At 68.3% G+C, this 109595-nt stretch carries 116 protein-coding genes and 2 tRNA genes (2 of these 118 only partly in view); 59 read left to right on the plus strand and 59 right to left on the minus strand.

Annotated features, from left to right (window positions below; translation table 11 throughout):
• The 3 genes from prmC to O5O43_RS15325 all read left to right on the plus strand — a co-directional run.
• Positions 1 to 307, plus strand: partial view of a peptide chain release factor N(5)-glutamine methyltransferase gene (gene prmC / locus O5O43_RS15315; RefSeq protein WP_271084765.1) — the end only. The gene continues 578 nt to the left of window position 1, outside the view; the window shows 307 of its 885 coding nt (coding positions 579-885); the start codon falls outside the window, past its left edge; its stop codon occupies positions 305 to 307.
• Between the two features lie 284 nt (positions 308 to 591).
• Positions 592 to 1641, plus strand: coding sequence for a DUF4167 domain-containing protein (locus O5O43_RS15320; RefSeq protein WP_271084766.1), 1050 nt, complete (start codon positions 592 to 594; stop codon positions 1639 to 1641).
• A 78-nt stretch (positions 1642 to 1719) separates the two neighbouring features.
• Entirely contained in the window at positions 1720 to 3057 is a 1338-nt protein-coding gene (locus O5O43_RS15325) for an ATP-binding protein (RefSeq protein ID WP_271084767.1), read from the plus strand.
• Here the strand turns inward: O5O43_RS15325 and O5O43_RS15330 are convergent.
• Both O5O43_RS15330 and O5O43_RS15335 read right to left on the minus strand, forming a co-directional pair.
• A complete protein-coding gene (locus O5O43_RS15330; RefSeq protein ID WP_271084768.1) occupies positions 3054 to 4448 on the minus strand; it encodes an RsmB/NOP family class I SAM-dependent RNA methyltransferase in 1395 nt (464 codons plus the stop codon). The genes O5O43_RS15325 and O5O43_RS15330 overlap by 4 nt on opposite strands.
• Entirely contained in the window at positions 4445 to 6415 is a 1971-nt protein-coding gene (locus O5O43_RS15335; RefSeq protein ID WP_271084769.1) for a potassium transporter Kup, read from the minus strand. The genes O5O43_RS15330 and O5O43_RS15335 overlap by 4 nt, the downstream gene beginning before the upstream one ends.
• A 190-nt stretch (positions 6416 to 6605) precedes the next feature.
• Here O5O43_RS15335 and O5O43_RS15340 point away from each other — a divergent pair, with 190 nt between their 5' ends.
• The 4 genes from O5O43_RS15340 to neuB are packed head-to-tail and all read left to right on the plus strand — an operon-like array spanning position 6606 to position 9626.
• Positions 6606 to 7100 (plus strand): Rrf2 family transcriptional regulator, encoded by a 495-nt coding sequence (locus O5O43_RS15340; protein WP_271084770.1) that lies wholly within the window; start codon positions 6606 to 6608, stop codon positions 7098 to 7100.
• A 1-nt stretch (position 7101) separates the two neighbouring features.
• Positions 7102 to 7899 carry an SDR family oxidoreductase gene (locus O5O43_RS15345; RefSeq protein ID WP_271084771.1) on the plus strand — a complete coding sequence of 266 codons (798 nt, stop codon included), beginning with the start codon at positions 7102 to 7104 and terminating at the stop codon, positions 7897 to 7899.
• Between the two features lie 45 nt (positions 7900 to 7944).
• Positions 7945 to 8613, plus strand: a complete 669-nt coding sequence (locus O5O43_RS15350) for an acetyltransferase (RefSeq protein ID WP_271084772.1) — start codon at positions 7945 to 7947, stop codon at positions 8611 to 8613.
• On the plus strand, positions 8610 to 9626 hold the full coding sequence (neuB, locus tag O5O43_RS15355) for an N-acetylneuraminate synthase (protein ID WP_271084773.1): 1017 nt from the start codon (positions 8610 to 8612) through the stop codon (positions 9624 to 9626). The genes O5O43_RS15350 and neuB overlap by 4 nt, the downstream gene beginning before the upstream one ends.
• Before the next feature lie 10 nt (positions 9627 to 9636).
• Here the strand turns inward: neuB and O5O43_RS15360 are convergent, their stop codons facing one another.
• The gene (locus O5O43_RS15360; RefSeq protein ID WP_271084774.1) at positions 9637 to 10335 is read right to left on the minus strand and encodes a MarC family protein; all 699 of its coding nucleotides are present in this window, start codon (positions 10333 to 10335) and stop codon (positions 9637 to 9639) included.
• Between the two features lie 201 nt (positions 10336 to 10536).
• Between O5O43_RS15360 and pyrF the strand changes: the two genes are divergently transcribed.
• A complete protein-coding gene (gene pyrF, locus O5O43_RS15365) occupies positions 10537 to 11256 on the plus strand; it encodes an orotidine-5'-phosphate decarboxylase (protein WP_271084775.1) in 720 nt (239 codons plus the stop codon).
• Between the two features lie 3 nt (positions 11257 to 11259).
• Here pyrF and O5O43_RS15370 read toward each other — a convergent pair whose 3' ends face one another.
• The 3 genes from O5O43_RS15370 to O5O43_RS15380 all read right to left on the minus strand — a co-directional run bounded on the left by O5O43_RS15370 (position 11260) and on the right by O5O43_RS15380 (position 13097).
• Positions 11260 to 12282, minus strand: coding sequence for a hypothetical protein (locus O5O43_RS15370; protein ID WP_271084776.1), 1023 nt, complete (start codon positions 12280 to 12282; stop codon positions 11260 to 11262).
• A gap of 128 nt (positions 12283 to 12410) precedes the next feature.
• On the minus strand, positions 12411 to 12836 hold the full coding sequence (locus O5O43_RS15375) for a hypothetical protein (protein WP_271084777.1): 426 nt from the start codon (positions 12834 to 12836) through the stop codon (positions 12411 to 12413).
• A 57-nt stretch (positions 12837 to 12893) separates the two neighbouring features.
• Positions 12894 to 13097 carry a succinate dehydrogenase assembly factor 4 gene (locus O5O43_RS15380; protein ID WP_271084778.1) on the minus strand — a complete coding sequence of 68 codons (204 nt, stop codon included), beginning with the start codon at positions 13095 to 13097 and terminating at the stop codon, positions 12894 to 12896.
• 133 nt (positions 13098 to 13230) lie between these two features.
• On the opposite strand from O5O43_RS15380, the gene O5O43_RS15385 reads away from it, so the two are divergent.
• The 4 genes from O5O43_RS15385 to O5O43_RS15400 all read left to right on the plus strand — a co-directional run bounded on the left by O5O43_RS15385 (position 13231) and on the right by O5O43_RS15400 (position 16016).
• Positions 13231 to 14466 carry an argininosuccinate synthase gene (locus tag O5O43_RS15385; RefSeq protein ID WP_271084779.1) on the plus strand — a complete coding sequence of 412 codons (1236 nt, stop codon included), beginning with the start codon at positions 13231 to 13233 and terminating at the stop codon, positions 14464 to 14466.
• 109 nt (positions 14467 to 14575) lie between these two features.
• On the plus strand, positions 14576 to 14878 hold the full coding sequence (locus O5O43_RS15390) for a hypothetical protein (protein ID WP_271084780.1): 303 nt from the start codon (positions 14576 to 14578) through the stop codon (positions 14876 to 14878).
• A 66-nt stretch (positions 14879 to 14944) separates the two neighbouring features.
• Positions 14945 to 15400, plus strand: a complete 456-nt coding sequence (locus O5O43_RS15395; RefSeq protein ID WP_271084781.1) for a hypothetical protein — start codon at positions 14945 to 14947, stop codon at positions 15398 to 15400.
• A gap of 79 nt (positions 15401 to 15479) precedes the next feature.
• Complete coding sequence (locus O5O43_RS15400; protein ID WP_271084782.1) at positions 15480 to 16016, plus strand: hypothetical protein; 537 nt, start codon at positions 15480 to 15482, stop codon at positions 16014 to 16016.
• 172 nt (positions 16017 to 16188) lie between these two features.
• On the opposite strand, the gene O5O43_RS15405 is transcribed toward O5O43_RS15400, so the two are convergent.
• Both O5O43_RS15405 and O5O43_RS15410 read right to left on the minus strand, forming a co-directional pair.
• The gene (locus O5O43_RS15405) at positions 16189 to 19020 is read right to left on the minus strand and encodes a pitrilysin family protein (RefSeq protein WP_271084783.1); all 2832 of its coding nucleotides are present in this window, start codon (positions 19018 to 19020) and stop codon (positions 16189 to 16191) included.
• Positions 19021 to 19112: 92 nt separating this feature from the next.
• Positions 19113 to 19997, minus strand: coding sequence for an isoaspartyl peptidase/L-asparaginase (locus O5O43_RS15410; RefSeq protein WP_271084784.1), 885 nt, complete (start codon positions 19995 to 19997; stop codon positions 19113 to 19115).
• 160 nt (positions 19998 to 20157) lie between these two features.
• Between O5O43_RS15410 and O5O43_RS15415 the strand changes: the two genes are divergently transcribed.
• Positions 20158 to 21159 carry an NADPH:quinone oxidoreductase family protein gene (locus O5O43_RS15415; protein WP_271084785.1) on the plus strand — a complete coding sequence of 334 codons (1002 nt, stop codon included), beginning with the start codon at positions 20158 to 20160 and terminating at the stop codon, positions 21157 to 21159.
• Positions 21156 to 21911 carry a 2OG-Fe(II) oxygenase family protein gene (locus O5O43_RS15420; RefSeq protein ID WP_271084786.1) on the plus strand — a complete coding sequence of 252 codons (756 nt, stop codon included), beginning with the start codon at positions 21156 to 21158 and terminating at the stop codon, positions 21909 to 21911. The genes O5O43_RS15415 and O5O43_RS15420 overlap by 4 nt, the downstream gene beginning before the upstream one ends.
• Here the strand turns inward: O5O43_RS15420 and O5O43_RS15425 are convergent.
• Positions 21905 to 22312, minus strand: coding sequence for a YkvA family protein (locus O5O43_RS15425; protein WP_271084787.1), 408 nt, complete (start codon positions 22310 to 22312; stop codon positions 21905 to 21907). The genes O5O43_RS15420 and O5O43_RS15425 overlap by 7 nt on opposite strands.
• Before the next feature lie 57 nt (positions 22313 to 22369).
• Between O5O43_RS15425 and O5O43_RS15430 the strand changes: the two genes are divergently transcribed.
• From O5O43_RS15430 to O5O43_RS15445, 4 genes are all read left to right on the plus strand, one after another.
• Positions 22370 to 23152 carry an SDR family NAD(P)-dependent oxidoreductase gene (locus O5O43_RS15430; RefSeq protein WP_271084788.1) on the plus strand — a complete coding sequence of 261 codons (783 nt, stop codon included), beginning with the start codon at positions 22370 to 22372 and terminating at the stop codon, positions 23150 to 23152.
• Positions 23153 to 23323: 171 nt separating this feature from the next.
• A tRNA-Gly gene (locus O5O43_RS15435) sits at positions 23324 to 23398 on the plus strand.
• A gap of 58 nt (positions 23399 to 23456) precedes the next feature.
• Complete coding sequence (locus O5O43_RS15440; RefSeq protein ID WP_271084789.1) at positions 23457 to 23846, plus strand: barstar family protein; 390 nt, start codon at positions 23457 to 23459, stop codon at positions 23844 to 23846.
• Positions 23847 to 23938: 92 nt separating this feature from the next.
• Positions 23939 to 24736 (plus strand): hypothetical protein, encoded by a 798-nt coding sequence (locus O5O43_RS15445; RefSeq protein WP_271084790.1) that lies wholly within the window; start codon positions 23939 to 23941, stop codon positions 24734 to 24736.
• Between the two features lie 300 nt (positions 24737 to 25036).
• Here the strand turns inward: O5O43_RS15445 and O5O43_RS15450 are convergent, their stop codons facing one another.
• Complete coding sequence (locus O5O43_RS15450; RefSeq protein WP_271084791.1) at positions 25037 to 25438, minus strand: hypothetical protein; 402 nt, start codon at positions 25436 to 25438, stop codon at positions 25037 to 25039.
• A gap of 34 nt (positions 25439 to 25472) precedes the next feature.
• Positions 25473 to 26576, minus strand: a complete 1104-nt coding sequence (locus tag O5O43_RS15455) for a phytase (protein WP_271084792.1) — start codon at positions 26574 to 26576, stop codon at positions 25473 to 25475.
• 246 nt (positions 26577 to 26822) lie between these two features.
• Here O5O43_RS15455 and O5O43_RS15460 point away from each other — a divergent pair, with 246 nt between their 5' ends.
• The 5 genes from O5O43_RS15460 (at position 26823) to O5O43_RS15480 (ending at position 34651) form a co-directional block, all read left to right on the plus strand.
• Positions 26823 to 29663, plus strand: coding sequence for a TonB-dependent receptor (locus tag O5O43_RS15460; protein WP_271084793.1), 2841 nt, complete (start codon positions 26823 to 26825; stop codon positions 29661 to 29663).
• Positions 29664 to 29867: 204 nt separating this feature from the next.
• Positions 29868 to 31748, plus strand: coding sequence for an ATP-binding protein (locus O5O43_RS15465; protein WP_271084794.1), 1881 nt, complete (start codon positions 29868 to 29870; stop codon positions 31746 to 31748).
• A 62-nt stretch (positions 31749 to 31810) separates the two neighbouring features.
• Entirely contained in the window at positions 31811 to 32317 is a 507-nt protein-coding gene (locus tag O5O43_RS15470) for a hypothetical protein (RefSeq protein ID WP_271084795.1), read from the plus strand.
• Positions 32318 to 32432: 115 nt separating this feature from the next.
• On the plus strand, positions 32433 to 33857 hold the full coding sequence (lpdA, locus tag O5O43_RS15475; protein ID WP_271084796.1) for a dihydrolipoyl dehydrogenase: 1425 nt from the start codon (positions 32433 to 32435) through the stop codon (positions 33855 to 33857).
• Between the two features lie 2 nt (positions 33858 to 33859).
• Positions 33860 to 34651 (plus strand): SDR family oxidoreductase, encoded by a 792-nt coding sequence (locus tag O5O43_RS15480; RefSeq protein WP_271084797.1) that lies wholly within the window; start codon positions 33860 to 33862, stop codon positions 34649 to 34651.
• On the opposite strand, the gene O5O43_RS15485 is transcribed toward O5O43_RS15480, so the two are convergent.
• Complete coding sequence (locus O5O43_RS15485; protein WP_271084798.1) at positions 34648 to 35652, minus strand: retroviral-like aspartic protease family protein; 1005 nt, start codon at positions 35650 to 35652, stop codon at positions 34648 to 34650. The two genes, O5O43_RS15480 and O5O43_RS15485, sit on opposite strands and share 4 nt — an antisense overlap.
• Positions 35653 to 35783: 131 nt before the next feature.
• Between O5O43_RS15485 and O5O43_RS15490 the strand changes: the two genes are divergently transcribed.
• A complete protein-coding gene (locus O5O43_RS15490) occupies positions 35784 to 36101 on the plus strand; it encodes a hypothetical protein (RefSeq protein WP_271084799.1) in 318 nt (105 codons plus the stop codon).
• Here O5O43_RS15490 and O5O43_RS15495 read toward each other — a convergent pair.
• The 3 genes from O5O43_RS15495 to fsa all read right to left on the minus strand — a co-directional run bounded on the left by O5O43_RS15495 (position 36098) and on the right by fsa (position 38421).
• Positions 36098 to 37027 (minus strand): tyrosine recombinase XerC, encoded by a 930-nt coding sequence (locus O5O43_RS15495; protein WP_271084800.1) that lies wholly within the window; start codon positions 37025 to 37027, stop codon positions 36098 to 36100. The genes O5O43_RS15490 and O5O43_RS15495 overlap by 4 nt on opposite strands.
• Positions 37009 to 37683, minus strand: coding sequence for a DUF484 family protein (locus O5O43_RS15500; RefSeq protein ID WP_271086448.1), 675 nt, complete (start codon positions 37681 to 37683; stop codon positions 37009 to 37011). The genes O5O43_RS15495 and O5O43_RS15500 overlap by 19 nt, the downstream gene beginning before the upstream one ends.
• A gap of 84 nt (positions 37684 to 37767) precedes the next feature.
• Positions 37768 to 38421: a fructose-6-phosphate aldolase gene (gene fsa, locus O5O43_RS15505; protein ID WP_271084801.1), complete on the minus strand. Its 654-nt coding sequence runs from the start codon at positions 38419 to 38421 to the stop codon at positions 37768 to 37770.
• A gap of 30 nt (positions 38422 to 38451) precedes the next feature.
• Between fsa and O5O43_RS15510 the strand changes: the two genes are divergently transcribed.
• A complete protein-coding gene (locus O5O43_RS15510; RefSeq protein ID WP_271084802.1) occupies positions 38452 to 40614 on the plus strand; it encodes a primosomal protein N' in 2163 nt (720 codons plus the stop codon).
• A 281-nt stretch (positions 40615 to 40895) separates the two neighbouring features.
• Here O5O43_RS15510 and O5O43_RS15515 read toward each other — a convergent pair whose 3' ends face one another.
• The 3 genes from O5O43_RS15515 to O5O43_RS15525 are packed head-to-tail and all read right to left on the minus strand — an operon-like array spanning position 40896 to position 43633.
• Positions 40896 to 41726, minus strand: coding sequence for a glutaminyl-peptide cyclotransferase (locus O5O43_RS15515; protein WP_271084803.1), 831 nt, complete (start codon positions 41724 to 41726; stop codon positions 40896 to 40898).
• Positions 41726 to 42568 (minus strand): TerC family protein, encoded by an 843-nt coding sequence (locus tag O5O43_RS15520; RefSeq protein WP_271084804.1) that lies wholly within the window; start codon positions 42566 to 42568, stop codon positions 41726 to 41728. Before O5O43_RS15520 ends, O5O43_RS15515 begins: the two co-directional genes overlap by 1 nt.
• A 60-nt stretch (positions 42569 to 42628) precedes the next feature.
• Positions 42629 to 43633 carry a cation diffusion facilitator family transporter gene (locus tag O5O43_RS15525; RefSeq protein WP_271084805.1) on the minus strand — a complete coding sequence of 335 codons (1005 nt, stop codon included), beginning with the start codon at positions 43631 to 43633 and terminating at the stop codon, positions 42629 to 42631.
• Between the two features lie 212 nt (positions 43634 to 43845).
• On the opposite strand from O5O43_RS15525, the gene O5O43_RS15530 reads away from it, so the two are divergent.
• From O5O43_RS15530 to O5O43_RS15565, 8 genes are all read left to right on the plus strand, one after another.
• Positions 43846 to 44400, plus strand: a complete 555-nt coding sequence (locus tag O5O43_RS15530) for a F0F1 ATP synthase subunit delta (protein ID WP_271084806.1) — start codon at positions 43846 to 43848, stop codon at positions 44398 to 44400.
• A 116-nt stretch (positions 44401 to 44516) separates the two neighbouring features.
• Positions 44517 to 46052 (plus strand): F0F1 ATP synthase subunit alpha, encoded by a 1536-nt coding sequence (gene atpA / locus O5O43_RS15535; RefSeq protein WP_271084807.1) that lies wholly within the window; start codon positions 44517 to 44519, stop codon positions 46050 to 46052.
• 33 nt (positions 46053 to 46085) lie between these two features.
• Complete coding sequence (locus O5O43_RS15540; protein WP_271084808.1) at positions 46086 to 46964, plus strand: F0F1 ATP synthase subunit gamma; 879 nt, start codon at positions 46086 to 46088, stop codon at positions 46962 to 46964.
• Positions 46965 to 47010: 46 nt separating this feature from the next.
• The gene (atpD, locus tag O5O43_RS15545) at positions 47011 to 48564 is read left to right on the plus strand and encodes a F0F1 ATP synthase subunit beta (RefSeq protein ID WP_271084809.1); all 1554 of its coding nucleotides are present in this window, start codon (positions 47011 to 47013) and stop codon (positions 48562 to 48564) included.
• A gap of 2 nt (positions 48565 to 48566) precedes the next feature.
• A complete protein-coding gene (locus O5O43_RS15550; RefSeq protein ID WP_271084810.1) occupies positions 48567 to 48836 on the plus strand; it encodes an ATP synthase F1 subunit epsilon in 270 nt (89 codons plus the stop codon).
• A gap of 15 nt (positions 48837 to 48851) precedes the next feature.
• Positions 48852 to 49172, plus strand: a complete 321-nt coding sequence (locus O5O43_RS15555; RefSeq protein WP_271084811.1) for a YnfA family protein — start codon at positions 48852 to 48854, stop codon at positions 49170 to 49172.
• A gap of 118 nt (positions 49173 to 49290) precedes the next feature.
• Positions 49291 to 49620 carry a multidrug efflux SMR transporter gene (locus tag O5O43_RS15560; RefSeq protein WP_271084812.1) on the plus strand — a complete coding sequence of 110 codons (330 nt, stop codon included), beginning with the start codon at positions 49291 to 49293 and terminating at the stop codon, positions 49618 to 49620.
• Positions 49621 to 49712: 92 nt separating this feature from the next.
• Positions 49713 to 50156, plus strand: coding sequence for a hypothetical protein (locus tag O5O43_RS15565; RefSeq protein ID WP_271084813.1), 444 nt, complete (start codon positions 49713 to 49715; stop codon positions 50154 to 50156).
• Here O5O43_RS15565 and O5O43_RS15570 read toward each other — a convergent pair.
• Positions 50140 to 50631 (minus strand): RNA pyrophosphohydrolase, encoded by a 492-nt coding sequence (locus O5O43_RS15570; RefSeq protein ID WP_271084814.1) that lies wholly within the window; start codon positions 50629 to 50631, stop codon positions 50140 to 50142. The two genes, O5O43_RS15565 and O5O43_RS15570, sit on opposite strands and share 17 nt — an antisense overlap.
• A gap of 96 nt (positions 50632 to 50727) precedes the next feature.
• Entirely contained in the window at positions 50728 to 51981 is a 1254-nt protein-coding gene (locus O5O43_RS15575; protein ID WP_271084815.1) for a divergent polysaccharide deacetylase family protein, read from the minus strand.
• Between the two features lie 148 nt (positions 51982 to 52129).
• Here O5O43_RS15575 and O5O43_RS15580 point away from each other — a divergent pair, with 148 nt between their 5' ends.
• A complete protein-coding gene (locus O5O43_RS15580; protein WP_271084816.1) occupies positions 52130 to 52849 on the plus strand; it encodes a hypothetical protein in 720 nt (239 codons plus the stop codon).
• Positions 52850 to 52907: 58 nt separating this feature from the next.
• Here O5O43_RS15580 and O5O43_RS15585 read toward each other — a convergent pair whose 3' ends face one another.
• The 8 genes from O5O43_RS15585 to ald all read right to left on the minus strand — a co-directional run bounded on the left by O5O43_RS15585 (position 52908) and on the right by ald (position 60283).
• Positions 52908 to 54272, minus strand: coding sequence for a S41 family peptidase (locus tag O5O43_RS15585; protein ID WP_271084817.1), 1365 nt, complete (start codon positions 54270 to 54272; stop codon positions 52908 to 52910).
• Between the two features lie 193 nt (positions 54273 to 54465).
• A complete protein-coding gene (locus O5O43_RS15590) occupies positions 54466 to 55515 on the minus strand; it encodes a peptidoglycan DD-metalloendopeptidase family protein (RefSeq protein ID WP_271084818.1) in 1050 nt (349 codons plus the stop codon).
• Positions 55515 to 55979 (minus strand): 23S rRNA (pseudouridine(1915)-N(3))-methyltransferase RlmH, encoded by a 465-nt coding sequence (gene rlmH / locus O5O43_RS15595; RefSeq protein WP_271084819.1) that lies wholly within the window; start codon positions 55977 to 55979, stop codon positions 55515 to 55517. Before rlmH ends, O5O43_RS15590 begins: the two co-directional genes overlap by 1 nt.
• A 159-nt stretch (positions 55980 to 56138) precedes the next feature.
• Positions 56139 to 56630: a ribosome silencing factor gene (gene rsfS / locus O5O43_RS15600; RefSeq protein WP_271084820.1), complete on the minus strand. Its 492-nt coding sequence runs from the start codon at positions 56628 to 56630 to the stop codon at positions 56139 to 56141.
• 145 nt (positions 56631 to 56775) lie between these two features.
• A complete protein-coding gene (locus tag O5O43_RS15605; protein WP_271084821.1) occupies positions 56776 to 57429 on the minus strand; it encodes a nicotinate-nucleotide adenylyltransferase in 654 nt (217 codons plus the stop codon).
• 79 nt (positions 57430 to 57508) lie between these two features.
• Positions 57509 to 57691 (minus strand): hypothetical protein, encoded by a 183-nt coding sequence (locus O5O43_RS15610; protein ID WP_271084822.1) that lies wholly within the window; start codon positions 57689 to 57691, stop codon positions 57509 to 57511.
• A 51-nt stretch (positions 57692 to 57742) separates the two neighbouring features.
• The gene (obgE, locus tag O5O43_RS15615; RefSeq protein WP_271084823.1) at positions 57743 to 58795 is read right to left on the minus strand and encodes a GTPase ObgE; all 1053 of its coding nucleotides are present in this window, start codon (positions 58793 to 58795) and stop codon (positions 57743 to 57745) included.
• A 369-nt stretch (positions 58796 to 59164) separates the two neighbouring features.
• Positions 59165 to 60283 carry an alanine dehydrogenase gene (ald, locus tag O5O43_RS15620; protein ID WP_271084824.1) on the minus strand — a complete coding sequence of 373 codons (1119 nt, stop codon included), beginning with the start codon at positions 60281 to 60283 and terminating at the stop codon, positions 59165 to 59167.
• 149 nt (positions 60284 to 60432) lie between these two features.
• Here ald and O5O43_RS15625 point away from each other — a divergent pair, with 149 nt between their 5' ends.
• Complete coding sequence (locus O5O43_RS15625) at positions 60433 to 60909, plus strand: Lrp/AsnC family transcriptional regulator (protein WP_271084825.1); 477 nt, start codon at positions 60433 to 60435, stop codon at positions 60907 to 60909.
• On the opposite strand, the gene O5O43_RS15630 is transcribed toward O5O43_RS15625, so the two are convergent.
• The 7 genes from O5O43_RS15630 to O5O43_RS15660 all read right to left on the minus strand — a co-directional run bounded on the left by O5O43_RS15630 (position 60884) and on the right by O5O43_RS15660 (position 67378).
• Entirely contained in the window at positions 60884 to 61096 is a 213-nt protein-coding gene (locus O5O43_RS15630; RefSeq protein ID WP_271084826.1) for a hypothetical protein, read from the minus strand. The genes O5O43_RS15625 and O5O43_RS15630 overlap by 26 nt on opposite strands.
• Complete coding sequence (locus tag O5O43_RS15635; protein WP_271084827.1) at positions 61093 to 62547, minus strand: NAD-dependent succinate-semialdehyde dehydrogenase; 1455 nt, start codon at positions 62545 to 62547, stop codon at positions 61093 to 61095. The genes O5O43_RS15630 and O5O43_RS15635 overlap by 4 nt, the downstream gene beginning before the upstream one ends.
• Positions 62548 to 62725: 178 nt before the next feature.
• On the minus strand, positions 62726 to 64390 hold the full coding sequence (locus O5O43_RS15640) for an MFS transporter (RefSeq protein WP_271084828.1): 1665 nt from the start codon (positions 64388 to 64390) through the stop codon (positions 62726 to 62728).
• 127 nt (positions 64391 to 64517) lie between these two features.
• On the minus strand, positions 64518 to 64655 hold the full coding sequence (locus O5O43_RS15645; protein WP_271084829.1) for an entericidin EcnA/B family protein: 138 nt from the start codon (positions 64653 to 64655) through the stop codon (positions 64518 to 64520).
• 52 nt (positions 64656 to 64707) lie between these two features.
• Entirely contained in the window at positions 64708 to 66477 is a 1770-nt protein-coding gene (locus tag O5O43_RS15650) for a sensor histidine kinase (protein WP_348637144.1), read from the minus strand.
• A gap of 80 nt (positions 66478 to 66557) precedes the next feature.
• Positions 66558 to 67178: a sigma-70 family RNA polymerase sigma factor gene (locus O5O43_RS15655; protein WP_271084830.1), complete on the minus strand. Its 621-nt coding sequence runs from the start codon at positions 67176 to 67178 to the stop codon at positions 66558 to 66560.
• Positions 67175 to 67378: a NepR family anti-sigma factor gene (locus O5O43_RS15660; RefSeq protein ID WP_271084831.1), complete on the minus strand. Its 204-nt coding sequence runs from the start codon at positions 67376 to 67378 to the stop codon at positions 67175 to 67177. Before O5O43_RS15660 ends, O5O43_RS15655 begins: the two co-directional genes overlap by 4 nt.
• Before the next feature lie 237 nt (positions 67379 to 67615).
• Here O5O43_RS15660 and O5O43_RS15665 point away from each other — a divergent pair, with 237 nt between their 5' ends.
• The gene (locus tag O5O43_RS15665) at positions 67616 to 68350 is read left to right on the plus strand and encodes a response regulator (RefSeq protein WP_271084832.1); all 735 of its coding nucleotides are present in this window, start codon (positions 67616 to 67618) and stop codon (positions 68348 to 68350) included.
• 76 nt (positions 68351 to 68426) lie between these two features.
• Here the strand turns inward: O5O43_RS15665 and O5O43_RS15670 are convergent, their stop codons facing one another.
• Positions 68427 to 68762, minus strand: a complete 336-nt coding sequence (locus tag O5O43_RS15670; RefSeq protein WP_271084833.1) for a hypothetical protein — start codon at positions 68760 to 68762, stop codon at positions 68427 to 68429.
• Between the two features lie 321 nt (positions 68763 to 69083).
• Here O5O43_RS15670 and O5O43_RS15675 point away from each other — a divergent pair, with 321 nt between their 5' ends.
• Together O5O43_RS15675 and O5O43_RS15680 are read left to right on the plus strand one after the other, a co-directional pair.
• Positions 69084 to 70115, plus strand: coding sequence for an NADP-dependent oxidoreductase (locus O5O43_RS15675; RefSeq protein ID WP_271084834.1), 1032 nt, complete (start codon positions 69084 to 69086; stop codon positions 70113 to 70115).
• 17 nt (positions 70116 to 70132) lie between these two features.
• A complete protein-coding gene (locus O5O43_RS15680; protein ID WP_271084835.1) occupies positions 70133 to 70540 on the plus strand; it encodes an acyl dehydratase in 408 nt (135 codons plus the stop codon).
• Positions 70541 to 70608: 68 nt separating this feature from the next.
• On the opposite strand, the gene O5O43_RS15685 is transcribed toward O5O43_RS15680, so the two are convergent.
• Both O5O43_RS15685 and O5O43_RS15690 read right to left on the minus strand, forming a co-directional pair.
• Positions 70609 to 71409: a SapC family protein gene (locus O5O43_RS15685; protein WP_271084836.1), complete on the minus strand. Its 801-nt coding sequence runs from the start codon at positions 71407 to 71409 to the stop codon at positions 70609 to 70611.
• A gap of 83 nt (positions 71410 to 71492) precedes the next feature.
• Positions 71493 to 73514, minus strand: a complete 2022-nt coding sequence (locus tag O5O43_RS15690) for a TonB-dependent receptor (RefSeq protein ID WP_271084837.1) — start codon at positions 73512 to 73514, stop codon at positions 71493 to 71495.
• Between the two features lie 104 nt (positions 73515 to 73618).
• Here O5O43_RS15690 and O5O43_RS15695 point away from each other — a divergent pair, with 104 nt between their 5' ends.
• Together O5O43_RS15695 and O5O43_RS15700 are read left to right on the plus strand one after the other, a co-directional pair.
• Positions 73619 to 74104, plus strand: coding sequence for a Fur family transcriptional regulator (locus tag O5O43_RS15695; RefSeq protein ID WP_271084838.1), 486 nt, complete (start codon positions 73619 to 73621; stop codon positions 74102 to 74104).
• Positions 74105 to 74151: 47 nt separating this feature from the next.
• The gene (locus O5O43_RS15700; protein ID WP_271084839.1) at positions 74152 to 75039 is read left to right on the plus strand and encodes an alpha/beta hydrolase; all 888 of its coding nucleotides are present in this window, start codon (positions 74152 to 74154) and stop codon (positions 75037 to 75039) included.
• Positions 75040 to 75043: 4 nt separating this feature from the next.
• Here O5O43_RS15700 and O5O43_RS15705 read toward each other — a convergent pair whose 3' ends face one another.
• On the minus strand, positions 75044 to 75385 hold the full coding sequence (locus O5O43_RS15705) for a hypothetical protein (RefSeq protein WP_271084840.1): 342 nt from the start codon (positions 75383 to 75385) through the stop codon (positions 75044 to 75046).
• A 112-nt stretch (positions 75386 to 75497) separates the two neighbouring features.
• Between O5O43_RS15705 and O5O43_RS15710 the strand changes: the two genes are divergently transcribed.
• The 8 genes from O5O43_RS15710 (at position 75498) to arfB (ending at position 81809) form a co-directional block, all read left to right on the plus strand.
• Entirely contained in the window at positions 75498 to 76262 is a 765-nt protein-coding gene (locus O5O43_RS15710) for an electron transfer flavoprotein subunit beta/FixA family protein (RefSeq protein WP_271084841.1), read from the plus strand.
• Positions 76263 to 77192 (plus strand): FAD-binding protein, encoded by a 930-nt coding sequence (locus O5O43_RS15715; RefSeq protein ID WP_271084842.1) that lies wholly within the window; start codon positions 76263 to 76265, stop codon positions 77190 to 77192.
• A gap of 98 nt (positions 77193 to 77290) precedes the next feature.
• Complete coding sequence (locus tag O5O43_RS15720; protein ID WP_271084843.1) at positions 77291 to 77587, plus strand: autorepressor SdpR family transcription factor; 297 nt, start codon at positions 77291 to 77293, stop codon at positions 77585 to 77587.
• Complete coding sequence (locus tag O5O43_RS15725; protein ID WP_271084844.1) at positions 77584 to 77958, plus strand: ammonium transporter; 375 nt, start codon at positions 77584 to 77586, stop codon at positions 77956 to 77958. Before O5O43_RS15720 ends, O5O43_RS15725 begins: the two co-directional genes overlap by 4 nt.
• Before the next feature lie 110 nt (positions 77959 to 78068).
• Entirely contained in the window at positions 78069 to 79553 is a 1485-nt protein-coding gene (locus O5O43_RS15730; RefSeq protein WP_271084845.1) for an amidohydrolase, read from the plus strand.
• Positions 79553 to 80905: an amidohydrolase family protein gene (locus O5O43_RS15735; RefSeq protein ID WP_271084846.1), complete on the plus strand. Its 1353-nt coding sequence runs from the start codon at positions 79553 to 79555 to the stop codon at positions 80903 to 80905. Before O5O43_RS15730 ends, O5O43_RS15735 begins: the two co-directional genes overlap by 1 nt.
• A gap of 44 nt (positions 80906 to 80949) precedes the next feature.
• Positions 80950 to 81411, plus strand: coding sequence for a YaiI/YqxD family protein (locus tag O5O43_RS15740; protein WP_271086450.1), 462 nt, complete (start codon positions 80950 to 80952; stop codon positions 81409 to 81411).
• Positions 81408 to 81809: an alternative ribosome rescue aminoacyl-tRNA hydrolase ArfB gene (gene arfB / locus O5O43_RS15745; protein ID WP_271084847.1), complete on the plus strand. Its 402-nt coding sequence runs from the start codon at positions 81408 to 81410 to the stop codon at positions 81807 to 81809. The genes O5O43_RS15740 and arfB overlap by 4 nt, the downstream gene beginning before the upstream one ends.
• Here arfB and O5O43_RS15750 read toward each other — a convergent pair.
• Genes O5O43_RS15750 through O5O43_RS15775 form a run of 6 tightly spaced genes read right to left on the minus strand, consistent with a single transcriptional unit; the run spans position 81806 to position 86954 of the window.
• Entirely contained in the window at positions 81806 to 82537 is a 732-nt protein-coding gene (locus O5O43_RS15750; RefSeq protein WP_271084848.1) for a hypothetical protein, read from the minus strand. The genes arfB and O5O43_RS15750 overlap by 4 nt on opposite strands.
• Positions 82538 to 82570: 33 nt before the next feature.
• Entirely contained in the window at positions 82571 to 83134 is a 564-nt protein-coding gene (locus O5O43_RS15755) for a hypothetical protein (RefSeq protein WP_271084849.1), read from the minus strand.
• 16 nt (positions 83135 to 83150) lie between these two features.
• Positions 83151 to 84692, minus strand: coding sequence for a 2-polyprenylphenol 6-hydroxylase (gene ubiB / locus O5O43_RS15760; RefSeq protein ID WP_271086451.1), 1542 nt, complete (start codon positions 84690 to 84692; stop codon positions 83151 to 83153).
• A gap of 44 nt (positions 84693 to 84736) precedes the next feature.
• Positions 84737 to 85522, minus strand: a complete 786-nt coding sequence (locus tag O5O43_RS15765; RefSeq protein WP_271084850.1) for a class I SAM-dependent methyltransferase — start codon at positions 85520 to 85522, stop codon at positions 84737 to 84739.
• A gap of 9 nt (positions 85523 to 85531) precedes the next feature.
• Positions 85532 to 86209, minus strand: coding sequence for a hypothetical protein (locus O5O43_RS15770; RefSeq protein ID WP_271084851.1), 678 nt, complete (start codon positions 86207 to 86209; stop codon positions 85532 to 85534).
• 37 nt (positions 86210 to 86246) lie between these two features.
• Entirely contained in the window at positions 86247 to 86954 is a 708-nt protein-coding gene (locus tag O5O43_RS15775) for a Crp/Fnr family transcriptional regulator (RefSeq protein WP_271084852.1), read from the minus strand.
• Positions 86955 to 87100: 146 nt separating this feature from the next.
• Between O5O43_RS15775 and O5O43_RS15780 the strand changes: the two genes are divergently transcribed.
• Together O5O43_RS15780 and O5O43_RS15785 are read left to right on the plus strand one after the other, a co-directional pair.
• On the plus strand, positions 87101 to 87403 hold the full coding sequence (locus O5O43_RS15780) for a 4a-hydroxytetrahydrobiopterin dehydratase (protein ID WP_271084853.1): 303 nt from the start codon (positions 87101 to 87103) through the stop codon (positions 87401 to 87403).
• A 2-nt stretch (positions 87404 to 87405) separates the two neighbouring features.
• A complete protein-coding gene (locus O5O43_RS15785) occupies positions 87406 to 88194 on the plus strand; it encodes an SDR family oxidoreductase (protein ID WP_271084854.1) in 789 nt (262 codons plus the stop codon).
• 48 nt (positions 88195 to 88242) lie between these two features.
• Here the strand turns inward: O5O43_RS15785 and O5O43_RS15790 are convergent, their stop codons facing one another.
• Positions 88243 to 89526: a hypothetical protein gene (locus tag O5O43_RS15790; RefSeq protein WP_271084855.1), complete on the minus strand. Its 1284-nt coding sequence runs from the start codon at positions 89524 to 89526 to the stop codon at positions 88243 to 88245.
• Between the two features lie 159 nt (positions 89527 to 89685).
• Between O5O43_RS15790 and O5O43_RS15795 the strand changes: the two genes are divergently transcribed.
• Positions 89686 to 89762: transfer RNA gene (locus O5O43_RS15795), tRNA-Arg, on the plus strand.
• Positions 89763 to 89775: 13 nt separating this feature from the next.
• On the opposite strand, the gene O5O43_RS15800 is transcribed toward O5O43_RS15795, so the two are convergent.
• Positions 89776 to 90039, minus strand: coding sequence for a hypothetical protein (locus O5O43_RS15800; RefSeq protein ID WP_271084856.1), 264 nt, complete (start codon positions 90037 to 90039; stop codon positions 89776 to 89778).
• A 154-nt stretch (positions 90040 to 90193) separates the two neighbouring features.
• Between O5O43_RS15800 and O5O43_RS15805 the strand changes: the two genes are divergently transcribed.
• Positions 90194 to 90673 carry a cell wall hydrolase gene (locus tag O5O43_RS15805; RefSeq protein WP_271084857.1) on the plus strand — a complete coding sequence of 160 codons (480 nt, stop codon included), beginning with the start codon at positions 90194 to 90196 and terminating at the stop codon, positions 90671 to 90673.
• Here the strand turns inward: O5O43_RS15805 and O5O43_RS15810 are convergent.
• The 3 genes from O5O43_RS15810 to O5O43_RS15820 form a co-directional block, all read right to left on the minus strand.
• Positions 90670 to 91701, minus strand: coding sequence for an oxidoreductase (locus O5O43_RS15810; RefSeq protein ID WP_271084858.1), 1032 nt, complete (start codon positions 91699 to 91701; stop codon positions 90670 to 90672). The two genes, O5O43_RS15805 and O5O43_RS15810, sit on opposite strands and share 4 nt — an antisense overlap.
• A 7-nt stretch (positions 91702 to 91708) precedes the next feature.
• Entirely contained in the window at positions 91709 to 92755 is a 1047-nt protein-coding gene (locus tag O5O43_RS15815) for a ribonucleotide-diphosphate reductase subunit beta (RefSeq protein WP_271084859.1), read from the minus strand.
• 397 nt (positions 92756 to 93152) lie between these two features.
• A complete protein-coding gene (locus O5O43_RS15820; protein WP_271084860.1) occupies positions 93153 to 94214 on the minus strand; it encodes an AraC family transcriptional regulator in 1062 nt (353 codons plus the stop codon).
• A 131-nt stretch (positions 94215 to 94345) separates the two neighbouring features.
• On the opposite strand from O5O43_RS15820, the gene O5O43_RS15825 reads away from it, so the two are divergent.
• Positions 94346 to 94882, plus strand: a complete 537-nt coding sequence (locus O5O43_RS15825) for a hypothetical protein (RefSeq protein ID WP_271084861.1) — start codon at positions 94346 to 94348, stop codon at positions 94880 to 94882.
• 3 nt (positions 94883 to 94885) lie between these two features.
• Here O5O43_RS15825 and map read toward each other — a convergent pair whose 3' ends face one another.
• Both map and O5O43_RS15835 read right to left on the minus strand, forming a co-directional pair.
• Entirely contained in the window at positions 94886 to 95656 is a 771-nt protein-coding gene (gene map, locus O5O43_RS15830) for a type I methionyl aminopeptidase (RefSeq protein WP_271084862.1), read from the minus strand.
• Entirely contained in the window at positions 95653 to 95856 is a 204-nt protein-coding gene (locus O5O43_RS15835; protein ID WP_271084863.1) for a ParD-like family protein, read from the minus strand. Before O5O43_RS15835 ends, map begins: the two co-directional genes overlap by 4 nt.
• Positions 95857 to 96088: 232 nt before the next feature.
• On the opposite strand from O5O43_RS15835, the gene O5O43_RS15840 reads away from it, so the two are divergent.
• The 3 genes from O5O43_RS15840 to O5O43_RS15850 all read left to right on the plus strand — a co-directional run bounded on the left by O5O43_RS15840 (position 96089) and on the right by O5O43_RS15850 (position 98409).
• Entirely contained in the window at positions 96089 to 96748 is a 660-nt protein-coding gene (locus O5O43_RS15840) for a glutathione S-transferase family protein (RefSeq protein WP_271084864.1), read from the plus strand.
• A 74-nt stretch (positions 96749 to 96822) separates the two neighbouring features.
• Positions 96823 to 97602: a hypothetical protein gene (locus tag O5O43_RS15845; RefSeq protein WP_271084865.1), complete on the plus strand. Its 780-nt coding sequence runs from the start codon at positions 96823 to 96825 to the stop codon at positions 97600 to 97602.
• Positions 97603 to 97638: 36 nt separating this feature from the next.
• The gene (locus O5O43_RS15850) at positions 97639 to 98409 is read left to right on the plus strand and encodes a metallophosphoesterase (RefSeq protein WP_271084866.1); all 771 of its coding nucleotides are present in this window, start codon (positions 97639 to 97641) and stop codon (positions 98407 to 98409) included.
• Here the strand turns inward: O5O43_RS15850 and O5O43_RS15855 are convergent.
• Positions 98406 to 100556, minus strand: coding sequence for a response regulator (locus O5O43_RS15855; RefSeq protein ID WP_271084867.1), 2151 nt, complete (start codon positions 100554 to 100556; stop codon positions 98406 to 98408). The two genes, O5O43_RS15850 and O5O43_RS15855, sit on opposite strands and share 4 nt — an antisense overlap.
• A gap of 366 nt (positions 100557 to 100922) precedes the next feature.
• Here O5O43_RS15855 and O5O43_RS15860 point away from each other — a divergent pair, with 366 nt between their 5' ends.
• On the plus strand, positions 100923 to 101378 hold the full coding sequence (locus tag O5O43_RS15860; protein WP_271084868.1) for a hypothetical protein: 456 nt from the start codon (positions 100923 to 100925) through the stop codon (positions 101376 to 101378).
• A 98-nt stretch (positions 101379 to 101476) separates the two neighbouring features.
• On the opposite strand, the gene O5O43_RS15865 is transcribed toward O5O43_RS15860, so the two are convergent.
• From O5O43_RS15865 to O5O43_RS15875, 3 genes are all read right to left on the minus strand, one after another.
• Positions 101477 to 101866 (minus strand): hypothetical protein, encoded by a 390-nt coding sequence (locus O5O43_RS15865; RefSeq protein WP_271084869.1) that lies wholly within the window; start codon positions 101864 to 101866, stop codon positions 101477 to 101479.
• A gap of 114 nt (positions 101867 to 101980) precedes the next feature.
• Positions 101981 to 102733, minus strand: coding sequence for a hypothetical protein (locus O5O43_RS15870; protein WP_271084870.1), 753 nt, complete (start codon positions 102731 to 102733; stop codon positions 101981 to 101983).
• A 96-nt stretch (positions 102734 to 102829) separates the two neighbouring features.
• Positions 102830 to 103594, minus strand: a complete 765-nt coding sequence (locus tag O5O43_RS15875) for a phosphatase PAP2 family protein (protein ID WP_271084871.1) — start codon at positions 103592 to 103594, stop codon at positions 102830 to 102832.
• A gap of 259 nt (positions 103595 to 103853) precedes the next feature.
• On the opposite strand from O5O43_RS15875, the gene O5O43_RS15880 reads away from it, so the two are divergent.
• Both O5O43_RS15880 and O5O43_RS15885 read left to right on the plus strand, forming a co-directional pair.
• Entirely contained in the window at positions 103854 to 105746 is a 1893-nt protein-coding gene (locus O5O43_RS15880; RefSeq protein WP_271084872.1) for a ribonucleoside-diphosphate reductase subunit alpha, read from the plus strand.
• A gap of 224 nt (positions 105747 to 105970) precedes the next feature.
• A complete protein-coding gene (locus O5O43_RS15885; RefSeq protein ID WP_271084873.1) occupies positions 105971 to 106834 on the plus strand; it encodes a lipid A-modifier LpxR family protein in 864 nt (287 codons plus the stop codon).
• Between the two features lie 74 nt (positions 106835 to 106908).
• On the opposite strand, the gene O5O43_RS15890 is transcribed toward O5O43_RS15885, so the two are convergent.
• The 3 genes from O5O43_RS15890 to O5O43_RS15900 form a co-directional block, all read right to left on the minus strand.
• The gene (locus tag O5O43_RS15890) at positions 106909 to 107874 is read right to left on the minus strand and encodes a magnesium transporter CorA family protein (protein WP_271084874.1); all 966 of its coding nucleotides are present in this window, start codon (positions 107872 to 107874) and stop codon (positions 106909 to 106911) included.
• A gap of 30 nt (positions 107875 to 107904) precedes the next feature.
• Complete coding sequence (locus O5O43_RS15895) at positions 107905 to 108429, minus strand: CHAP domain-containing protein (RefSeq protein WP_271084875.1); 525 nt, start codon at positions 108427 to 108429, stop codon at positions 107905 to 107907.
• A gap of 72 nt (positions 108430 to 108501) precedes the next feature.
• On the minus strand, positions 108502 to 109595 hold the 3' portion of the coding sequence (locus O5O43_RS15900; protein ID WP_271084876.1) for an acyltransferase. Its footprint extends 13 nt past the window's final position; 1094 of the gene's 1107 nt are visible here — the last part of the coding sequence; its start codon lies beyond the right edge, outside the window — the gene reads right to left on this strand; the stop codon is at positions 108502 to 108504.

Genomic DNA, 109595 nt, shown 5'->3' on the forward strand with positions numbered 1-109595 from the left:
CTATATTCCGTCCGACGACATCGCCGGCCTCGATCCAGAGGTGCGCGAGCATGATCCGCTGCTGGCGCTGGACGGTGGGCCGGATGGGCTGCAGGCCTATCGCGACCTGGCCCCCGAGATCGCTCGCATCCTCAAGCCTGGCGGAATATTCGCCGTCGAGATCGGCTGGAATCAGGGCGATGCCGTGAAGGCCCTGTTCGAGGCGGCCGGACTGACGGACGTCAAGGTGGTCAAGGATCTGGGCGACCGCCACCGGGTGGTCACCAACGGCCCGGACCCGCGCACGACGCCGATCCGCCAGTCGTGATCGAGGACCGGCCCAACAAACCCCTTGGAAAGGCGGCTGACGCACGCTAAGTCTTCCTCTGTCTCCCACCCAAACCGCACGCCTCGGACCGATCCACGGCCCAGTTCGCGCGCTCGGGGCATGTGACGGTCGGGCCAGTTGTCCGGCGGACCACGGGGCGGCGACAGATTTCCGATCACATCGACAGCGGGGATTGGCCCCGCGCGACACGGAACGACGAAACGAACGACTCCGGCGCCGATAGGCGATCCGGCCGTTCTCTCGAAAGCACACGGTAGCGTCCGATGAGAGATTTCAAGGGCATGAAGCGTCAGCGCGGTCGCAACCGGAAGCCCGGTGGCGGCAGCGGCAATGCGAATGCGGCCAACCCGAACCGGTCGTGGGATTCGCAAGGCCCCGAGAACATCAAGGTCCGCGGCAACGCCCAGACCGTCTACGAGCGATACCAGCAGCTGGCCCGCGACGCCGCCTCGTCGGGCGACCGGGTTCTGGCCGAGAACTATCTCCAGCACGCCGAACACTATTTCCGCGTCCTGCGCGCCCTGCAGCCGGCCCGTCCGGTCAGCGAGATCGCCGCGCGCGAACTGTCCAACCAGGGCTACGACATCGATTTCGAGGACGAGACCGGGGCCCAGGCCGCCGCCTTCCTCGCCGCCCAACAGGCCGCCGACCGCGCCGCCCAGCAGCAGAACGAGGCCCGCGACAATGAAGGCCAGCGTGAGTGGACGCCGCGTCCCCCGCGCGAGAACAACGACGGCCAGCGCGAGGGCAATCAGAACCGCGATCGTGACCGCGATTGGACCCCGCGCCCCCCTCGCGAGAACCGCGACAATCAGAACCAGGATGGGCAGCCGCGCGCCGACGGCGAGGGTCAGGAAGGCGGTCGTCGCGAGACCCGCCGCGAACGCTGGGAGCGTCGCCGCGACGAACGCAACCGCCGCTTCGAGGCCGAGGGCGGCACGCCCGACACGCGCACCTGGGAAGAGGCTGAGGGTCGCAAAGAGGGCCGCGCCGAGAGCGGCCGGGACGACAACATGAGAGTGGGGGGCGACTTCATCGCCTCCACCGCCCCGGTGAGCTACGCCCCGCCCGCCGAGGCGCCCGCCCCGGTCGAGGCCGCCGCGGAACCCGCCGAGCGTCCCGCCCGTCGCACCCGCGCGCCCCGCGCCGAGGGTCCGGTCGATACGGCCCAGGCCCTGCCCGGTTTCCTGACCCGGTCGGCGGCGCCCGCCGCTCCGGCCCCCGCACCGGCGCCGGAAGCGACGGAAGAAGCCGCCGCGCCCAAACGCCGCGCTTCTCGCAAGAAGGCCGAAGCGCCCGCCGACGGCGAGTAGACCACTGGCCGGACGGCGCGTCCGGTTTACCATTATACAACCCATGAGTGTGCAATCTCCGACAACGGAGGTTGCGCCATGGAATTCGTACTGCTCATCGTCGCCCTAGCCCTGGCGGGCTGTCTCGCAGGCGTGAGGCTGGGCCTGCAGGCTCGACAACAGTCCACACGTCTGGCCGAATTGAACGATTCTCTGGAAAGTCGCATCTCCGAGCGCACGCAGGAGTTGCGTCTGGCGCTCGAAGCCTCCGACGAACAGGCCAAGGCCGTCGCCGCCGCCAGCCAAGCCAAGTCCGACTTTCTGGCGGGCATGTCGCACGAGCTGCGCACGCCTCTGAACGCCGTCATCGGCTTCGCCGAGCTCATGCGGATGAATGAGCAGGCCGAGCCGCTGACGCGCCGTCAGTCCCAGGCCGTCGAACAGATCCTGGGCTCCGGCCAGCAACTGCTTAGCCTGATCGAGGAGGTCCTGGACCTCGCCCGCATCGAGGCCGGAAAGTTGTCGATGTCGGTCGAGCGTGTCGATCCCCAGCTGGTCGTGCGCCAGGTCTGCGACAACCTCCGTCCCACCGCCGAGGCCGCCGGGGTGACCCTGCGCGCGCCGGCCCCGACCGCCGGCCTGGGCGTCGTCGCCGACCGGACCCGGCTGCGCCAGGTGCTGAGCAACCTGTTGTCCAACGCCATCAAATACAATCGCGAGGGCGGCGACGTCCTTCTGGAGGTGCGCCAGACCGCCGAGGGCGTCGCTCTGTCGGTGCACGACACCGGCGTCGGCATTCCCGAGGACCGCATGGCCGAGCTGTTCCAACCTTTCAACCGTCTGGGTCGCGAGACCTCCGACGTCGCCGGAACCGGCATCGGTCTGGCCGTATCGCGTCGTCTGGCCGAGGCCATGAACGGCCGGCTGGAGTGCGCCAGCGTCGCGGGGGAGGGCTCGACCTTCACCCTGCACCTGCCTCTGGCCCGTCAGGTCTCGACCCCGATCACGGCCTCATCGATCCCGACCGGGACGCTGCCCGCCGCGACCATGCTCTATGTCGAGGACAACCCGTCCAACATCGCCCTGATGCGCCACGTCATCGCCGCGCTCGGCCCGATCCAGCTGCATGTGGCCGAGAACGGGCACGAGGGTCTGTCGCTGGCGCGGGATCTGAGGCCCGACGTGATCCTCTTGGACATCAACCTGCCGGGACTGTCGGGGTTCGAGCTGAAGGCGCGTCTGGACGCCGATCCCCTGACGCGCGGCATTCCGGTCCTGGCCCTCAGCGCCAGCGCCATGCCGCAGGACGTCAAGCGCGGCAGGGACGCTGGGTTCCGCGACTACCTCACCAAGCCGCTGGACATTCCGGCGCTGGCGGCGGCGCTGAATCGGGCTCTGGGGTCAGCCGAGGACCTGCGGTCGAAGGTGGCGGCCTAGCCGACCCGCTCCAGCCGTGCGGCGAAGAAGCCGTCCACACCGCCGGTCTCGGCCCACATCGAGGGCAGGATGCGCAGCCAGCCTTCGGGCGTCAGGGCTTCGTCGGGCGCGCCGACTGTGGCCGGATCGGCAGGTGCAGTCTTGAACGACGGATTGCGTCGCAGGAAGGCGATGACCTGGGTCTCGCCCTCTTCCCGTTCCAGCGAGCAGACGCAGTAGACCAGGCGGCCGCCTGGACCGACACGCCCGGCGGCCGCGTCGAGCAACCGGTGCTGGACGTCCGCCAGCTTGGCCACGTCGGCGGGTTTGGTGGCGCGAAGGACTTCCGGGTTGCGACGCAGGGTGCCGGTGGCCGTGCACGGCGCGTCCAGCAGGACGGCGTCGAAGGTGCGGCCGTCCTCCCAGTCCTCGCCTGGAGTGACGACGATCTCGGCCGAGAGGGCCGTGCGCTCAAGATTCTGGCGCAGGCGACGCAGGCGCGGCTCGGACCGGTCCAGCGCGACCACGGTCGCGCCGGTGGCGGCCAACTGCAGGGTCTTGCCGCCGGGCGCGGCGCACATGTCCAGCGCGGTCTCGCCGGCCTTGAGCGCCAGCAAACGGGCCGGCACGGCGGCGGCCGCGTCCTGCACCCACCAGCCGCCGGTCTCATAGCCGGACCAGGTCGCGACATCGCCGCGCAGGCCCGAACGGACCGTGCCGCCGGGCAGGACGGCTCCCTCGACGGCCTCGGCCAGGGCGGCGGCGTCCGTATCGGGCTTGAGGCTGAGGTCGGTCGGCGGTTCGTCGCGGGCGGCCAAGGCGATGGCGGCCAGCGTCGCCTCGCCATAGGTCTGTTTCCAACGCGCGGCGATCCAGTCGGGCAGGTTCGATTCCGCCGTCGTCAGTCCGGGCCCTTCGCGCTCGATCCCGCGCAGCACCGCGTTGACCAGCGCCTTGTAGGGCCGCGTCTTCGCATCGCGTTCCGCCAGCTTCACAGCGGTCGAGACGGCGGCGAAAGCGGGGGTCTCCAGCACCAGGGTCTGGGCCAGCGATACGCGCAGGATGGTCCGCACGGCTTCCGGCGGCGACTTCTGCAGGCGGCGGTTCAGGATGGCGTCGATCTCGCCCAGACGTCGCAGGGCCGCCATGGCCACGGCGCGGGCGAAGGCGCGATCCGGGCCGGGCAGGGACTTCAGCTCGGCCGAGGCCATGGCCTCGTCCAGACCGTTGCGACGCTCCAGGGCGGCGTTAAGCAGGACCCCGGCCGCGATGCGCGCCTCGACCCCGATATCGGCGGCCGCATCGGGCTCGCCTGTCCGCACGATCGGCTCGCGGCGCGGCCCGCGCGCCTTGTCGGCCATGCGACGGCCACGCGCGCCCGAGTTCTTGCCCTCGGGCGTCCCCCCGCTCAAACCGAGACCTGCGTGCCGAGTTCGACCACGCGCCCGGGCGGGATGTGGAAGAAGTCGGTCGGGTTGGCCGCATTGCGCATGAGGAAGATGTACAGCTTGTCCTGCCACAGGGGCATCCCCTGCGACGCGGACGGCACCACCGAGCGGCGGCCGAGGAAGAAGCTGGTCGACATGATGTCGAACTTCACCCCCTGCTTGCGGCACTGGCTGAGGGCGCGGGGCACCACAGGGCTTTCCATGAAGCCGTAGCTGAGGGTGATCTTCTTGAAGTCGTCATTGATCGGCTCGATCAGGACGCGCTCGCTCTCGTGCACGCGCGGCCGGTCGGTGGTGCGGACGGTCAGGATGACGTTCTTCTCATGCAGCACCTTGTTGTGCTTGAGATTGTGCATCAGGGCGACCGGAGCGACGTCCGGGTCGCTGGTCAGGAAGATGGCCGTGCCGGGCGAGCGGTGCGGCGGACGGGCGCGCAGCATCTCGATCAGGTCGGTCAGAGGCAGGCTGTCCTTCTTGGACTTGGCCGAGAGGATTTGCGACCCGCGCGTCCAGGTCCACATGACCAAAACCAGGACCGCGCCCAACACCAGCGGCAGCCAGGCCCCGTCGGGGATCTTCAACAGGTTGGAGGTCAGGAAGACGCTGTCGATGAAGCCGAACGGGACCAGGCAGGCCAGCGTCGCCCACAGCGGCCATTTCCACTTCTTGGTGATGACCGAATAGGCCATCAGGGTGTTGATCAGCATGACCCCTGTGACGGCCACGCCATAGGCGGCGGTCAGGTTGTGCGAGCTCTGGAACACGAACAGCAGGGTCAGGACCCCGACCATCAGGAAGGTGTTCACCGCCGGCACGAAGATCTGTCCGGCCTGCGTCTCGGAGGTGAAGCGGATGTCGATGCGGGGCAGGAGGCCCAGCTGGACGGCCTGCTGCGTCACCGAGAAGGCGCCGGTGATGACCGCCTGCGAGGCGATAACGGTCGCGATGGTCGCCAGGGCCAGCATGGGCCAGTAGGCGAACTCCGGCACCATGGACCAGAACGGGTTCTCGGCGGCGGCGGGATTGTCGAGGATCAGGGCGCCCTGACCCAGATAGTTCAGCGTCAGACAGGGCAGGACGAAGCAAAGCCAGCCGGCGCGGATCGGCGCCTTACCGAAATGGCCCATGTCGGCGTACAGGGCCTCGGCTCCTGTCACAGCCAGGAAGACGCTGCCCAGGATGATGAAGCCAAGGAAGCCGTCGTTCAGAAGAAGCATGACGCCGTAGTGGGGCGACAGGGCCCGCAGGACCGAGATGTCGTCGAAGATGTGATAGAGGCCGAGCGCGCCCAGCGACAGGAACCACAGGGCCGTCAGGGGGCCGAACCATTTGGCCAGCCCGGCCGTGCCGCGCGACTGGACCAGGAACAGGCCGATCAGGATCGCGGCCGCGATCGGCACGATGAAGGCGTCCAGACGCGTGCCGACGCCAGGCGCGTCCTTCACACCCTCGATCGCTGAAAGCACCGAGATGGCGGGCGTGATGATGCCGTCGCCATAGAACAGCGCCGCGCCGCAGACGCCGAGAATGAAGATCCACGCCGACCGGCGGCCGATCGCATGGGTCGCCAGCGCCATCAGGGCCAAGGTCCCGCCCTCGCCCTTGTTGTCCGCGCGCATGAGGAAGATGACGTATTTGAACGTCACCACGACCATCAGGGCCCAGAAGGCCAGCGAAACCACGCCGATGATGGCCAACTCGCCGCCGATACCCTGCTGGGCATGGGCGATCGCCTCTCGCAGGGCGTAGAGGGGGCTGGTGCCGATGTCGCCGAACACGACGCCGACGGCGCCGAGGGTCAGCGCCCAGAAGCCAGCCTTCCCGACGCCATGGGCGGCGTGGGAGCCGTGTCCCGAACCAGCGGGGGCGGCGGTGGTCTGAGCAGGCGAGGCGGGGGGAGCGCCGTCGCCGGGGGATGCGTCCCCAGCCATGAATATCCTCCGGGCGCCGCGGTCGGCGGGCCCATCAAAGCGGAGGGCGTTTAGGCTCATTCCGCGGCCGGTTCAATCGCATGGAAACGGTTTCAGTTGCACCGTGTTCGGCAAGCCGGTCCCTGCGGCGAGACGAGGATTTGTGAATCCCGTCGTGCGTGCCTACCTTGGGAGCTGGAACCGGACGAAGATGTCAGACAGTCAACGCTTTCCCGTCGCTGCTCACGCCCTGGCCTATCTGGCCCACAAGGATGCGTATGACGCCGCGCGCGCCTGCCCCAGCGCCATCCTGGCGGCGTCGGTGCCGACCAATCCGGTGGTCATCCGCCGGGTGACGGCCCTGTTGTCCAAGGCCGGGCTGATCGCCACCCGCCCAGGCGCGTCCGGCGGCTCATGGCTGCTGCGGCGGCCCGAGGAGATCCGGCTGGACGAGGTGCTCAGCGCCGTCAACGGCTGCGCCCACCTGGGCTCGCCGCCTCAGGGAGCCAAGGGCTGCCCCATCGGGGAGCATATCCCGCGCCAGGTGGCCAAGGTTCTGACCCTGGCCGATCAGGCCGCCTCGGAATCCCTGTCCAAGATCACCATCGCCGACCTGCTGGCCGAGACATCCGCCGCCCTGGACGGTCTGGAGCCGCACCCGGCCTGCACCGAGGCCATCCGCGCCGCCGGCGCCGTCGCCGCTTAAGGTGACGCGCACGATCCTGATCACCGGCGCCTCTGCCGGCATCGGGGCGGCCCTGGCGCGGGTCTATGCGGAAAAGGGCTGGGACCTGATCCTCACGGCGCGGCGCGAAGGCCCCCTGACGGCGCTCGCCGAGGAGATCTGGAAGACCCACGGCCAGACCGCGACCGTCATCACCGCCGACTTGGCCGACCCGAACGCCCCTGTCGAACTGGTCGAGGCCATCGCGGAGCGAGGCCTGACCGTCGACGGCCTGATCAACAACGCGGGCTTCTCGCGCACCACGGGATTCCTCGCGACCGACCCCGCCCAGCATGCGGCGATGGTGCAGGTCATGCTGTCGGCGCCCGTCGCCCTGTCGCGCTTGTTCCTGCCCGGCATGGTCGAGCGCGGCTTCGGGAGGGTCATCAACGTCGCCTCCCTGGCCGGCCAGATGCCCGCGACCGGTGGGGACACCCTGTACGGCCCGATCAAATCCTTCCTGATCAAGGCGTCCCAAGGCCTGTGGCTGGAGACGCGGGGGACCGGCGTCCACGTCACCGCCCTCTGCCCCGGCTACACACTGACCGAGTTCCACGACGTGAACGGCTCGCGAGAGCAGGTGTCATCCGCCTATCCGTCTTGGATGTGGCAGACGGCCGAGCATGTGGCCCGCGTGGCCTATGACGCCTGCGAGGCGGACCGGCCGAGGGTCACGCCGGGCGCCATGAACAACGTGCTGGCGATGCTCGGCAAGCTGCTGCCCGAGGGCCTGGCGTTGAACATGGTCGCCGGCCATGCGCGGCGGCTGAAGCGGATCTGATCGCCCCGGCTTGAGCCGACGGGCAAATCAACGGAACACCGGGACATGGCGCAGCACGGCCCAACCCTCGGCATCATCGGCACGGGCGGTTTCGCGCGCGAGGTCCTGCCCGTCGCCCGCGCCTTCGTCCGTCATCACCCCCAGCTGAAGATCGAGCCCGGCCGGATCGTCTTCGTCGACCGCGACGGCGGCGACCCTGTCAGCGGCGTCCCGATCCTGTCCGAGGCCGAGTTCGTCGCTCTGGAAGGCGATCGATACTTCACCATCGCCATCGGCGACGGCGTGGTGCGCCAGACCATCGCCGATCGGCTGGAGGAGGCGGGCTGCAAGCCCCTGTCGATTTGCGCCGAGAACGTCATCCTGCCCGACGATCTCGACTGCGGGCCGGGCGCGGTGTTCCAGCCCTTCAGCATGGTCACGGCCGACGCCCGCATCGGCCGCCAGTTCCAGTGCAACATCTACGCCTATGTCGCCCATGACTGTGTGATCGGCGACCATGTCACCCTGGCCCCCCGCGCCAGCCTGAACGGCAATGTGGTGGTCGAGGATCATGTCTATGTCGGCACGGGCGCGGTGATCCGTCAGGGAACGCCCGGCAAGCCCCTCGTGCTCGGGCGCGGCTGTGTCATCGGGATGGGAGCGGTGGTGACGAAGGATGTGGCGCCGGGCGTCACCGTGATCGGCAACCCCGCCCGTCCCCTGGAGGCGAAATGACGGTCTTCTTCATCGCCGAGGCCGGTGTGAACCACAATGGCGACCTCGACCTGGCCCTCCGCCTCGTCGATGTGGCCAAGGCGGCCGGGGCCGACGCGGTCAAATTCCAGACCTTCACCACCGACAAGGTCATCGCCGTCGACGCGCCCCTGGCCGAATACCAGAAGGCCAACGCCGGGGCGCCCTCGGCCGTGGAGATGCTGAAGGGATTCGAGCTTCCTCAGGCCGATTTCGCCCGCATCGCCGACCACTGCCGCGCGGTGGGGATCGAGTTCATGTCCTCCCCCTTCGACCTCGACAGCGCCCGTTTCCTGGCCGGGATCGGGATGACGAAGTTCAAACTGGCCTCCGGCGAGATCACCCACGAAGCCTTCGTGCGCGGCGTGGCCCGACTGGCGGCCGATCACGAGGGCACGGTCATCCTGTCCACCGGCATGAGCACGCTGGACGAGGTCGCAGAGGCCGTTCACTGGATCGAGGCCGAGGGCGATCCCGGCCTGACGATCCTCCATTGCGTCTCCAACTATCCGGCTCCGGCGAAGGACGCGAACCTCAAGGCCATGGACACCTTGGCCGAGGCCTTCGGCCGGCCGGTGGGCTGGTCGGATCACACCCTGGGGGACGCCGTCTCCCTCGCCGCCGTGGCGCGTGGGGCGTCGGCGATCGAGAAGCACTTCACCCTCGACAACGCCCTGGCCGGCCCCGACCACGCCATGTCGATGGACCCGGAGGGCCTCGCTCGCCTGATCGCCGGCATCCGCGCGGTGGAGGCCTCGCTCGGCGACGGCGTCAAACGCCCGGTCGAGGCCGAACGCGAGATCATGACCGTGGCGCGCCGCAGCCTGTTCGCCGCGCGGGATATCGCGGCGGGAGCGGTGGTCTCGCCCGACGACCTCATCGCGCTCAGGCCGGGCGACGGGATCTCGGCGGCGAAACAGGGCGACGTCGTGGGGCGTGCGGCGGTGCGGGCCATCCGGGCCGGGACGAAGCTGACCGACGCCGACCTCGCCTGACGCCCTCTCCTCAGTGCCCGCCCGCCGGATAGGGCGTGGTCACCGACCCGGCGAACATGCCGGGCAGAGCCTCGCCCAGACCCATGATGATGAACTGGATCGCCAGGGCGCACAGGATCAGACCCAGCACCCGCACGATGATGGCCAGGCCGACATCGCCGAGGATCCGTCCCAGCGGCCCCGTCAGGGTGAAGCAGAAGAAGGACACCAGCGACGCCGCCGCGATGGCGGCCAGCGACGCGACCGTCCCCGCCGGGCCGAGCTTCTCGGCCTCGCCGGCCTGGATGATGATGGCCGAGATGGCGCCCGGCCCGATCATCAGGGGGATGGCGAACGGCACGACCAGCCGCTGGAATCTCCGTCGCGCATAGCCGCGCACGTCGTTCAGGTCCGAGGCCGCGTCCTTGTCGGTGAAGCTGGACAGGAAGTCGCCTCGCGCCATGTCCAGACCCAACAGCAACAGAAGCACCCCGCCCGCGATCCGGAACGCCGCCAGCGAGATGCCGAAGAACTGTAGCAAGCCTAGACCCGTGAAGAAGAAGAAGGCCAGGAAGACTGCGGCGAACAGGCAGATCAGGGCCGAGACCGACACCCGCTGGCGCAGGGTCGCCCCGGCCGTCGCCGCCGCGAAGATCGGGATGTTGCCCAGGGGGTCCAGCAGGGCGAACAAGGTCACGAACAGGTTGACCCCCAGATCGAGCGCGTCCATTGCCTGTCCCTTAAGGTCTGATCCGGAAAAGTGTGAGCGGTTTTCCGGTCGGATCAGACCCAGAAACCACTGGACCTTGATTCACGACTTCAGCGAAATCGCGAAGCGATTTCTCCTCAGTCGATCAAGGTCCGGCATCGTCACACGCCGGTCGCCGACGCACCCCTGCGTCCGGTCTAGCCGGTCACGCGGAGCCCGTCGATGACCTCGCCCCTCCTGTCGGACCCGCGCCTGATCGTCGGGCTGGATCTGCCCTCCATCGAGGACGCCCGCGCCCTGGTCGAGCGGATCGGCAATGGCGTCGAGAGCTATAAGGTCGGGCTGACGCTCTTGGCCCGCCCCGGCGGCGTCGCCTTCGCCCACGCGCTTCGCGCCATGGGAAAGACGGTGTTCCAGGACTGGAAGCTGCACGACATCGGCGCCCAGGTCGAAGGCGCGGCCCGGTCGGTGGCCGAGGGCGGCTGCGACCTCCTGACCGTCCACGCAGAGCCTCAGGTCATGAGGGCGGCGGTGAAGGGACGCGGCGGGCACGCCACGAAGATCCTCGCCGTCACCGTCATGACCAGTCTGTCGGACGAGGACCTGAAAGAGATCGGTTATTCGGCCAGGGCCGCCGAGCTGGTCGAGGCGCGGGTGCGTCAGGCGCTGGACTGCGGGGTCGACGGCGTCGTCTCGAGCCCTCTGGAGGCCGCGCGCGTGCGTGAGATCGCGATCGAGGCCGGTCGCCCGGACTTCCTGATCGTCACCCCCGGCGTGCGCCCCGCCGGCGGCGACCTCGGCGACCAGCAGCGGGTGGCGACCCCTGCCGCCGCTCTTCAGGCCGGGGCGACCCATCTGGTCGTGGCCCGCCCGGTGATCGCCGCCGACGACCCCGTGATGGCGGCCGCTCGGATCGCCGCCGAGATGGATGGGGTGCGCTAGGGTTTAGCCCCGCTCGCCCGGTTCCTGACGATAGGGATAACCCTCGCCGGTGTCGCCCGGAGGCAGGTCGCCGTAGTAGCCTTGCGGCGTCTGGATATAGACCGGGGCGGGTTGATAGACCTGCGGCTCGACCGGGGCGTAGGTCGGCTGCGTGTACTGGACCGGCGGCGGGGCGTAGGCGCCCTGGTCATAGGAGGTGGAACCGTAGGCCTGACCATAGGCTCCGCCTTGATAGGCGCTCTGGTCATAGGCGACCGCACCCTGGGTCTGGCCATAGCCGCCGCCCTGGTATCCGCCACCCGCGTATTCGCCGCTGGAATAGCCGCCTTGATAGCCGCCGCCGACGCTGCTGCTCTCGCTGTAGCTCTCGTAGCTGCTGTAGGACCCGCCGCCTTGGGCGCCGGAGTAGCTCTGATGGTAGCCGTAGCCGCCCTGGCAGTTGCACGACGGGCTCGGGGGAGGCGGTGGAGGCGGAGGCGCGGGCGGATAGACGGCTCCGCTGCAGCCGTAGCAGGGCGCCGGGCGCAGACCGCAGCAACGGTCGGTCGTCACATAGCGACGGCCGAAGCCCTGGGCGACATAGCCGAACGGGCGGCTTGGGCCGTAGCCGCGGCCGGTGATGTTGACCGCATAGCCGTAGCCGCCGCCGTAACCGCCCATGTCCACCGGTCCGCCGCCGCCCATGGAAACCACGCCGCCGTATCCGCCGCCGCCCTGGATGGCGCCGACGTCATAGGCCCGGGCGTTGATATAAGCGCCGGCCCGCGCACCGGCATAGGCGCTGGCGTTCGCATTGGCGTTGACGTTCACGTTGATGTTGCCGCCATAGCCGCCGCCATGACCGTGGCCGCCGCCGTGTCCCCCGCCGCCGCCGCATCCGCCGCCGCAGCCGCCACCTCCGCCATGGCCGCCCCCGCCATAACCACCACCGCCGCCATGCTGGCCGCCGCCGCCGCGTTCGCTGGCGAGCGTGGGAGAGGCGCCGAGCAGAAGCAGGGCTGTCAGGATCGAGATAAGCGTTTTCACTGGTCGGACTCCGCGACGTTCGGGCCACCATGAGGCCCCCGAGAGCGGAAGGGTTCCGGATGCTCTCCCTGGGGGAGCAAATCGTTCAAGACGTGGTTAAATCTCGCTTTTTGGGCGTCTAGTCCGATTCAGCGGTCGTACAGATAGGCTCCGACGCCGCAGTAGCAGTCGCGATCCCGGTATCGAACGTGGTGGCCGCCGCGCGGCGCCCGGTCGTCGTTGTAGCCGTAGACGTCGTGATAGCCGCGTCCCGGCGGACTCGACCAGCGCGTCCACTGGGTGGAGCGATCGCTGTAGCCATATCGCCCGCCGCGATCGTGGCCATGGCCGTACTGGACCTGCGGACGATAGGCGCGCGGATCGCCGTAGCCATAGCTCTGGCCATACCCGTAGCTGAATGAACCGGAACCGCCGTACCCGTACTGCACCGGCCCGCCGTAGGGCTGGCCGTAGTTCGACGCGGCAGGGCCGTAGTAGGGCTGCCCATAGGTCTGGGCGGCTGCGACGCCGGGCAGGGCGATGGCGGCGAGGACGATCAGGGCGAGACGACGCATGGAACCCTCCGGGTGAGCGAAAAGGTTAACACCGTTCGCCGGGATTCGTTCGTCGCCTCAGAAATCGACCGCCAGACCCTTCTTCTCCCAGTCGCCATAACGTGTCGGCTCCGGTCCGGTCGGTCCGCCGTGCTCGGTCTGCATCGCCAGGGCCTCGGCCTGCGCGCGGCGTTCGGCGGCCTCGGCCAGGGCGCGTTTGGCGGCCTCGCTCAGGACGCGCGGCGGCTCGGGTTCGGTCGGGGTCTCAGGCGTCTCGTTCATGGGCGGACACATAATCCTGCCGTCCCCGCCGCGCCAGCACCGACACCGCCACAGTCTCGCCCTTGCATCGCGGGGCCTGAGGCCGTTTAAGCGCGGCCAAATCGTCCTCCCGCCGTTCTGCGAAAGACCCGCCATGACCAAAGCGTCCGACAAGCCCGTCAAGAAGGTCGTCCTGGCCTATTCCGGCGGTCTGGACACCTCGATCATCCTGAAGTGGCTTCAGACGCAATATAACGCCGAGGTCGTCACCTTCACCGCCGACCTGGGGCAGGGCGAGGAACTGGCGCCGGCGCGCGAGAAGGCCCTGAAGATGGGCATCAAGCCGGAGAACATCTTCATCGACGATCTGCGCGAGGAGTTCGTGCGCGATTTCGTCTTCCCCATGTTCCGCGCCAACGCCCAGTACGAGGGCGACTATCTGCTGGGCACCTCCATCGCCCGCCCGCTGATCGCCAAGCGTCAGATCGAGATCGCGCGTCAGGTCGGGGCCGACGCCGTCTGTCACGGCGCGACCGGCAAGGGCAACGACCAGGTCCGCTTCGAGCTGGGCTACTACGCCCTCGAGCCCGACATCCGCGTCATCGCCCCTTGGCGCGAGTGGGAATACCGCTCGCGCGAGGCCCTGCTGGACTTCGCCGAGAAGAACCAGATCCCGATCGCCAAGGACAAGCGCGGCGAGGCGCCCTTCAGCGTCGACGCCAACCTTCTGCACTCCTCGTCCGAGGGCAAGGTGCTGGAAGACCCGGCCGTCGAGGCCCCCGAGTTCGTTCACCAGCGCACGATCAGCCCTGAGGACGCGCCAGACAGAGCGACCGTCATCACCATCGGCTTTGAGAAGGGCGACGCGGTCTCCATCGACGGCGTGGCGATGAGTCCGGCCACAATCCTGACCAAGCTCAACGAACTGGGCCACGACAACGGCATCGGCCGTCTGGACCTGGTCGAGAACCGCTACGTCGGCATGAAGTCGCGCGGCGTCTACGAGACCCCCGGCGGCACCATTCTGATCGCCGCCCACCGCGGCATCGAAAGCATCACTCTGGACGGGGGCGCCATGCACCTGAAGGACCAGCTGATGCCGAAATACGCCGAGCTGATCTACAACGGCTTCTGGTTCTCGCCCGAGCGCGAGATGCTGCAGGCCGCCATCGACCTGTCGCAGCAGAAGGTATCGGGAACCGTCCGGGTCAAGCTGTACAAGGGCAATGTCTCGGTCATCGGCCGCGAGAGCCCCAACAGCCTCTATGACCAGGATCTGGTGACGTTCGAAGAGGGCGTGCAGGCCTACGATCACAACGACGCCGGCGGCTTCATCAAGCTCAATGCACTGCGTCTGCGGGTTCTGGCCAAGCGCGACCGCCGGACCTGAACCCAAGCAGCGCCTGACGAAAGGCGCCACGCCTCGCGGTTCGACGAACACGGTCTTGCGCCCAAGAGGGTTCGGGGACATCGTCCGCGAGCCTTTGAGGGAGGGTCCCATGCGCAAATTCGTGTTCGCGGCGATCACCGCCGCCGTTCTTTCGGCAGCCACCGCCTCTCCGGCGCAGGAAGCTCTGCGTGGCGTGATCCCGCCGGCTCAGCAGTGGGTGGACCGGCCCAGCCTGGCGCCAGCGGTGACCGATCCGGCGACGCGCGCCCGGATGAATCAGGAGATCGTCCAGGCCATCACCGCGGCTGACGGCGACCAGGACGAGGCGCGCCAGGCCATCGCCGCCATCGTCGCCCGCTATCAGGCCGCCGCCGAGGCCCAGGCCGCCCGGATGCGTCCAGGCCCCAAATAAGGGTTTGGGCTTGAGCCCGGCGCGGTTTTGAGGAACGGATCGCGGATCGCTTTCCAGAGAGTCTCCATGATCCGCGCCCTGCTTGTCGCCGCCGTCCTTTCGACCGCCGCTCCCGCCGCCCTGGCCCAAACCACGGCCCCCGCGCCGTCGACCGAGGCTCCCGCCGCCGACGCCCCCGGCGAGGCCGAGTTCGAAGCCAGGGCCGAGGCCTTCGGCGAGCGCATGCAGCAGATGGGTGAGGAGATGCAGGCTGCGATCACGGCCGCCGCCGGAGATTCCGCGAAACAGGACGCCGACCTCGACGCCCTCGAGGCGCGATACCAGCCGGACGTCGACGCCTTCGTCGCCGCCTTGGAAGGTTATGTGGCCCAACAGGCGGCGCTCGTGCCGGAAGCCCAGCGCGCCGAGATGAACGCGGGCATCGCCGCCGCTCTGCCACAGATCCGGGCCTATCCCCGCCAGATCCGGGCCCAGGTAGAACAGGCTGCTGCGGCCCCGGCGCCGACCCCGCCGGCGTCCTGAGCTTCGCCTTACCGCGATTTCACTTGAGCTGGAGGGCTGTCGGATCGACCTTGGGGACGAACCCAAGGAGCTCCTCCCGATGATCCGCGCCCTCTCGCTCGCCGCCGCCCTCGCCGTCCTGCCGCTGTCGACCGCCCTCGCCGGCGAGCAGCAGACCCCGTCTGAAGCCGCCATCGAAACGGCTTCGGCGGCCTTCGAGGCGCGGATGGAAGCCTTCGGCGAACGCGCCGAGGCCATCTCCGACGACGAAAGCCTGACCGAGGAACAGCGCGAGACGCGCATCTCCGCCCTGTGGAGCGAGTATCAGCCCGAGGTCGCCGTCTTCACCGCCGAGATCACCCGCCACGCTGGCCAGATCGCGGCCGAGGCCCTGGCCAATATCGACATCGAGGCCCTGGTCTCCGACGCGATGAACGATCCCGAAGTACAGGAGGCCCTGCGTGCGGCCCCCGTGATGGCCGACGGCATCGTCAGCAACGGCGCCTGGAACTCGAACGACCCGGAGCAGCTGGTCACCTACCAGCTGATGGCCCAGTACGCGCTGGATCAGGCCGCCGATGCCGTAACGGCTGAAGACGCAGACGCGGTCGATACCGACGACGCCGGCGAGGACTGACCCCGATATCTCGCTCCCCGTCGGGGGCTTGGCCGATCGTACAGGATCGGCCTGCGACCTCGCGCAGCGAGGGGTAGGGCGGCTCGGTGACGAGCCGCCTTTTCCTTTGAGCGGTGTCCGGTCGCTCGCTCCGACCACCCTCCCCCTTGGGGGAGGGAGATCGCTTTCGTTCTTACCGCAGCGCCGCGTTGTCGAGGTTCAGGTCCGTGATCGGGATGACCTCGACGTTGGGGTGCTTGGCCCGCAGGGCGTCGATGAACTGGGCCGCGTCGCCGACAATGACCACGCTGGCCCGGTCGACCGGCAGGTGTTCGGCGAAGGCCTCCTGCACGTCCTCGCCGTCGATGGCCTCGACCTTGCCGACATAGGCGGCCAGTTCGCTCATCGGCAGCTCGTACAGAGCCAGACCGGCCACCAGGCCGCCCAGACCGTCGACCGTCTCCAGCGACCCGCCGAAGGCGCCGGTCAGGATGGCCTGACGCGTCGTCAGCTCCGACGCCGTCGGCCGGGTCGTCGACAGACGGGTGATCTCGGCCAGGATCAGGTCGGAGACCTCCACCGCCGCATCGTTGCGGGTCTGGGCCGAAGCCGTGAACAGGCCGTCCTCGCGACGCACGCCCAGCGACGAGCGAGTGCCGTAGGAGAGGCCGCGCTTGATGCGGATTTCCTGATTGAGGCGCGAGGTGAAGCTGCCGCCCAGAAGGGTATTGCCCAGCGTCAGCGGGAAGTAGTCGGCGTCGGTGCGCGAGACGCCCCGCAGCGCCACTGTCACGGCCGCCTGACCCGCGCCCGGCTGGTCGATGACGACGACCCGCGTCGGCAGAGGCTCTCCGGCGGGCTCGACTCGCGCCGCAGGCTTGGCGGTCGCGTCGCGCCAGTCGCCGAAGGCCGATTGGGCCAGCGCCCGGGCGTCGGCCTCCGAGATGGCGCCGGAGAAGACGAGGGTCGCCTCCGACGGACGATAATAGGTCCGATGGAAGCCGTTCACATCCTCCCGCGTCAGGGCGGGCAGGGACGTCAGGGTGCCCGCGCCCGGCACGCCGTAGGGAGCGGCGCCATAGACGACGCGGGCCGCCGCCTGAGCCGCCACGGGGCCGGGCGTCGACAGACTGATGCGCAGCCCATCCAGCGTCTGGTCGCGCTGGCGGTCCAATTCCTCCTGGGCGAAGGCCGGATTGCGAACCAGATCGGCCATCAGGGCGAGCGCCTGCGGGAAGACGTTGGCCGGGGCGTTGGCGTAGACGTTGGAGAAGTCCGATCCCGAACCCGCGCCGATGTCGGCGCCCAGCTGTTCGATCTCGGTGGCGATCTGGGGCGCGGTGCGCGTCGTGGTGCCCTGGGTCAGGAGAGCGGCGGTCATGGAGGCCAGACCGGCCTTGCCCGGCGCCTCGTTGGCCACGCCGGCGTCGAAGTTGAGGCGGGCGGAGACCAGCGGCAGGCCGTCCTTCTCCACGACCAGAACCCGCATCCCATTGTCGAGGCGGAAGTCGGCGACCGGCGGGGTGGTCGGGGCGACCGGCTCGGTGGTGGCCGGCAGGGCGGCCCGCTCGGCCTCGGGCAGCAGGGTGAAGACCTGCCCCACGGGGGCGAGATCGGCGAGGGTCACCGGCGCGGTGATCTCGGTCTGTTGCGGGGTCACCGGGTGGGCGTCGTCAGCGTTCAGATAGCGCAGGGTCACCATCCGCTCGTCGGTCAGATAACGGCGGGCGACGCGCTGGATGTCGGCGGCGGTGACGGCCTGGATCTCGGCGATCTCGCGGTCCGCGACCGAGGCGTCGTTGGTGTTGATCAGGGTCCAGCCCAGGACGCTGGCGCGATCCTCGACCGTCTCGCGACCCCGCAGGGCGTCGGCGACCAGTTCGTTCTTGGCCTCGGTCAGTTCGGCGGCTGTGACCGGCTCGTCCCGGAAGCGGGCGACCTCGGCCTTCAGGGCGGCGATGCCGGTGTCGGCGGTCTCGCCCCCGGCCATGATGGCCGTCGCCGACAGATAGCCGGCCTGCTGCGAGAAGTCGGGTGAGGACGTCGCCTGGGCCGCGATCTGCTGGGTGTAGACGAGCGAGCGATACAGGCGCGAGCTCTCGCCGGTCGACAGAATGCCGTCCAGCACGGTCAGGGCCGCGCGGTCGGGGTTGCCGTAGGGGACGGTCGGCCAGGCCAGGACCACGGCCGGAAGCGGCACGTTCGGCGCATGGACCGTCATCTCGCGCGGGCCGGTCGGCTCAGGCTCGGAGGCGTCATTGGCCGGCAGCGGACGGTCGGGATTGCCGATCGGGGCCATGTACCGGTCAATCCAGCCGTCCAGCTCCGCCTGATCGAAATTGCCCGCTACGATCATCACGGCATTGTCGGGCCGGTAGTAGGTGGCGTGGAAGCGGCGCACGTCCTCGATGGTCGCGGCGTCCAGGTTCTCGATCGAGCCGATGGTCGAGCGGCGATAGGGGCTCTGCTGGAAGATCAGCATGGGCAGGAACAGCCGCATCCGGCCATAGGGGTTGGCCAGCACGCCCTGACGGTACTCTTCCTTGACGACGTCGCGCTCGCTCTCGAACACGTCCTCGTTGACGACCAGCGACGACAGGCGGCTGGCCTCGGCGAAGATCAGCCGCTCCAGGTGATTGGCCGGGATGGTCTCGTGATAGGCGGTGACGTCGTCGCTGGTGAAGGCGTTGTTGTTGCCGCCCACGTCCTCGGTCAGGCGGTCGAAGGTCTCGTCCGGAAAGTCCTTGGTCGCCTTGAACATCAGGTGTTCGAACAGGTGGGCGAAGCCCGAGCGATCCTGCGGATCGTCCTTGGAGCCGACGCGGTACCAGACCTGAACCGTGACGTTCGATGTCGTCGTGTCGCGCGCGGTGTAGACGTCCATCCCGTTTGGCAGGGTCCGCTTGACGAAGCCGAGTGGCGGCACCTCGATCCCGGCGGGCGTGGAGGGCTGGGCCTGGGCGAGGGCGGGGGCGCCGGAAAGAAGGGCCAGGGCGGCGACGGCGGACAGCAGACGAGACTTCATGGACGAAACTCCGGGGGAATGCGGCGGGACCGTATCAGGCTGGAAGACCGGCGCACGTTACGGCGGTGTAATGTCGGAGTCTTGGACGGACTCTACTTGCCGAACACCTCGACCCCGATCTCGCCGTCCGGCGTCAACCAGGCCCGCTTCATGCCCTGGCTGTTGAACGGATCGGCGCGGTTGCCCTGCGCATCCAGCGCGATCAGGCCGCCGTCGCCGCCCATGTCGCCGATGCCGGCGATCACCGCCGCGCCCGCCTCGGCGATCGAGGCCCCGCTCTCGACGCGCCAGTGCATCTGGGCCGCCGCCGCCGTGCGAATGAAATACTCGCCCTGTCCCGTGCAGGAGACCGCCACCCGGTCCGTGGCCCAGACGCCCGCCGCCGGTATCGGCGTATCACCCACCCGCCCCGGCAGTTTCCCGAACACCCCGCCGGTCGAGGTCGCGGCCGCCAGCCGTCCCTCGACGTCCAGCACGCAGCACCCGACCGTGCCGTGGCTCAGCGCCGGCCCCTGTCCCGGCGGATGGTTGTCCTCGCCCTGACCCGCGCGGGTGAACCAGGCCTCGGGATGGGTGATCGGCTCGAGCCCATACTCACCCGCGAACCGCGCCGCGCCCGACCCGGCCAGCAGAACATGCGGACTGTGCTCCATCACCGCCCGCGCCGCCCTGATCGGATTGCGATAGCCCTGAAACGCCGCGACGGCGCCGGCCCGGCGATCGGACCCATCCATCAGACTGGCGTCCAGCTCATACTCCCCTGCCAGGTTAGGCGAGGCGCCGCGCCCGGCGACATAGAGGCCGGAATCCTCCAGCAGAACCGTCGTCTCCACCGCCACGTCCAGCGCCGACGTCCCGTCCAGAAGCCGGGCCTGCATGGCCTCGACCACCTCGCGCATATGGGCGATCTCGGCGGTGTAGTCGCGGCTCCGGCGTGCGCCGGCGCCGCCGTGCAGAATGAGGGCGGGGGCGGGCATGGCGTCTCCTGAAACCGTTCGGCCTCTTTCTTTCGGGCCGCCGCCTGATTAGCGTTCTCGCGAAGGACGCGCCACGGGGGTGATGTCTAACTCAACCTGACAGGCGGGCTCACGTAGCGCGAACGCGCGTGAGGCCCGCCGAGCGAAGCGAGACCCAAAAATGCGCGCAGTCCTGTCCAAGACCGTCGGCGGCCCCGACAGCCTCGTCGTCGAGGAGGTCCTCGATCCCACGCCTAAGGCCGGCGAGGTCGTCATCGAGGTCAAGGCGGTCGGCGTGAACTTCCCCGACACCCTCATCATCGAGGACAAATACCAGTTCAAACCCCAGCGACCCTTCTCGCCGGGCGGCGAACTGTCCGGCGTGGTCGAGGCCGTGGGCGAGGGGGTTAAAGGCGTCTTCAAGGGCGACCGCGTCATCGCCATGCCCGGCTGGGGCGCCATGGTGGAGCGGATCGCCGTCCCGGCCGCCAGCGTCATCAAGATGCCCGACGGCATGTCGTTCGAGGAGGGCGCCGCCCTCGTCATGACCTATGGCACCTCATACTACGCCCTGAAGGACCGGGCCCAGCTGCAGCCCGGCGAGGCGCTTCTGGTGCTGGGCGCGGCGGGCGGTGTCGGCGCCGCGGCCGTCGAACTGGGCAAGGCCCTGGGCGCCCACGTCATCGCCGCCGCCTCGACCAACGAAAAGGTCCAGTTCGCGCTGGAACTCGGCGCCGACAACGGCCTGATCTATCCGTCGGGGCCGATGGACAAGGCGGCGCAGAAGGAGCTGTCGGGCGAGCTCAAGCTGGCCTCGGGCCGGGATGGTCCGGACGTGGTCTATGACGGGGTCGGCGGCGACTACGCCGAGCCCGCGCTCCGTTCGATGGACTGGAACGGCCGCTATCTGGTGGTCGGCTTCCCGGCCGGCATCCCGTCCTTCCCGCTGAACCTGACCCTTCTGAAGTCGGTGTCGGTGGTCGGGGTCTTCTGGGGCGCCGCCGCCGCGCGCGATCCGAAGGGTCACATGGCCAACATGGCCGACCTGATGACCATGTACGCCGAGGGCAAGATCAAGCCGCGCGTCTCCCAGACCTTCCCGCTGGAGCGCGCCCACGAGGCCATCCAGGCCCTGTCTAACCGCAGCGTGATGGGCAAGGTCGTGGTGACCGTCGAGTCGTGATCCGCCTCTCGCCCGATCTGGATGTCCAGGCTCTGGCCACAGCCTTCGCGGCGAACCGCCGGCGCCTCCACATCCCGGGCATCCTGGACGCCGACAGCGCCGAGGCCGTCGGCGGGGTGCTGGAGGCCGAGACCCAGTGGAAGGCGACGGTCGCCGCCGGCGGGACCTTCCTGGAACTGCCGCTGAACGGTCGGGTCGCCGCCGATCCCGCCAAACAGGCCTGGCTAGACGAGGCGGCGGTCGACGGGACCAATCCGCTGATCCAGTACATCTTCGACACCCGCCGCCTGACCGCCGATCGGGAACTGGGGCTCGCACGCGGCGACGCGGCCGATGGGACGCTCGACTTCCTCAACTCCAAGGCCTTCATCGGTTTCGCCCGGGCCGTGACCGGCGACGACCGCATCGACTTCGCCGACGCCCAGGCTTCCCGCTACCGGCCCGGTCATGTGCTGATGGCCCACACCGACGCCTCGGCGGGCAAGAACCGTGTCTATGGCTATGTGCTGAACTTCAGTCGCGGCTGGCGCGCCGACTGGGGCGGGCATCTGGTCTTCTACGGGCCGGACGGTCACGTCGAGGGCGGCTGGGTCCCGGCCTTCAACGCCCTGAACCTGTTCGCCGTGCCGACGCCCCACGCCGTGACCCAGGTTGCGACCTTCGCCCCTCAGGACCGGCTGTCGATCGTCGGCTGGCTCAGGTCGAACAGCCCGGTCGGCCCGCAGGCGAAGAGCGAGACCAGCGCCTACTGATCGCGCAGCCGCTCCAGCGCCTTCTCGGCCAGGTCCCGGTGCCGCTTCCTGATATTGGCCCCGAGCGTCGCGATCACGGCCGTGATCACAGCGGCGTCGTCGGTGAAGCCGATGCCGGCCAGCACGTCGGGGATCGCATCCACGGGCATGACAAAATAGGCCAGCGCGCCCAGCATGATCCCCTTGGCCGCCATCGGGGTCTCGGGATCCCGTCCGGCGTAATAGATGGAAACCAGTTGGTTGGCGAAGGGGATGCGCGCCGCGACGCGCCCCAGCTTGGGCCAGAAGCCGGTCTTCACCCGCATCTCGTTGACCCTCTGTACCGAGGGGACGAGCGCCTTCGAAGGATCGATGGCGTCCTCGGGGGTGATCGTGTCGGCGCGTTTGGCTTTGGCGGTCATGGCCGCTAAATCCTCAAAGGAAACTCAGGTTCAAACGATTACATAGGAACGACAGGGATGAAACTCGACAGCAGCATCGCCGCAGTGGTCACCGGCGGCGCCTCGGGCCTCGGAGAGGGCACGGCCCGCGCCATCGCCGCCACGGGCGCCAAGGTCGCCCTGTTCGACCTCAACGCCGAGAAGGGCGAGGCCATCGCGAACGAGATCGGCGGGGTCTTCTGCTCGGTCGACGTCACCGACGACGCCTCGGTCGCCGCCGCCTTCGAGAAGGCCCGCGCCGCCCACGGCCAGGAGCGTCTGACCGTCAACTGCGCCGGCATCGCCACCGGCATGAAGACGGTCTCGCGCAAGAAGGACACCGGCGAGATCAAGGCCCACGACATGGCCCAGTTCGAGCGCACCGTCCGCGTCAACCTGTTCGGCACCTTCCGCGTCCTGTCGCAGTCGGCGGCCGGCATGATCACCCTGGACCCGATGGAGGACGGCGAGCGCGGCCTGATCGTCAACACCGCCTCGGTCGCGGCCCAGGACGGGCAGGTGGGTCAGGCGGCCTATTCGGCGTCCAAGGGCGGCGTCTACGCCATGACCCTGCCGGTCGCCCGCGACCTGGCTCAGGAGGGGGTTCGCATCAACACCATCCTGCCCGGCATCATGTGGACCCCGATGATGGCCGGCATGGACCAGAAGATCCAGGACGCCCTCGCCGCCCAGATTCCCTTCCCCAGCCGCCTGGGCAAACCCTCCGACTACGCCTCGCTCGTGCTGGAGCTGGCCCGCAACGTCTACATCAACGGCGAATGCATCCGCCTCGACGGTGCGATCCGCATGGCGCCGCGCTGATCGCCGAAGGGGCGATCGGCGCTTTCCTGAAGAGGCTGCCGCTCGGCTCGCGGAGCCTCGCTGCTCGAGGCTCGATGGAATTCGCACAAAGGGGCTTGCGAGAAGTCGAGAGGGTCCGCTATACGGCCGCCTCTCGACGAGACGGACGCCCACGCGGCCCCGTTACGGAGTGCGGGCGTAGCTCAGTGGTAGAGCACAACCTTGCCAAGGTTGGGGTCGGGCGTTCGAATCGCCTCGCCCGCTCCAGTCGAGATCAAGAGGCCCGGTCGCGAGATCGGGCCTTTTTGCTGTCCGAGGCGTCGCCATGAAGATCCTGACCCTAGACGGCGCCGCCATCCACGACATCCCGTCCCTGTATGACGAGATCAACCGCGTCCTCATGGCGGGCGAGGACTGGACCTTGGGGCCCAGCCTCGATGCGCTGGACGATCTCCTCTACGGCGGCTTCGGGGCCATCGACGGCGACGAGCCGGTGACCCTGGTCTGGGAGGACTTCGACCGGATGCAGGACGTTCTGGGGCTCGCGACCACGCGCGCCTTCCTGAACCAAAAGCTGGACCGGCCGGAGGTATTCAACGCCAACCTGATCTGCCGCCAACTCGAGGCTTTAGAGCGCGGCATAGGCCAGACCTATCTGGAGATCGTGCTCGAGATCATCACCAGCCACGCCAACATCGAACTCGTTCGGCGTTAGGTCGCGATCCGCCTGCTCCGCGGCGCGATCGGCGCAATGTCGCCGTTATCCAAGCAGATTCTTCCTCGCCCGACAGGGGCAGGACCGATCCGATGACCCAAGCCGCAAGCCCGGCCGCCGACCGCCTCGAAGTCCTGTCCAAGGTCCCGGCGGTGACCCTCGGCTTCTGGCTCATCAAGATCCTGGCGACGACCCTCGGTGAAACCGGCGGCGACACCGTCAGCATGACGATGAAGCTCGGCTATCTGACCGGAACCGCCATCTTCGCCGCCGTCCTGATCGCCCTTGTGGTGCTGCAGGTTCGTGCGAACCGGTTTCATCCGTTTCTGTACTGGACGACCATCATCGCCTCGACGACCGCCGGTACGACCCTGGCCGACTACGCTACCCGGTCGCTGGGGATCGGCTACACGGGCGGGTCCGCTCTCCTGCTGACGGCGGTGCTCGCGTCGCTGGCGGCGTGGAAACTGACCTTGGGCTCCGTGTCGTCCGATCGTATTGCTGAGCCTCGGGTCGAGCTCTTCTACTGGCTCACCATCACCCTGTCGCAGACGCTGGGAACGGCGCTGGGCGACTGGACCGCCGACACGGGCGGGCTCGGCTATCTGGGAGCCGCCGTGGTCTTCGGGGGCCTTTTGGCGCTTGTGGCGGGCTTGACGGTGTGGACGCGCGCCAACCGTATCCTCCTCTTCTGGGCGGCCTTCATCCTGACCCGTCCTCTCGGGGCGGTTGTGGGCGACTTCCTGGACAAGCCGCTCGACCACGGCGGCCTGGCGCTCAATCGCCCTCTGGCCTCCGCCGTTCTAGCCGTCGCGATCCTCGCCCTGATCGTCCTGCTTCCCCAGAAGCCGGGCGGGCATCCGGGCCATCGCCAGTCGATCGCGGCCTAACCGCCAGGCGGCGCCAGCGACGCGGGACGAGGCCACTCCAGCCCGTCGAGCCAAGGAATGCGAATTTATTCCTGATCTGCTCTTGCGCGTCCTGACCCGCCGTCCCATCTCCCTCGGATAGGTCTTTGACACTCTCAAAACGCGCCGATCTTCGGTCACCTCCCGCTGCGCCGTACAAAACGCCCTGTGCGAACCGACTGATTTTGCTGGGCCAAGCGCAGTTTCGTCCGTTTCGTCACGTTTCGTCACCCTAGCTCGCGTCATGACGAAACGGACGAAACCTGCCGGCGCTAGGCCTCCTCAGTCCTCATCCGCCGCGTTCGGATCGATGGCCTCGTCCACCAGCCGACGCCAGTGGGGGTCGGTGTCGTCGACCAGGTCGACGTCGTCCAGCAGGGCCACGACGGCGTCGCCGTCGGGCAGGATCAGGCCCAGCACCTCCATCGGTTCGCCGAAGGCGCCGGGATGAACCTCGGCCTGGACCGCGACCGCCCCCTGTTCGCCCTCGTCGTCCCACCAGATGACCGGCTGGGGCAGGTCCATGTCGATGACCTGCGGATCCTCGCTATCGCCGAGGGCGAAGACCGCCCGTCGCGCCTGGACGTCTTCGAGCGTCGCGACCCGGCCGGTGAAGGGCTTCAGTCGGGACCAGTCGTCGGCGTCGAAGCCGCCCCCGTCCTCAGGATCGATGTCGTCGTTCATGGCGCCAGCTTACGCCGTCGGGGCGCCGGATCAATCAAAGGCCGAGCGCCGCCTTGATCACGCGCCAGTCGATGAACTTGAAGTTCTGCGTCCCCACGTCGTTGACGTCGTCCTGGACCACCACGACCCCTTCGGGGAAGGCGTCCGAGACCCGACCGCCCATCGCCGCCAGGCCGTCGGTGCCGGTCACGCCGTCAACCACGCCGTCCTCGACGACGAACCGGCCCTTGTACTCGGGCACGCCGCTGTCGATGCGCCAGACCGGGAAGGCGCTGTCGCCCTGGCTCGACCCGATCAGATAGCGGGCCGCTCCGTCGGCGAGGATGGTCAACCCTTCCGCGTCGGCGACCAGCACGTCCTCCTCGATCGGCTGGATCAGGGTCCGCGCCTCGCCCGAGACCGGGTTCAGCCCATAGCGCCAGACGCCGACATTCTCCTCGGCCAGGTAGAGGGCGTCGGTCCCGGCGTCGGCGGCGCAGCCCTCGGAGATCGAGCCGATCTCGAAGCGGCGAACCTCGCGCGAGACCGGTTGGCCGGCGGCGTCGGCGCTCAGCACGAACTGGCGCACCTCGCCCTCATGCCCGACGAGGATGGCGTGAACCTCCTCGCCCCGGCGGCCGAAGCAGAAGCCGTAGGGCTCGACCACGTCGGTGCGGATGGCCCCCCAGGGGCGGACCCCGTTCTGGCCGGTCACGGCCGGGTCGAACAGGTAAAGGGAGACCCCCTCCTTGCCCGGCGTCCGGTCGCTGGCGCCCAGCACCACCTGCGATCTGCCCGAGACCATCAGGTCGGCGGCGTCGACATTGTTCAGCAGCCCTTCGGGCATGAATTGCAGCACCGCCCCGTCGAAGCCGTAGATATAGAGGCCCGCCTTCTTGTCGGTGCCGGCGACGAAGCCGGGGGTGGACGTTCCCATGACCACGACCGGGCGCTCGCCGATCCAGACGGCGGGATCGTCGGCCGCGTCCTCGCCGCCGCCAGTGCCGACCGACGGCGTCTCTAGCGTCGCCTGGACCCGGACGCCCGCGCCGATCACACCCTCGCCCTCACCCTGGTAGTCGACCTCATGGGTGGCGCAGGCCGAGAGCAGCAGGGCGGCCAGCGAGACGGCGGCGAGGGTGGAGATCGGGCGGGTCATGGCGGGCCTCTCGAAGCGGGTCGGGCGCGCAGACCATACAGCGACACATCGGGTCAACGGCGCGTCCACGACGGTCCTGCGTCGATACGGTGACGGTCGGTCCGGGATCGGATCAAGCGTCACAATCGCGCTGCCAAACCGAGAAATCGGCGTCGTGGAACCGTCGCTGGCGCGTTGTCGCACCCCGGTATGGCGACGCTCCATCGGGTGAGGCGAAACGTCGCCGGTCCGGATGGGGATCATGCAATGAAACTGGCTCTTCTTCTCGGCGTCGCCCTGACGCCGCTTGTCTTCGCCGGCGCCGCCGCCGCCGAACTCCCGGCCATCTCCGCCGAAGCGCCCGAGGCGGGCGAAACCCTCTACGGCCGGGTCTACGGCGCCAACGGCGCGGGCCTGCCGGGCGCCGAGGTCGTCGTCGTCCAGACCGGCCGCCGCGCCGTCGCCGACGCCCAGGGCGCCTTCACCCTGACCGGCCTCGCCCCCGGCGCCGCTACTCTGGAGGTGCGCTACCTCGGCCTGCCCACGGCGACGCAAGCCGTAACCCTTGAAGCCGGCGTGGCCACCTCGGTGGAAATCCTCGTCGGCGCCGGCGGCGAAGGCGGCGACGAGATCGAGGACGTCGTCGTCACCGGCGTGATCACCGACGGCATCGCCCGCTCGCTGAACCAGCAGCGCTCCGCCTTCGGCACACTGAACGTCCTCTCGGCCGACGCAATCGGCCGCTATCCCGACCCGAACGTCGCCGAGTCGCTGCAGCGGGTGCAAGGCATCGCCATCCAGCGCGACCAGGGCGAGGGCCGCTACATCAACGTGCGTGGCGCGCCGTCGTCCTTCACCGCCGTCTCGGTCGACGGCGTGGCCATCCCGGCCGTGTCGCCCACCACACGCGCGGTCGATCTGGACACCCTGCCGTCCGACATCGTCTCCTCGGTCGAGGTCGCCAAGACCCTGTCGCCGAGCCAGGACGCCGACTCGATCGCCGGCGCGGTGAACATCAATACCCGTTCGCCCTTCGACCATCGCCGCCTGGCGATCAGCGCCTACGGCGGCGGCAGCTACAACGACTACGGCGGCTCGGACACCCGCGCCGGCGCGACGATCTCGAACGTCTTCGGTGCGGACCAGACCTTCGGCGCCCTCGTGTCGCTCAGCTATTCCGAGACCAACCGTCGGCCGGACAATGTCGAGAACGCCTGGAACTTCAACTCCACGGTCAACCGCTATGTGATCGACGAGACCCTGTTCAAGGACTACGAGACCCAGCGCACGCGTCAGGCCCTGACCGGCGCCCTGGAATGGCGTCCGAACGACGCGACCCGCGCCTGGCTGCGCGGCTCCTACGCCCGGTTCAACGACGACGAATACCGCGACACCCTGCGCTTCACCTATTCGGACGGCACGATCGCGGCCGGCGCGACCAATGCGGCGGCCACCTTCAACAACGCTCGCATCTACAAGGCCCTGCGTCACCGCGAGCAGAACAATGAGATCAAGACCCTGAACGGCGGCGTCGAACAGACGTTCGAGAATGGCGCGATCCTGGACATGACGATCGCCTGGGCCGGCAGCGAGCAGACCTATCCGCACCGCGACGAGCTGGTCTATCGCTCGGGCGCCCAGACGCTCAGCTACGACACCACCGACCACTATTCGCCGACCTACGGCGCGTTCGCGTCCAGCTACTACCTGACTCCAGCCAACTTCGCCTTCCGTGAAAACACCTTCCGCTCGAACACGACGGAGCAGGAAGACACCTCGCTGAAGGCCAACCTCGAGCTGCCCAGCGTGATCGGCGACCGCGACGTGATCTGGAAATTCGGCGGCAAGTTCAGCACTCGCGACGTCTTCGCCGACGAGGAACGCTACCGCGACCGCAGCACGACCGCTCCGGTCAATCCGGGCGCGCTGGCCGGACTGCTGAGCGACCGTGAATCGCGCAACTACGACTACGACCTCGGCTTCAAGTTCGATCACGGCCTGGTCAGCGATTATCTCGACCAGATCCGCCTCCTGTCGACCAACGCCGCCGCGCGCCGCATCCCGCAGTCCTGGACCGCCGACTATACGGTCACCGAGGACATCCTGGCCGGCTACGGTCAGGCCCAGTTTGACATAGGCGCCACCAACGTCCTGATCGGCCTCCGCGTCGAGAAGACCGACTTCAACAGCGGCTCCTTCCTGGCCGTGGCCAGCACCGCCGCCGGCAATGTGCAGGGCTATGTGCAGAGCCCGGTCTTCGTCCAGCGCGACCGCACGGACTGGTTCCCGAACCTGACCCTGCGCCATGCCTTCTCGGATGACCTGATCGGCCGCTTCGCCCTGACGCGCGCCATCTCGCGCCCCGACTACGTCGACGTCGCGCCGCGCATTCTAGAAACGACCGACGGCGGCCGGACCACGGTATCGCGCGGCAATCCGAACCTGGAATCGACCCTGTCAAACAACGTCGACGCCGGACTGGAATACTACCTGCGTCCGCTCGGCGTGATCTCCGTCAACGCCTTCTACAAGGACCTGGAGGACTTCCGGTACACCCTGACCTTCGACGGTCCGTACACGACCTCGACCGGCACGGTGACCGCCAACATCACAGAGGCTCTGAACGCCCCGGAAGGTCACCTGGCCGGCGTCGAGTTCAACTGGCAGCAGACCTTCGACTTCCTGCCGGGCTGGGCTTCGGGCTTCGGCGTCTTCGCCAACTACACCCTGACGGACGCCGAGATCAAAACCGACATCTCCTACGCCGGACGCAACGCCTTCGTCCTGCCCGGCCAGTCGGACGAGATCTACAATGCGGCCCTGTTCTACGAGAACTACGGCTTCTCGGCCCGGGTCTCTTATACGCACCGGGGCGACTTCCTGGAGGCGATCAACGCCACCAACGCCGGCTTGGACCTGTACGTCGAGGGTCGCGGCCAGCTGGACTTCACAACCAGTTACGACTTCGGAAACGGGGTGGAAGTGTTCGGCGAGGCCAAGAACCTGACCGACGAGGCAGGCGTCCGCTACTACGGCTCGCGCGAGCGGACCTACGAGTACGAGAAGTTCGGCTACAACGTCTTCATGGGCGTCCGCTTCAAGCTCTAGGCCTTAGAAGCGTCTCCAAACGGGAAGGGCCGGGCGGCGACGTCCGGCCCTTTTCGTTGTTCACACGGCCTTCAACAGGGATCGCGTCAATGCAACTGGACCCGCGCCGGGTCTGGCCCTACCGCCTGTCGGTGGATTTCGGCGCCGGGCTTGCAACCCTGTGAACGACAGTTCTCACGCGTGCCAAGACGGGAAAGACCGAAGATGTTCATGGAAGGCGACATCGACTGGGTGCTGGTGCTGGGCGTCGTCGCCGCAGTGACATCGGTCGTCGCCGTCCTGGCCCTGGTCTTCGCCGCGACCAATCGGACGCGCCATGTCTCGACCTCGGACGAACTGGACGCCGTGTCCAGGGCGCGAGAGGCGGCCGAGACGCGACTGTATGAGACCCTCAACGCCATTCCCGTCGCCCTGGTCCAGACGGATCGCGGCGGCAAATTCGTGTTCGCCAACAGGGCGGCCCACCAGCTCATGGGTCGTCGCGACGCCGAGCTGATCGGCCTGCGCTTCCACTCCGCGACCTGGGGCATCACCTATCCCGACGGCCGGCCGGTGCCGCCGGATCTTCTGCCCAGCGCGCGCGCCCTGCGCGGTCAGACGGTCAAGGGCTTCCAGCACATCCTCGCCAACCCGGCGACGCGTCGCAAGATGCTGGTCTCGGTCACGGCCATGCCGATCGAGGACGCCCAGGGCCAGATCATCGGCTCGACGGCGGCCATCGTCGAGACCGAAGGCCTGACCACGCCCGAAGTGATCGAGCCGGAAGTCCCCGCCGTTCGGCCCGCCGACGACCTGACGCGGCGCGTTTTCGAGGCCGCATCCAGCGCCCTTGTGGTCGTCTCCGCCCACGGCGTCGTCCGCGAGGCCAACGCCCAGGCCCTGGCCCTGTTCGGCCGCGGGCAGGACGTCATCGGCGCCGATTTCGCCGACCAGTTTCTGGGCGAGTCCGAGCGTGTCGAAGGCCGCCAGACACTGCGCGCCGCGATCAACGCCGCGCCCGGTGAGGCCGATTCGATCGTGTCCGGTCAGGGCGGAGCCAACGGCGTGACCTGGCGCATCCTGTCGCTCAGCACCCCGGGTGAGCCCGTCGACGCCCTGCTTCTGGCCGGCGATCCCGTGGCGCAGACGATGGAGATCGAAGCGGAACCTGTCGTTGCGATCGGGGCGCTCGCGGAGCCTGCTATCGACCCGAAAACCGAGGAAACGGAGGACGTCGCCCTGGTCGAGCCGATCGTCGACCTCGCGCCCCAACTCGAGGCCGCCGCCGCGCGCGAGGCTCAGCTGCAGGCGGAACTCGACGCCGCCCGCACCCAGATCGAAACCGAACGCGCCCAGGCCGAACGGGCGGCGGAGGCCGCACGCGCCGAGGTTCTGTCCCAGGTCGAGACCGGCAATGCGGCCTCGCGTCGTCTGGAGAGAGTGGGCCGCCTGACCGGCGGCGTGGCCCAAGATTTCAACGCCCTGCTCGCGGTCATGACCAGCGCGCTCGACATGATGCTGAAGACCGCCGACGATCCCGCGCGGGTCAGACGTCTGGGTCAGGCGGCCCTGGCCGCCGGCCAGCGCGGCGAGGCCCTGACCCGTCGCCTCTCGGCCTTCTCCCAGGGCGAGGACGCTCATGCCCAGGTGCTGGACGCCGGCGTCATGCTGCGCGCCATGGAAAGCCGTCTGCGAGCCCTGGCGGGACCCGGCGTCGACCTGATGATCGAGGGACCGTCGGGCGAAGCCCAGGTGCGGGTCGATCCCGTCGGCTTCGAGGGCGCGGTGCAGGCCCTGGTCCGCAATGCGGTCGAGGCCCAGGATGGCGCCGGATCGGTCGCCGTGCGGCTGGAGGCTCTCGCGGACGGCGGGGCGCGGCTGACGGTGCGCGACACCGGTCCGGGGCTGGACGCGACGACAGCGGCGCGGGCGATGGAGCCCTTCTTCACCACCCGCGACGGGGCGGCCGGTCTGGGTCTGGCCCAGGTCCATGCCTTCGCCCGCCAGTCGGGCGGCGTCCTGACCCTGACCGGCGCGGAAGGCGAGGGCGCGGAGGCGACCCTGACCCTGCCGGCCGCCGGGCAGCGGATTGAAAGCGCGGCCTGATCGCTTGGCTTGGCCAAGGGGCATGATAGGTTAACGAACGTCGTTTCGTTCGGAGGCTGGACTTGAAGATCCTGCGGTTCGTTCTGGTTCTGGCCGTCATCGGCTATGCGGGCTGGCTGGCCTGGCCCTTCATTTCCCCCTTCTTCGAGGGCGCCGATCCCTCGGTCGCGACGGAGCGGGCCTCCGCCACGGTCGAGGCCGGCGGCGGCATCCCCCAGGCCGCGTTATGGATCGGCGCGGTGGTCCTCTATCTGGTCGCGGCCTTCATGCTGGGTTCGGGCAACCCAAGAGCGGCCGTAGCCTACTTCCTCGGCTTCCTCGCCGACGCCGCCCTGCGTCTTGCCATCGACCGGTCCAGCGGCGGGGGACCGGCCAGCGCCTCGATCCAGGCCGATACCTATGCGGGCGGCGGCGCGATCGCCCAGCGATCGGCCGAAGCCGTTCCCGCCGGTCTGGCCGTCGACCCGACCTGGCTGATCCTCGGAGTCCTGCTGGTCGTGGGGGTCATCATCGTGGCGGTGTTGCGACGGAGACGTCGGCAACGACAGGCCGGTCATCTCACCGTCTGAACGCCCCTCGCCAGACGAGGCGAGGGTTCCCATATCCGCCGCAGCGGTTGACCGGAACGGGTCAGGCGCTAGGACAGCGGCCGACTCCCCGTCCGCGACCGATACAGAGGTTTCCATGGCCGACGCCGCCCCCGCCGCAACCGCTTCCTACGATGTCGTCGTGATCGGCGGCGGACCCGGCGGCTACAACGCCGCGATCCGGGCCGGGCAGTTGGGGCTGAAGGTCGCCTGCGTCGAGAAGAACGTCACCCTCGGCGGCACCTGCCTGAACGTCGGCTGCATGCCGTCAAAGGCCCTGCTGCACGCCTCGGAGCTGTTCGAGATCGCCAACAAGGAGTTCGGCACGCTCGGCATTGAGGTCGGGACGCCCAAGGTCAACCTGCCGCAGATGATGAAGCAGAAGGCCGAGAGCGTCACCGCCCTGACCAAGGGCATCGAGTTCCTGTTCAAGAAGAACAAGGCCGACTGGATCAAGGGCGCGGGCAAGATCGTCGGGACCGGCAAGGTCGAGGTGACCGCCGCCGACGGAACCGTCACCACCCTGACGGCCAAGGACATCGTCATCGCCACGGGTTCGGAGCCCACCCCCCTGCCGGGCGTGGACTTCGTCGAGGGCAAGATCGTCGATTCCACCGGGGCCCTTTCGCTTCCGGCCATCCCCAAGAAGCTGATCGTCATCGGCGCGGGCGTGATCGGGCTAGAACTGGGCTCGGTCTGGCGTCGCCTGGGCGCCGAGGTCGTGGTCGTGGAATTCCTCGACAAGGTCGGCGCTGGCATGGACGCCGAGGTCGCCACAGCCTTCCAGCGCGGCCTGACCAAACAGGGCATGACCTTCAAGATGGGCACGAAGGTCACCTCGGCGAAGGCGGCCAAGGACGGCGTGGTCCTGACGCTGGAGCCTGCCGCGGGCGGCGCCGCCGAGACCCTGACCGGCGACGTGGTCCTGGTGGCCATTGGCCGTCGCCCCTACACGGCGGGCCTAGGACTGGAATCGGTCGGCATCGAGACCGACAAGCGGGGCTTCCTGGTCAACGACCACCTGAAGACCGGCAAGGACGGCGTCTGGGTCATCGGCGACGTGACCCACGGGCCGATGCTGGCCCACAAGGCGGAAGAAGAAGCCGTCGCCGTCATCGAATACATCGCCGGCAAGGCGGGCCATGTCGACTACGACCTGGTCCCCAGCGTCATCTACACTGGACCCGAGGTGGCCTGGGTCGGCAAGACGGAAGAGCAGCTGAAAGCCGCCGGGGTCGAGTTCAAGAAGGGTAAATTCCCGTTCACCGCCAACTCGCGCGCCAAGATCAACCACGAGACCGAGGGCTTCGTGAAGGTCCTGGCCGATGCGGCGACCGACAAGGTGTTGGGCGTGCACATCTTCGGCCCGTCCGCGGGCGAACTGATCGCCGAGGCCTGTGTCGCCATGGCCTTCGGCGGCTCGTCGGAGGATATCGCGCGCACCTGCCACGCCCACCCGACCCGCTCCGAAGCCGTCAAGCAGGCGGCCATGGGCGTCGAGGGCTGGACGATGCAGGCTTAAGGGTGGATCTCCACCTCGCCGGCAAGCGCGCCCTGATCTGCGGCGGCTCCAGCGGCCTCGGCCGCGCGGTCGCCGAGGCCCTGGCGGCGGAGGGCGCGCACGTCGCCCTGCTGTCTCGGGACGCCGCAAAGCTGCAGGTCGTCGCCGACGGCATCAATGCGACGGCGACCGCCAAGGCCGTGATCGTCACCGCCGACCTGGCCGATCACGCCTCGCTGCTGGCGGCCGTGGATACGGCCGAGGGACTGCTGGGCGGACCAACCGAGATCCTGCTGAACAACACGGGCGGGCCGCCGCCCTCGGGCGTGGCCGGGCTGGACCCCGAGCTGTGGCGGACGCAGTTCGAGGCCATGGTTCTGTCGGTCTTCCGCCTGACAGACCGGGTCCTCCCGGGCATGAAGGCCGCCGGATGGGGGCGGATCCTGAACGTGGCGTCCTCCAGCGTGGTCGAGCCGATCGCCAATCTCGGCGTGTCCACGGCGCTGCGGTCCTCGGTCGCCGGCTGGGCCAAGACCCTGTCGATCGAGGTCGCGGCCGACGGGATCACCGTCAACACCCTTTTGCCCGGCCGCATCGACACGCCCCGCATCGAAAGCCTCGACAAAGCGACGGCCGAGCGGCGAGGCGTCACGCCGGCCGAGGCGCGGGCGGAGTCGATCAAGACCATCCCCGTCGGCCGGATCGGCACGACGGAGGAGTTCGGCGCCGTGGCCGCCTTCCTGGCCAGCCCGAAGGCCGCCTATGTCACCGGCTCCCTGATCCGCATCGACGGCGGGGCGATCCGGGCGATCTAGACTCCCAGCCCGGAGGACGCGCTGCGCGGCCGGAGCGCGCTGAACCCCATGCGGCGCGCACCATAGTCCAGCTGGATCCGGCGGAAGCGGAACAGGATGTCGGCGCCCAGCAACAGCGCCGGTCGGTCGCTCAGACCCAGGGCGTCGAAGGCGTGCAGGTCTGCGAACAACAGGGACGCGGGCCCCAGGTCATGAGGACCGATCCGCAGGTCGTTCAGAGCGCCGACCCGGGCGTCGATGGTCTGGCCCGTGACGCCGTAGAGGGGGATGGGTCGGCCCGTGATCCGACCGCCGATGGCCCTCAGCAGGGCCGAGTTGCCGATCGAATACTGGGCCCCGCTGTCGACGAAGGACTGGACCGGGACGCCGTCCGCCGTGGCATCGGTCAGGATCAGCTGACCGGAGACGTCGACGCGGGCTCCGATGCCTCCGACAAGGCGCGTCGGGATCACCGAGACGGCGCCCCGGGTGTAGTAGGCCGACCGCGTGTCCGTCATCGTGACCGTGCGGCGGACGAGATCCATCGACAGGCGGAACTGCGACAGGACGTCGAGGCCGAGCAGGCCGTCGGCCGCCAGCATCGACCGATCGAACACCGGCAGGATCAGGTTGCGAAAGCGCCGCCGCCCGAAGCTCATCCGCTCGACCCGGGCCGTTGGCGTGGCCTCGGCCGAGGTGACGCCATGCACCACGACGTTCGGCCCCGGCTCCAGACCCAGGCTCTCGGCCACGTCGCGCGCGATGGAGGTTCTCTCGGCGCCGGTGTCGATCACGAACAGGAAGGACCGGCCCTGGAGCCGGATGAGGGCGGCCATCCGGGTCAGGAGATTGGCGGACAGGGCCAGGGCGTCCGGAGGGGGAACAGGAAGGGCCGGCGCGTTCTGGGCCCGGGCCAGACCGGCGCCGAGAGACAGACAGACAAGGGCGCCGCCGAGCATCTGCCGACGGTCGAGGCCTTCGCGCCGGGGCTTGTCCCTGGTCTGCGTCGTCCGCTGGATCATGGCCGCCTCCCCGCGGCGTTTGCCGAAGCCTATGCCCGGGGCGACGTCACGCCAAGGGGCGGCGGGTTACGGATTCGTCATGCCCGTTGCAGCCGGAAGGTGTATGATGGCGGTGTGAATGGAGGTTCCCGATGCTGTCGATGCTGCTCCTTCTGGCCGCTGCGCCCCAGTCGGCGATCCCGCCGATGCCGCCCGCCCCGGTCCCGGGCGCGCAAGGGACGATGCGGGTCGTGGGCCAGACGCTCCCCGCCTGCGCCCCTGTCACGACGCCGATCAACGACCCGACCACTGGAAATGGGCTTCTCTGGCGCGGAGGACAGGACAGCGTCGCCCTCTATCGCCTGCTGGAGCGTCGGGTGAACGGCTGTCCGGCGCCGATCATCGTCAACTACCGCGTGCCCGGCTCGAACGCCGTCGGCCGCGAGGTGGGACCGGCGCCCCGCCGCTAGGCGCGCGGATGGGCCGAGGCGTAGACGCCAAGAAGGTGGGCGGCGTCGACGGCGGTGTATTTCTGGGTCGTCGACAGGCTGGCATGACCCAGCAGTTCCTGAATGCTGCGCAGGTCCGCGCCCGCGCCCAGCAGATGGGTCGCGAAACTGTGCCGTAGGGCATGGGGCGTGGCGCTGGCGGGCAGGCCGAGGCGGCCGCGCAGCTTCTGGGCCGTCGCCTGCACATGACGGGCGCTGAGCGGGCCGCCACGACGGGCGCGGAACAGGGCGTCGGTCGGCTCGAGCGGGAAGGGCTGGGCGGCGAGGGCCGCGTCCACCGCCGAGCGGACGGCGGGCAGGACCGGGACGATCCGGGTCTTTCCGCCCTTGCCGGTGATGCGCAGGCTCTCGGGCAGGGGAGAGTGCCCCCGGGTCAGGCTCAGCGCCTCCGAAATCCGCAGACCGCAGCCGTACAGCAGGCTGAGCACCGCCGTGTCGCGGAGCGCCTCCCAGGGTTCGGCGTCGGGATCGAGGCCGGGTTCGGCCAGCATGCCCATGGCCTGATCGGCGCTGATCGGTCGGGGCAGGCACGGCTTCACGCGCGGTCCGCGCACCAGGGCGAGCTGGGGCGCTGGCGTGTCGCAGCGGCGGTCGAGGAAGACGTGGAAGGTGCGGATCGCCGACAGGGTCTGGCTGAGCGAGCGGGCGTTCAGGGGGTGGTCGCCGGAGCGACGCTCGGCCAGGTGGGCGCGGAGTTCGGCGGCGGTAATCGTGCAGAGATCGGCCAGGCTCAGCGGGGCGCCGCGATGCCGTTCGAGGAAGGCGAGGTAGAGGCGGCCGATGTGGCCGTAGGCTTCCAGCGTCCGGGGCGACAGGCGACGTTCGTGCGCCAGATGCTCGAGCCAGGCGAAGAGGGCTTGGGGCGCGGTCAGTTCAGGATGGGCCAACGTTCCGCCGTGCGTTCGACGACCCGGGCGATGAAGGCCACCAGTTCGCAGCCCATGCCGGGGGTGAAACCCTCTTCCTCGGAAGAGGCGAAGGCGCAGAGGGCCGGGCGGGCGTCCTCCGCGCGCTCGCCGCCGAGGTGGGGAGCCATGCGGATGAGGGCGACGGACTTCGCCTGTTCCGTCGCGGGGCCGAACAGGTCGAGGCCGTCGAACATGGGTCCAAGCCAGGTCAGGCCGTGGTCGCCGAGCAGGCCGTCGACGCCGCCGGTCTCCAGCCCACGCCAGCCGAAAGGCACGCCGCCGGGCTTCTCCAGAGCGATGGCGGCGCCGGCGAGACCGAACCGGCCCTGCGCCACCGCATCCAGGCGTCGGGCCAGGTCGGAGTGATTGCGCGATTCCATCAGGTCGAGGGCCGCGACATGGGTCTGGGTCTGGGCGGCGAAGTTCGCGCGGGCGACCGATTCGATACGCTTCCTGGCATCGGCCTCGCGCTCGGCGGCCTCTTCGAGGCGGGTCAAGGCGGCGCGGCCGAACTCGACGACGTTTCGGCCATGAGGCTTCAGCCCGATCTCTTCCAGCAGCGAGCGGTCGTCGAGCAGGGTCTGGGGGTTGGCCTGCAGCCAGAAGCGGACGTCGGGCCAGTGGAGATCAGCCATGCCGTGGCCTGGGTCGGCGAACAGGTCTGCGGTCTTGTCCCTGGACGTCACGTCGGCGCTCCTCCCGGAACGCCGGGTCGTAAACTACAGAATGGACTGGCCGGTCTTGCCCCAATCGGCCAGGAAGGCATCAAGCCCCCTGTCGGTTAACGGGTGCTTGATCAGGGCCTTGAAAGTGTCGGCCGGCAGGGTGGCGGCGTCCGAACCGGCGAGGGCGGCGGCGGTCACGTGGGCCGGATGGCGCAGGCTGGCGGCGAGAATCTGAGTCTCGAAGCCGTGGATGTCATAGAGCGCCCGGATCTCTTCCAGCAGCTCCGATCCGACCGCGCCGTGGTCGTCCAGGCGACCGACGAAGGGCGACACGTAGGTGGCGCCGGCCTTGGCGGCCAGCAGGGCCTGGGCGGCGGAGAAGCACAGGGTGACGTTGGTCTGGACGCCCTTGTCGGCGAAGGCGCGGGCGGCGCGCAGGCCGTCCCAGGTCAGGGGCAGCTTCACCACGACGTTGGGGGCGATGGCGGCGAGCTTGTCGCCTTCCTTGACCATCGTCTCGAAATCGGTGGCGACGGCCTCGGCGGAGATCGGGCCCTCGACCAGGGCGCAGATTTCGGCGATGACCTCGGCGATGTTGCGACCCGACTTGGCGATCAGAGACGGATTGGTGGTCACGCCGTCCACCATCCCGGTGGGCAGCATGTCCTTGATGACGGCGACGTCGGCGGTGTCGAGGAAGAGTTTCATGAGGCGGGTTCTAGCTGAGCGGGGGCCTGCGTGAAAGTCGCCTCCGTCCTCATTCCCCTGCCGGTTCACGAAGCCTTCGACTACGAAGTCGGCGAGGGCATGGATCTGGCGCGGGGCGATCAGGTGGCGGTGCCCCTGGGGCCGCGCCTGATGCGGGGCGTCGTGGCCGAGGTGCGGGAGACGACGGGATCCAACCGGCGGCTGAAGGCGGTGGAGAGCCGACTGGATGATCCTGCGCTGCCGCCGGGCACGGTGGACTTCGTGGAGTGGGCCGCGCGCTGGACGCTGAGCCCGCCGGGAGAGATGGCGGCGACGGCGCTGAAGGGGCTGCGGGCGCCTCGGCCCAAGCCGGAGCGGAGACTGCGGCGGGTCGGGGATCGGACGCCGGGAAGGCCCACGGCCGGGCGGACGGCGGTGCTGGAGGCGATCGGCGAACGGGCCATGCCGGGGGCCGAACTGGCGCGGGCGGCGGGCGTGTCCTCTGCGGTCGTGAAGGGGCTGGTCGACGAGGGGGTGCTGGAGGCGTTCGAGGTGGAGGCCGTGGCGGCCTTCGATCGGCCCGATCCGGATCACCGGCCGGCGGTCCTGAACGCGGATCAGGGGGCGGCGGCGGAGGCCCTGGCGACGGCGACGGCGGCGGGCGGGTTCAAACCGTTTCTGCTGGACGGGGTCACCGGGTCGGGCAAGACCGAGGCCTATCTGGAGGCCGTGGCGCGGACGCTGAAGGCCGATCCGGAGGCGCAGGTGCTGATCCTGCTGCCCGAGATCGCCCTGACCCAGGCTCTGATCGAACGGATCACGAGGCGGTTCGGGGCGGCCCCGGCGGAATGGCATTCCGGCGTGACCCCGCCGCGTCGACGGATGGTGTGGGAGGCGGTGGTCGCCGGCCGCTGCAACATCGTGGTCGGGGCGCGGTCGGCCCTGTTCCTGCCCTTCCCGAACCTGAGGCTGATCGTGGTCGACGAGGAGCACGACGGGTCGTTCAAGCAGGAGGACGGGCTCGTCTATCACGGCCGGGACCTGGCCGTGGCGCGGGCGAGGATCGAAGGGGCGACGGTGGTCCTGGCCTCGGCGACGCCGTCTCTGGAAACCCTGTGGAACGCCCATCATGGGCGGTATGGCTGGCTGAAGCTGGCGACCCGGCATGGCGCGTCTGTGTTGCCGGAGATCAGCCTGCTGGATCTGAGGCAGAGCCCGCCCGATCCCCAGACCTGGCTGTCGCAGCCGCTGAGGGAGGCGATCGCCGAGACCCTGATGGCGGGGGAGCAGACCCTGCTGTTCCTCAATCGGCGGGGCTATGCGCCGGTGGTGCTGTGCCGGGCCTGCGGGCATCGGATGACCTCGCCGGACACCGACAGCTGGCTGGTGGAGCATCGCTACACCGGGCGGCTGGTCTGCCATCTGACCGGCTTCTCGATGGTGCGGCCGAAGGTGTGTCCGTCCTGCGGGGCCGAGGACAGTCTGGTCTCGGTCGGGCCGGGCGTCGAACGGGTCGAGGAGGAGGTGCGCCAGCTCTTCCCCGAGGCGCGGACGGCTGTGTTCTCCTCCGACACCATCCCCGATCCCAGGGCGATGCGGGCGATGATCCAGCGGATGACCGACGGGGAGATCGACATCCTGGTGGCCACCCAGGCGGCGGCCAAGGGGCACAACTTCCCGGGCCTCACGCTGGTGGGCGTCGTGGATGCGGACCTGGGCCTGCGCGGCGGGGACCTGAGGGCCGCCGAGCGGACCTTCCAGCTGCTGACGCAGGCGACGGGGCGGGCGGGGCGAGCGGACAAGCCCGGTCGGGCGATCCTGCAGACCTGGACGCCCGAGCATCCGGTGCTGATGGCGCTGGCGGCGGGAGACCGGGACGCCTTCGTCGAGGCCGAGATGGCGGAGCGGGAGGCAGCGTCATTGCCGCCGCACGGGCGGCTGGCGGCTTTGATCCTGTCGAGCGAAGACGCCTCAGCCGTGGAGCGCGTCGCCAGCGAACTGGCGGCGTCGATCCCGAATGCGGAACGGCTAGAGGTCTATGGCCCTGCCGACGCGCCGCTGGGGCTGATCCGGGGGCGGAGGCGGAAGCGCCTGCTGGTGCGAGCGGATCGCGATGTGGATCTGCAGGGGTTTCTGCGGTCGTGGCTGTCCCGGCTGAAGATCCCGGGGTCGGTTCGGCTGACGGTGGACGTGGATCCCTACAGCTTCCTCTAGGCAGCGGTTTCGTCCGGTCTGTCACGGTTCGTCATGACAGGAATAGCGTGACGAAACGTGACGAAACGGACGAAAGGCGGGTCGGACGGGGGTTCGGAATCGGGATGTCAAAGACCGATCCTGGAGGTGGGATCGGCTGCTGGCGGAGGCAAGGAGCCGGTAAGAAAAAATTCCTTATCACCCTCGTTTATCCGTGCGCTCCAGCGAAGGCTGAAGTCCAGAGCCCGGATCGAGGGGGCCGTGATGGCGCACCGGTCCAGCTCCACGGATGGGGTTGGGCGTCAGTACGCCTCGGTCAGACGGACCTCGAACATCTTCGGCCAGTTCTTGCCGGTGACGAACAGGCGGCGGTTCTCGGCGTCCCAGGCGATGCCGTTGAGGACGTCGTCGGCCGGGTTGGCGACCGGGTCGGGGAGCAGGCCGGTCAGGTCGATGACGCCCTTTACCACACCAGTCGCCGGGTCGATGCGGACGATGTAGTTGGTCTGCCACACGTTGGCCCAGACCTCGCCCTCGATGAACTCGAGCTCGTTCAGCCGCTCCAGAGGGCGGCCCATGTAGGTGACCGGGACCGAGCCCGTCTGTTGCAGGGTCACGGGGTCGAGGAAGCGCAGCGAAGGCGAACCGTCCGACAGGATGACGCGCGTGTCGTCATGGGTCAGACCCCAGCCTTCGCCCGCGTAGGAGAAGGTCCCGGCCGGTTCCAGATCGTCGGCGTCCCAGACGAAGCCGTGGCCGCCCTGCCAGGTCAGGGTCAGGACGCGGTCCCCGATGGCGGTCAGGCCCTCGCCGAAGAACTGGTTGTCCAGCTCGCGCTTCTGAAGCACCTCGCCGGACTCGATAGCGACGCGGCGGACGCTGGAGGGGTGGCGGCCGGTGCTCTCTAGAAACTCGCCGTCGTGGATCTCCAGCCCCTGGGTGAAGGCGGCCGGGTCGTGGGGGTAGATGTTGACGACTTCATAGCCATAGCGCGGCGGCCGGACCGGCTGGGGCGCCGCCTGGGCCGCAGCGACCTGGGCCTGTTGCTCGGGCGTCGGGGTCTGGGCGGCGACCGGTGCAGCCGCCAGGGCGACGGCGGCGACCAGTCCGAGGAAGGCGACCCGATGCGACATCAGACCCCCGGTTCTGCGGTTTCGCGCTTGTTCAGCTCGGCCTGATGGGCGGCCGCTGCGGCAGCCTTCTTCTCGGACGACTTGCGACTGGCCATGTTCAATCCCTCGACCAGGGCCGAGAAGGCCATGGCGGCGTAGATATAGCCCTTGGGAACGTGGACGCCGAATCCGTCCGCAATGAGGACGGCGCCGATCATCAGAAGGAAGCCGAGGGCCAGCATGACCACGGTTGGATTCTTGTCGATGAAATTGGCCAAGGGGTCCGAGGCCAGCAGCATGACGGTCACGGCCACGATGACGGCGACCATCATGATCGGCACGTGATCGGTCATGCCCACGGCGGTCAGGATCGAGTCGACCGAGAAGACCAGGTCCAGAAGGATGATCTGGAAGATGGCGGCGCCGGCGTTGTTGATGACCGCATTCTTGACGTCGAGCGCATCGTGGGTCGGGGCCGGATCGACCGTGTGGTGGATCTCCTTGGTCGCCTTCCACAGCAGGAACAGGCCGCCGGCGATCAGGATCAGGTCACGCCAGGAGAAGGCCGTCTCGAAGCCCGGCTCGCCGTGGGCGCCCATCGGACCCGCGATGCCGAGGTCGAAGACCGGGGCGGTCAGGCCGACGATCCACCCGATCGTCGCCAGGAGGCCCAGGCGCATGATCAGGGCCAGGCCGATGCCGATGCGGCGAACGCGCGTGCGGTGTTCGGGGGGCAGCTTGTTCGACAGGATCGAGATGAAGACCAGGTTGTCGATGCCGAGCACGACCTCCATCACGATCAGGGTGATGAGGGCGGCCCAGGCGGCGGGATCGGCGATCAGATGGGCGACGCTGTCGAACATTGTTTCTCTCGGTGGATTCCCCCCTGTAGCGCACGGCCTGCTGCAGAGTTCAAGGCGACGCTAGGGCGCAGCCTGCGACGAAACGACCTCCGGGACCTGATCGACGAGGGCGCCCGCTCCGCCGCCGGCGATGACGGCGGCGCGGACGGCGGCGTGGCTGGCCGCGCTCTGGGCCTCGACATAGATGCGGCCGGCCTGGGGGTAGGCGGCGCGGATGCGATGTTCGAGCCGGGCGACCGTGTCCTCGACCTGGGCGGCGGTCAGGTCGTCGTGGAAATCGAGGCTCATGCAGACGAGGATCTCGTTGGGGCCGAAATGCATGGTGCGGGCGTCGTTCAGGCCGATGACGCCGGGCTCGGCGCGGGCGATGCCCTCGATGCCCTCGCGGGTGGCCGGATCAGCGGCTTCTCCGGTCAGCAGGCTCTGGCTCTCGAAGGCGAGGAAGCCGGCGGTCAGGGCCAGAATGACGCCGATGATCACCGAGGCGACGCCGTCCAACACGGGCAGGTCGAACATCTGACTGGCGACCACGCCGACGAGGGCCACTACGAGGCCCAGAAGGGCGGCGGTGTCCTCGAACAGGACGGTGAAGACGGTCGGGTCCTTGGACGAGCGGATGACGCCGAAGAAGGGACGGCCCTCCCGCTCCTTGTTGAAGGCCTTCAGCGCGACCAGCCAGGAGGCGCCCTCGAACAGGACCGACAGGCCCAAGACGATGTAATTGACCCAGGGGTTCTCGATCGGCTCGGGCGACTGGATGCGCTCGATCCCGTGGGTGATGGAGATGACCGCCCCGACCCCGAAGATCAGGACCGCGACGACGAAGGTGTAGAAGTAGAGCTGAAGCCCGTGGCCGAACGGGTGGCTGGCCGTGGCGGGCCGGGCCGCGCGCTTGAGCCCGATCAGGAGGATGATCTGGTTGCCGGTGTCGACGGCCGAGTGGATGGCCTCCGACATCATGGCGGCCGACCCGGTGAACAGGGCCGCGCCCAGCTTGGTCGCCGCGATCGCGAGGTTGCCCGCCAGGGCGGCGAAGATGACGTTCTTTGAGGTGGAGGCTGCCATAATGTCGCAGGGGTGAAAGCGGGTGCGACCGTATCGTTCCCCGGCTTCGGTTGCGACAGCGAAAAGCCCATGCTATCAGGCGCCCGGCTTCCAGGGGGCGTTTCGATAGAGACGGCCCTTGGCGTGCTTTCCTTAAGCATTTCAAGCCTTTGACCGGCGCGAGGTTCGCGAGCGGTCCTTTTGAACAGATACGCACAGCGGACGGACAGGCCTTGGCTGACGATTTCAGAACGACGGAAGTCGGTGGGCGCTATGCACAGGCGCTGTTCGACCTGGCCCTGGAAACCGGCCGCCTAGAGGCCGTTCGCGCCGACCTGAAGTCGCTGAAGGCCGCCTGGCACGAGAGCGCCGACCTGCGCCGCCTCGCCAACTCGCCGGTCATCGCCGCCGAAGACCAGCAGAAGGGCCTCGTCGCCATCGCCGACAAGGCGAGGTTCGACGGAACCACCAAGAACTTCCTCGGCCTGCTGGCCCAGAACGGCCGCGCCCGCGACCTGGGCGCCGTGATCACCGGCTTCGAGGCCCTGTACTCGGCCCACACCGGCGTCGTGGCCGCCGAGGTCGTCTCGGCCGTGGCCCTGACGACGGCCCAGACGACCCACATCCGCTCGGCCCTGATGCAGGCGCTGGGCAAGGCTCCCGAAATGACCGCTCGCGTCGATCCGTCGATCCTAGGCGGACTCAAGGTCAAGGTCGGCTCGAAGCTGTTCGACGCCTCGCTGAAGACCAAGCTCGACCAGATGAAATTCGCCCTGAAAAGGGCCTGACGTAAACTGCAATCCGCCGCTCGCGGGAAACGCCAACACTGCTGATCGGCCCTGCCGATAGCGCCAAGACCGCCGACGACGCCAACAGCGCCGAACGACAAGACAGAGAGACAGACATGGATATCCGCGCCGCCGAGATTTCGGCCATCCTCAAGTCCCAGATCGCCAACTTCGGCGTCGAGGCCGACGTCTCGGACGTCGGTCAGGTCCTGTCGGTCGGCGACGGCATCGCCCGCATCCACGGTCTGGACAACGTCCAGGCCGGCGAGATGATCGAGTTCCCCAAGGCCGGCGTTAAGGGCATGGCCCTGAACCTCGAGCGCGACAACGTCGGTGCGGTTATCTTCGGCGCCGACGCCGCGATCGCCGAGGGCGACGACGTCCGCCGCCTGGGCGAGATCGTGGACGTTCCGGTCGGCAAGGGCCTGCTGGGTCGTGTCGTCAACCCGCTGGGCGAGCCGATCGACGGCAAGGGCCCGATCCAGTTCACCGAGCGTCGTCGCGTGGACGTGAAGGCGCCGGGCATCATCCCGCGCAAGTCGGTTCACGAGCCGATGCAGACCGGCCTGAAGGCCATCGACACCCTGATCCCCGTCGGCCGCGGCCAGCGCGAGCTGATCATCGGCGACCGTCAGGTCGGCAAGACCGCCGTCGCGATCGACACCATCCTGAACCAGAAGTCGATCAACGTCGAAGGCGCGTCGGAAGGCGAGAAGCTGTACTGCATCTACGTCGCCATCGGTCAGAAGCGTTCGACCGTCGCCCAGATCGTCAAGACGCTCGAAGAGCGCGGCGCCCTGGACTACACGATCGTCGTCGCCGCCACGGCGTCGGAACCGGCGCCGCTGCAGTTCCTCGCCCCGTTCGCCGGCACCGCCATGGGCGAATACTTCCGCGACAACGGCATGCACGCCCTGATCGTGTACGACGACCTGTCCAAGCAGGCCGTCGCCTATCGTCAGATGTCGCTGCTGCTGCGCCGTCCGCCGGGCCGTGAAGCCTATCCGGGCGACGTCTTCTACCTGCACAGCCGCCTGCTGGAGCGTTCGGCCAAGCTGAACGAGGACAACGGTTCGGGCTCGATGACCGCCCTGCCGCTGATCGAGACCCAGGCCAACGACGTGTCGGCCTACATCCCGACCAACGTGATCTCGATCACCGACGGCCAGATCTTCCTGGAATCCGACCTGTTCTATCAGGGCATCCGCCCGGCCGTGAACGTCGGCATCTCGGTGTCGCGCGTGGGTTCTTCGGCCCAGATCAAGGCGATGAAACAGGTCGCCGGTTCGATCAAGGGCGAGCTGGCCCAGTATCGCGAGATGGCCGCCTTCGCCAAGTTCGGTTCGGACCTGGACGTCTCGACCCAGAACCTCCTGGCCCGCGGCGCGCGCCTGACGGAACTGCTGAAGCAGCCGCAGTACTCGCCGCTGACCGTCGAAGAGCAGGTCGTGTCGATCTACGCCGGCACGCGCGGTTACCTCGACAAGGTCGCCGTGGCCGACATCGGTCGCTTCGAAAGCGAACTGCTGGCCCGCATGCACTCGGCGCACCAGTCGATCCTCGACAGCATCAAGTCGACCAAGGCTCTGTCGAAAGAGCTGGAAGCCGAGCTGAAGTCGGCGATCGAAGCCTTCGCCAAGACCTTCGCCTAAGTCTGACCCGGTAAGCTGAAAGAGTAGCGCCCGATGGCCAGCCTCAAGGAAATGCGCAATCGGATCGACAGCGTGAAGTCCACGCAGAAGATCACGAAAGCCCTGAACATGGTCGCCGCGGCCAAGCTGAAGCGCGCCCAGGATCAGGCCGAGAGCGCCCGTCCGTATGCGAAGAAGATGGCTGCGGTCATCGCCAACCTGGCGGCCGGCGTCATGGGCGACGGCGCCCCGAAGCTCCTGGCCGGCACCGGCAAGGACCAGAAGCACCTCGTCATCGTAGCGACAGGCGACAAGGGTCTGGCGGGCGGGTTCAACTCGAACGTCATCCGCGCCGCGCGTGACCGGATCAATACCCTGATCTCGAACGGCAAGGAGGTCCGCATCATCGCCGTGGGCCGCAAGCCGCGCGACGGCCTGACCCGCCTGTTCGGCGACAGGATCATCCAGACGTTCGAACTGTCGGACCACAAGGTCATCGGCATGAACGCCGCCGAGCCGATCGCCAAACTGATTGCGGAAGAGTTCGAGGCCGGCAACGCCGACGTCGTGACCCTGTTCTACAGCCGCTTCCAGTCGGTGATCTCGCAGGTCGCCACGCCCAAGCAGCTGATCCCGGCCGTGGTCGACGGCGACGCCCCGCCGATCGACCTGAACGGCGCGGTCTACGAGTACGAGCCGTCGGAGGAGGAAATCCTCGACGTCGTCCTGCCGCGCAACATCACCACCCAGGTGCTGGCCGCGCTATACGAAAACCAGGCCAGCTTCTTCGCCGCGCAGATGGGCGCCATGGACAACGCCACGCGCAACGCGGGCGACCTCATCGGCGCCCTGACCTTGCAGTACAACCGCAAGCGCCAGGCCCAGATCACCACCGAACTGATCGAGATCATCGCCGGCGCGGAAGCGCTCTGATCCTCCGATCCTGACAGACATAAAAGACCGAAACGGACCCCTCCCGATGACCGACACCGTCGCCAAGAAACCCGCCGCCCCGCGCAAGCCCAAGGCCCCCGCCGCTCCCGTCGCCTCGGCGACCGGCAACGCCGCGATCACCGCCGGAACGGGCGTGGGCAAGGTCGCCCAGGTCATCGGCGCCGTCGTCGACGTCGAGTTCACCGGCCAGCTGCCGGCGATCCTGAACGCCCTCCACACCCAGAACGTCGACCAGAAGACGGGCGAACCCTTCACCCTGGTTCTGGAAGTCGCCCAGCACCTGGGTGAGAACATGGTGCGCACCATCGCCATGGACACGACCGAAGGTCTGACGCGCGGCCAGGCCGTGACGGACACGGGTTCGTCGATCCAGGCGCCGGTCGGCCCGGGCACGCTCGGCCGCATCATGAACGTCGTCGGCGCGCCGATCGACGAGCAGGGCCCGATCAAGACCACGATGTATCGCCCGATCCACCGCGAGGCGCCTTCGTTCGAAGAGCAGTCGACCTCGTCGGAAATCCTGGTCACGGGCATCAAGGTCATCGACCTGATGTGCCCCTACACCAAGGGCGGCAAGACCGGCCTGTTCGGCGGCGCCGGCGTCGGCAAGACCGTGACCATGCAGGAGCTGATCAACAACATCGCCAAGGCGTACGGCGGTTATTCGGTTCTGGCCGGCGTGGGCGAGCGCACCCGCGAAGGCAACGACCTGTATCACGAGATGATCGAGTCCAACGTGAACGTGGACCCGACCAAGAACGGCGGCTCGACCGAAGGCTCCAAATGCGCCCTCGTCTACGGCCAGATGAACGAGCCTCCCGGCGCCCGCGCCCGCGTCGCCCTGACCGGCCTGGCCCAGGCCGAGTACTTCCGCGACGAGGAAGGCAAGGACGTGCTGCTGTTCGTCGACAACATCTTCCGCTTCACGCAGGCCGGTTCGGAAATGTCGGCTCTGCTGGGTCGCATCCCGTCGGCCGTGGGCTATCAGCCGACGCTGGCCACCGAGATGGGCAACCTGCAGGAGCGCATCACCTCCACGAAGAAGGGCTCGATCACCTCGATCCAGGCCATCTACGTTCCCGCCGACGACCTGACCGACCCGGCCCCGGCCGCCTCGTTCGCCCACCTGGACGCCCGCACCGTTCTGTCGCGCGACATCGCCGCCCAGGCCATCTTCCCGGCCGTGGACCCGTTGGATTCGTCCTCGCGGATCATGGACCCGCTGGTCATCGGCGAAGAGCACTACAACGTCGCGCGCTCGGTCCAGGAAGTCCTGCAGCAGTACAAGGCGCTGAAGGACATCATCGCCATCCTGGGCATGGACGAGCTGTCGGAAGACGACAAACTGATCGTGTCGCGCGCCCGCAAGATCTCGCGCTTCCTGTCGCAGCCGTTCTTCGTGGCCGAGCAATTCACCAACTCGCCCGGCAAGTTCGTCTCGCTGGAAGACACGATCCGCTCGTTCAAGGGCATCGTGGCCGGTGAATACGACCACCTGCCGGAAGCCGCCTTCTACATGGTCGGCGCCATCGAAGAGGCCGTCGAGAAGGGCGCCAAGCTGGCCGCGGAAGCCGCCTAAGCATGGCCGGGAAACTCTCCTTCTCGCTGGTGTCGCCTGAGCGCGAGGTCTTCAATGGCCTCGTGGATCAGGTCGACGCGCCGGGCGTCGAGGGCGACTTCGGCGTGCTCGCCGACCACGCGCCCTTCATGACCGCGCTCCGCGAAGGTCCGGTCGTCGTGTTCGACGGCTCGGCCAAGCGCACTTTCGAGGTCAAGGGCGGCTTCGCCGACGTGACCCCGTCGGGCCTGACCATCCTGGCCGAGGCGGCGACGGAAGTCGCGGCCGCCTGAGGCTACGGCGTCGTCGTGACGGCGCTGATCTATCTGCTGGCAGCCGGCGCGGAAATCGCCGGCTGTTTTGCGTTCTGGGCCGTGCTGAGACTGGGCCGGTCGCCGCTGTGGCTGGCGCCGGGCGTGGCGTCGCTCGTGCTGTTCGCCTGGCTGTTAACACGGGTCGAGGCGGATGCGGCGGGGCGGGCCTATGCGGCCTATGGCGGGGTCTATATCGCCGCGTCGCTGCTGTGGCTCTGGCTGGTCGAGCACCGGGCGCCGGACCGGTGGGACCTGATCGGGGCTTTCGTCTGTCTGGTCGGGGCGGCGATCATCCTGCTCGGGCCGCGTGGTTGAAGCCCACCCCCCGTTGTCCTAGATGATCGCCGCAAGACGAGGCCACGCCCTCGCCCCGACGCTCCGGCAGCGGGCCAAGCCCGGGACGGCCCGGCTCTTCGCAAGGAGGGCCGTATCCGTGGCCTGGGTTTCTCTTCTCATCGCCGGCCTGTTCGAGATCGTATGGGCCTATTTCATGAAGCAGTCACACGGCTTCACGCGCCTGTGGCCGAGCGTGGCGACGATCGCCTTCATGGGCGTCAGCTTCGCCCTATTGGCCCATGCGATGAAGTCGTTGCCGATGGGCACGGCCTATGTGATCTGGACCGGCATCGGGGCGGTCGGGGCGTTCGTGGTCGGGGTCGTCCTGCTAGGCGAAGGCCTGTCGTGGATGCGGGTGCTGGCGGCGGTGCTGGTGGTGTCGGGGCTGGTTCTGTTCCGCCTCGCGCCGGGCGGAGAGGCGCACTGAAGCGGAAGCCCCAGCCAGCCCGTGACGCCACAGCGCCTTCGCTGCTAGGCTGAGCCCGTCTGCACAAAGGTCCACCGATGTCGAACCTTGCCTTGCTCGTCTCCCTTGCCCTGACGACCCAGCCGGAGGACGTGGTCGCGTTCGACCGGCTGAAGGCGCTTGCGGGCGACTGGCGCGAGGTCGGGAGCGAACGTCCGATGACCGTAGCCTACCGGGTGATCTCCAACGGTTCGGCGATGCTGGAGACCTGGCGTACACCCTCGGGGCGCGAGACCCTCACCGTCTATGTGCAGGACGGCGACCGGGTTCTCGCCACCCATTACTGCGCCCAGGGCAATCAGCCGACCCTGACGTTGACCGGAGTCGCACCGGCCTTGGAGTTTCAGATGACTTCCGTCACGGGCCTGGACGCGGGCGAGGATCACCTCGACCACCTCAGCCTGAGACTCGAACAGGACACGCTGCATCACAGCGAGACCTATCGAGGGGACGCGGGCGAGGAGACGACCGAATGGCTGTTCAGCCGGGCGCCTTAGCGAAGCCGGAGAAGGCCGCCACAACCTGCTCGTAGGCGGCGCGCTTGAACGGGACGATCAGGTCGCAGGCCTCCGAGAGGTCGCCCCAGCGCCAGGCGTCGAACTCGATCTCTTCGTGCTGGTCGAGGCGGATTTCGGCCTCCTCGCCGGTGAAGCGGAAGGCGAACCAGACCTGTTTCTGACCGTCCCAGGGTTTCCTGCCGTCCCGCTTGTGCTGGGCCTTCAGGGCTTCGGGGAAGTCGTAGATGATCCAGCCTTCGGTGCGTCCCAGGAGGTCGGCGGAGACGACGCCCGTCTCCTCCTCCAGTTCGCGGCGGGCGGCGGCCTCGAGGTCCTCGCCCTTGTCGACGCCGCCTTGCGGGAACTGCCACGAATGCGAGCTTGTCTGGCCCGCGCGGTGGCCGAACCAGACCTGGCCGCTCTGGTTGAACAGGACGACGCCGACGTTGGGGCGGTGGGTGGGGTGGTCTGCCATGGAGGCAATAGGCAATAGGCAATAGGCAATAGGAAGCAAGACGGGCGGGTCAGAGGGTTCGCTATTGCCTGATGCCTAGTGCCTGTCGCCTCGCATTCAGCGCCCCGGCCTTTGCGTCATCGACGACGCCGGGGCCAGCTGAAGCCCGCGCGCGTCCAGACCGGCGGTCCAGCGGGCGGCGGCCTCGACGGTGACGGGGTAGGCGAAGCCTGTGCCGAGCGCGGCGCCGCGCGTCTTGGCCGCCGCTTCTAGCGCGTTCAGGCGACCGATGATGGCGGCGGGGGTCTGGGTCTCGTCGACGATCGTATCGGCGCTGGCGCGGGCCCAGGCGCCCGGACGGCGACGGGCGAGGCCGTCATCCATGAAGGCGACGCCGCGCTGGCGCAGGATGCCGAGAAAGGCGGCCATGCCGGTGTCCGAGGTCACGAACCGGTCGCCCAGATAGTTGGTGACGCCGAAATAGCCGGTGGCGCGGCCGAGCAGCCAGTTCATCTTGGCCGTCACGTCGTCGGGCGTGGCGTTGGCCAGAAGGGTGTAGGGGCCGGGATCGTTGTTGGGATAGCCGGTCGGCTCCATCGGGATCTCGATCATGACCTCGTGGCCCTGTGCGCGGGCGAGGTCGATCCAGCCCTGCAGACCCTGGGCGTAGGGCACGAACGACAGGGTCACGTCGGCCGGCAGGCGTTCAATGGCGGCGCGCGTGGTCACAGCGTTCAGGCCGAGACCGCCGACGATCAGGGCGACGCGCGGCTTGCCGTTCGGCTGGAACGGGCGGGCGTAGGCCTGGGCCGGGACGCGACCGTCGGTGGCGATGACGGGCAGGGCGCCTTGCGGACCCGGCTGGCTGAGGCCTGCGATGGGGGCCTCGGGCAGGGGGGAGGCGGGTTGGGTCGGAGCGGCGATGGCCGAGCCGCCGGCCACGGTCGCGCCGTCGGGCAGGGTGATCAGGGCGTCGCCGCCGGCCGCGCCGGAGGGGTCGGTCATGGGATCGGCGCCCAGACCCTGCCAGGCGGCGAACCCGCCCATGGAGAAGGCTTCGAGGCCGGAGGGGGCGGGCGCCTCGACGGGCGCCTCACGGTGCAGGGCGACGCGAGCGGTGGGCGTCCCGGCGCGGGGATCGCCGAGGACGGTCAGGAACAGGGCGACGGCGCCCAGCAGCAGCAGGCCTGCGCCGCCGACCATGACGGGCGGCTTCTTCAGAACGGCGACGGCCGACTTGAGGTCGAGCTTCGACATCCGGCCCGAGGGCGGGGCGCCGGCCGTGGCGGCGAGGGCGGACTGACGCTTGGCGAACATGGACGACGGACGCTCTGCAATCTGGCGACCGGACGGATTCCGGACGACGATCATCGCGGGCGACTATGGACGGGCGGCGGTTAAGAAAGCCTAACGCGTCGTTATGGATGTTCGTTAGCGATCGCCTCCGGCGGCCGGTCGCGCGGAACCCTTCGCGACGGCAGCGCTTGAACAGACCTTGCTGTCTTTGGAAGGGCTATTCATGACCGACTATTCCATTCGGGATTCCCACGACCACCCGGCGCATGTGCTGGTGTCCTGGCCCGCGGTGATCGCCGGCGCCGTTGTCGGCGTGGCGGTCGGGGCGATGCTGAACCTGCTCGGCGTCGCGCTGGGGGCAGGCGCGTTCAATCCCTATGACCTCGATGGGGGCGATGCCGAGGGCTTCGCTGCGGCGGCCGGGATGTGGGCCGTCGTGGCCAATTCGATCGCCCTGTTCGTCGGGGGTGCGGTGGCCAGCCGCGCGGCCAAATATTCCGATCATCACAAGGGGGCGCTGCACGGCCTCAGCGTCTGGGCGATCGCCTTCCTGCTTGCGATCCTGATCGCCTCGGGAACCGCCGCCGTGAACACCGCCAGCGTCGCGGGCGGCGAGGCGACCCGCATCAATGCCGGCGAGACGGTCGTCGGCGACGCCCTGACGCCCGACTCCCGCGTGGTCGAGGGAACGCTGATCATTCCGCCGACCCAACGGGTCGAGGCGGAGAATACCGCAGACAACACCGCCACCCTGGCGCTCTGGGGCTTCCTGACCATGCTGCTCAGCGGCGCCGCGGCCGTGTTTGGCGGTCTGTACGGCACACGCAACCACCGCTGGCTCTCCAAGGCCGGGCTGGACGGTCGTGTCGAAGCGGACGCCTCGCGGGACACGACGATCGAGCCGCGCGAGCCGCACAAGGTCTATCCGACGCCCCGGAGCTAGGCGTCCCGCGCCGTGCTGCGAAGGCCGGCCGCGATGCTGCCGGCCTTCGTGTGTCCGCCTATTCCTCTTCCGTCGTGTCCTCGGCGGCAGGGGGCGGGGTGGTCCCGTCGCTGACGACGATGCCGGCGGGCGGGGCGACGAGACGGCTGAGGTCCCCGCCGGCGCGCAGCACGTCGAGTGCGCGCTGCAGCTGGTAGTCGGCGTCCTTGTCGTAGTCTTCGCCGGGCGCCTCGTGAGGGGTGTGGGCGCCCTTGCGTTCGGCGCCGATCGAGGCGTCCAGAGCCGTGGCGTAGGCGGCTTCGGAGTAGATGAAGCTGGAGCGGGACACGATCCGGGCCTCGGCCTGGGTGCGGGCGACCTCCAGATCGGGCTCGATGCCGATCTTCTGGATCGAGGCGCCGGAGGGGGTGTAGTAGCGCGCCGTCGTGATCGACAGGGCGCCGTCGCGGCCGCCGTTCATTGGGATGACCGTCTGGACCGACCCCTTGCCGAAGGAGGTCAGGCCGACCAGCACCGCCCGCTCCTGGTCCTTCAGGGCACCGGCGACGATCTCGGACGCCGAGGCCGAGCCGTAGTTGATCAAAACCACCAGGGGCAGGCCGCCGGTCAGGTCGCCGGGACGGGCGGCGTAGCGTTCGATCTGTTCGGGCTTGCGCCCCCGCTGGCTGACGATCTCGCCGCGCTCGAGGAAGGCGTCGGACACGTCGATGGCCGCCGTCAGCAGCCCGCCGCCGTTGTTGCGCAGGTCGAGGACGAAGCCCTTCACGTCCGGGTGGTCGCGCTTGATCTTCTCGATGGCGCTGGTCAGCTCGCGGCCGGTGTTCTCGTTAAAGGTCGAGATCCGCAGATAGCCGAAGTCGCCCTCCATGCGGCTGGTGACGCTCTCGACCTTGATGACCTCGCGGGTCAGGGTCACCTCGCGCGGCTCCTCGCCGTCGCGCAGGAAGGTGACGGTGACCGTGGTGCCCATGGCGCCGCGCAGCTTCTCCGAGACCTGGGTCACGGTCAGGCCGGCGGCGTTCTGGCCTTCGATGGCGGAGATGACGTCGCCGGCCTGGACGCCGGCGCGCGCGGCGGGACTGTCGTCCATCGGCGAAATCACCTTCACCAGGCCGCCCTCTGCCGTGATGGTCAGGCCGACGCCCGAGTATTCGCCCGAGGTCCGCTCCTGCAGGTCCTCGTAACCCTGGGGCGGAAGGTAGTTGGAGTGGGGATCCAGCGCGGTCATCATGCCCGCCAGCGCCGCCTCGATCAGCTTCTTGTTGTCGACGGGGACGACATAGGCCTGTTCGATCACCGCCAGCACGTCGCCGAACAGCTGCAGCATGCGGAAGGTTTCATTGCGCGGCGTCTGGGACGCCACGGTCATGCCGCTGAGGCCAAGGGCCGCCACGGCGGCGCCGGCGATGAGCAGTTTACGCATTCGGTCTCTTTCGGGCCGCCCAAGGGCGGAGGGCTTAGTGAGCAGGGCTGGTGGTAGGTCTTAGTGAGTAGGGCTTAGGGCTTGGGACCACACGCGCAAATCGTGGCGGTCACGCGTTCACCGGATAAAATCAGTGTCATGGAGGCTTGGGAAGCGGTTTCGCCCCAAGACCCAAGCCCTACCTCCCGAGCCCTCAAAGATACGGTGTCGGATCCACCGCCCGTTCGTCGCGGCGGAGTTCGAAATAGACCTCGCCGCCGCGTTCGGCCGAGCCCAGGGCCTGGCCGTCGGCGACGCGCTGGCCGGTTTCCACGGTTACGGCGTCGAGGCCGGCGACGACCGCGCGCCAGCCGCCGCCGAGATCGAGAATGATCACCTCGCCCCAGCCGCTGAGCGGGCCGGCGTGATCGACGCGGGCGCCGGCGGGGGAGGCGACGGGACCGGCGGGAGCGGCCCAGAGTACGCCCTGTCCCGACTTCGTCGCGGCGCCGCCGACCGGAGCCGTCAGGCGCGCGCGGCCGCCGGGCAGGCGGGTGGCCGGCGTCGGCGCGTCGGCGGCGGAGGCGGGGCGACCGCCGAGGTTGCGGATGCGGGTCTCAAGCGCGGCGGCGGCGCGCTCGGCCCGGGCGGCGTCGGCGCGGAGTACGGTCAGGAGGGCGGTTCGGCGCGTGGTCAGGTCCTCGATCTCGGCGCGGCGGTCGCCTTGCGCGCTCTCGGTCGTCAAGAGGCGTTCGGAGGACAGGACGGCCAGACGGCGGATGCGGACGACCTCCGCCTGACGGTCGGCGAAGGTCGCGGCGCGGCGCTGCATTTCCGGGGCCATGGCCTTCATCAGGATGGCGGCGCGGACGGTGTCGACGGCCTCGTCCGCCGGGATCAGGAGCGGCGGCGGGGGCTTGCGGCTCATCATCTGCAGCGCCGAGAGCAGGCGGCCCTGACCGTCGCGGGCGCGGGCCAGTTCGGCGATGATCGCGGCCTCGCGCTGGCTCAACTCACGCAGACGCTGGCGCTGGGACGCGATCTGCATGTCGTCGGCGGACTGATCGGTGCGGAGCGTCGCCAGTTCGCGGTCCAGGGCCGTGATCTCGGCCTGGGCGTCGCGGGCGTCGGCGCGCAGACGCCGGGCGCGGACCTGTTCGTCGCGGTACTGGGCCTGAAGCGAGGACAGGTCGTCCTGAACCGACGCGGAGGCGGGCAGAGCCGCGAGAGCGATCAGGACGGCGGTGGCGGCGGCGCGGTTCATCAGTCGCGATGATAAGGTGATCCGTTCAGGATCGTCACGGCGCGATAGAGCTGTTCGGCCAGCATCGCCCGGGCCAGGGCGTGGGGCCAGGTCTGGGGACCGAAGGCCAGGGTCGATCCGGCGGCAGCGAGGACGCTGGCGTCCAGCCCGTCGGCCCCGCCGATGACGAAGACCAGCCGCCGCTCGCCCCGGTCGCGCAGCGCGGCGATATGGTCGGCGAAGGCGCGGCTGGAGTAGGTCCTGCCGCGCTCGTCGCAGGCGATCAGGTGCGCGCCCTCGGCGGCGGCCAGCAGGAGTTCGGCCTCGGAGGCCTTGCCGGACTTGCGGGGCTCGAGATCGATCAGGTCGAGCGGGCCGAGGCCCAGTGCGCGACCGGCGGCCGTGGCGCGGGCGGCATAGTCGGCGGCGAGAGCGGCCTCGGGGCCACGGCCCGGCTTGCCGATGGCGGCGATGGCGAGTTTCAACCCTTCACCCGCTCATCCCCGCGAAAGCGGGGATCCAGTGCTTTGGGCGATAAACTCATGCGAGGAGCGATACCTGCGACCAGCGCACGATCAGATGACCGACCGTGCCTCACGAAAGACCTGGGTCCCCGCTTTCGCGGGGATGAGCGGACGTGGGTGTCAGACCGACGCCGGCGTGCGGTGGGCGCTGTCGACGGCCCAGATCTTCTCGATGTTGTAGAAGACGCGGACCTCGGGGCGGAACAGGTGGATGATCACGTCGCCGGCGTCGATCAGGACCCAGTCGCAGTGCGGCAGCCCCTCGACCTTCGAGCGACCCAGCCCGTTGTCCTTCAGCGTGCGCAGCAGGTGGTCGGCCAAGGCGCCGACGTGACGGTGCGAACGGCCGGAAGCCACGATCATGCTGTCGGCCATCGGGGATTTGCCCTTCAGGTCGATCAGGACAATGTCCTGGGCCTTGTCGTCGTCCAGCTTGGCCAGGAGGGCGATCTCGAGCGGCGTCGTGCCGGTCGGGACGACGCCCTGGCGGTCGAAATTCGTCTCGTCGTCTTCGCCGTCATCCTCGCTGAACAGCGGGAAGTCTTCGGCGGAATCGTCGGAGAGGTCCTCGTCGTCGCCGTCTTCGGCGTGGATCGGCGCGATCGGGTCCATCTCGTGGGCCGTGTTGGAGACGGCCCCCTCTTTGATGGGAGTGTCTTGCGCATCGTGCGCGGGCGGGGGGGTCAGCGGAGAGCTCCGGGCGGGTTCACTAAACACGTTCCCTACCACGGACAGGTCGAAACGTCACGCAACCGGGTCAAGGCCTTTTCTGGGCGCGCAGGGCCGTGGACGAACTGGGGTTCAGCGGCGCCGTCAGATAGGTCCACGCCGGGGCCTTCATGGTCGGCAGCAGGCGAGCCTCGTTGGACGAGACGCGGTTGCCGGCGAAGCGCCTTGCGGCCGGGGCGGCGCGGCTTTCCAGCAGGCTGCCGGGGCGAGCGATCACGGCCACGGGCATCATCCGCATGATGTCGGTCCAGCCGCGCCAGCGATGGAAATTCTCCAGATTGTCCGATCCCATCAGCCATACGAAACGCACGCCGGGATGACGCGCCTTGAGCGCCCGCAGGGTGTCGATGGTCCAGGTCGTGCCGACGCGGGTCTCGAAGTCCGAGACGATCATCTGGGGACCGCGCGCGAAGGACCGGGCCGAGGCCATCCGCTCGGCCAGGGGCGCGGTCTGGCGGCTGTCCTTCAGCGGGTTCTGGGGCGAGACCAGCCAGACGACGCGGTCGAGGTCGAGGCGCTGAACCGCCGTCTCGGCGACATGGGCGTGGCCGTCGTGGGCGGGATTGAAGGAGCCGCCGAAGAGGCCGACCTTCATCCCTGCGGTCAGGTTCAGCCCGTCCCGCAGCGCCCCGGATCGGGGGCCTGTCGCCTGGGGCGCGGGTCCGGCGTGGAAGAAGGACAAGGCGGAGCGCGCTCGGGCTTATGCTCACGGTTGAGCAAACGAAAGCCCAGCTAACACGTCCGCGCGGGACTTGTCGCGTTCAGCCGCCCGTCTTCTTGAAAGTCTCGCCGATGACCCCGGCGTCCGGGCCGTCGGGGCCGGCGGCCTGACGGGCGCGCTCGCCGGTCTTCTTCACCTCGGCGGACGAGGTCGAGGCGTCGGGCTTGCCCGCCGGATGGGCGCCGTTCTTCTCGCGGCCTTCGGTCTGGTCTCGGTCGGTCATCGCGGTCTCCCTTTCGGGATCAGCGGACGGGCGCGACCATCGGTTCCCTGACTAGGGCGTCCAACCAGCCTCGAAGGTCTCGACCTCGTCGCCTTCGTCGTCAATCTCGCCGCGCGTCTTGCGGACCTCAGCCCAGGCGGCGCGCAGCAACTCGGGCACGCCTTCGCCGGAGACGCCGGAGACCAGCATAGGGCGGCGCCCGGCGACCGCTTCCAGCTGGTCGGCCTTTTCCTCGCGCGCCTCTTCGGTCAGGGCGTCGATCTTGTTGAGGGCCAGGATCTCGGTCTTGTCGCCGAGGCCTTCCCCGTAGGCGTCCAGCTCGCCCCGGATGATGCGGTAGGCCTCCACGACGTCGTCCTGGGTGCCGTCGATCAGGTGGATCAGGGAGGCGGAGCGCTCGACGTGGCCAAGGAAACGGGTTCCGAGACCGGCGCCTTCACTGGCGCCCTCGATCAGGCCGGGGATGTCGGCGATGACGAAACGCTCGCCGGGGCTGAGGTCCACCATGCCGAGGTTGGGGGCGAGGGTCGTGAACGGGTAGTCGGCGATCTTGGGGCGCGCGGCCGAGGCGGCGGCGAGGAAGGTCGACTTGCCGGCGTTCGGCAGGCCCGCCAGACCGATGTCGGCGATCAGCTTCAGCCGCAGCCAGATCCACATCTCCTGGCCTTCCTGGCCCGGATTGGCGTGACGGGGCGCCTGGTTCTGCGGCCCCTTGAAACGGACATTGCCCCAGCCGCCGTTGCCGCCCGAGAGCAGCAGTTCGCGCTGGCCCGCCTCGACCATGTCGAGGACGACGGTTTCCTTGTCCTCGCCCAGGACCTGGGTGCCGACGGGGACCTTCAGGACCACGTCCTCGCCCTTGCCGCCGTGCATCTGGCGGCCCATGCCGTGGCCGCCGGTCTGGGCCTTGAAATGCTGCTGGTACCGGTAGTCGATCAGTGTGTTCAGGCCCTCGACGGCCTCGACCCAGACATTGCCGCCGTGCCCGCCGTCGCCGCCGTCCGGCCCGCCGTTCGGGATGAATTTCTCGCGCCGGAACGAGACGGAGCCCGCGCCGCCGTTGCCGGAACGGATGTAGATCTTGGCCTGGTCGAGGAATTTCATGGGGAAGTTTCTTTTGGGCGCTACCGCTCGACGCGCGGCGTCTCACTGCTTGAGCGCGCGGCCTATAGCCCAAGAGAGCGGCGATTTACAGGCGGGACCGCTTAAGCGGGTCGGTAGCGAGCGCCGGAGATTTCGGGTTCGCCAAGGGGGGTGACGGCCTGACCCTTCCCCCTTGCGGGAGAAGGAGGCGGCGCACGAGAGCGTAGCGATCGTCCTTGCGCCGGCGGGTGAGGAGTCACGCCGGCGGTTATAGCTGGGTTGTGCGAACCCGGTCAGGGCCCGTGTCACCCCTCACCCGATTTCGCCGGAACGACGGCTGCGCCGGCGTGCAAAATCTCCCTCTCCCGCAGGGGGAGAGGGAGAGTGAAGTCAGCCCTTGGCCCAGACGCCGAACGGGTCGGACCAGCTCAGGCCCATGGCCTCGGCGACGGCCGGATAGGTGATCTCGCCCTTCAGGACGTTCAGGCCGCGCGCCAGGTGCGGGTCCTTCTTGAGCGCCTCCAGACCGTGGTCGGCCAGGGCCAGACCGAACGGCAGGGTGGCGTTGTTCAGGGCTTCGGAGGAGGTGCGCGGGGCGGCGCCCGGCATGTTGGCGACGCAGTAGTGGACGACGCCGTCGACGGTGTAGGTCGGGTCTTCGTGGGTCGTGGCCTTCGAGGTTTCGAAGCAGCCGCCCTGGTCGATGGCGACATCGACGAGGACCGAGCCCGGCTTCATCTTCCGCAGGTGGTCCTTCTTGACCAGCTTGGGCGCCTCGGCGCCCGGGACCAGAACGGCGCCGATGACGACGTCGGCCTTGACGATCTCTTCCTCGATCGCGCCGATCGAGGAGTAGCGGGTGATGACGCGGCCGTTGGTGACTTCGTCGATGTAGGCCATGCGCGGGATCGAGCGCTCCAGCACCACGACCTCGGCGCCCAGGCCCATGGCCATGCGGGCCGCGTTCAGGCCGACGACGCCGCCGCCCAGAACCAGGACGCGGGCCGGAGCCACGCCGGGAACGCCGCAGAACAGCAGGCCCATGCCGCCGTTGTGCTTCAGCAGGGTCTCGGCGGCCGAGAAGACGGCGATGCGGCCGGCGACTTCCGACATCGGGGCCAGCAGCGGCAGGCCGCCGCGTGCGTCGGTGACGGTCTCATAGGCGATGGCGGCGCATTTGGAGGCCAGGAGACCCTTGGTCTGTTCCGGATCGGGAGCCAGGTGCAGGTAGGTGTACAGGATCTGGTCCTCGCGCAGCATCTCCCACTCGACCTTCTGGGGCTCCTTCACCTTCACGATCATGTCGGCGTTGGCGAAGACGGTCGCGGCGTCGGCGACCATGGTCGCGCCGGCCTTGATGAAGTCCTCGTCGGTGAAGCCCGCGCCGAGGCCGGCGCCGGTCTGGACCTCGACCGTGTGGCCGTGGGCGACGTATTCGCGCACCGCCGTGGGGGTCAGGCCGACCCGGTGTTCGTTCTTCTTGATTTCCTTGGGAACGCCGACGCGCATCAGATCTCTCCGGTTCAGACGAGCCCCGCGAGACCAACGGCTTGCGGAAGCGGTTGACTGCATCTTCTAGCGGCGACGCCTGTGCAGGTTCCTGTTCTTTTCGCTGGGTGATCGACGTAAAGTCGCAGAACCTTGCGTCTGGAGTCGACATGAAGACCGTTTCCGCCGTCACATTGGATGCGACTGACAGAAAGATGCTCCGCGCCCTGCAACAGGACGGGCGCATGACGAACGCCGATCTGGCCAAGACGGTCGCCCTGTCCGAGAGCGCCTGCCTTCGTCGATTGAGGGCGCTGGAGGGGGCGGGGGTGATCAGCCGCTACGCCGCCATCATCAACGAGCGCGCCGTGGGCCTGCCGATCTCGGTTTTCGTCACCGTGACCCTGTCGTCCCAGGCCGAAAGCGCCCTGACGGCGTTCGAGACGGCCATAACCTCCGTGCCCGAGGTGGTGGAATGCTATCTGATGACCGGCGGGTCCGACTATCTGCTTCGGTTGGTGGTGCGGGATGTCGATGATCTGGAGCGGGTCCACGCCAAGGCCCTGACCACCATTCCGGGGGTGACGCGGGTGTCGTCCAGCGTCGCCATGCGCACGGTGGTCAAGCGTGGGGCCTTGCCCGTCTGAAAACGCGGACCAGACCGAAGATCAGCCAGACGACCGCGATCAGCAGCACCAGATCGCTGACCAGCTTGACCATCCCGTAAAGGGTCACGGTTTCGACCGACCGCGCCATCGCCTCGGACAGAAGCGCCGTGAGGCCGCCCGCTATGAGGAGGGCGAACGGCCAGACGAGCGGCTCGAGGCGTTTCACTTGAGCGCCAGGGTGATCTGTTTGATGTCGACATATTCCTCGATGCCGTGGGTCGAGCCCTCGCGGCCGTAGCCGGACTGCTTGACCCCGCCGAAGGGGGCGACGGCGGTGGAGATCAGGCCGGTGTTGACCCCGATCATGCCCGCCTCGATACGGCGGCCGATGCGCATAGCGCGGTCGAGGTCCCTGGTGAACAGGTAGGAGGCGAGACCGAACTCGCTGTCATTGGCTTTGGTCAGCGCCTCTTCTTCCGTGTCGAATGAGAAAACAGGGATCAGGGGGCCGAAGGTCTCCTCGTGGCGGAACAGTTCGTCGTCGCCGCCAAGCGTGACAGTCGGCTGGAAGAAGCGGCCGCCCAGTTCGTGACGCGCCCCGCCGGTCAGGACCTTGCCGCCCGAGGCCTGGACGCGTTTCAGGTGGTCCTCGACCTTGGCGATGGCCTTGTCCTCGATCAGGGGGCCGACCTTGACGCCATCCTCGAAGGCGGGCCCGACGGGAATCTTCGCGACCTCGGCGGCGAGCTTCCGGGCGTACGCCTCGGCGACCGAGGCCTGGACGTAAACGCGGTTGGGACAGACGCAGGTCTGGCCGGAGTTCCTGAACTTGCCCTTGATCGTCTCGGCCACGGCGAGATCGAGGTCGGCGTCCTCGAACACCATCAGGGGTGCGGCGCCGCCCAGCTCCATCGACACCCGTTTCAGGGTCGGGGCGGACTGTTCGGCCAGCTTGCGACCGACCGGGGTCGAGCCGGTGAAGGACAGTTTGCGGATCAGGGGCGAGGCGGTCAGGACCCCGCCGATAGTCGCCGCGTCGCCGGTGACGACGCTCAGCGCACCCTTGGGCAGACCGGCCTTGTAGGCGAGCTCGGCGAGCGCAATGGCGGTGAAGGGGGTCTGGCTGGCCGGCTTGACCACGGCCGTGCAGCCGGCGGCGAACGCGGGGCCGAGCTTGCGCGTCAGCATGGCCGCCGGGAAGTTCCAGGGGGTGATGAGGGCGCAGGGGCCGACCGCCTCGCGGAACGTCAGGATCACGTGACCGAGAGGGCTGTCCTGCGTCTCGCCGATCAGGCGTTCGGCCTCTCCGGCGAACCATTTGATGAAGCCGTTGGCGTAGGTGACCTCGCCCTTGGCCTCCTCGAACGGCTTGCCGTTCTCCAGCGCCATCAGGGCGCCGAGGCCCTCGGTGTTCTCCTCGATCAGGCGGGCCCATTCGCGCAGGAAGGCGGCGCGCTTGTGCGGGTCGGAGCGGGACCACTCGGGGAAGGCGTCGTGGGCCGCCTGGATGGCGCGTTCGGTCTCGGGCGCGCCGAGGTCGGGGATGTGACCGATGATCTCGCCCGTCGCGGGGTCGTCGACGGCGATGCCCTTTGAGCCGGCGGGGATGGCCTCTCCGGCGATGAAAGCGTGTTCGCGCAGGAGCTTCAATCCGGCGTCGCGGGCGGCGGTGTTCATGGGAAGACCTTCAGCGTCTCCCTCCCCCTGCGGGGAGGGTGGTCGCGCAGCGACCGGGTGGGAGGGCAAGGCGATGCAACGACGGATATAGGGGCTGGGTTGCCTTGCCGCCCCCACCCGGTCTCCGCTTCGCTACGAACACTCTCCTCCGCACGGGAAGGGAGAAATCAGGAACGCCTCACTCGCCGATCGTATGCAGGTCGCGGCCCTTGGTTTCCGGCAGGAAGATCAAGGCGACGATCGCCGCGACCGCCGTGAAGGCGACCGAGTACCAAAGGCCGAAGTAGATGTTTCCCGACCAGGCCACGAGGGCGAAGCTGGCGGCGGGCAGCAGGCCTCCCACCCACCCCGTTCCGATATTGTAGGGCAGGCTCATCGCTGTGTAGCGCACCCGCGTCGGGAACAACTCGACCAGCGCGGCCGCCTGGGGGCCGTAGACGGCGGTGGCGGCGACCATGAAGACCATCAGGATGGCGAAGGCGGCCGGCCAGTTCAGCCGCTTCGGGTCCGCCCTGGTCGGATAGCCGGCCTCGGTCAGGGCCGCTTTCACGCTGGTCTCGACATCGGCGCGGGCGGCCTTGAGGGCGTCGGTGTCGAGGCCGGTTCCCTCGACCGAGGCGATCTCGACCGTGCCGATACGGACGGCGGCGACCGAACCCGGCTCGGCGGCGAGGTTGTCATAGCTGACGCCCGCGTTCGACAGGACGGTCTTGGCAAGGTCGCAGGAGGAGGCGAAGGCGCCCTTGCCCACCGGATCGAACTGGACCGCGCACGCAGCCGGGTCGGCGATGACGGTGACGGGGGCGTTCGTCTGGGCCTCGGCCAGGGCCGGGTTGGCGGCCTGGGTCAGGGCGTGGAAGCCGGGGAAGAGGGCGATCAGGAACAGGACCATGCCGCCGATCATGACGGGCTTGCGCCCGACCCGGTCCGACAGCCAGCCGAAGAAGACATAGAGGAAGGCCGACGCGACGGTGATGGCCAGGATCAGGCCGTCGACGGTCGAGACCTCCACCTTCAGGACCCGCTCCATGAAGAACCGGGTGTAGAAATAGCCGCAGTACCAGACGGCTCCTTGGGCGAACATGATGCCGACCAGGGCGATCAGGACGAAGCGGCCGTTCTTCCAGGTCAGGAAGCTTTCCTTGAAGGGCGCCTGACGGACCTTGCTCTCGGCCGCCATCTTCACGAAGGCGGGGCTTTCGTGCAGGCGGACGCGGATCCACAGCGATACGCCGAGCAGGAGGGCCGAGAGCCAGAAGGGGATGCGCCAGCCCCACGCGTCGAAGGCCTCGGTCCCGACGATCATCCGGGTCGTGAGGATGACGACGAGGGCGCCGATCAGGCCGAGAGCGGCGGTGGTGTTGATGTAGGAGGTCAGAAGGCCCCGCTTCTTGGGCGGCGCGTGCTCGGCGACATAGATGGCCGCGCCCCCATATTCGCCGCCCAGCGCGAAGCCCTGGATGATCCGCATCAGGATCAGCAGTATCGGAGCCAGGATCCCGGCCTGGGAATAGTCGGGCAAGAGACCGATGGCGACCGTGGCGACACCCATCAGGGTGATGGTGACCAGGAAGGTGGTCTTGCGGCCCGTCCGGTCGCCGAACCAGCCGAAGGCCAGGGCGCCCAGAGGCCGCACCACGAAGCCGACGCCGAAGGTCAGCAGCGCAAGGATGTAGGCCGTCGCCTCGCCCACCTCCGCGTAGAAGTGGCGGGCGATGATCGTCGCCAGTGAGCCGAAGATGAAAAAGTCGTACCACTCGAACGCAGTGCCTGCGGCCGAGGCGCCGACGACGGTGCCGAGACCGGGGCCCCTGTCGTCGTGTTCGGTGGTCGCGTCGGTCATGATCTTCCCCAGAGACGGGCGTCTCTGCGGACGCCTCGCGATCAGCCTAGCGACGCCTGCGAAGAGGGCAAGCGAAAGCCCCGCCGGCGGACCGACGGGGCTGACGTAAAGATAACGGCCCGGAGCCTTAGTTCTTGGCTTCCTCGGCGGCGCCGGTGACGGCGTTGCCGGCGGCGGCGGTGTCGCGGCCCACGCCCGAGATGGTGTTGCAGGCGGCCGTGGTCAGGGCGGCGGCGGCGGCGATCAGAACGAAAACCTTGCGCATGGGAGCTCCAATAAACTTCGGGGGGCGAGGGGAGGTCCCGCCTTGTGGAGGATCAACGCGATGTGCGGCTGAGGGTTCCGGGACGGACCTTTTCCGCGCTGGGCTTCAGATCGTCCGGATTGATCGGCACGACGGCCTCCGGGGTGGCGAAGACCATCCGGGCGATGGTGCCGCCGCCGGGGGCGGTCAGAAGCTCGACCTCGCCGCGCAGCTGTTTGGCGAAGGCGCCCATCAGGGTGCGGCCCACGCCGGCGCGGACGGCCTCGTCGGATGAGCCCGGCCCGTCGTCCTGGACTTCCAGCGTGCTCCGGTCGCCATGAACGCGGAAGCGGACCTGAAGCGCGCCGCCCCGACCGGCGAAGGCGTGCTTCTGGGCGTTGGTGATGGCCTCCACCAGCCAAAGCGCCAGCGGCGCCAGCTTGTCGGGATCGACCACGAGACTGTCGGCATCGACGGAGGAGGTGACGGCGTAGCCGCGTCCGGCTTCGGAGGCGACCATCTGGCCCACCAGTTCGGTCAGGAAGACCTGGGCGTCGGCGTAGCGGATGTCGTCGGACTGGTAGAGGGTGCGGTAGATGAGGGCGAGGGCCGATATGCGCTGGCGCGTGTCGCCCAGCGCGGCCTTGGCCGGTTCGTCCTTCAGGGCCCTCTGCTGCATCGACAGCAGCGACGAGATGATCTGCAGGTTGTTCTTCACCCTGTGGTGGATCTCGCGCATCAGCGCGTCCTTCTCCGACAGGCTCTCGTTCAGGGACTTGTCGCGGGTGGCGATGGCCTCGGCCAGTCCATCCAGCGTCTGGGCCAGAAGGCGGATTTCGGCGGGGGCATGGGCGGCCTGGACCGGACGCACCGAATAGCGGCCGCGCGCATAGAGGGCGGCGATCCGTTCCAGATAGTCGAGCCAGCGCACCACGATGCGCTCGGACACCAGCATGACGGCGGCGAAGGCCGTGACCCAGGCCGCCAGCGGCAGAAGAAGCACGCCGATGGGGTTCAGCCGCGCCCAGGACAGCAGGCCAGGCGAAGGAGCGGAAATGACGACATAGACGTCGCGTCCGGCCAGGGCGGCGCCGGCATAGTCCCGGTGCTCTCCCGAGGCGTTGTCGGCGTCGAAGACCGACGACTGTCCGCTCCGCGCGCGTTCGACCCAGCCGAGCAGACCGTGGCCTTCGCCTTCCTGGAAGGTGAAGGCGTCGCCGTCGGTGGAGACAAGCACCCGCCCTTGCGCGTCGGTCAGGGCGGCCTGGGCGTCGTCGGGCAGGGCGGGGTCGTTGATGTCGGGCTGCAGCTCACTCAGCGGCAGGACGGCGGCCATGGCGCCGGCGAAGACGCCGCGCGGTCGTTCCCATCGGACGCCGATGACCAGGGCGGGCGTGTCGGTCAGATCGCCGGAGGCGCGGGCCAGGGCGACGTCCTCGCCCGACTTCAGCCGCTGGAACCAGGGTTCGTCGGCGAAGACCGAACCGCTACCGACCTGAGCCGTGGGGCGGGAATCGCAGACGCTCTGGCCGCCCGCGCCGATCCGGTAGAGGGCGCCGTAGTCGTCGAGGCGCTGGACGAGGTCGGCCAGGCGCGGGCCGCAGATCGGGGCGGACGCCTCCGGCGCGAGCGCGGACAGCAGGACGGCGGCGGCGTCGAGCCGAAATCTCGCCGCCTCGGCCGTGCGCTCGGCGGCGAATTGCAGGTCGGCCCGGCGGTCCTCGGCCTGACGCCGAAACTCGACCTGGGCCTGGAAGGCGCCCAGCAGCAGGATGGGCAGAAGGGCGATGGCCATGGCCAGGCCCAGCCGGAAGCGGATGCCCTGGACGCGGGGGGTCGACACGCCCCGCGCCCAGAATCGGCTGAAGGTGGAGGCCGCGCGCCGGGTGATGCGACCCCGCGCGGGCCTAGCGGACTCCATGATCAGCCTTGTTGTCGCGCGCCGCTCAGGCGGTCGGCGTCGGCCAGGATCGATCGCATCGCGTCGCCCGCCGCCCGGCCGTCACGACCGTAGCCGCCGCGTTCGAGCGTGGCCTGAAGCGCCTTTCGAGCCCGGCTGACGCGGCTCTTCACCGTGCCGACGGCGCAGTTGCAGATCTCGGCCGCCTCTTCGTAGGCGAAGCCTCCCGCGCCGACCAGGATCAGCGCTTCGCGTTGTTCCTCGGGCAGGGTGTTCAGCGCCTGACGCAGTTCGTCCAGGGCGACGGGCGCCTCGGGATCGTCGACGGCGACCAGGGTCCGTTCGGCGGCTTCCTGATCCAGCTGAGACGACCGCCAGGAGCGACGCTTTTCCGAATAGAACTGGTTGCGCAAAATCATGAAGGTCCAGGCCTTCATGTTCGTCCCCATCTGATACGAGGCGCGGGCGTCCCAGGCCTTCATCATGGCGTCCTGCGCCAGATCGTCGGCGGCGGTCGGATCGCCGGTCAGTGTGCGGGCGAAGGCGCGCAGATGCGGGATCAGCTGGACCAGTTCACGCTTGAAGCCTTCGTCGTCGGCGGAAGGCGGCTTGGGCGCGGTCGAGCGGCCAGACGACGCGCTCACGCCTTGTTCTCGTCGGCGGCGCGTTGGTCGGCGCGACGCAGGATGTCCAGAAACTCGTCCGGCACAGGTTCGTTGACGACCTCGTCGAACATGTGGCGCAGCTTCACGCCGATGGCCTGCTGGCGCAGACGCGCTTCTTCCAGCGGCGGTTCACCGCTCGCAGACTTGGGCTTGCGCCCGGACTCCGAGGAATCGATCATTAAATATGAGCCGCCAACCGTTGATCTCATTCACGCGAACACGCCGGCGCTTGTACGCGCCTGGCTTCATCGTTCAGGCCGTCAACGTCGTTCCACCATCAGGGTTCCCACCGACGTCCATTTTATGGTGAAGCTAAAACGCGACGGTATGGAACCGTGGCCATAGTGCGACGTTTCAATCCAGAAGCCGCTCCACGCATTAGGCGCGGCCACGTCGATTTGTCGGGGAATACCTAAATGAGCCTTCTGGCCAGACTTGCGCCGCACCTGCCCTATGTCCGTCGCTACGCGCGGGCCCTGACCGGAGACCAGGCGACGGGCGACAACTATGTGCGCGTCGCCCTCTACCACGTCTTCCACACCATCTGGTCCACGACCGGCGCCCAGCTCGAAGACGGCAGCGGCATTGAGTCTCAAGGCGACGCCTCCAGCCGACTGATGCGGATCGCCCCGCGCTCGCGTCAGGCCTTCCTTCTGACCGCGCTCGAAGGCTTCACGCCTTCGGAGGCCGCCCAGATTCTGTCCGCCGACGCCCATTCGGTCGAGCGGCTGATCGGCGACGCACAGGCCGAGATCGACGCCGAACTGGCCACCGACGTCCTGATCATCGAGGACGAGGCCATCATTTCCGCCGACATCGAGAGCCTGGTGAAGGAGCTGGGCCACAACGTCAGCGCCACGGCGACCACCCATGACGAGGCCGTCGACGCCGTCGCGCGTCACAAGCCGGGCTTGGTCCTGGCCGATATCCAGCTGGCCGACGGCTCGTCGGGCATCGATGCGGTCAAGGACATCCTCAAGAAGTTCGACGTGCCGGTGATCTTCATCACCGCCTTCCCCGAGCGTCTGCTGACCGGCGAGCGCCCGGAGCCGACCTTCCTCATCACCAAGCCCTTCCAGCCGGAGACGGTGAAGGCGGCGATCTCGCAGGCCCTGTTCTTCCACCCGACCCGCCAGAAGGAAGCCGCCTGATCCCAGGCGGTCTCCTCTGACCCATGAAAAGCCCCGCCGGATCGCTCCGGCGGGGCTTTTTGGTTCCGATGACCGGTCAGTTGGCCGGAGGGTTGACGTTCGGCTCAGTCCCGGCCGGCGTCGGAGCGGGCTCGCCCGTCGCATTGGTCGGCGCGTCCGGTGTCGGCGGGCCAGAGTTGTCGAAGGCGGCGGCGTCCACCGTCTGGGCGCCCGTGTTGGCGTTCTGCGAAGCGAAGCCGCCGTTGGAAAGGAACCACATTCCGAGCAGCAGGATCGCCGCGGCTCCGGCAGAAACGATCAGCAGGACGAGGATGCGCTTTCCGGGCCGGGCGCCGCGCACATACTGGGCGTCGACGGGGCGGCCTTCGTGGACCGCGTCGGCCGCTTCGGAATGGGGATCGTGATGGGTCATGGCGGCATCCTTCCGACGGAAAATCTCAGGTCGAGACAACGCCGGGTCAGCGTGGCCGTTCCTTTCGCGTCAGATTTCGAGACAAGCGAAAAAGTTCGCCGGATCGGGGAACGGTTATCGAATGACGCCGTTCTCAATCTGCGGAGGCGGCGACGCCCCCCCCGACTTGGACCGGCCACAGCCGGTCCTGCCGCCTCCGCGCCTCATTCTCGATGATGCCACTAGGCCGGTTCCTTCAGGGAGCCGGCTTTTTCTTTTGCCTTGGTCGTCGGCTTGGTCATGATGAGGGTCTGCAAAAGAAACCAACCGGAGACGATGACCATGGCCCCCAGTTCTGGAAATACGAATCGCCAATGGGTGCTGCGCCAGCGGCCGCAGGGCCTGATCAAGGACGGCGATCTGGAACTGGTCTCCAATGTCGTGCCGGACCTGAAGGACGGCGAGGTTCTGGTCCGCACCATCTATCTGTCGCTGGACCCGACCAACCGAACCTGGATGAACGACGCGGTGGGCTATCTCCCCCCGGTAGGCCTGGGCGAGGTCATGCGCGGCCTGACGCTGGGCGTGATCGAAGACTCGAAATCCCAGAAGTTCGCGGTCGGGGACTTGGTCACCACAGCGATGGGCGGCTGGTCCGACTACGGAGTGGTGCCGGACACGGGCGTGTCGCGCGTCCACCGCGCGCCGGGGCTGCCACTGACGGCCAACATGTCGGTGCTCGGCATGACGGGCCTGACCGCCTGGGCGGGCGTCACCGACGTCCTGCGTCCGGAGCCCGGTCAGGTCATGGTCATCTCGGCCGCCGCCGGCGCCGTCGGCTCCATCGCCGGTCAGATCGCCAAGCAGAAGGGCGCCCATGTCATCGGCATCGCCGGCGGCCCGGAGAAATGCCGCTGGCTGACCGAGGACCTCGGGTTCGACGCCGCCATCGACTACAAAAACGAGGACGTCGGCGAGGCGCTGGACCGTCTGGCCCCGAACGGCGTCGACCTCAATTTCGAGAACGTCGGCGGCGACATCATGGTGGCGGTCTGGAACCGGCTGAACATCCACGCCCGCATGGCCGTCTGCGGCATGGTTTCGGCCTACAACGCCACGAAGCGCCCGCCCTCGCCAGACCTCAGCCGCCTGATTACCCACAGAATGACGATGCAGGGCTTCCTGGTCATGGACTATTCGCCGCGCGCCAAAGAGTTCGTGGCCGAGGTCGGTCCGTGGCTGGCCTCGGGCAAGGTCCAGTGGAAGGTTCACGTCGACAACGGTCTGGAAGGCGCGCTGACGTCGCTGAACCGCCTGTTCACGGGCGACCACGACGGCAAGCTTCTGGTACGGGTGTCCGAAGAACCCGCCTGAACCCATAGGGACAGACCATGGCCGATCCGCTTCACGTCCATTTCGAGGATCTCGAGACCGGTCAGGTGCTGCAACTCGGCGCCTGTGCGGTGGATGAGGCGGCGATCGAACTGTTCGTGGCGAACTTCGCGCCGGGGTGGGATGTCGCCTACGGCGCGCCCGACGCCCTCGTCTATGCGCTGTGGAGCCGGCTGGCGTCCGACAAGGCCGCCGGTTGGGCCCAGTCCAAGCTGCTGGCCGTCGACGGCCTGCGCTTCATGCGCAACCCGCCCGCAGGCGAGCTGCTGCGCGGGCGGATGACGGTGATGGGCAAGGACCCCGTGGGCGACGACAAGGGCATCGTCATCGCCCAGCACGACCTGCTCGACGAAGGCGGCCGGCTGGTCTTTTCGTGCCTGACGCGGGGCGTGTTCGTTCGCAGGTAGGTCGTAGGGCTTGGGGCTTAGCAAGCGACGCGCTTCTAAGACCCACGCCCTACACACCGAGCCCTAGATCAGGCGTTACCCGCCGCGGCTTCGCCTTCGTTGACGCGCTGGAAGGCCAGGGCGATCAGGCGGTCCCAACCCAGCAGCGACACCAGGTGGGCGTAGATCTGGCCGAGCGCGCCGTTGTCGCGCAGTTCGGCGAGCTTCTCGGCCGGCAGGGCTTTCAGCTTGTCTTCCGAGACGGCGAAATAGTCGGCCAGCTTCTGGGGCTCGCCGGGCTCGCCGCGCTCGTTGCGGGGCGTGAAGACGGCTTCACGCACGTCAAACAGGTCCATGTCGGTCAGCAGCTTGACGAAGCTGTCCGTACGCTGGCGTTCCTGTTCGAAGTTATTGCAGAACTCCATCGCCTGGTTGACGTAGTCCGAGGGCTTGCCGTCGTTGAACAGCGGCGACTGGCCGCCTTCGACAACGAACGGGGCGTCGCGGTCGATGCACAGGATCAGGCGCTGGTTCTGCGGATCGTTGGCGAAGACGAAGGGATAGCGACGGACGTAGGCCGGGATGTAGGCCTCGGGGCGGAAGTCGCCCTTGGCATTGACGTACAGGTTTTCAGACTGACGCAGGCCCATGACGGCGACCGGCTGCTTGTTGTCGCCCAGGAAGACGACCGGATACGACAGGGCGGCCGGGGCGAACTCGGTGACGGTCAGCGGCACGACGTGCGACTGGGCCACGAAGGCGTAGGGCTTCTCGACCGGGTTGACGCCCAGCTTGGCGTGCAGGTCGCTCGAGAGCGGCTCGGGCTTGCTGTAGAACAGGACCTTGCCGTCGAGGTCGCCGGAGTTTTGGGGGGCCGTGGTGTCGGTCATGGACGCGAGAGCTCTGGAATGTCGGAAAGGCGGGCCTTCTAGCGGAACCGGCCCGCCGCCGCAAACCGAGGCTCCTGTAGCGGTTAGAAGCGATAGGTGACGCCGACGCGCAGGTTCCTGCCGGGCTGGGGCGCGATGTCCTTCAAAAAGGACGCGTGCTCGCGGGCTTCCTCGTCGGTGATGTTGTGAGCCTCGGCGAAGACGGTGACGTTGCGGTCGGCGAACGGCCGGATCGATCCCGAAAGGTTGATCATCGTATAGCTGTCAGTCGGCAGTTCGAAGGCGGCGACCTCGTCCTGTTCTCCGACGTGGCGGACTTCCAACTGGGCGTCCCACTTGGCGTCGGTCCAGGTCACACGCCCGGTCAGGGAGTAGGGCGGGATGCGCGCGGCCGGACCCAGGTCGGTATCGGCCTTCACATAGTCCGCGGCGGCGCCGAGCTTCAGGCTGCGCTCGCCGGACTCCCAGAGGGCGTAATCGCCCTCCAGCTCGAAGCCGGTGAAGGTGGCGTCAGTCTGGACGTAGGCGAAGATGGGAAAAGGCTCGCCGTCGAAGTCGAAATCGGCGCCGGTCGGGCGCTGGTCGATGAAGCCATCGTATCTGGCGCGATAGACATGCAGGTCGCCTTCGAGCGGGCCGTGCGCGAGGTGGACCGTGCCCTCGAGGGTCAGGACCTTCTCGGAATCGAGGGTCGGGTCGCCCAGTTCGTAGGCGGCGGTGGCGACGTGGACGCCGTCGGAGAAGAGTTCGACCTCGCTGGGGGCGCGCTCGCTCGACGACAGGCTGAAACCGAGGAACAACCCTTGCGCCGGCTTGACGAAGACCGAACCGGAGGCTGACCAGTTGTCGAAATCGCGGGCGACTTCGGACGCGCCGCCGATGGGGGTGGCGGCCAGTTCGCGGCGGTCGTAGCGAAGGCCGCCCTCGAAGCCGTAGCCGCCCAGATCGACGCGCTGAACGGTGTAGAGGCCGGTTTCCTTGATCGTGGTGGCTGGGACGAAAGCCTCCTCGCCGATGGCGTCGAAGTCGCGGTCCAGCACCTGGACCCCGACCACGCCCTGCCAGCCGTCGTGTTCGCGCTGGATCAGCTCGGCCCGGCCCTCATAGCCCGAGGACTGGAAGATGGTGCCGACTTCGGGCCCTTCGAACTCGGTGTGCTCGTAGTCGGCGTAGCCGGCCGACAGGTTGAGCCGCTCGAACCAGGTCGTGTCGAGGTCGCGCTGGGCCCGAAAGTCGTAGCGGGTCTGTTCGAGGTCGATGGAGACTTCCGGCTCCGCCACGGTGCCGTAGTTGGACTGGGTGTTCTTGATCGAGACGCCGACGAATCCGCGGTCGTCGACGTAGGAAGCGCCGGCGCCGACCTGCTGGATTTCGGCGAAGGAGTTGACCACGGTCCCGGCGTTGTCGCGGGCGATCCCTTCCTGGGTCGCCAGACGCTGGGAAATGGCCGAGCCGGGGATGTCGTAGTCGTCGCTGTCGCGCTTGAAGCCATCGACCGTCAGGACGAACGATCCGACGTTGGCCGCCAAGCGGGCGCCGAGGCCATAGCCGTCGTCGACGCTGGAATACTGGGTGGAGACATGGCCGTCGACGCCGCCCTCGGCCGCATGGGTCGGGATGCGCTCATCCAGGATATTGACCACCCCGCCGATGGCCGAGCCGCCGAAGGTCAGGGTCGAGGGACCGCGCACGGTCTCGATCCGGTTGGCTTCGGCCGGGTCCACGGCGACCTGGTGGTCCGGCGACACGGCGCTGGCGTCGATCATGCCCAGACCGTTGGTCAGGACCTGGACGCGCGGACCGGACAGGCCCCGGATCACCGGACGGCTGGCGCCGGGGGCGAAGCTGGAGGAGCGCACGCCCGGCAGGCCGGCGACCAGATCGCCGAGCGTCTGCACCGGGGCGACGGCCAGGGCCTGTTCGTCCAGCACGTCCACGGCGATCAGGCTGGCGTTGTCGGTGACGCCGAACGGCCGGCCCGTGACGATGACGTCGTCGACCGAGTCTTCCTGCGCCGGCGCCGTCTGCGCGTGGGCGGCGCCGGCCATGGCGGCCACGGAGACGGCGAGACGGAGGGCGGAACGGGACACGGAAACAGGACGCATGGCGATCTTTCAGCGAAGGAAGAGCGAGAGTGTTATGAGATAACATCACGAACCGTCAAGTGGCCATGGTTGCGGTGCGCCTCCGGGCGGCTTAGCTCTGGGGCATGGGATCCCACTGCGGCCACGACCATCACGACACCGGCCTCAGCACGGTCGAGATCGCCCGCGCCCTGAGTGCGGCCGAGGCGCGCTGCGTGGATCAGGGCGAGCGGATGACCGCGCCGCGTCGTCGGGTGCTGGAACTGCTGCTGCAGGCCGGCGAGGCGGTGAAGGCCTACGACCTGATCGCCCGCTATGGCGCGGACGGGGTCGCGGCCAAGCCGCCGACCGTCTATCGCGCGCTGGAGTTTCTCGAAAAGACAGGCATGGCGCACCGGATCGCCTCGATCAGCGCCTATGTGGCCTGTTCGGTCGGGGACCGGGCCCACGCCGCCGCCTTCCTGATCTGCGACTGCTGTGGCGCGACCGAGGAGGTCACCCCGCCCGAGGGCGAGGCCCTGACCCGCGCCGCCGAGACCGCCGGCTACGTCATCGAACACACGACGATCGAGGCGCACGGCAGATGCCCGGTCTGCCGGGTCTCGGCATAGGCCGATCAAGGCTGGCGTCGGGGCGTTCGGCTCACTAGGTTCGATCCATGGACGCCGCCCGGCTCTCCCCGCCTCGCCGCCTGACCGTGCCCATCGACAATCGATGGGGCGCGGGCGATCTGTCGGTGCTGGACTTCGGCGATCCCAAGCGGCCGGTCGATCTCGTCTTCTGTCACGCCAACGGTTTCAACGCCCAGGCCTACCGTTCCATCCTCGCGCCATTGGCCTCGTCCCTGCGCATCCTCGCGCCCGACCTGCGCGGGCACGGCGCCACGACCCTGCCCCTGCCAGCGAAACGCAAGGGGTGGCAGGATCATCGCGACGACCTGGTCGCCCTGCTCGACAGCATCGACGGACCTCCGGTGGTCTTGGCCGGCCATTCGATGGGCGCGACCAGCGCCCTTCTGGCGACGGCGGAGCGGCCGGAAAAGGTCTCGCAGGTCGTCGCCTTCGACCCCGTCATCTGGAAACGCTGGGCCGTCGCGGCCCTGAAGCTGCCGCTGATCGACCGCCTGCCGGGTCATATCCCGCTGGTAAAGGGGGCGCTCAGACGCCGGGCGCGGTTCGACAGCCGGGAACAGGCTCTAGCCGCCTATCGCAACCGGGGGGCCTTCAGGGGCTGGTCCGACGTCATGGTGGTCGACTACCTCGGCTCAGGGCTGAAGGCGGAGGGAGACGGCTTTGTCCTGACATGCCCGCCGACATGGGAAGCCTCCAACTACGCGGCCCAAGGCCACGATCCGTGGAAGGCCATGCGCGACGCCGGCCGTCCGGTCCGAATCCTGAAGGCGGAGAACGGATCCACCTGCGCGGTCGAACCCTCGCCGCGCGGCCTGCCTCTGGTGACGGTCGAGACCGTGGCGGAGGGCACGCATTTCTTCCCGATGCTGCGCCCCGATATCGCCCGCGACGCCCTGTTCGACGCGGCGGTTTGAAAGATCAGCGCCCGGTCTTGGCGGCGTAGTCGGCGCGGTCCCGCTCGGTGGCGGCGGCGCGGGCGGCCTTCTCGGCGGCCAGACGATCCTCGATCTGGAGCAGTTCGCGGTTCTGTTCGTCCGAGGCCTGGGCCCGCGTCACGCCCGCCGGGCGGCCGGTGATGTCGGGCAGGTAGATCGGCTGCACGCACTCCCGACCTTCCTCGTACCACCAGCGCCCGCTTCGGGTGCAGGCGTCTTCCGGCGCGACATAGAACCGCTGGTAGGCCACGGCGCCGAGGGCCAGAACGGCGAACAGCGCGCCGAACAGGATCGACAGGCGACGCATGGTCAGGAAGCGGTTCATCGAAATCTCATCCCCGGCGACGACCGAAGTTCACGTCGCGTTACGTTGACAGGCTGTTTCGCCCGTTCCATTCCCTGCCGCAACATTTCGGCGATCCTAAGGACTGGCGCACATGAAGGTTCTCGTCCCCGTCAAACGGGTGATCGACTATAACGTCAAGGCCCGCGTGAAGGCGGATCAGACCGGCGTCGATCTGGCCAACGTCAAGATGAGCATGAACCCCTTCGACGAAATCGCCGTCGAGGAGGCCGTTCGCCTGAAAGAGGGCAAGGAGCATCACGCGGCCGGGACGGTCGACGAGATCGTGGTCGTCTCCATCGGCGTGACCCAGGCCCAGGAAACCATCCGCACGGCCCTGGCCATGGGCGCCGATCGCGGCATCCTGATCCAGTCGGACGCCGACCTGGAGCCGCTGGCCGTCGCAAAGCTTCTGAAGGCGGTGGTCGACGAGGAGAAGCCGGACCTGGTCCTGATGGGCAAGCAGTCCATCGACGGCGACAACAACGCCGTGGGCCAGATGCTGGCCGCCCTCTTGGACTGGCCCCAGGCCACCTTCGCCGCCAAGATCGAGATCGCCGACGGCAAGGCGACCGTGACTCGCGAAGTCGACGGCGGCATCCAGACCCTGGCCGCGCCGCTTCCGGCCGTGGTCACCGTGGACCTGCGCCTCAACACCCCGCGCTATGCGTCTCTGCCGAACATCATGAAGGCCAAGAAGAAGGAGATCGCCATGAAGGCGGTCGCCGACTACGGCGTCGATGTCGCCGACCGTCTGAAGGTCCTCAAGGTCACCGCCCCGCCGACCCGCTCGGCCGGGATCAAGGTGGCTGACGCCGCCGAACTCGTCTCGAAACTCAAGACCGCGGGAGCGCTGTAAATGGCCGTCCTCGTCATCGCCGATCACGACGGTTCGGCCGTCCGCGACAGCACCCACAAGACCGTGACCGCCGCAGCCGCCCTGGGCGGCGACGTCGACATCCTGGTCGTCGGTTCGGGCGCCCAGGCCGCCGCCGACTCGGCCGCCAAGATCGCCAACGTCCGCAAGGTCCTGCTGGCCGAAAGCGGCGAGCTGGGTCACCAGCTGGCCGAGGCCGTGACAGCGACCGTCGTCGGCCTGGCCGGCGGCTACGACGCGATCCTGTCGCCCGCCACCATGGACGGCAAGAACTTCATGCCGCGCATCGCCGCCAAGCTGGACGTCGCCCCGATCTCGGACATCGTCGAGGTCGTCTCGGCCGACACCTTCGTGCGCCCGATCTACGCCGGCAACGCGCTGGAGACGGTCCAGTCGTCGGACGCCAAGAAGGTCATCACCGTCCGCGCCACCAGCTTCCCCCCCGCCGCCGAGGGCGGCTCGGCCCCGGTCGAGACCGTCGCCGGTTCGGACGCCGGCAAGGCCGCCTTCGTCGGCGAGGAGATGGTCAAGTCGGACCGTCCCGAACTGGGCGCCGCCAAGATCGTCGTCTCGGGCGGTCGCGCCCTGGGCTCGGCCGAGGAGTTCCACGCGGTGATCGAGCCCCTGGCCGACAAGCTGGGCGCCGCCGTCGGCGCCTCGCGCGCGGCCGTGGACGCGGGCTACGCCCCCAACGACTACCAGGTCGGCCAGACCGGCAAGGTCGTCGCCCCGGCCCTCTACATCGCCGTCGGCATCTCGGGCGCCATCCAGCACCTGGCCGGGATGAAGGACTCCAAGATCATCGTCGCCATCAACAAGGACGCCGACGCCCCGATCTTCCAGGTCGCCGACTACGGCATCGTCGGCGACTACAAGACCGTCGTGCCGGAACTGATGGCCGCTCTCGGCTGAGCGCAACGACCGACTTCGAACGAGGGCGCGGGTCGCAGGGTCCGCGTCCTTTTTTTTGGCTGCTTGACTCATTTCGACGTTTAGCTAATTGTCGATTCATGAGCTCGGTGTTCAAGGCCCTGTCCGATCCGACCCGCCGCAAGGTGCTTCAGCTCCTGCGTCAGGGGCCGATGACGGCCGGCGATCTGTCCGACCGGTTCGACGTCTCCAAGCCGACCATGTCGGCCCATTTCGCCGTCCTGAAGGAGGCCGATCTGGTCCACGCGGAGAAGGCGGGGAAGTCGGTCGTCTACCACCTGAAGCTCTCGGTGCTCGAAGAGGCCCTTCTGGGCTTCGTCCATTCATTCGGCCTCGACGCGGAAACGCCGACGCCCTCAGAGGAGCCTGCGAAATGACCAAAGACCTGACCAACAGCGTGGCCTGGGGTGGCGGCATCGTCGTTCTCGCCCTGGCCTGCGCTCTCGCCCGCGCCCTCGGCTATATCGATCAGGAGACGACGCTGCGGATCGTGCTCGGCGCGACCGGCCTGATGATCGCCTCGTTCGGCAACCGCATCCCCAAACGGTTCGTATCCGGCGCCGGAGCCCGTAAAGCCCAGCGGGTCACGGCCTGGTCGATGGTGATCAGCGGTCTCGCCTACGCCGCCGCCTTCGTCTTCTTTCCGATCGAAACGGCGGTTCCGGTCGGCGTCGGCGCGATCCTTTTGGGCATGGCGACCGCGTTCGGCTACTGCCTGTCGCTCAGGAACAAGGCAAAAACGGCCTGATCGCTGCGTCTTACAGGAATGTAATGTTTCCGCCTTTGACGGAGGGCTTGCGACGCTCTTGTAATCCGCCCCGATCCGCGCCGCCCGGCGCGACAGGAGGGGTTTTGCGAATGATCCGTCACGCCTTGCGGGGGCCCAGCCTCGCCGTCGTCGCCTGCGCGCTCGCGCTTTCAGCCTGCGCCACTACGGACGGCCCTGCCGCCTCCGCCGATGACGGCGCGTCCAGCCCGCCGCGCGAACGGACCCTGGCGCGCGGCCTCGACTACGCCGCCAACCCCGATCCCTATCCCTCGACCTACCAGCCCCTGCCGCGCGACAACGTCGCCATCGTCGGCGGCACGGTCCTGACCGGCACGGATCAGCGCATCGAGAACGGCATGGTCCTGATGTCGGACGGCAAGGTCGAGGCTGTCGGTCCGGCATCGACGCCCGTCCCCGCCGGCTACCGCGTCGTCGATGCGCGCGGCCGCTACGTGACCCCCGGCATCATCGACGTCCACTCCCACCTCGGCGTCTATCCGTCCCCGGGCGTGCAGGGCATGTCGGACGGCAACGAGGCGACCAGCCCGAACACCGCCCAGGTCTGGGCCGAGCATTCCCTGTGGCCCCAGGATCCCGGATTCAACACCGCCCGGGCGGGCGGCGTCACCACCCTCCAGATCCTGCCCGGCTCGGCCAACCTGTTCGGCGGCCGGTCGGTGACTGTGCGGAACGTCCCTTCGATCTCGATGCAGGGGATGAAATTCCCGGGCGCCCCCTACGGCGTGAAGATGGCCTGCGGCGAGAACCCGTCGCGCGTCTATGGCGGCCGCAACCAGTCGCCGGCCACGGGCATGGGCAATGTCGCCGGCTACCGCGCCGCCTTCATCGCCGCCCAGGACTATCGCGACAAGTGGGACAAGTGGCGCGAGACCGGTGAGGGCTCGCCCCCGACCCGCAACCTGCAGAACGAGACCCTGGCGGGCGTTCTGGACGGCTCGATCATGGTGCAGAACCACTGCTACCGCGCCGACGAGATGATGGTGATGCTCGATATCGCCAATGAGTTCGGCTACCGCGTCACCGCCTTCCACCACGCCATCGAGGCCTACAAGATCGCGCCCCAACTGGCCGCCGCCGGCGTCTGCGCCGACATGTGGACCGGCTGGTGGGGCTTCAAGATGGAGGCGCTCGACGCGGTCGAGGAGAACGCCGCCCTCGTCGACGCCCCCGAAGGCTCCTGCGCCGTCATCCACTCCGACGACGCCCAGCTGACCCAGCGCCTCAATCAGGAGGCCGCCGCGGCCCTCGCCGCCGGTCGTCGCGCCGGGCTGAACATCAGTGACGAGCACGCCATCAGCTGGATCACCTCCAACGCCGCCCGCTCCATCGGTATCGGCGACGAAACCGGCTCGCTGGAGACCGGCAAGCGCGGCGACGTGGTGATCTGGAGCGCCAGCCCGTTCTCGATCTACGCCCGCGCCGATCAGGTCTTCATCGACGGGGCCCTGACCTTCGACCGTTTCGACCCGCGCTATCAGCCCGTGTCCGACTTCGAGCTGGGCCAGCCCGGCTTCGGCATCGCCGCCGCCAACATCGCTCCGGGAGCCCGCTGATGCGCCGTCTCGCAATCGTCTCGCTGACCGCCCTCGCGCTGTCGGCCATGCCCGCTCTGGCTCAAGTGACGGCCATCACGGGCGGCCGCGTCCTGACCGGAACCTCGGTCATCGAGAACGGCACGGTCGTCATCGACGGCGGCCGCATCGTCTCGGTCGGGACCGGCGCGGCTCCGTCCGGCGCCCGCGTCATCGATGCGCGCGGCAAGGTCGTCACCCCCGGCTTCGTCGCGGTCGATAGCGGCCTCGGCCTGACCGAGATCTCCTCGGTCGGCGGCTCGGAAGACCAGTCCAACGGCGCCAACACCATCTCGGCCTCGTTTGACGTCTCCTATGGCCTCGACCCCTGGTCCATCGCCATTCCGGTGGCGCGTCTGGGCGGCATCACCCGCGCCATCGTCGTGCCGAACCATCCCGGCGGCTCGGGCGGGCATGAGCATCAGGATGACAGCGACTTCGCCGGCGCCGGCGAGGGCGGCTTCCAGACGCCCGGCCTGTTCGCCGGCACGGCCTCGGTGATCCATCTGGCCGCCGGGACCGACGTCCTGGTCCAGCCGCGCGTGGCCATGGTCGCCCCATTCGGCGAGGCCGGCGCGGGCGTCGCCGGCGGCGCGCGGGGCGCCGAGTTCACCCTGTTCAAGGAAACACTGGCCGAGGTGCGTCTCTATGCCCGCAACAAGGCCGCCTACGACCGCGCGGCCCTGCGTGACCTGTCGATCTCGCGCGCCGATCTGGAGGCCCTGATCCCGGTCGCCAACGGGGAGATGCCCCTGATCGTCACCGTGCACCGCGCCGCCGATATCCAGCAGGTCCTGCGTCTCGGCCGCGAGGAAGGGGTCAAGCTGATCCTGGACGGCGCCGAGGAAGGCTGGCTGGTCGCCGCCGACATCGCCGCCGCAAACGTGCCGGTGCTGCTGAACCCCATCTCCAACCTGCCGGGCAATCTCGAGATGCGGGCGGCGCGGATGGAAAACGCGGCGGCCTTGAACGCGGCCGGCGTGGTCATCGCCATCAAGGGCAACGAAGGTTCGGTCCACCGCGCCCGCGAGGCTCGCTACAACGCCGGCAACGCCGTCTCGCACGGCCTGCCGTTCGAGGCGGCCATCGCGGCCCTGACCGTGAACCCGGCGCGCATCTTCGGCATGGGCGGCCAGTTCGGCGAGCTGCGGGCGGGCGCGGCGGCGGATGTGGTCGTCTGGTCCGGCGATCCTCTGGAGCCTCTGTCGTCGGTGACGGCGGAGTTCATCAACGGCCAGGAACAGTCCCTGACCAGCCGCCAGATCCTGCTGCGCGATCGTTACCGCAACGGCGGCCGTGTCGGCGGGGGGATGCCGGTGGCGTACGGGCAGTAACAGCACTCCCTCCCCCTCGGGGGAGGGAGATGTATACCGACACCATGCCCACCCCCCGCATCTTCATCGACGCCGACGCCTGTCCGGTGAAGGACGAGGTCTATCGCGTGGCCGAACGCTACGGGTTGAAGGTGTTCGTCGTCTCGAACGGCTGGATCAACACCCGCCGCGACGCCTTCATCGAACAGGCCGTGGTCGACGCCGGGCCTGACATCGCCGACGACTGGATCGCCGAACGCGCCGGTCCCGGCGACATCGTCATCACCCAGGACATCCCCCTGGCCGACCGCTGCCTGAAATCCGGCGCCCAGGCGCTGAAGTCGAACGGGGCCCCCTTCACGGCCGACTCCATCGGTTCGGCGCTGGCGGGGCGGATGGTGGGCGAACATCTGCGCTCCATGGGGGTCGCCACCTCCGGCCCGCCGCCGTTCGGACCCAAGGACCGCTCCGCCTTCCTCCAGGCGCTGGACCGGGCCGTCGTCATGGCCAAACGGGTCGCGCCGTGACCGTCATCCCCGAAAGCGAACTGGAGTTCCGCTTCTTCCGCGCGGGCGGTCCGGGCGGCCAGAACGTCAACAAGGTCTCGACCTCGGTTCAGATGCGGTTCGATGCGAAGAACTCGCCCTCCCTGCGCGATCCCGTCCGCGAGCGGCTGATGAAGCTGGCGGGCAGTCGGCTGACGCTCGACGGAGTCATCGCCATCACCGCCGTCCGCTATCGCACCCAGGAGCGCAACCGCGCCGACGCCATCGAGCGGCTGCAGGAACTGGTCGACAAGGCCTCCATCGCCCCGACCTATCGCGTGCCGACCAGGCCGACCCGCGCCTCCAAGGAACGCCGCCTTCAGGCCAAGTCGGGACGGTCCGCGATCAAGAGCGGCCGCGGCAAGCCCTCGCTGGATTAGCCGGGCGCGTGGTCCATCATCTGCTGCAACGGCGTGCGCGGCAGGGTGGCCAGGGTCAGGGCGCCGTCGCGGTCGGTGTCGAGAGCGACGAACCAGCGCTCGGTCGCCTGAGCCCATTCCTGGGCGGTGACCGTCTGGTTGGTGTCGGTGTCGGCGGCCTTCACCGGTTGCGGATAGTTGAAGAAGCCGGCGGCGGCGATGGGTCCATAGGCCAATGGACCGGTCGGTGCGCGCTGACGCTGGCGGCGTCCCGCTTCCTGCGGAGGGTTGCCCAGACCCAACTGACGGTCGCCGCCGAAGCCTTCCAGCCGGCGTCCCGGCGCTCTCGGCCCGCCCTGCATGCCGGGCAGACGCGCGCGGGCGGCGGCCAAGGCCTCCTCGTATACGGCGATCTCGTCGGGCGTCAGCCGGCCGTCGCGATCGGTGTCGAGCGCCGTGAATTGACGCCGACCGTCGGCGGTGAACTCATCGGCCGTCACGCGTCCGTCGCCGTCCGTATCGGCGCCCGAGAACCAGACAGCGACCGGCCAGGGCTCCCCCGGACGCGAGAAGAACAGCTCTCCGAACGGGCTGACGAAGAGACCGGGTCGCGGTCCCTGCGGGCCGCCGGGACCACCTGGGCCGTGCGGACCTCCGGGGCCTCGCGGACCGGGATCCGAGGCGCAGCCGGTCAGGACGACGCCGCCGAGAGCGCCCACTCCGAGGAGGATGGCGGCGATACGCTTCATGGAAAGGTCCGGGGGAGGAGGCGGGAGGGGGGGTCAGGCGCCGGGCGCAGCCGACGTGGCCGGCGCGGCGGCCGGATCGGACGATTCGGGAGGGGCCTCGCGGAAGCGAAGCGCGGCGACCAGACCGCCGTCCTCCAGCCCGACCTGCCACTGGGTCGCGGCGTTGTCGAAGATGACGAGGAACTGGCCCACGCCGTTGGCGGCGCCCTGAGGCTCGATCGACTGGACCGCGCCATAGCCTCGGATAAGGCGGGAATAGTTGGGCAGCTGGGCGTTCAGCTGGGTCGCCACGCCGGGGGTGAACAGGCGCTCGTCGATGTCGGCGGCCCGGAACTGGTCGATCACGGAGCGCAGTGCGGCTTCGGCCATCTGGGCGTCCGAGACCTGGGGCGCGGGCGCGGGTTCCGGCGCCGGCCGGGGCAGGGTCGGCGCGGCGGGCGCGTCGAAGGTGTTGGGAAGGGTGGCCGCGGCCCCGCTGGACGACGGCGCCAGCGAGCGGCTGCGGTTCAGGTCCTGCGTCGCCTGCTGGGCGAGCACGGGTCCGGCGCAGGCGGTCAGGGCGAGGACGAGGGCGGCGGTCTTGATCGAGACGGTCATGCGGACTCCGACGGTGTCAGCCCACCATCCGGGGCCAAAGCGACACAATGAGGGCGGCGGCGGACAGGCATGTTGCGGCGATGACGCAAACCGCCAGCCAGACCGGCGTCTTGACCCGTTCGACGACAACGGTCTGAGGCGCGGGCGGATCCTGCACCAGCCGAGACAGGGCGCGGGCCCCGCCCAGCAGCTCGCGCAGACCGTCGCGGACCTGGGCCCTGGGCCCGAGCTCGCGGGTGATCCACCGCTCAACCACAGGCTGGGATGCCGCCCACAGATCGTGGTCGGGGTTCAGGCGCCGCGCCACCCCCTCGACCGAGACCATGGTCTTCTGGAGCAGGATCAGCTCGGGCCGCAGGTGCATGTCGAACAAGGCCGTGATCTCGAACAGCTGGCCCAGCAGGCGGCCCATCGACACCTGCGACGCCGCCCGGCCGATCACCGGCTCGCCCACGGCCCGCAACGCCTGGGCGAAGGCCTCGACGCTGTGATGCGGCGGCACGTAACCGGCCTCGAAATGGACCCGGGCAATGCGCGGATAGTCCCGCGTCAGGAAGCCCCACAGGATTTCGGCGAGGTATCTCCGCTCGCCCGGGTTCAGCCGGCCGATGATGCCGAAATCCACGGCCGTCAGCTCCGCCGGCGCCGAGGCGAACAGGTTTCCCTCGTGCAGGTCGGCGTGGAAGGTCCCGTAGTCTAACGCCTGAACGAGGAAGGCGCGCACCACGTTGTCGGCGAGCGTGTTGACGTCCAGCCCCGGCTGTTCAACCGCCGCCGGATCGGTCATGGGCAGGCCGGGCGCCCATTCCAGCGTCAGCACCCGCTTGCCGACCCCGTCCCAGACCACCTTGGGCGCTGACATATGGCCGCCGTCGGCGCGGGCCTTGTCCATGATGTCGTGCAGCTCGGAGGCGGCGGCGGCCTCCAGCCGCATGTCGAGTTCGAGGTACATGGATCGGGCCACGGTTTCGACGAAGGCCTCGGGCTCCAGCCGCCGCGCAGCCGGGACCATCCGGTGCACCAGACCGGCCGCCAGCCGCATGGCGTCCAGACCCTGCACCACCCGCCGCTCGACGCCGGGCCGCAGCACCTTGACCGCGACCTTGCGCCCATCGGCCAGCCAGGCGGGATGCGCCTGGGCGAGGGACGCCGCCCCGATGGGATCGCCGAAGTCGGAGAACAGGCTCTCGACCGGACGGCCCAGCGACCGCTCGATCTCGCGGCGCGCCTCTTCGGTCGGGAAGGGCGGCAGCTTGTCCTTCAACCGTCCCAGATCGCGCGCGAACTCGATGCCGAAGATGTCGGCCCGCGTCGCCATGACCTGACCGAGCTTGATCGCCACCGGGCCCAGGGTCTCGAAGGCCCGGCCCAGACGCTGGCCCGGCCGTCCGTCCCGCCCCTCGCGCCCGGCGAACAGATGGACGAGCCCGGCGGCGAGCCGCGCCCAGCCGGGCAGCAGGGGCGTGATCTCGCGCGGCATGAGGGCGTCGTGTTTCGCCAGGGCCGCGCCCCAGCGGATCAGCCGCCAGGTCGCGCCGAGGGGATCGCGCACGGGCACGGTCGGCGGGGCTGCGGGCGCCACGCGATATGACGGCGGAAAGCTCAGACCGCCCACCCGAAATGAATGGCCGCCACCCCGCCCGACAGGTTGGTCACGGCGACGCGGCTGAAGCCGGCGTCCTCGATCATGCCCTTGAAGATCGACTGGTCGGGGAAGCGGCGGATGCTCTCGACCAGATACTGGTAGCTGTCGCGATCCTTGGCGACCCACTCGCCGATCTTCGGAATGGCGTGGAAGGACCAGGCGTCATAGGCCTTGCGGATCGCCTCGGCCGGCGGGCGCGAGAACTCCAGGCACAGGAACCGCCCGCCGGGCTTCAGCACACGCCGCGCCTCCTTCAGGGCCACCGAGATATCGGCGACGTTGCGGATGCCGAAGCTGATCGAATAGGCGTCTACCGAGGCGTCGGGGATGGGCAGGGCCATGGCGTCGCCTACGGTCCAGATCATCTCCGGCTCCCCGCCCTTGTGGACGCCCGCCAGGATCATCTCGGCATTGTAGTCCAGCACGATGACCGAGGCGTCCTCGCCCCCGCGCCGCTCCTGCGCCGCCCGCGCCATCTTCGAATAGCGCCGCGCCATGTCGCCGGTGCCGCCCGCGACATCCAGGATGGTTTCGCCCGGTCGGGGGTTCAGCTTGGCGGCCGCCGCGTCCTTCCACAGCCGGTGCACGCCCCCGCTCATCAGGTCATTCATCAGGTCGTAGTTCGACGCCACGCTGTCGAAGACGCCGCGCACCATCCGCACCTTCTCGCGCGCATCCACGTCGCGGAAACCGAAGGAGGAGGTGTCGCCCGACGAGTGCGGTCCGAATGAAGAGGCGGTCATGGGCGCGGTCTAGCCCTTCGCGGGCGCGGCGTCATCCATGCGCTTGGACGCATCGGGATCAAGCTTCGCCAGCGCCCGATCGTACAGGCTGACGAGCCCCTCCTCGCTGGCCACGACGTCCCCCAGATGCAACTGGCCGGTGACGATGGCCGCACGGACGCCAGTGCCGTTCTCCAGCGCTGACAAGACACCCGGCGTGCCCGCGATGAAGCCGTTGCTGAGATCGGCGAGGGTCGTCTGGGCCTTGTAGATATCGGCCAGCAGAAACAGGTCTTTGATCGGCATCTCCCCCAGAAGATCGCCGGTCTCGGCGCTACGCCATACAGCGTCTCGTAACGGCGGGACATGGATTCCGCTCTGAAAGACCTGGCCATACGCGCGCATGGCTCCCGCCTGGGTCGCTTCGCCTTCGTTCGCCTCACCGAAGACCGACCGCAGACGGCGATGGTGGGGCAGAATGGGGTCGGAGACGAGGATGGCGCGGTTGGCGCGGATTTCCTCGATGAAATAGGCCCGGACCTCGGCGACTTCCGCCGCTGTCCGGCGACGGTCGGCCCAGTCGGCCAACATCAGGGCCAGCACGACCGAGAAGACGATCAGGACGCTCTCGAACGCCGCGCGGGGCAGCCAGCGCCGCCACCGAATGACGGCCTTTCTGACGGGGTGCGGTGGCTCGGTTTCGGTCATGGGGTGACCGTGCTCCGAAACGGCGACGCTGAAAAGATCAGGCGTCTGGCGCGCTCGGCCGTGGCACGCCCAAATCCTTCATGACGCCGCGCATGGCGCTGTAACACCCGCAGGACGCCGCCTCCAGACCCCCGCGATCCAGCACCTCGACCCAGCCGCGACCCCGCCGGATCAGCGCCCTGTCTTCCAGCACGGACCCGACTTCCGACACCGTGGCCCGACGCACGCCGAGCATGCCGGCGATGTCGGACTGGGTCAGATCGAACCGGTCGGCATCGGCGCGATCATGCAGGGTCAGCAGCCACCGCGCCAGACGTTCGTCCAGCCGGTGCTGGGCGTTGCAGGCGGCCGCCTGCTGGATCTGGGCGAACAGACTCTCGGTGAACCGCGCCAGGGCGTTGCGCATTGACGCGCTCTTGCTCAGGGCATCGGCGAAGACTTCGCCGGGGCAGCACGCGGCCGACCCCTCGATCTGGGCGATGGCGCGCGAGGAAGCGCGGGCATTCATCGGGCCGCAGGTGACCCCGACCAGACCTTCCCGACCGATAGCGGCGGTCTCGACCATCTTGTCCTCGGGCAGGACGGTCATCAGGGACACGACGCCGTTCAAGGGGAACCAGACCTGATCGACGGCCTCGCCGGCATCGTACAGCATCTGGCCCTGCGCGAACGCCTTCTCCGCCAGGTGCGGTTCCAGCCGCTGGCGGTCGGCGGCGTCCAGTGAGGCGATCCAGAGATTATTCAAGACGATGCTCCTGCCCAACGGCGACGCTTCCCAACGCACCGCGTTCGGTGTGCGTTCCCGTACCGAAATCCTGTGTCCAATAGCGAGCGCAACGGCGCCTTGCGGCCACGGAGCGAGATCGCTACCCCCGGTCGCAGGAGACTTTCATGGCCCGACCGACCCTCGACCCCGCCGACGCCCTGCCGAACCTGACCGGATGGTCGTTCCACGCCGGTGACCGACCGGCCATCGAACGCGCGCTGAAGTTCCAGGATTTCAACACCGCCTTCGCCTTCATGACCCGTGTGGCGCTGAAGGCCGAGACGATGGACCATCATCCGGAATGGTCGAACGTCTACAACCGGGTCACCGTCCTGTTGACGACCCACGACGCCGGGGGCGTCACCGAACTCGATACGACGATGGCGCGCTTCATCGACGAAGCCGCGAAATCCCTGGGAGGAGAATGAGAATGACGAAGGCAGGACGCGTCGCCGGCAAGGCCGCTCTGATCACCGGCGGCTCCCAGGGGCTGGGCGAGGCCATCGCCTGGATGCTGGCGCGCGAGGGCTCCAAGGTCGCCCTGACCGACATCAACGGCGCGGGCGCGACCGCCCTGGCGGCGCGGATCAATGCCGAAATCCCGGGCGCCGCCTTTGCCTACACCCACGACGTGGCCTCCGAAGACCAGTGGGTCGAGGTGGTTGCCCAGGCCGCGGCCGACATGGGCGGGCTGTCGATCCTTGTGAACAACGCCGGCGTCGGCGACGTCCTCCTGTTCTCCGAGGACGACACCAGCGAGAACTGGCAGCGCCAGTACGAGATCAACCTCCGCTCGGTGATGTTCGGCTGCAAGCACGCCATGCCGCACCTGCGCGCCTCCGGCTCGGCCTCCATCGTCAACATCTCGTCGATCGCGGGCCTGGCCGGCGCCCCCGGCATGGGCGCCTACAACGCCACCAAGGCGGGGGTCTGGATGTACACCAAGACCGTGGCGCTCGAGGCCGCGAAGATGGACTGGAACGTCCGCGTCAACTCGGTCCACCCGGTCTTCATCAAAACCGCCATCCTCGATCCCTTCGTCGCCATGGCCAACGGCGATGAGGCCAAGGCCCACGAACGCCTCGCGCGCGGCATCCCGCTGAAGCGGATCGGCGAGCCGAACGACGTCGCCTACTGCGTCCTCTACCTGGCCTCGGACGAAGCCAAATTCGTCACCGGCGCCGAGTTCAAGATCGACGGCGGCATGACGGCGCAGTGATTTAGGGCGCTACCGCTCGACGCGGGGCGTCTTGCGGCTTGAGCGCGTTCAGTCGATGAGATCGACAGGCAGGATCTGGCTGGCCAGCAGCCGCTCCATCCCGATCCAGTGGCCCGGTCCCTGCCGCTCGACCCAGGCCTGCACCGTGTCGCGGCCGAGGCCGTAGTTGATGATGTAGCTGCGATAGGTCTCGATGAACCGCACCCGCTGGGCCGCGCGCTCGGGCGTCGTCAGCATGTATTTCGACAGCCGGGCGATCGTCTCCTCACGGCTCACACGGCCCGCCAGATAGTCGTCGGCGATCGTGTACTCGGCGCGCGCCAGCTGACGCACCAGGGCGTTCAACTCGTCCTTCTCATGCACCGGCGCACCCTGCAGACCGGCCAGCGGCAGCAGCACCTCACGCTCGAACCGTTCGGCCTCGTCGCCGGGGAAGGCCAGGTCGATGCCGTAGTTGGCGCTGCCCTCGGCCACAAAGGACATCGGCGAATAGAGCGGATAGACGCTCATCTCGACCCAGCCGCGATCCACGACGAAGGTCTTCTCCAGAAGCGCGTTGTAGACGTGGTGGCCAGGGTAGCCCTCGTGGCAGCCCAAATCGATGGCCCGGTCCGTGAAGATCGGCTGGTCGGTGTTGATCTCGATCTTGGAAGCCGCCCCGCCCTGGAAATAGTTGTAGCCGGACCAGGGCTTGTCGGTGACGAAGGCCAGGGTAAAATTCTCGTTCGCCGGCAGGCGAATGTGCCGCAGGGTACGCGTTCGGCACTCCGCGATGGCGGCGTCCATGACGGCCTGCAGACGGTCGGTCGGGATCACGAACTGGTTGCGGAAGGTCGAGACCCGATCCGCCAGAGGGCCGGTCCCCGGAACCAGGGCGTCGATCCGCGCAAGGATCGGATCGTAAGCCGTCAGTGGTTTCAGCTCAGGCCGCACGCCGAAGAGGGCATAGGCCTCGTCGGCGAAGCTCATCCGCTCCCCGCTGATCATCCGCAGACGGGCCGAGGCCGCCGAGACGTGGGCCAGAAGATAGGCCTTGCGCTGACGCACCATCGGATCGGCCCGGCTCACGTCCAGCGCGTTCAGCCGCGCGGTCAGGGAGGCCGCGCCCTGGATCAAGGCGGGAACCTCGCGCGGGGCGGCTTTCGCTTCATCCGCCCATTCCTTCGGCCCGTAGTAGGCGTCGACATAGCCGGGCTCGCGCTCGCCGATCTCCAGGATCAGATGGACATAGTCCCCCGCCACCGCGTCCAGACTGTCGCCGGACGGGTCCGCCGCCGGGGCCGTGGCGCAGGCGCCCAGCAGACACAGAAGACCCAGAACCAGTGCGCGCATCGCCACCTCCATCGAACAGCTGCGCGGACGCTAAACCAGCCCGCCGCCGGGGCAAGCCCGCAAATCATCCAGACTGTGCGGGTCGCGTTCGTCCATTCGGGATTGAGCCCCGCCCGCGCCTGCTGTAAGGCCCTTCGTCCGGCCGCAAGGCCCGCAGACGCACCCGTAGCTCAGCTGGATAGAGTGCTGCCCTCCGAAGGCAGAGGTCACAGGTTCGAATCCTGTCGGGTGCGCCATCTTTCCCTTTCGTCAATCCAGCCCGTCCTCGGTCACAACGAAGGTCCGGCCTTCGGCGTGGGCGGCGGCGGCCAGCTCGTTCTGGACCAGGTGCCAGCGACGCAGGCGTTCGAAATCGATGGTGTGCTCGGGCGCCGAGTCCAGCCATTCGGCGAAGGCCCGCTTCGCCTCGTTGTACTGAGGCATGGTCGGGTCCGGGACCGCGGGGACCTTCGGCAACTGGGTGGCGACCTCCGGCGGGATGGGGAAGTCGCCAGAGCTCGTGGAGAGGATCATGGGGCGGACTCGCGGGGGAAGAGTGGGACTCCCCGTCTAGCGCAGGCTGGGGGCCGGGCGCCACCTTTGGGCTTGAACGGCGTTCCGAGAATGCGTCGCCCTGATATGGCCAAGCTCCTCAGGCTGGATCGCGGCGGGATCGAGAGGGAACGAGATGATGATCAGGACCCTGGCCTTGGCGGCCTGTCTGGCGGTCATGGGCGCCGCGCCGGCTGGAGCGGCCCAGATGCGGAAGCCGCCGGCGGATCAGGCGGACCAGCTGCTGCCGGCCCAGCCCGCGCCTGGCAACGACGGCGAGGCCTACCATCGCGCCGACGACGCCGAGCAGGACCCGGCCGAGGTCCGCACCACCCGGGCTCTGAACGACGAGATCGCGGCGCAGAACGCCTTGGCCGAGAACCAGGAACGGGCGGATCGGGAGGCGTTCGAGGCCGAGCGGGCCAGGTACGAAGCCACGGTGACCGCCTCGACCCAGGCCCAGCTGGCCTATGAGGAGGACGTCCGCCGGTCCAACGCCGCCCAGAGCGACTGGCAGGCGGAACAGGCCCGCTGGCAGGCCGAGCGCGCCCGCTGGGAGGCCGATGTGGAGGCTTGCCGCCGGGGCGACCGGACCCGCTGCGCCCCCCCGCGCTAGGGGCCAACCAGCACCTCCTTGCGTGAGGCGGCGCTGCGCAGGCCCGCGTCCAGCACCGCCATCACCGAAAGCGCCTCCCGGGCCGTGACGGGCGGCGGCCCTTCGCCACGGAGGGCCGAGGCGATCCCGGCGTAGAATGCCTGGTAGCGGCCGGCGGGGCCGGGCGTGGTCTGACGCTCGCCCGCCTCGCCGTCGATGAAGGTTCCTGGTCGGAGGTCAAGGCCCCAGCCGGTCGCACCGACAGCCATCCCCGCCTTGGACTGGTCTTCCTGCACGTCGAGGCCGGACTTGAGCCAGCTGCCCTTCGTCCCGTGGACTGCGAAGCGGACATCAGGGGCGGCGCAGACCATGGCCGCGTTCAGCACGACCCGCTTGTCGGGATAGCGCAGGACGGCGTGGACCCAGTCGGGCGTCAGGCCGCCGGGGCGCTGGATGGCGAGGTCGCAACTGATCGCCTCGGGTCGGCCGAACAGGGTCAGGATCTGATCGACCAGATGGGGACCCAGATCCATCCAGACCCCGTCGCCGTCGTTCTCGCGCCAGCGGTCGCGGACCAGGGGGCGGTGGCGGTCGAAGCGGCTCTCAACCGTCACGACCTGACCCAGACGTCCCGAGGCGAGCTCGGCCTGGAGGGCGAGGAAGTCGGCGTCCCAGCGACGGTTCTGGAAGACCGACAGGAGAAGGCCCGTCGCCTCCGACAGTTCGACCAGGCGGCGGGCGTCGGCTAGCGTCAGGGCAAAGGGCTTGTCGACGACGACCGGCTTGCCAGCCTTCAGCGCGGCCTCGGCCTGGAGCGCGTGGAGGGCGTCCGGGGTGGCCAGGACGATCAGGCCGACAGCCGGATCGGCCAGGACGTCCTCATAGGCGGGGACCACGCGGACGGCGGGCCAGGCGGCGTGGACCTCGTCGGGGCGGCTGGAGGCGATGGTATGGAGGGCGAGGCCCGCCTGGGCCGCCACCAGCGGGGCGTGGAAGGTCCTGCCTGCATTGCCGAAGCCGACGACGGCGACGTTGATCGGCTCCGGCATTCTCGGGTCAGCCCGGCACGAGGCTCATGTCGCGGCGGGCCATCATCTTGTCGAACTCGCCCCAGACGCCGTCGGCGCCGTGCCAGGACCCCTGGGTGGCGGCCTTGGAATACTCGGTGGCGCGGGCCTCGAAGAAGTTGGCGTGCTCCACGCCCGACAGCAGGGACTGCAGCCAGGGCAGGGGGTTTTCCTTCACGCCGTAGAGCTCCGGCAGCTTCAGCTGGCGCAGGCGCCAGTCGGCGATGAAGCGGATGTATTGCTTGATGTCGTCCGGCGTCATGCCGTTCACCTCGCCGGCCTCGAAGGCCAGGTCGATGAACTTGTCTTCCAGACCGACCACGGTGCGGCAGCATTCGACGATGTCGTCGGCGACCGAGGGGGTCACACAGCCCGTCTCGGCGTTGAAGGCGTGGTAGAGCTTGATGATGCCGTCGCAGTGCAGGCTTTCGTCGCGCACCGACCAGGACACGATCTGGCCCATGCCCTTCATCTTGTTCTGCCGTGGGAAGTTCATCAGCATCGCGAAGGAGGCGAACAGCTGAAGCCCCTCGGTGAAGCCGCCGAACATGGCGAGCGTCCGGGCGATGTCGGCGTCGGTCTCGACCCCGAACCGGCCCATGTAGTCATGCTTGTCCCGCATGGCCTCGTATTCCATGAAGGCGCCGAACTCGCTCTCGGGCATGCCGATGGTCTCGAGCAGCAGGGCGTAGGCCGCGATGTGGATCGTCTCCATGTTGGCGAAGGACGACAGCATCATCTTCACCTCGGTCGGTTTGAACACCCGACCGTATTTTTCCATGTAGTTGTCGGCGACCTCGATGTCCGACTGGGTGAAGAAGCGGAAGATCTGCGTCAGCAGGTTGCGCTCCTTGTCGTTCAGGTTCGCCGCCCAGTCCTTGCAGTCCTCGCCCAGCGGCACCTCTTCGGGCATCCAGTGGACCTGCTGCTGCTTCTTCCACATGTCGAAGGCCCACGGATAGCGGAACGGCTTGTAGGCGGCCGAGGGGGTCAGCAAGCCGGCTTTTGCAGGCGTGATGATCGTATGGGCGTTCATGGGACGGAACCGGACTCTGGGCGATGAAAAGGGTTGGGGCCAATGAACCCCAGAATCACGCAGAAAGCTACCGGTTGATGGTTAACGATCCCCAGCATCAACATCTTGTGCCGGAACGGGGATAGTTTGGTCCGTCCGGACATAAACTACCGTGATCGGCGCTGCCGCATCGAGACTGGGGTCAACGTCGAGGCTGAACAGACTGCGCCCGACCACTGCAACCCAATTCGATCTCGCTGAAGCCGGCTCCGCTGGCGGGGTAGTTATTGTCGCGGACCAAGGTCGATAAGAAGACGGACGGCCTGACCCCGGGGTTCAAGACCGCAACCGGAAATAGCGCGTGTTGGTCTTGGGACGCGAGAACTCTTAAGCTTCTGCGGTCGAGTGCGGGGCTGGATCAGGTCGGTCCGCCGGTGCGCAGCCAGTCGATGAAGACATCGTGAGCGGCGAAGTCGAGGCGGGCGGCGCCGGCCTCGTTGAGGGCGGTCTGGACCGGCCTCCGGCGGGACGGCGCGACCTCTCCCGGCGGAAAGCCGAAGCGGTCCCGGAACTCGCGTTCGAGCTGGGCGATCGAGGAGAAGCCGGTGCGGCCGACGACCTCGGCCAGGGCGCGGGGGTCGGCTTCGCCCGAGCGCAGGGCTGCGTACAGCCGATCAAGGCGGCGGTTGCGCAGATAGGTCCGGACCCCGCCCATGTCGTGGAAGGCGCGATAGAGGCTGGAGCGCGAAACGCCGACTGCAGTGGCGACCTGGCTCACGTCCGGGGTCTCTCCGCGCACCATGGCGATGTCGAACATCTGGATGGCGCGGCGGCGGATGGTGCGCTGGATGGCGTCGTTCTGGAGCGGGGTGGGCCGGGTCTCGCCGCCCATGAACCGTTCGGCGATCACGAAGGTGGCGTCGACGGCGGCGATGCCCTGGTCCTCGGAAATCTCGTTCCCGACCAAGGCCAGGGTCTTCAGATGGGAAGCGATCAGGCGGCCGCCGGCGCTGTCACCCGCCAGAACCAGGCCGTGAAAGGAGCGGTTGAGGAACCAGCTCGGCACGATGTCGCGCGGGCAGATCAGGTTGAGGATGTCGACTTCGGTGGTCGATGAACGCGAGGGCCGGGCCAGGTCGCGGAACTGGACCGAGCCGCCCCCCATGACTGCGGACCGGCCGTCGAAATCGCCGACGCCGTCCGACAGGTTCACCACCACGCTGACGTGATCCAGGCCCGAGCGGCGGATGCGCTCGGCGTCGCGCGTGAACGTCTGACTCGCCGACCGCCCGCGTCCGAGGATGCTGGAGCCGAAGCGGAAGACGGTGGTGCGGTTCCAGAAGGCGACACCCGGCGTCTGATCGACGTCGCGGATCTCGTAAAGATCGCCGAGCGAGGCGCGATAGGTTTCCAGCGCCCCGGATTGGCGCTCGGCCGATACGGACCACGCCACGGCGAGCGGGTGAGGGGATACTGCCAAGATAAGCCGGCGCCGTCTGTTCTGTGGACCTTCACGTAGAGGCTGTTCGGGCTGCGAGGCAAGCGCTGCGGTCGCCGCAGGCCAGCATAGATGCTTGACGGTCCATGTCGGGCGGAGCGAGGCTGGCGGGCATGAAACACACCCTCGCCATCGCGGCCCTCGTCCTGGGTCTAGCCGCCTGCAAGCCTGCCGAAGAGGCGCCGCCGGCGAAGGCCGCCGCCGCGCCGGTCGCGCCCGCGCCCGTCCAGACCTTCCGGTTCGGCAACCATGTGCCTCCGGCGGTGATCACGGCGGTGACGGGGACGGACACGGCCTCGGCGATCCTGGCAGGCCACGTGACGGCGGAGGCCAACCACGCCTATTGCCTGGACATGACCGGCGGCGCCGACTCCTCGGAAGCCGTGACGCAGTGCGAGGCCGAGAACCGGGATCAGCCGGAGCAGCGGATGACGGCCGATTGCATCGCGCGCACCATTTCGGACGGCTCGGACGCGGTCTGGGTGCGGGACGAGCCGGCCGAGGGCGGCAAGGTCATGCCGGTATGGCGGGACAGGGCCTCGGGCGACATCCGCGACTATTCCGGCGCCGGAGGCGGCTATGTCCTGACGGCCGCCTTCCGCATCCTGTGCCCGAAGGCCTCGGCCGACATCGCGCCCGACCCGTTCTGAGGCTCAGGCCGCACGGGCCATTTCGTCGGGGCGCAGGGTCAGGACGCGGACGCCGGCCTTCGTCACGGCCACCGTGTGCTCGAACTGGGCCGAGAGCTTCCTGTCCGCCGTGACCACGGTCCAGCCGTCGTCTTCGGTCCGGACAGAGCGAACGCCCTGGTTCAGCATGGGCTCGATGGTGAAGACCATGCCTTCGCGCAGGATCATGCCCGAGCCCGCCTTGCCGAAATGCAGGATCTGGGGCTCCTCGTGCATCTCGCGGCCGATGCCGTGGCCGCAGTAGTCGCGCACGACCGAGTAGCCCGAGCGTTTGGCGTGCTGTTCGATGGCGTGGCCGATGTCGCCGAGGCGGGCGCCGGGGCGGACGGCGCGGATGCCCTTCCACAGGGCCTCGTAGGTGGTGCGGACCAGCTTCTTCGCGGCCGGAGCGACCTCGCCGACCAGATAGGTCTTGGAACTGTCGGCGATGAAGCCGTGCTTCTCCAGCGTGATGTCGAGGTTGACGATGTCGCCGGCCTTCAGGATTTCGCCGGCGGAGGGGACGCCGTGGCAGACGACCTCATTGATCGAGCAGTTCAGGACGAAGCCGTAGCCGTACTGGCCCTTGGACGCCGGGCGGGCCTCGAGCTCCTCGACGATGAAAGCCTCGACCCGGTCGTTGACCTCCAGCGTCGACAGGCCGGCCAGGTCCATGCCGTCCAGCCAGGTGAAGACCGAGGCCAGCAGGCGTCCGGCCTCGGCCATCAGTTCGATCTCTTCCGGGGTCTTGGTCATGCAGCGACCGGGGAAGTGTCGACACCCGCGGCCCTGAGCTCGCGCGCCATCAGCTCCTGGAAGGAGACACCCGGATTCAGCTCGCACAACATGCCCAATCTAATCCAGAAGGCGGCCTGGGCGTTGATCGAGCGGCACGAGGCCTTCGACGCGCGCCGCAGCTGTTCGTGTAGTTCGTCCTCGATATTGACGATGCCCATCGAGACATCCCTGAAAGTACGTTACGTATACGAATCATATATTCGACCATCTGCCAGCGCAAGTGCGGATGTCACGCCGGGAACCGCACGCGGCGAACGCGGGTTTTCCCACATGCCGGCCGAGCGTCGGGGGTCTCGGTTTGCTGAGCGCCCTGCAAGGCCCGCTCGCCCCGCCGTCCCCCTCCGGACGGCGGGGCTTTTCGTCTATGGGATCAGAAAGGATGTAGCGCCGATGGCGGACGGGTATCTGGTCTATGGCGCGGAGGGCTCGGGTTCGATCCCGGTCGAGGCGGCCCTGACGCTGATCGGCGCGCCCTACCGTGTCGAGGAGATCGTCACCTATGCGTCCGAGGAGGAGCGCCGGAAGATGGCGCCGCACAATCCGATGCGTCAGGTCCCGGTGCTGGTGACGCCCGAGGGAGAGACGATCACCGAGAGCGCGGCGATCCTGATCTGGCTGGCGGAGCGGCATCCGGACGCGAAACTGGCGCCCTCGCCGGGCGATCCGATGCGGGCGCGGTTCCTGAGGTGGATGTGCTTCATCCCGGCCTCGATCTATTCGATGTACTGGGTGCGGGATGTGCCCGCGCGGCTGGTCGGCGACGACAGGGCCGCGCAGGCCGAGATGGATCGGCGAACGTTGGCGCGCATTGCCGACTGCTGGGCGGTGATGGAGAGCCACATCGCGCCGGCGGGCGACTTTCTACTGGGCGATCAGGTATCGGTGCTCGATCTCTACATGGCGGTGGTCAGTCGCTGGCGGCCGCTGAGGCCCCGGTTTCACGAAGTCGCGCCGAGGCTGGGCGAGGTCGCCCGACGGGTCGACGCCCTGCCGGCGCTGGCCGCGTTTTGGTCGAAGCGGTTCCCCTTCGAGGGCGATTACGCCGACTGAGGCGGAACCCCGCGGCAAGGAACTCCGGGCGAGGGCGGCCGTTTTCAGACCCTTGATTTCAGGGTGCTGTTTGAATGTCCGACACCGTCGCCGATCCGACCTTCCATCCGCCGGAGGATGCGGTCGCCTTCTATGACGAATCCTTGCGTCTGCTGAAGGAGAGCGGGATTCCCTTCCTGTTGTCCGGCACCTATGCCGTGACAGCCTATACGGGGATCCGCAGGCCGACCAAGGATCTGGACGTGTTCTGCAAGCCCGGCGACTACCCGCGCATCCTCGCCTTCTTCCAGGCGCGAGGGTACCGGACGGACGTCGAGGACGAGCGCTGGATCGCCAAGGTCTGGAAGGACGACAAGCATTTCTTCGACGTGATCTTCGCCATGTCGAACGGGACGATCGCGGTGTCCGACAGCTGGTTCGGCCAGGATACCATCGAGGTCTATGGCCACGAGGTGACCATCACGCCGCCGACGGCCCTGATCCTGTCCAAGGTCTTCATCCAGGACCGCTATCGCTACGACGGCGCGGACGTAAACCACATCATCCTCAAGCAGGCCGGGGCGATCGACTGGAAATCGCTGCTGGATCAGATGGACCTGTACTGGGAGGTGCTCATGGCGCACCTGCTGAATTTCCGTTTCGCCTATCCGACCGAGCGGGACAACATCCCGGCCTGGCTGATGACCGAGCTGGCCCAGCGGCTGGAGGCCCAGGTCAACCTGCCGGCGCCGCGGGTGAAGGTCTGTCGCGGGCGGCTGTTCTCGGCACGGGACTATGTGTCCGACGTCGCCGAATGGGGCTTCGGCGACGTGGTCGGCAAGGGCCTGGAGGAGCGCCATGACCCCGTTCATTGACGCCTTCTGTTCCTACTCCGTCCGGGGTGGAATGCGATGACCGACGCTCAGCCCCAGACCCCTCAGCCCGGTCTCGACGCGGGTCCGAAGGCGAAGCTGCGCGTGGCCGCCGTCGGCGATCTGCATGTCGGGGAGGCGTCGGACAAGCCGTACCGCGAACTGTTCGAGCGGGTACACGAGGACGCCGACGTCCTGTGCCTGTGCGGGGACATGGTCAATTTCGGCAAGACCCGCGAGGTCGAGATCCTGATCGAGGACCTGAAGCTGTGCCAGATCCCCGTCGTCGGGGTCATGGGCAACCACGAGCACGAGTGTGGTCAGCCCGAGCATGTCATGGAAATGATGTGCGACGCCGGAGTGAAGATGATCTCGGCCGGGCGCAGCTACGAGATCGAAGGCGTCGGCTTCGCCGGCGGCAAGGGGTTCGTCGGCGGGTTCGGCCGCTACATGCTGAGTCCCTTCGGCGAGAGCTCGATCAAGACCTTCGTGCAGGAGGCGGTCGAGGACGCCAACCAGATCGAGACCTCCATCCGGTCGCTGAGGACCCAGCGATCGGTGGTGCTGCTGCACTATTCGCCAATCGTGGACACGGTGGTCGGAGAGCCGCCGGAGATTCACGCCTTCCTCGGCTCGTCGCGATTGGCCGAAACGATCGACCGCTACGAGAACGTCAAACTGGTGGTGCACGGCCATGCGCATCGCGGGGCGCCGAAGGGCGCCACCCATCGCGGGGTGCCGGTCTACAACGTCGCCCTGCCGGTGCTGCGGACGCTGGGCGACAGGCCTTACCGGGTGTTCGAGGTCTAGGCCGCCGCCTCGCTCGCCGGCTCGTCGTTCGCGTTCATGACGGCGTCGATGGCGGCGAAGAGGCTGGCGTGGGTCAGGGGCTTTGCGACATGGCCGTCCATGCCGGCCGCGAGGCAGCGAGCCGCGTCCTCGGGCATGGCGTCAGCGGTGACCGCCAGGATGGGGGTGCGGGAAAAATCGTCATCCAGGGCGCGGATCGCCTGGGTCGCGGCCAGACCGTCCATGCGCGGCATTCGCACGTCCATCAGTATGAGGTCGTAGTGGGCGGACGAGGCCATCTCGACCGCCTCCACGCCGTCGACCGCCTCGAAGATGTCGCAGCCCAGCGGGGCCAGCATCAGGCGGGCGACCTCACGGTTGGTCGGGTGGTCGTCGACGATCAGAATGCGGGCCGGACCCCCGACACCGGCCTCGACCAGGTCGGATACGCGGTCGGCGTCGTCTGTTTCGGCCAGGGGCAGAGGCAGGCGGACGACGAAGGTCGAACCGCTTGAGGACGTGCTCTCCAGAGCGATCTCGCCGCCCATGGCGCGGGTCAGGCGATGGGCGACGGCAAGGCCAAGGCCGGCGCCGACATGGGTGCGGCTGATGGTGTCGTCGGCCTGGACAAAGGCCTGGAACAGGGTGGGGACCAGATCGGGCGCGACCCCTGGGCCGGTGTCGGAGACGCGGAAGACCGTCAGGGCGCCCTCGCGCGCGACGCTGACCGCGACCTCGCCCTCGGTCGTGAATTTGACGGCGTTTGAGACCAACCGGTGGAGAATCTGGCGCAGACGACGGTGGTCGGCCCGCACCGGAGCCTCGGCGCCAGGCAGGACGCTTACGTGGATCGGCAGGGCCTTGGCCGCGGCGCAGTCGCCGCTGGCGGCCACGACCTGGGCCAGGAGACCGGCGGGGAGGATGGCGTCCGTGCCGACGACAGCGTCGCCGCGCGATACCTCCAGCACGTCTTCGACCAGGGTCAGCAGGGCTGCGCCGGACTTCTGGATCTCATCGACCTCACGGCGGGCCTCCTCGTCCAGACCGGGCCGGCGCGACAGGATCTCAGCATAGCCGACGACACCGTGCAGAGGGGTGCGCATCTCGTGGCTCATCAGGGCCAGGAAGCGGGACTTGGCCGCGTCGGCGGCCTCGGCCTGACGGCGGGCGATCTGGGCTGCGAGCGTTCGGGCTTCCAGCTTGTCCATCATGCGACGACGCTCGGAAACGATGGTCGAAACCGGCAAGGCCACGGCGATCAGGGCCAGAAGGAAGCCGTAGAAGACGTTCAACTGACGCACGATGGTCGGCACGTGGGCCAGTTCGGGATCGACGGCCAGACGTTGCAGGGTCACCGGACCGTGCCCGGTGATGGTCGCCACCCCGCCGACCAGGGTGACCAGCAGGACCGCGAGGGCAGACCCCGTGGTCGAGACGCGGAAGACCAGCAGCAGCAGGGCCGGGAAGATCAGATAGGTGATCGGCACGCTGGACTGACAGAAGACAACGAGGGCGACCGCCGTCAGCAGGCTGAACAGGGCGATGCTTTCCTTCGGCCCGGCGACGGCCTTGGTGTCGCTGAACCGGTGGCGGCGCGCCAGGAGGAGCAGCGGCGGGGTAACCGTGAGCAGGCCCAGGGCTTCCATCGCGAAATAGCGTTGGAAGGTGAATGCGTAGAGGTCCGCCGAATAGGTCTGCAGGACCGCCGCCACGGTGACGATGGTGACCGTGCAGAAGAGGACGGCCGGGGTGACGGCGGCGACCGCGAACATCACCAGACGTCTCGGACGACGCAGGTTCAGCGCGGCGCCGCAGAGCCTGCGCGCCAGGACGCCGGCGATCAGCACTTCGGCCAGGTTGAGTACGGCGTTGAGCCACAGGAAGGGCATGGGGTCGCCGCGCACGACGTTGGAGGCCAGGTTGATGACGAGACAAGCGGCCAGGACGGTGACGGCCTTACGACGGTGCAACTGCAGGAAGGCGGCCAGCAGGATGCCGTTGGCGGGCCACATCACGACCGCCCCGAACTGGCGCGCGCTCCACACGCCGATCAGCAGGCTGGCGCAGAAGAGGGCCACATAGGCCCAGCCCGCCGGTCCCGCCTCGCGTCCATCTTCGTGGCGGAAGATCCGCCAGCGACCCTGCATCAGAATGGTCCCCTGCCGCACGAATTGGTCATGCCACAACAAGGGTTAACGCACGGTAGTATGGCTATCCGTAGTTCCCCTTATCCGAGGGTATCGAAGGTGGCCGGCGTGGGGTCGCCTCCAGGGTCATGGCCCGGGCCAGCCCCGAGTCTCCTCCCCGATTGCCGACAGAGGGCCGCACGACGCAGATCGGAAAAGGTTGCGCGGCGCCGGAGGGAATCGGGCGGTGCGTGGAGGGGCGGCCACAGTGAGGCTTAAGCGCGACTGTGGATGGTAGACAGGTCCAAAAGGTTAAGATAACGCTGATTACGCGGCTCGTAGGGCTCGTTTCAGGTTCGCCTGAGAGGGGAAAAACGAGGTCTCGCAAGGACTTAAGGGGAGCTGACCATGGATCCGATTACTTCGATCGCGGCGGCCATGCTGATCTCGGGCGCTGCCGCCCCGGACGGCCATGGTTGTCCTGAAGCGCCACACTACGGCGACGTCCCGTGCTCGTGCACGCGCGTCGTTGATTTCTACGGCCCGTGGACCGGCGGCGGCCACGGCTGGCCGGGACCGGGGGGCTGGGGCCCGCCGATCAACAACCCGGGAGCCCCGATTCACGTGGCGTCGCCCGGCGTTCGCGTGATCGGTCGCCCGATCAACGTCGCCGCTCCGGCGATCTACATCGACGGACCTCCGGTCTATGTCGATGCGCCGCCGATCCGCATCGCGCCGGCCCAAATCTACGTCCAGCGTCCGGACGTGGTCGTCCGTCCGTCGGAAATCCTGGTCGAGCCGCCGGAAGTCCACTTCGCGGACTGCCCCGACGGCACGACCTGCGAGCCCGTCGGCGGTCACTGAGACCCAAACCGATTGAATGCCGAGGGCCGCTTCCGAGAGGAAGCGGCCCTTTCGTTTGAGGACGTGCTGGTGGCCCTGTTTGCTCGACCGTCTCGAAACTACCGAGGTATGACCGCGAACTCGGGCGGAACAGCCGTCAGGACGTCGAGACAACCTCCGCCGGTAACGAAGCAATAGTGGCTGGCAGGGCCAAAAATTTCGGACCATAGCCTTGCCGCAGCGCTGTCGGAGAACAGAGACCCCTCGACGCGATAAGCGAAATGATGCGGAACCAACCCACGGTCGACGCCCGGAGCGGTCTCGATGCTCAGCGTCATCTCGTCGAGCATTCTAGAGACGCCCACCAAGGCGAAACGCACACGGAGGGCGCGCCGGCTGTCTTGCGGAATGACGAAATCAGCGGTCCCGGCCAGCCAGTCGAAGCCGATCAGATCGCTGTTAACGCAATCGAACTCAACTCCAGCATCGATGGGGAAATAGGTCGCCACTGCGATGTCTCTATGAGTCACCGACCAGGGGTCGGCCAGCCTCTGCTCAAACGGATCTTGCGGCCCGTCTATGGCGAGTAACCGCGCCGGTTGAGAGCGCGGCTCGGAAGAAGCCTAGCCCTCGAGCAGGTCGTCGGCGGCGTCTTTGGACACGACCTCGTCGGGTTGTTCCGCCGCGACGGTCGGGCGGGTCGTCGTCGCGCCCGCGCTCGGTTCAACGGTCGGACGGGCAGCGGCGGCCGCCGTCGGGGCGGCGCAGTAGTCGCGGGTCTCGCGCGCCAGGGCCAGGTAGCCGCCGTCGAGGGCGGCCTTGACCGCGGCGTCGCAGTCGTCGTCGCCGATCAGGCGGGTGACCTCCCGGCGAACGGCCAGATAGGCCGTCTGCTTGTCGCGCAGGGTGCGGGCGGCGCGACGGTCGTCGGGCAGGCACAGCGACATCCAGCCGGCGTCGGCGCAGCGGCTGACCAACTGGCTTTCGCGCTCCGTCAGGACGCCGGCGTCGATCGGCTGGATCGGTCCGGGATCGACGGCTGCAGCCGTCGTCGTGGCGGCGGCGAGCCGCGCGGGCGACGAGACCGGCGGACCCGCCGGGGGCGAGACGGGCGGCTCGGCGACCGTCATCTCGGGCGCCGGCGCGAGCGTGTCGGGCGACGGCGCCTCGGTCGAGGACGCATTGGGGCCCAGCACCACTGCGGGGGCGTCGGCGACGATGTTGGAGCCTGGAACCGGCACGATCATGATGTCCGGCACGGCGTAGCGGCAGACATAGCGGCCGTTCTCGACGGCGCAGCCCTGAATCGTGGCCTGGATAGCCTGGGCCTCCACCGCGGCGGGGCTGGCGAGCAGGGCGAACATCAGTCCGATCATGAGGGGCCTCCTGCCGCAGGACCGGAGACGGGGGACTCCGGGCGGTCGGTCAAAGTGGACATTAACTCTTTTGGTCGTGCCGGGCCTAGTGAAATCTCAGGCTTCGGCGACCGGCGGTTCGCCGGAAACAGCCGGCTCATCGACCAGATGGGCCTGGTGGCGCGTCTGACGGCGTTCCACCGCATAGCTGACGAGCCACAGGGCCATCGCCCAGGCAGCGCCGACGCACCATCCGGCCATGACGTCAGAAGCCCAGTGCGCGCCCAGATAGATGCGGGTCAGACCGACGATCAGGGCGAAGGTCATGCCGACACCGAGCACCCAGGCCTTCACGCGCTTCCTTGGAAAGGCCCGCGTGAGCATCACGGCGACCGTCAGGTAGAAGACCGTCGAGAGCAAGGCATGGCCGGAGGGGAAGCTGGCGTTCAGCGTCTCGACCGCCTGATAGACCGCCGGCGGGCGTTGGCGTTCGAAGAGGGCCTTCAGCCCCTCGCTGAGGCCCACGCCACCGGCCAGGCCGACGATCAGCAGAAGCGCCGAGAGTCGTTTGCGAAGGATGAGCAGAAAGACGAGCGCCACGATGGCGAAAAGAGTCAGCACCGATATGCCGCCCAGAGAGGTCAGATCGGCCGCGGCCTCATGCAGCCACCACGGACCGCGCGGCTGGCCGGCGACCGGCTGCATCCAGTGGAGCACCATCTGGTCGAAGGCCTGGCCGTCGGCCTCGGTCATGTCGTCGGCTATCTCGACGAAGGTCATGATCCCCAGGGTGACGATGGCCAGGGCGCCCAGGGCGGCGAATTCGGCGCGCGCGACGGTCAGGGCGCGGCGAAGGAACGGGACGAGTTCGGAAGTCTGCACCCGCCGCAAACGGCCAAGCTGGCAGGCCGTTCCCGATCACGGCTTCGTGAATCCTGTCACAGACGACCGTCGTACGGCCGTCGCGGCTTTTGCACAGGCTCATCCCCCGACGACACGTGATTCGACACGAATTCCGACGTCAAGCCCGTTGACCATTGGTTAGGCATCTGCGCCCCATATGTTGGTTCGGGGCGCGCTTCGGCCACTAGATGCAGTGGTTGGGGCGCAGGCGGCTCAACTTTGATTTTTGTTCAGGGCGATGACGATTATGGCTGGCGGCGAAGCGTTGAAGACTGTGGAATTCGAGGCCGTTGAGGCTGCGCCCGCCCATGAGAAGCCCCATCTGACTGTGGTGCGCAGCCTTGAACTCGACCGGTCGCGCGACGACCTTCTGACCGACTTCGGCAAGAAGACGCTGGAGGATCGCTACCTTCTGGCCGGCGAAAGCTACCAGGACATGTTCGCGCGCGTCTCGACGGCCTATGCCGACGACGCCGACCATGCCCAGCGCGTCTACGACTACATGTCGAAGCTCTGGTTCATGCCCTCGACGCCGGTGCTGTCGAACGGCGGCGCGAACCGCGGCCTGCCCATCTCCTGCTTCCTGAACTCGGTGCAGGACTCGCTCGACGGCATCCAGCGCGTCTGGAACGAGAACGTGTCCCTGGCCTCGAACGGCGGCGGCATCGGCACCTACTGGGGCGGAGTCCGCTCCATCGGCGAGAAGGTGAAGGGCGCGGGCCAGACTTCGGGCATCATTCCCTTCATCCGCGTGATGGACTCTCTGACTCTAGCGATCTCTCAGGGGTCGCTGCGTCGCGGATCGGCGGCGGTCTACCTCGACGTGCACCACCCGGAGATCGAGGAGTTCCTGGAGATCCGGAAGCCCTCGGGCGACTTCAACAGGAAGTCCCTGAACCTGCACCACGGGCTGAACATCACCGACGAGTTCATGGAGGCGGTGAAGAGCGGTTCCCTGTTCGCCCTGCGCTCGCCCAAGAACAACGAGGTGATGCGCCAGGTCGACGCCCGCTCGCTGTGGCAGAAGATTCTCGAGATCCGCCTGCAGACCGGCGAGCCCTATCTGATCTTCTCCGACACGGTGAACCGCCAGATGCCGAAGCACCAGCAGGAGCTGGGGCTGAAGGTGAAGCAGTCGAACCTGTGCTCGGAAATCATGCTGCACACGGGCCCCGACCACCTGGGCATCGATCGCACCGCCGTCTGCTGCCTGTCGTCGGTCAACGCCGAGAAATTCCTGGAGTGGCGCGAGGAGCCCCGCTTCATCGAGGACGTGATGCGCTTCCTGGACAACGTCCTGGAGGACTTCATCACCCGCGCCCCGCCGGAAATGGCCGCCGCCGTCTATTCGGCCAAGCGCGAGCGCTCGGTGGGCCTGGGCCTGATGGGCTTCCACTCCTTCCTGCAGTCGCAGGGCGTGGCGTTTGAATCCGCCATGGCCAAGTCGTGGAACATGCGGCTGTTCAAACACCTGCGTCGCGAGGCCGACAAGGCCAGCGTCAAGCTGGCCGAGGAGAAGGGGCCCTGCGCCGACGCCGAGGAGCGTGGCGTGATGGAGCGGTTCTCGCACAAGCTGGCCATCGCCCCGACAGCCTCGATTTCGATCATCTGCGGCGGGACGTCGGCGGGCATCGAGCCGATCCCGGCGAACATCTACACCCACAAGACCCTGTCGGGCTCCTTCGCGGTCAAGAACCCGTATCTGGAGCAACTGCTGGAAGGCTACGGCGCCAACACCGACGCGGTGTGGAGCTCGATCCTGGAGCACGAGGGCTCGGTCCAGCACCTGACCATGCTAAACGACGACGAGAAGGGGATCTTCAAGACCGCCTTCGAACTGGACCAGCGCTGGGTCGTGGAACTGTCGGCCGACCGCTCCCCGGAAATCTGCCAGGCCCAGTCAATCAACCTGTTCATCCCGGGCGACGTCAACAAGTGGGATCTGCACATGCTGCACTGGAAGGCGTGGGAGACCGGCGTGAAGTCGCTCTACTACCTGCGTTCCAAATCGGTGCAGCGCGCGGCCTTCGCCGGCGCCGAGGACAAGGAAGCGGTCGAGCCCGATCCGAACCAGCCGGACCTCTTCTCGGCCGCCCCCACCGACTACGACGAGTGCCTAGCCTGTCAGTAGGGGGCCGGGGGCTTCAGAACCAGCAATCTGACGAGCGGCTTCTGCAAAGGCGCCGCTCGTTTCGTGTCGGCGCCCCTTAACCCTCCTGAACACCCCTGATCGGGGAACCTGGGCCGTGAAAGTCGCGTTGGGCGCTCATGTCGGGGAGATGTCGCAAAATCGCGGTTGGACTCCTTTCGATTCCGGTGCAGGGTGACAGCTGTTAACGGACTGTGAGGGGACCGTTGATCTTTCTGAGACCTCTTGTCCTGGGCGTAGTGGCGCTGGCGGCGATGGCCGTTCCGGCGAGCGCGCAGACGTGGGTCAATCAGAACTGGTCCGAGAGCCAGCAGCAGAGCTCCGCCAGCATCACCGCCCAGCTGAATCGCCAGGCCAGTTTCAACGCCGCGGCCGGGCGCGAATTCGGGCCCGCGGTGGAGTTCGCCTCCGACTACGAGCCGATCGCGGCCCAGAACGCCTTCGCCGCCACCACCACGCGCGACATCTGGCATGAGGGCGACGGCTATTCGGACCGTCTGCGTCTTCGGACGCGCGGGGAACTGCGTCGGGCCGACGGCTCGCCGGTTCCGCCGACGCCCATGGACGCGGCCATGTTCGATCCCGACGGCTACGAGTTCAGCTACACGCGCGGCTGGGCCGCGGCGCGCGGCTATACCGAGAACGGCCTCGAAGTGACCCTGACGCCCCACGTCGGCATCGGCGCGGGGGACCGGGGCGGGACCGCCGAGGCGGGCGCCACCCTGCGCATCGGATCGGCCGCCGACCGTATCCTGCCGGAAGGCTCCGCCGCCTTCGGCGAGCGGGCGCGGTGGTACATCTATGCGGCCGGGTCGGGCACGGCGGTCGGATACAATTTCGCCCGCACTCGCGATGGCGAATACCAGCGGTCCGGCTACAGCCGCGACAGCGGCGCCTTCCTGGGCGACGCCTCGGTCGGCGTGGCGATCCGCAAGGGCGACATGCAGGGCTCGTTCGGCCTCGTCTATCGCGAGATCGAGGCGGAAGGCATCTGGGGCGGTCGCGGCGTCGACAACGACGTAAGCGAGGGGCTGGTGGCGTTCCAGCTGTCGATCAAGCCGGAGTGGTAGGTCGTAGGGCCTAGGTCTCAGGGAAGTTGAGGCTGGCTTCTCCAGGCCTTAAGCCCTGCTCGCTAAGCCCTCCGCTAAATCCAGCCCCGCCGCTTGAAATAGATCAGGGGCGCGATGGCCGAGATGATCATCAGGCCGAGCGCCATCGGGTAGCCTTCGACCCAGCGCAGCTCGGGCATGTGCTCAAAATTCATGCCGTAGATGGCGCCGATCAGGGTCGGGGGCATCAGCACCGCCGTGAAGATCGAAAACATCTTGAAGATCGACGACTGCTGGATGTTGATCAGGCCCAAGGCGGCCGAAAGCTGGAAATTGATGCCTGCTGCGACCGCCTGATTGTGGGCGATCAGGCTGGCGGCGTCGCGGCTGAGCGAGCGGAGATGTTCGCGCGGCTCTTCCTTGTGCTCGAACCAGTCGTCGACGCCCACGAAGGAGAAAACGCGCGACAGGCCGGCCAGGCTCTGTTCGATGCGGGCGTTGGCGATATGCGCGCGGCCCAGTTTGGTGATCAGGTGCTGGAATCCGACGGGCTTGCCCTCGGAGAAGACATGGACGCCGAAGCCCTCGACCTTGCCGGCCAGACCGGACAAGACGTCCGAGGCGCGATCAATGATCGCCTCCATCAGGTTCAGGAACATGTCCGCCCCGGTCTGACAGAGGGCGGGTTCGCGCTCGAGCTTGTCCATGAACATGGTGAAGGGGCGGGGGTCGAAATACCGGATCGTGACCATGGGACCCGAGGTCAGGACGAAGGTCACCGGATCGATGCCCGGCAGGTCGTCCTCGCCCCGATGCAGGATGTCGGCGGTGACGTAGGAGGCGCCGTTCTCGCGATAGAGGCGGCTGGAGGCCTCCAGTTCGCTCATCTCGGCGCGGGTGGGGATGGAGATGCCCAGCGCCTTCTCGACTGCGGCGTCCTCGCCGTGGCTGGGGTCGATAAGGTCGATCCAGAGCGTGTCGGGCGGCATGTCCCAGCCGCCGATGACGTCGATCTCGACGGCCTCGCAGGCGGCGCAGCCCGAACGATAGAGGCGGATCATTCGGGACGGCTCGTGAAGGGGCGCGCGGGCCTAGTTCTGGGCGGTGTTGGTCGCGTTCGCCGCCACCTGGCGACCGGCGTCGTAGGCGTCGCGCGCGCCCTGATAGATGAAGCCGTAGGTCGGATAGACGGTGGTGCCGAGGTCGTGGATCGGATTGTACCAGACCTTCACCTGCGACCAGTCGTTGGCGCCCGAGACGTCGACGACGGTGACGTTCTCTTCCACCCGGCCGCGGCTGCCGCCCCAGTTGGCGTGGGTCACGCGGATCACCCGGTCGGTCAGGATGTCGGAGACGACGGCGACATGGCCCCGGCTCATTCGGCCTTCCGGGCGGAAGACCAGAACCGAGCCGGTCTCAGGCGCGCGGCCGGTGCGGAAACGGTCCACGGCCTGGTTCCACCAGGTCCAGGCGTCGCCGAAGATGTTGATGCCCGAGAACATGCGGGCGAACGTGACGCACTGCCAATACGGATCCTCGGCCTTGGCGGGGGCGGGCGACAGGGCGAAAAAGCCCAGGCAAGCGGCAACCAGCGCGGCGGTGATCCGTTTCGTCATGCTCGATATGTTTCCGACTGTTACGCCCGCACTCTTCCTAGACGATAGTGAACGCGGGGTAAAAGCCTCTTATCAGGCGAGCTGTGGATCGCCCGAGCCCGCTTTCGCGCGGATGGCTCGACGGTGTGCGATGCCGCGCAATGCCCGCCGCGCGGGGAATTCCACCAGGTGGTACGAGACCGCCGCGACGACCGGCAGCGTCAGGACGACGGCCAGCCACACGAAAAGTTGAAGCTTGTCGCCGCCGCCGGTGATCTTCGACGCCGCATTCACGGCCAGCAGCTTCCAAGGCACCACGACCATATAGACCGAGTAGCTGATCTCCCCGAGATAGACGGCGGGCTTGGACGCCAGCCATCCGGCGCGTTCGTTCGGCAGGGCGGCGAGGCTGAGGATCAGGGCGCCGCACAGGGGCACGATCACCGCGTCGGGCGCCGACAGGGAGGCCGCGACGGCGATGGTCACGGCGATGCCCGCCGACAGAAGGGCAGGTTGCGGCACTTTGATCTTGCGGTGCATCAGGTAGAGGGCGCAGCCCAGCGCAAAGCAAGGGACGATGCGCAGCGCGCCCCACAGGATCGTCGCCTTGGTCAACTCGAACCCGGCCAGCAGCGGGAAGACGATGTAGAGGCCCACGAGGAGAGCCACGGCCCCGATGACGGCGGCGATCGGCCGCTCGCGCAGCTTCCAGGCGACGAAGGCGAAGACGGGGAAGCTCAGATAGGCGAACCACTCCGCCGAGATCGACCAGGACGGATGGTTCCAGCCGGCCACGGGCGCGAAGCCCCAGGCGTGGACCATCAGGATGTTGGCGGGCAGGGCGGACCAGCTGAGGATATTGCTGTTGACGTTCATCCCGGCGGCGAGCGCGCCGAATGCCAGGAGGCCGATGCCGACCAGGGTGGCGATATGCAGCGGATAGACCCGCGCGATCCGCGCCCACAGGAAGGAGCCATAGCTGAACCGCTTCTCGCCGTGCGCCGCCAGATAGACGTGGCACAGGATGAAGCCCGACAGGACGAAGAAGAGCTCGACCCCCAGATACCCCTTGGCCACCAGGTTCGGCATCCAGTTGACGTCGAGGTCGGGCCAGAAGGCGAACAGGGCCACCCAGATGGCGGCGCCGAAGCGAAGCGCGGTGAGAGGACGCAGGTCCTGCGGCGTTT

The organism is Brevundimonas sp. NIBR11 (assembly GCF_027912535.1).
Taxonomy (GTDB): domain Bacteria; phylum Pseudomonadota; class Alphaproteobacteria; order Caulobacterales; family Caulobacteraceae; genus Brevundimonas.

Bases quoted from the DNA above. Each gene is read 5' to 3' on its own strand.
- O5O43_RS15720 (WP_271084843.1), top strand. From the start codon at position 77,291: ATGAGCTCGGTGTTCAAGGCCCTGTCCGATCCGACCCGCCGCAAGGTG.
- O5O43_RS15385 (WP_271084779.1), top strand. From the start codon at position 13,231: ATGACCAAAGCGTCCGACAAGCCCGTCAAGAAGGTCGTCCTGGCCTAT.
- O5O43_RS15430 (WP_271084788.1), top strand. From the start codon at position 22,370: ATGAAACTCGACAGCAGCATCGCCGCAGTGGTCACCGGCGGCGCCTCG.
- O5O43_RS15640 (WP_271084828.1), bottom strand. From the start codon at position 64,390: ATGACCGACGCGACCACCGAACACGACGACAGGGGCCCCGGTCTCGGC.
- O5O43_RS15390 (WP_271084780.1), top strand. From the start codon at position 14,576: ATGCGCAAATTCGTGTTCGCGGCGATCACCGCCGCCGTTCTTTCGGCA.
- O5O43_RS15520 (WP_271084804.1), bottom strand. From the start codon at position 42,568: ATGTTCGACAGCGTCGCCCATCTGATCGCCGATCCCGCCGCCTGGGCC.
- O5O43_RS15670 (WP_271084833.1), bottom strand. From the start codon at position 68,762: ATGACCCATCACGATCCCCATTCCGAAGCGGCCGACGCGGTCCACGAA.
- O5O43_RS15870 (WP_271084870.1), bottom strand. From the start codon at position 102,733: ATGATCGGACTGATGTTCGCCCTGCTCGCCAGCCCCGCCGCGGTGGAG.
- map (WP_271084862.1), bottom strand. From the start codon at position 95,656: ATGACCAAGACCCCGGAAGAGATCGAACTGATGGCCGAGGCCGGACGC.
- O5O43_RS15810 (WP_271084858.1), bottom strand. From the start codon at position 91,701: ATGCCGGAGCCGATCAACGTCGCCGTCGTCGGCTTCGGCAATGCAGGC.
- obgE (WP_271084823.1), bottom strand. From the start codon at position 58,795: ATGAAATTCCTCGACCAGGCCAAGATCTACATCCGTTCCGGCAACGGC.
- O5O43_RS15380 (WP_271084778.1), bottom strand. From the start codon at position 13,097: ATGAACGAGACGCCTGAGACCCCGACCGAACCCGAGCCGCCGCGCGTC.
- O5O43_RS15785 (WP_271084854.1), top strand. From the start codon at position 87,406: ATGACGAAGGCAGGACGCGTCGCCGGCAAGGCCGCTCTGATCACCGGC.
- O5O43_RS15445 (WP_271084790.1), top strand. From the start codon at position 23,939: ATGACCCAAGCCGCAAGCCCGGCCGCCGACCGCCTCGAAGTCCTGTCC.
- O5O43_RS15405 (WP_271084783.1), bottom strand. From the start codon at position 19,020: ATGAAGTCTCGTCTGCTGTCCGCCGTCGCCGCCCTGGCCCTTCTTTCC.
- O5O43_RS15715 (WP_271084842.1), top strand. From the start codon at position 76,263: ATGGCCGTCCTCGTCATCGCCGATCACGACGGTTCGGCCGTCCGCGAC.
- O5O43_RS15725 (WP_271084844.1), top strand. From the start codon at position 77,584: ATGACCAAAGACCTGACCAACAGCGTGGCCTGGGGTGGCGGCATCGTC.
- O5O43_RS15375 (WP_271084777.1), bottom strand. From the start codon at position 12,836: ATGCGTCGTCTCGCCCTGATCGTCCTCGCCGCCATCGCCCTGCCCGGC.
- O5O43_RS15765 (WP_271084850.1), bottom strand. From the start codon at position 85,522: ATGACCGCCTCTTCATTCGGACCGCACTCGTCGGGCGACACCTCCTCC.
- O5O43_RS15710 (WP_271084841.1), top strand. From the start codon at position 75,498: ATGAAGGTTCTCGTCCCCGTCAAACGGGTGATCGACTATAACGTCAAG.
- atpD (WP_271084809.1), top strand. From the start codon at position 47,011: ATGACCGACACCGTCGCCAAGAAACCCGCCGCCCCGCGCAAGCCCAAG.
- O5O43_RS15695 (WP_271084838.1), top strand. From the start codon at position 73,619: ATGGGATCCCACTGCGGCCACGACCATCACGACACCGGCCTCAGCACG.
- O5O43_RS15590 (WP_271084818.1), bottom strand. From the start codon at position 55,515: ATGAACCGCGCCGCCGCCACCGCCGTCCTGATCGCTCTCGCGGCTCTG.
- O5O43_RS15700 (WP_271084839.1), top strand. From the start codon at position 74,152: ATGGACGCCGCCCGGCTCTCCCCGCCTCGCCGCCTGACCGTGCCCATC.
- O5O43_RS15660 (WP_271084831.1), bottom strand. From the start codon at position 67,378: ATGATCGATTCCTCGGAGTCCGGGCGCAAGCCCAAGTCTGCGAGCGGT.
- O5O43_RS15540 (WP_271084808.1), top strand. From the start codon at position 46,086: ATGGCCAGCCTCAAGGAAATGCGCAATCGGATCGACAGCGTGAAGTCC.
- O5O43_RS15755 (WP_271084849.1), bottom strand. From the start codon at position 83,134: ATGACCGTCTCGATCAAGACCGCCGCCCTCGTCCTCGCCCTGACCGCC.
- O5O43_RS15840 (WP_271084864.1), top strand. From the start codon at position 96,089: ATGGCGGACGGGTATCTGGTCTATGGCGCGGAGGGCTCGGGTTCGATC.
- O5O43_RS15550 (WP_271084810.1), top strand. From the start codon at position 48,567: ATGGCCGGGAAACTCTCCTTCTCGCTGGTGTCGCCTGAGCGCGAGGTC.
- O5O43_RS15850 (WP_271084866.1), top strand. From the start codon at position 97,639: ATGACCGACGCTCAGCCCCAGACCCCTCAGCCCGGTCTCGACGCGGGT.
- O5O43_RS15320 (WP_271084766.1), top strand. From the start codon at position 592: ATGAGAGATTTCAAGGGCATGAAGCGTCAGCGCGGTCGCAACCGGAAG.
- O5O43_RS15780 (WP_271084853.1), top strand. From the start codon at position 87,101: ATGGCCCGACCGACCCTCGACCCCGCCGACGCCCTGCCGAACCTGACC.
- O5O43_RS15490 (WP_271084799.1), top strand. From the start codon at position 35,784: ATGCTGTCGATGCTGCTCCTTCTGGCCGCTGCGCCCCAGTCGGCGATC.
- O5O43_RS15610 (WP_271084822.1), bottom strand. From the start codon at position 57,691: ATGACCGACCGAGACCAGACCGAAGGCCGCGAGAAGAACGGCGCCCAT.
- O5O43_RS15425 (WP_271084787.1), bottom strand. From the start codon at position 22,312: ATGACCGCCAAAGCCAAACGCGCCGACACGATCACCCCCGAGGACGCC.
- O5O43_RS15400 (WP_271084782.1), top strand. From the start codon at position 15,480: ATGATCCGCGCCCTCTCGCTCGCCGCCGCCCTCGCCGTCCTGCCGCTG.
- O5O43_RS15790 (WP_271084855.1), bottom strand. From the start codon at position 89,526: ATGCGCGCACTGGTTCTGGGTCTTCTGTGTCTGCTGGGCGCCTGCGCC.
- O5O43_RS15440 (WP_271084789.1), top strand. From the start codon at position 23,457: ATGAAGATCCTGACCCTAGACGGCGCCGCCATCCACGACATCCCGTCC.
- O5O43_RS15335 (WP_271084769.1), bottom strand. From the start codon at position 6,415: ATGGCTGGGGACGCATCCCCCGGCGACGGCGCTCCCCCCGCCTCGCCT.
- O5O43_RS15460 (WP_271084793.1), top strand. From the start codon at position 26,823: ATGAAACTGGCTCTTCTTCTCGGCGTCGCCCTGACGCCGCTTGTCTTC.
- O5O43_RS15680 (WP_271084835.1), top strand. From the start codon at position 70,133: ATGGCCGATCCGCTTCACGTCCATTTCGAGGATCTCGAGACCGGTCAG.
- O5O43_RS15500 (WP_271086448.1), bottom strand. From the start codon at position 37,683: ATGGCTGATCTCCACTGGCCCGACGTCCGCTTCTGGCTGCAGGCCAAC.
- O5O43_RS15675 (WP_271084834.1), top strand. From the start codon at position 69,084: ATGGCCCCCAGTTCTGGAAATACGAATCGCCAATGGGTGCTGCGCCAG.
- ald (WP_271084824.1), bottom strand. From the start codon at position 60,283: ATGCGCGTCGGCGTTCCCAAGGAAATCAAGAAGAACGAACACCGGGTC.
- O5O43_RS15860 (WP_271084868.1), top strand. From the start codon at position 100,923: ATGGATCCGATTACTTCGATCGCGGCGGCCATGCTGATCTCGGGCGCT.
- lpdA (WP_271084796.1), top strand. From the start codon at position 32,433: ATGGCCGACGCCGCCCCCGCCGCAACCGCTTCCTACGATGTCGTCGTG.
- pyrF (WP_271084775.1), top strand. From the start codon at position 10,537: ATGACCTCGCCCCTCCTGTCGGACCCGCGCCTGATCGTCGGGCTGGAT.
- O5O43_RS15770 (WP_271084851.1), bottom strand. From the start codon at position 86,209: ATGACCGAAACCGAGCCACCGCACCCCGTCAGAAAGGCCGTCATTCGG.
- O5O43_RS15450 (WP_271084791.1), bottom strand. From the start codon at position 25,438: ATGAACGACGACATCGATCCTGAGGACGGGGGCGGCTTCGACGCCGAC.
- atpA (WP_271084807.1), top strand. From the start codon at position 44,517: ATGGATATCCGCGCCGCCGAGATTTCGGCCATCCTCAAGTCCCAGATC.
- O5O43_RS15730 (WP_271084845.1), top strand. From the start codon at position 78,069: ATGATCCGTCACGCCTTGCGGGGGCCCAGCCTCGCCGTCGTCGCCTGC.
- O5O43_RS15415 (WP_271084785.1), top strand. From the start codon at position 20,158: ATGCGCGCAGTCCTGTCCAAGACCGTCGGCGGCCCCGACAGCCTCGTC.
- O5O43_RS15410 (WP_271084784.1), bottom strand. From the start codon at position 19,997: ATGCCCGCCCCCGCCCTCATTCTGCACGGCGGCGCCGGCGCACGCCGG.
- O5O43_RS15350 (WP_271084772.1), top strand. From the start codon at position 7,945: ATGGCGCAGCACGGCCCAACCCTCGGCATCATCGGCACGGGCGGTTTC.
- O5O43_RS15880 (WP_271084872.1), top strand. From the start codon at position 103,854: ATGACGATTATGGCTGGCGGCGAAGCGTTGAAGACTGTGGAATTCGAG.
- O5O43_RS15815 (WP_271084859.1), bottom strand. From the start codon at position 92,755: ATGAACGCCCATACGATCATCACGCCTGCAAAAGCCGGCTTGCTGACC.
- O5O43_RS15360 (WP_271084774.1), bottom strand. From the start codon at position 10,335: ATGGACGCGCTCGATCTGGGGGTCAACCTGTTCGTGACCTTGTTCGCC.
- O5O43_RS15805 (WP_271084857.1), top strand. From the start codon at position 90,194: ATGATGATCAGGACCCTGGCCTTGGCGGCCTGTCTGGCGGTCATGGGC.
- O5O43_RS15340 (WP_271084770.1), top strand. From the start codon at position 6,606: ATGTCAGACAGTCAACGCTTTCCCGTCGCTGCTCACGCCCTGGCCTAT.
- O5O43_RS15515 (WP_271084803.1), bottom strand. From the start codon at position 41,726: ATGTCGCATCGGGTCGCCTTCCTCGGACTGGTCGCCGCCGTCGCCCTG.
- O5O43_RS15580 (WP_271084816.1), top strand. From the start codon at position 52,130: ATGACCGACTATTCCATTCGGGATTCCCACGACCACCCGGCGCATGTG.
- O5O43_RS15455 (WP_271084792.1), bottom strand. From the start codon at position 26,576: ATGACCCGCCCGATCTCCACCCTCGCCGCCGTCTCGCTGGCCGCCCTG.
- O5O43_RS15890 (WP_271084874.1), bottom strand. From the start codon at position 107,874: ATGATCCGCCTCTATCGTTCGGGCTGCGCCGCCTGCGAGGCCGTCGAG.
- O5O43_RS15835 (WP_271084863.1), bottom strand. From the start codon at position 95,856: ATGGGCATCGTCAATATCGAGGACGAACTACACGAACAGCTGCGGCGC.
- O5O43_RS15690 (WP_271084837.1), bottom strand. From the start codon at position 73,514: ATGCGTCCTGTTTCCGTGTCCCGTTCCGCCCTCCGTCTCGCCGTCTCC.
- O5O43_RS15685 (WP_271084836.1), bottom strand. From the start codon at position 71,409: ATGACCGACACCACGGCCCCCCAAAACTCCGGCGACCTCGACGGCAAG.
- O5O43_RS15740 (WP_271086450.1), top strand. From the start codon at position 80,950: ATGCCCACCCCCCGCATCTTCATCGACGCCGACGCCTGTCCGGTGAAG.
- O5O43_RS15325 (WP_271084767.1), top strand. From the start codon at position 1,720: ATGGAATTCGTACTGCTCATCGTCGCCCTAGCCCTGGCGGGCTGTCTC.
- O5O43_RS15825 (WP_271084861.1), top strand. From the start codon at position 94,346: ATGAAACACACCCTCGCCATCGCGGCCCTCGTCCTGGGTCTAGCCGCC.
- O5O43_RS15735 (WP_271084846.1), top strand. From the start codon at position 79,553: ATGCGCCGTCTCGCAATCGTCTCGCTGACCGCCCTCGCGCTGTCGGCC.
- O5O43_RS15845 (WP_271084865.1), top strand. From the start codon at position 96,823: ATGTCCGACACCGTCGCCGATCCGACCTTCCATCCGCCGGAGGATGCG.
- O5O43_RS15485 (WP_271084798.1), bottom strand. From the start codon at position 35,652: ATGATCCAGCGGACGACGCAGACCAGGGACAAGCCCCGGCGCGAAGGC.
- O5O43_RS15575 (WP_271084815.1), bottom strand. From the start codon at position 51,981: ATGATCGTCGTCCGGAATCCGTCCGGTCGCCAGATTGCAGAGCGTCCG.
- rsfS (WP_271084820.1), bottom strand. From the start codon at position 56,630: ATGGACCCGATCGCGCCGATCCACGCCGAAGACGGCGACGACGAGGAC.
- O5O43_RS15800 (WP_271084856.1), bottom strand. From the start codon at position 90,039: ATGATCCTCTCCACGAGCTCTGGCGACTTCCCCATCCCGCCGGAGGTC.
- O5O43_RS15395 (WP_271084781.1), top strand. From the start codon at position 14,945: ATGATCCGCGCCCTGCTTGTCGCCGCCGTCCTTTCGACCGCCGCTCCC.
- O5O43_RS15465 (WP_271084794.1), top strand. From the start codon at position 29,868: ATGTTCATGGAAGGCGACATCGACTGGGTGCTGGTGCTGGGCGTCGTC.
- O5O43_RS15705 (WP_271084840.1), bottom strand. From the start codon at position 75,385: ATGAACCGCTTCCTGACCATGCGTCGCCTGTCGATCCTGTTCGGCGCG.
- O5O43_RS15665 (WP_271084832.1), top strand. From the start codon at position 67,616: ATGAGCCTTCTGGCCAGACTTGCGCCGCACCTGCCCTATGTCCGTCGC.
- O5O43_RS15750 (WP_271084848.1), bottom strand. From the start codon at position 82,537: ATGAAGCGTATCGCCGCCATCCTCCTCGGAGTGGGCGCTCTCGGCGGC.
- O5O43_RS15625 (WP_271084825.1), top strand. From the start codon at position 60,433: ATGAAGACCGTTTCCGCCGTCACATTGGATGCGACTGACAGAAAGATG.
- neuB (WP_271084773.1), top strand. From the start codon at position 8,610: ATGACGGTCTTCTTCATCGCCGAGGCCGGTGTGAACCACAATGGCGAC.
- O5O43_RS15525 (WP_271084805.1), bottom strand. From the start codon at position 43,633: ATGGCAGCCTCCACCTCAAAGAACGTCATCTTCGCCGCCCTGGCGGGC.
- O5O43_RS15635 (WP_271084827.1), bottom strand. From the start codon at position 62,547: ATGAACACCGCCGCCCGCGACGCCGGATTGAAGCTCCTGCGCGAACAC.
- O5O43_RS15585 (WP_271084817.1), bottom strand. From the start codon at position 54,272: ATGCGTAAACTGCTCATCGCCGGCGCCGCCGTGGCGGCCCTTGGCCTC.
- O5O43_RS15895 (WP_271084875.1), bottom strand. From the start codon at position 108,429: ATGACGAAACGGATCACCGCCGCGCTGGTTGCCGCTTGCCTGGGCTTT.
- O5O43_RS15645 (WP_271084829.1), bottom strand. From the start codon at position 64,655: ATGCGCAAGGTTTTCGTTCTGATCGCCGCCGCCGCCGCCCTGACCACG.
- O5O43_RS15570 (WP_271084814.1), bottom strand. From the start codon at position 50,631: ATGGCAGACCACCCCACCCACCGCCCCAACGTCGGCGTCGTCCTGTTC.
- fsa (WP_271084801.1), bottom strand. From the start codon at position 38,421: ATGAAACTCTTCCTCGACACCGCCGACGTCGCCGTCATCAAGGACATG.